This window comes from Cryobacterium sp. TMT1-62, from assembly GCF_004403145.1.
GTDB classification, from domain to species: Bacteria; Actinomycetota; Actinomycetes; order Actinomycetales; family Microbacteriaceae; genus Cryobacterium; species Cryobacterium sandaracinum.
In genome coordinates this window covers 1-97,737 of the sequence record NZ_SOGZ01000016.1, presented here as the reverse complement: position 1 = coordinate 97,737, position 97,737 = coordinate 1, and the positions used below count along the sequence as shown (strand labels likewise).

At 67.9% G+C, this 97,737-nt stretch carries 96 protein-coding genes, 3 tRNA genes, 2 pseudogenes and 1 riboswitch; of the genes and pseudogenes, 41 read left to right on the top strand and 60 right to left on the bottom strand.

Annotation, left to right across the window (positions count from 1 at the left end):
- Positions 1-2,483: non-ribosomal peptide synthetase (locus E3T34_RS04155; protein WP_166785832.1), on the bottom strand; the 2,483-nt coding region annotated here is incomplete at its 3' end.
- A gap of 114 nt (positions 2,484-2,597) precedes the next feature.
- Positions 2,598-3,455 (bottom strand): Cof-type HAD-IIB family hydrolase, encoded by an 858-nt coding sequence (locus E3T34_RS04150; protein ID WP_166784707.1) that lies wholly within the window; start codon positions 3,453-3,455, stop codon positions 2,598-2,600.
- A gap of 250 nt (positions 3,456-3,705) precedes the next feature.
- On the opposite strand from E3T34_RS04150, the gene E3T34_RS04145 reads away from it, so the two are divergent.
- The gene (locus E3T34_RS04145; RefSeq protein ID WP_104100116.1) at positions 3,706-4,491 is read left to right on the top strand and encodes an acetoin reductase; all 786 of its coding nucleotides are present in this window, start codon (positions 3,706-3,708) and stop codon (positions 4,489-4,491) included.
- A 138-nt stretch (positions 4,492-4,629) separates the two neighbouring features.
- Here the strand turns inward: E3T34_RS04145 and E3T34_RS04140 are convergent, their stop codons facing one another.
- From E3T34_RS04140 to E3T34_RS04115, 7 genes are all read right to left on the bottom strand, one after another.
- The gene (locus tag E3T34_RS04140) at positions 4,630-5,001 is read right to left on the bottom strand and encodes a YihY/virulence factor BrkB family protein (protein ID WP_370327183.1); all 372 of its coding nucleotides are present in this window, start codon (positions 4,999-5,001) and stop codon (positions 4,630-4,632) included.
- Positions 5,002-5,196: 195 nt separating this feature from the next.
- Positions 5,197-5,508 (bottom strand): hypothetical protein, encoded by a 312-nt coding sequence (locus E3T34_RS16360; protein WP_241977334.1) that lies wholly within the window; start codon positions 5,506-5,508, stop codon positions 5,197-5,199.
- 116 nt (positions 5,509-5,624) lie between these two features.
- Positions 5,625-5,699, bottom strand: a tRNA-Arg gene (locus E3T34_RS04135).
- Between the two features lie 57 nt (positions 5,700-5,756).
- On the bottom strand, positions 5,757-6,785 hold the full coding sequence (locus E3T34_RS04130) for a CHAP domain-containing protein (RefSeq protein WP_166785831.1): 1,029 nt from the start codon (positions 6,783-6,785) through the stop codon (positions 5,757-5,759).
- Positions 6,786-6,892: 107 nt separating this feature from the next.
- Positions 6,893-7,390: an HNH endonuclease gene (locus tag E3T34_RS04125; protein ID WP_104100118.1), complete on the bottom strand. Its 498-nt coding sequence runs from the start codon at positions 7,388-7,390 to the stop codon at positions 6,893-6,895.
- Positions 7,391-7,753: 363 nt separating this feature from the next.
- Positions 7,754-8,644 (bottom strand): C40 family peptidase, encoded by an 891-nt coding sequence (locus E3T34_RS16130; protein ID WP_241976819.1) that lies wholly within the window; start codon positions 8,642-8,644, stop codon positions 7,754-7,756.
- 263 nt (positions 8,645-8,907) lie between these two features.
- Positions 8,908-9,615 carry a metal-dependent transcriptional regulator gene (locus tag E3T34_RS04115; protein ID WP_134342244.1) on the bottom strand — a complete coding sequence of 236 codons (708 nt, stop codon included), beginning with the start codon at positions 9,613-9,615 and terminating at the stop codon, positions 8,908-8,910.
- A 73-nt stretch (positions 9,616-9,688) separates the two neighbouring features.
- Here E3T34_RS04115 and serC point away from each other — a divergent pair, with 73 nt between their 5' ends.
- Together serC and E3T34_RS16040 are read left to right on the top strand one after the other, a co-directional pair.
- A complete protein-coding gene (gene serC, locus E3T34_RS04110) occupies positions 9,689-10,807 on the top strand; it encodes a phosphoserine transaminase (RefSeq protein ID WP_104100120.1) in 1,119 nt (372 codons plus the stop codon).
- An 8-nt stretch (positions 10,808-10,815) separates the two neighbouring features.
- Positions 10,816-10,986 (top strand): annotated as a pseudogene (locus E3T34_RS16040) (DUF2530 domain-containing protein); the annotation flags it as partial.
- Here E3T34_RS16040 and E3T34_RS04105 read toward each other — a convergent pair.
- Both E3T34_RS04105 and E3T34_RS04100 read right to left on the bottom strand, forming a co-directional pair.
- The gene (locus tag E3T34_RS04105) at positions 10,912-11,553 is read right to left on the bottom strand and encodes a DUF3027 domain-containing protein (protein ID WP_134342243.1); all 642 of its coding nucleotides are present in this window, start codon (positions 11,551-11,553) and stop codon (positions 10,912-10,914) included. The pseudogene E3T34_RS16040 and the gene E3T34_RS04105 sit on opposite strands and share 75 nt — an antisense overlap.
- Positions 11,546-11,926 (bottom strand): cold-shock protein, encoded by a 381-nt coding sequence (locus E3T34_RS04100; protein ID WP_134342242.1) that lies wholly within the window; start codon positions 11,924-11,926, stop codon positions 11,546-11,548. Before E3T34_RS04100 ends, E3T34_RS04105 begins: the two co-directional genes overlap by 8 nt.
- A 93-nt stretch (positions 11,927-12,019) precedes the next feature.
- Here E3T34_RS04100 and E3T34_RS04095 point away from each other — a divergent pair, with 93 nt between their 5' ends.
- From E3T34_RS04095 to E3T34_RS04085, 3 genes are read left to right on the top strand one after another with little or no spacing between them, the layout of a single operon-like run.
- On the top strand, positions 12,020-12,295 hold the full coding sequence (locus tag E3T34_RS04095; RefSeq protein WP_134342241.1) for a hypothetical protein: 276 nt from the start codon (positions 12,020-12,022) through the stop codon (positions 12,293-12,295).
- Positions 12,296-12,297: 2 nt separating this feature from the next.
- Positions 12,298-14,172 carry a helicase-associated domain-containing protein gene (locus tag E3T34_RS04090; protein ID WP_134342240.1) on the top strand — a complete coding sequence of 625 codons (1,875 nt, stop codon included), beginning with the start codon at positions 12,298-12,300 and terminating at the stop codon, positions 14,170-14,172.
- Positions 14,173-14,212: 40 nt separating this feature from the next.
- Positions 14,213-15,868: a DNA repair helicase XPB gene (locus tag E3T34_RS04085; protein ID WP_104100124.1), complete on the top strand. Its 1,656-nt coding sequence runs from the start codon at positions 14,213-14,215 to the stop codon at positions 15,866-15,868.
- 19 nt (positions 15,869-15,887) lie between these two features.
- On the opposite strand, the gene E3T34_RS04080 is transcribed toward E3T34_RS04085, so the two are convergent.
- From E3T34_RS04080 to E3T34_RS04070, 3 genes are read right to left on the bottom strand one after another with little or no spacing between them, the layout of a single operon-like run.
- A complete protein-coding gene (locus E3T34_RS04080) occupies positions 15,888-16,613 on the bottom strand; it encodes a pyrimidine reductase family protein (RefSeq protein ID WP_104100125.1) in 726 nt (241 codons plus the stop codon).
- 2 nt (positions 16,614-16,615) lie between these two features.
- Positions 16,616-17,524, bottom strand: coding sequence for a dihydropteroate synthase (gene folP / locus E3T34_RS04075; protein WP_134342239.1), 909 nt, complete (start codon positions 17,522-17,524; stop codon positions 16,616-16,618).
- 10 nt (positions 17,525-17,534) lie between these two features.
- Complete coding sequence (locus E3T34_RS04070) at positions 17,535-18,779, bottom strand: NAD(P)/FAD-dependent oxidoreductase (protein ID WP_104100127.1); 1,245 nt, start codon at positions 18,777-18,779, stop codon at positions 17,535-17,537.
- Positions 18,780-18,887: 108 nt separating this feature from the next.
- Here E3T34_RS04070 and E3T34_RS04065 point away from each other — a divergent pair, with 108 nt between their 5' ends.
- The 4 genes from E3T34_RS04065 to E3T34_RS16875 all read left to right on the top strand — a co-directional run bounded on the left by E3T34_RS04065 (position 18,888) and on the right by E3T34_RS16875 (position 21,979).
- Positions 18,888-19,580 (top strand): response regulator transcription factor, encoded by a 693-nt coding sequence (locus E3T34_RS04065; RefSeq protein WP_104100128.1) that lies wholly within the window; start codon positions 18,888-18,890, stop codon positions 19,578-19,580.
- 30 nt (positions 19,581-19,610) lie between these two features.
- Positions 19,611-21,326, top strand: coding sequence for a cell wall metabolism sensor histidine kinase WalK (locus E3T34_RS04060; RefSeq protein WP_134342238.1), 1,716 nt, complete (start codon positions 19,611-19,613; stop codon positions 21,324-21,326).
- A 142-nt stretch (positions 21,327-21,468) separates the two neighbouring features.
- Entirely contained in the window at positions 21,469-21,759 is a 291-nt protein-coding gene (locus E3T34_RS04055; protein WP_104100130.1) for a WXG100 family type VII secretion target, read from the top strand.
- Between the two features lie 10 nt (positions 21,760-21,769).
- Positions 21,770-21,979 carry a pentapeptide repeat-containing protein gene (locus E3T34_RS16875; RefSeq protein ID WP_134342250.1) on the top strand — a complete coding sequence of 70 codons (210 nt, stop codon included), beginning with the start codon at positions 21,770-21,772 and terminating at the stop codon, positions 21,977-21,979.
- A 12-nt stretch (positions 21,980-21,991) separates the two neighbouring features.
- Here E3T34_RS16875 and groL read toward each other — a convergent pair whose 3' ends face one another.
- The 5 genes from groL to E3T34_RS04025 all read right to left on the bottom strand — a co-directional run bounded on the left by groL (position 21,992) and on the right by E3T34_RS04025 (position 26,288).
- Positions 21,992-23,611, bottom strand: coding sequence for a chaperonin GroEL (gene groL / locus E3T34_RS04045; RefSeq protein ID WP_104100131.1), 1,620 nt, complete (start codon positions 23,609-23,611; stop codon positions 21,992-21,994).
- A gap of 131 nt (positions 23,612-23,742) precedes the next feature.
- Entirely contained in the window at positions 23,743-24,822 is a 1,080-nt protein-coding gene (locus tag E3T34_RS04040) for a DUF3048 domain-containing protein (protein ID WP_166785830.1), read from the bottom strand.
- Positions 24,823-24,913: 91 nt separating this feature from the next.
- Positions 24,914-25,117 carry a cold-shock protein gene (locus E3T34_RS04035; RefSeq protein ID WP_104100133.1) on the bottom strand — a complete coding sequence of 68 codons (204 nt, stop codon included), beginning with the start codon at positions 25,115-25,117 and terminating at the stop codon, positions 24,914-24,916.
- Between the two features lie 212 nt (positions 25,118-25,329).
- Positions 25,330-25,914: a LytR C-terminal domain-containing protein gene (locus E3T34_RS04030; RefSeq protein ID WP_134342236.1), complete on the bottom strand. Its 585-nt coding sequence runs from the start codon at positions 25,912-25,914 to the stop codon at positions 25,330-25,332.
- Positions 25,915-25,976: 62 nt separating this feature from the next.
- Positions 25,977-26,288 (bottom strand): DUF3263 domain-containing protein, encoded by a 312-nt coding sequence (locus E3T34_RS04025; RefSeq protein ID WP_134342235.1) that lies wholly within the window; start codon positions 26,286-26,288, stop codon positions 25,977-25,979.
- 190 nt (positions 26,289-26,478) lie between these two features.
- Between E3T34_RS04025 and msrB the strand changes: the two genes are divergently transcribed.
- The gene (gene msrB, locus E3T34_RS04020) at positions 26,479-26,880 is read left to right on the top strand and encodes a peptide-methionine (R)-S-oxide reductase MsrB (protein WP_104100136.1); all 402 of its coding nucleotides are present in this window, start codon (positions 26,479-26,481) and stop codon (positions 26,878-26,880) included.
- A 3-nt stretch (positions 26,881-26,883) separates the two neighbouring features.
- Positions 26,884-27,462, top strand: coding sequence for a nitroreductase family protein (locus tag E3T34_RS04015; RefSeq protein ID WP_104100137.1), 579 nt, complete (start codon positions 26,884-26,886; stop codon positions 27,460-27,462).
- A 16-nt stretch (positions 27,463-27,478) separates the two neighbouring features.
- Here E3T34_RS04015 and E3T34_RS04010 read toward each other — a convergent pair.
- Together E3T34_RS04010 and E3T34_RS04005 are read right to left on the bottom strand one after the other, a co-directional pair.
- Positions 27,479-27,551, bottom strand: a tRNA-Thr gene (locus E3T34_RS04010).
- A gap of 73 nt (positions 27,552-27,624) precedes the next feature.
- Positions 27,625-28,539: a thioredoxin domain-containing protein gene (locus tag E3T34_RS04005; RefSeq protein ID WP_104100138.1), complete on the bottom strand. Its 915-nt coding sequence runs from the start codon at positions 28,537-28,539 to the stop codon at positions 27,625-27,627.
- Positions 28,540-28,791: 252 nt separating this feature from the next.
- Between E3T34_RS04005 and E3T34_RS04000 the strand changes: the two genes are divergently transcribed.
- Positions 28,792-29,889: an ABC transporter ATP-binding protein gene (locus E3T34_RS04000; protein ID WP_104100139.1), complete on the top strand. Its 1,098-nt coding sequence runs from the start codon at positions 28,792-28,794 to the stop codon at positions 29,887-29,889.
- Positions 29,890-29,982: 93 nt separating this feature from the next.
- A complete protein-coding gene (locus tag E3T34_RS03995) occupies positions 29,983-31,311 on the top strand; it encodes a DUF4032 domain-containing protein (RefSeq protein WP_134342234.1) in 1,329 nt (442 codons plus the stop codon).
- A gap of 125 nt (positions 31,312-31,436) precedes the next feature.
- Here E3T34_RS03995 and rlmB read toward each other — a convergent pair whose 3' ends face one another.
- The 4 genes from rlmB to E3T34_RS03975 all read right to left on the bottom strand — a co-directional run bounded on the left by rlmB (position 31,437) and on the right by E3T34_RS03975 (position 35,887).
- Positions 31,437-32,549, bottom strand: a complete 1,113-nt coding sequence (gene rlmB, locus E3T34_RS03990) for a 23S rRNA (guanosine(2251)-2'-O)-methyltransferase RlmB (protein WP_104100141.1) — start codon at positions 32,547-32,549, stop codon at positions 31,437-31,439.
- Positions 32,549-33,964: a cysteine--tRNA ligase gene (gene cysS, locus E3T34_RS03985; protein WP_104100142.1), complete on the bottom strand. Its 1,416-nt coding sequence runs from the start codon at positions 33,962-33,964 to the stop codon at positions 32,549-32,551. The genes rlmB and cysS overlap by 1 nt, the downstream gene beginning before the upstream one ends.
- Complete coding sequence (gene ispD, locus E3T34_RS03980) at positions 33,961-35,199, bottom strand: 2-C-methyl-D-erythritol 4-phosphate cytidylyltransferase (RefSeq protein ID WP_134342233.1); 1,239 nt, start codon at positions 35,197-35,199, stop codon at positions 33,961-33,963. The genes cysS and ispD overlap by 4 nt, the downstream gene beginning before the upstream one ends.
- 205 nt (positions 35,200-35,404) lie before the next feature.
- Entirely contained in the window at positions 35,405-35,887 is a 483-nt protein-coding gene (locus E3T34_RS03975) for a CarD family transcriptional regulator (protein ID WP_104100144.1), read from the bottom strand.
- Positions 35,888-36,052: 165 nt separating this feature from the next.
- On the opposite strand from E3T34_RS03975, the gene E3T34_RS03970 reads away from it, so the two are divergent.
- Positions 36,053-36,529 carry a hypothetical protein gene (locus E3T34_RS03970; RefSeq protein ID WP_134342232.1) on the top strand — a complete coding sequence of 159 codons (477 nt, stop codon included), beginning with the start codon at positions 36,053-36,055 and terminating at the stop codon, positions 36,527-36,529.
- A 70-nt stretch (positions 36,530-36,599) separates the two neighbouring features.
- Here E3T34_RS03970 and E3T34_RS03965 read toward each other — a convergent pair whose 3' ends face one another.
- On the bottom strand, positions 36,600-37,280 hold the full coding sequence (locus E3T34_RS03965; protein WP_134342231.1) for a response regulator transcription factor: 681 nt from the start codon (positions 37,278-37,280) through the stop codon (positions 36,600-36,602).
- On the bottom strand, positions 37,277-38,431 hold the full coding sequence (locus tag E3T34_RS03960; protein ID WP_104100147.1) for a cell wall metabolism sensor histidine kinase WalK: 1,155 nt from the start codon (positions 38,429-38,431) through the stop codon (positions 37,277-37,279). The genes E3T34_RS03965 and E3T34_RS03960 overlap by 4 nt, the downstream gene beginning before the upstream one ends.
- A 180-nt stretch (positions 38,432-38,611) precedes the next feature.
- Here E3T34_RS03960 and phoU point away from each other — a divergent pair, with 180 nt between their 5' ends.
- A complete protein-coding gene (phoU, locus tag E3T34_RS03955; RefSeq protein WP_104100148.1) occupies positions 38,612-39,268 on the top strand; it encodes a phosphate signaling complex protein PhoU in 657 nt (218 codons plus the stop codon).
- Between the two features lie 86 nt (positions 39,269-39,354).
- Here phoU and E3T34_RS03950 read toward each other — a convergent pair whose 3' ends face one another.
- The 4 genes from E3T34_RS03950 to E3T34_RS03935 all read right to left on the bottom strand — a co-directional run bounded on the left by E3T34_RS03950 (position 39,355) and on the right by E3T34_RS03935 (position 42,526).
- Positions 39,355-40,107 carry a phosphoglyceromutase gene (locus tag E3T34_RS03950; protein ID WP_134342230.1) on the bottom strand — a complete coding sequence of 251 codons (753 nt, stop codon included), beginning with the start codon at positions 40,105-40,107 and terminating at the stop codon, positions 39,355-39,357.
- A gap of 80 nt (positions 40,108-40,187) precedes the next feature.
- Positions 40,188-41,375 carry a folate-binding protein YgfZ gene (locus tag E3T34_RS03945; RefSeq protein ID WP_104100150.1) on the bottom strand — a complete coding sequence of 396 codons (1,188 nt, stop codon included), beginning with the start codon at positions 41,373-41,375 and terminating at the stop codon, positions 40,188-40,190.
- Between the two features lie 66 nt (positions 41,376-41,441).
- Positions 41,442-42,056 carry an FABP family protein gene (locus E3T34_RS03940; protein WP_104100151.1) on the bottom strand — a complete coding sequence of 205 codons (615 nt, stop codon included), beginning with the start codon at positions 42,054-42,056 and terminating at the stop codon, positions 41,442-41,444.
- A 206-nt stretch (positions 42,057-42,262) separates the two neighbouring features.
- Positions 42,263-42,526: a hypothetical protein gene (locus E3T34_RS03935; RefSeq protein WP_104100152.1), complete on the bottom strand. Its 264-nt coding sequence runs from the start codon at positions 42,524-42,526 to the stop codon at positions 42,263-42,265.
- A 74-nt stretch (positions 42,527-42,600) separates the two neighbouring features.
- Between E3T34_RS03935 and E3T34_RS03930 the strand changes: the two genes are divergently transcribed.
- From E3T34_RS03930 to pstB, 8 genes are all read left to right on the top strand, one after another.
- Entirely contained in the window at positions 42,601-43,293 is a 693-nt protein-coding gene (locus E3T34_RS03930; RefSeq protein WP_104100153.1) for a response regulator transcription factor, read from the top strand.
- Positions 43,268-44,188, top strand: a complete 921-nt coding sequence (gene mshD, locus E3T34_RS03925) for a mycothiol synthase (RefSeq protein ID WP_233191277.1) — start codon at positions 43,268-43,270, stop codon at positions 44,186-44,188. The genes E3T34_RS03930 and mshD overlap by 26 nt, the downstream gene beginning before the upstream one ends.
- A gap of 56 nt (positions 44,189-44,244) precedes the next feature.
- Positions 44,245-46,419 carry an RNA degradosome polyphosphate kinase gene (locus tag E3T34_RS03920; RefSeq protein WP_104100155.1) on the top strand — a complete coding sequence of 725 codons (2,175 nt, stop codon included), beginning with the start codon at positions 44,245-44,247 and terminating at the stop codon, positions 46,417-46,419.
- Positions 46,416-47,354 (top strand): NUDIX hydrolase, encoded by a 939-nt coding sequence (locus E3T34_RS03915; protein WP_104100156.1) that lies wholly within the window; start codon positions 46,416-46,418, stop codon positions 47,352-47,354. Before E3T34_RS03920 ends, E3T34_RS03915 begins: the two co-directional genes overlap by 4 nt.
- Positions 47,355-47,530: 176 nt before the next feature.
- On the top strand, positions 47,531-48,619 hold the full coding sequence (pstS, locus tag E3T34_RS03910) for a phosphate ABC transporter substrate-binding protein PstS (protein ID WP_369827942.1): 1,089 nt from the start codon (positions 47,531-47,533) through the stop codon (positions 48,617-48,619).
- 144 nt (positions 48,620-48,763) lie between these two features.
- Positions 48,764-49,708: a phosphate ABC transporter permease subunit PstC gene (gene pstC / locus E3T34_RS03905; protein WP_104100157.1), complete on the top strand. Its 945-nt coding sequence runs from the start codon at positions 48,764-48,766 to the stop codon at positions 49,706-49,708.
- The gene (pstA, locus tag E3T34_RS03900) at positions 49,708-50,808 is read left to right on the top strand and encodes a phosphate ABC transporter permease PstA (RefSeq protein ID WP_104100158.1); all 1,101 of its coding nucleotides are present in this window, start codon (positions 49,708-49,710) and stop codon (positions 50,806-50,808) included. Before pstC ends, pstA begins: the two co-directional genes overlap by 1 nt.
- 41 nt (positions 50,809-50,849) lie before the next feature.
- Entirely contained in the window at positions 50,850-51,629 is a 780-nt protein-coding gene (gene pstB, locus E3T34_RS03895; protein WP_104100159.1) for a phosphate ABC transporter ATP-binding protein PstB, read from the top strand.
- Positions 51,630-51,806: 177 nt separating this feature from the next.
- Here the strand turns inward: pstB and E3T34_RS03890 are convergent, their stop codons facing one another.
- From E3T34_RS03890 to E3T34_RS03875, 4 genes are all read right to left on the bottom strand, one after another.
- Positions 51,807-52,709 (bottom strand): aminodeoxychorismate lyase, encoded by a 903-nt coding sequence (locus E3T34_RS03890; RefSeq protein ID WP_104100160.1) that lies wholly within the window; start codon positions 52,707-52,709, stop codon positions 51,807-51,809.
- 69 nt (positions 52,710-52,778) lie between these two features.
- A complete protein-coding gene (locus tag E3T34_RS03885) occupies positions 52,779-53,627 on the bottom strand; it encodes an anti-sigma factor domain-containing protein (protein WP_134342229.1) in 849 nt (282 codons plus the stop codon).
- The gene (gene sigK / locus E3T34_RS03880) at positions 53,624-54,208 is read right to left on the bottom strand and encodes an ECF RNA polymerase sigma factor SigK (RefSeq protein WP_104100197.1); all 585 of its coding nucleotides are present in this window, start codon (positions 54,206-54,208) and stop codon (positions 53,624-53,626) included. The genes E3T34_RS03885 and sigK overlap by 4 nt, the downstream gene beginning before the upstream one ends.
- Before the next feature lie 246 nt (positions 54,209-54,454).
- Positions 54,455-55,084: a DNA-directed RNA polymerase subunit beta gene (locus tag E3T34_RS03875; RefSeq protein WP_104100162.1), complete on the bottom strand. Its 630-nt coding sequence runs from the start codon at positions 55,082-55,084 to the stop codon at positions 54,455-54,457.
- Positions 55,085-55,203: 119 nt separating this feature from the next.
- Here E3T34_RS03875 and E3T34_RS03870 point away from each other — a divergent pair.
- Together E3T34_RS03870 and E3T34_RS03865 are read left to right on the top strand one after the other, a co-directional pair.
- Positions 55,204-55,276 (top strand) — tRNA-Lys (locus E3T34_RS03870).
- 169 nt (positions 55,277-55,445) lie between these two features.
- On the top strand, positions 55,446-55,883 hold the full coding sequence (locus tag E3T34_RS03865; protein WP_104100163.1) for a hypothetical protein: 438 nt from the start codon (positions 55,446-55,448) through the stop codon (positions 55,881-55,883).
- Positions 55,884-55,918: 35 nt separating this feature from the next.
- Here the strand turns inward: E3T34_RS03865 and E3T34_RS03860 are convergent, their stop codons facing one another.
- The 3 genes and pseudogenes from E3T34_RS03860 to E3T34_RS03850 form a co-directional block, all read right to left on the bottom strand.
- The gene (locus E3T34_RS03860; protein ID WP_134342228.1) at positions 55,919-57,151 is read right to left on the bottom strand and encodes a GAF domain-containing protein; all 1,233 of its coding nucleotides are present in this window, start codon (positions 57,149-57,151) and stop codon (positions 55,919-55,921) included.
- Positions 57,152-57,238: 87 nt separating this feature from the next.
- On the bottom strand, positions 57,239-58,573 hold the full coding sequence (locus E3T34_RS03855; protein ID WP_241977333.1) for a DUF445 domain-containing protein: 1,335 nt from the start codon (positions 58,571-58,573) through the stop codon (positions 57,239-57,241).
- 69 nt (positions 58,574-58,642) lie between these two features.
- Positions 58,643-58,876: pseudogene (locus E3T34_RS03850) on the bottom strand (histamine oxidase); the annotation flags it as partial.
- Here E3T34_RS03850 and E3T34_RS16665 point away from each other — a divergent pair.
- From E3T34_RS16665 to E3T34_RS03840, 4 genes are all read left to right on the top strand, one after another.
- Positions 58,856-59,329 (top strand): aldehyde dehydrogenase, encoded by a 474-nt coding sequence (locus tag E3T34_RS16665; RefSeq protein ID WP_255409019.1) that lies wholly within the window; start codon positions 58,856-58,858, stop codon positions 59,327-59,329. The pseudogene E3T34_RS03850 and the gene E3T34_RS16665 sit on opposite strands and share 21 nt — an antisense overlap.
- A 14-nt stretch (positions 59,330-59,343) precedes the next feature.
- Complete coding sequence (locus E3T34_RS16660) at positions 59,344-59,601, top strand: aldehyde dehydrogenase family protein (RefSeq protein WP_198412260.1); 258 nt, start codon at positions 59,344-59,346, stop codon at positions 59,599-59,601.
- 66 nt (positions 59,602-59,667) lie between these two features.
- On the top strand, positions 59,668-60,075 hold the full coding sequence (locus E3T34_RS16350) for a hypothetical protein (RefSeq protein ID WP_233191279.1): 408 nt from the start codon (positions 59,668-59,670) through the stop codon (positions 60,073-60,075).
- Positions 60,072-61,124 (top strand): APC family permease, encoded by a 1,053-nt coding sequence (locus tag E3T34_RS03840; protein WP_233191281.1) that lies wholly within the window; start codon positions 60,072-60,074, stop codon positions 61,122-61,124. Before E3T34_RS16350 ends, E3T34_RS03840 begins: the two co-directional genes overlap by 4 nt.
- Positions 61,125-61,212: 88 nt before the next feature.
- Here E3T34_RS03840 and E3T34_RS16345 read toward each other — a convergent pair whose 3' ends face one another.
- The 3 genes from E3T34_RS16345 to E3T34_RS03830 are packed head-to-tail and all read right to left on the bottom strand — an operon-like array spanning position 61,213 to position 63,109.
- Complete coding sequence (locus E3T34_RS16345) at positions 61,213-61,569, bottom strand: hypothetical protein (RefSeq protein WP_241977332.1); 357 nt, start codon at positions 61,567-61,569, stop codon at positions 61,213-61,215.
- Positions 61,523-62,194, bottom strand: coding sequence for a hypothetical protein (locus E3T34_RS03835; RefSeq protein ID WP_241977331.1), 672 nt, complete (start codon positions 62,192-62,194; stop codon positions 61,523-61,525). Before E3T34_RS03835 ends, E3T34_RS16345 begins: the two co-directional genes overlap by 47 nt.
- 9 nt (positions 62,195-62,203) lie before the next feature.
- Positions 62,204-63,109 carry a DeoR/GlpR family DNA-binding transcription regulator gene (locus tag E3T34_RS03830; protein WP_104100166.1) on the bottom strand — a complete coding sequence of 302 codons (906 nt, stop codon included), beginning with the start codon at positions 63,107-63,109 and terminating at the stop codon, positions 62,204-62,206.
- Positions 63,110-63,193: 84 nt separating this feature from the next.
- Between E3T34_RS03830 and galT the strand changes: the two genes are divergently transcribed.
- Both galT and galK read left to right on the top strand, forming a co-directional pair.
- Positions 63,194-64,408: a galactose-1-phosphate uridylyltransferase gene (gene galT, locus E3T34_RS03825; protein ID WP_104100199.1), complete on the top strand. Its 1,215-nt coding sequence runs from the start codon at positions 63,194-63,196 to the stop codon at positions 64,406-64,408.
- Positions 64,405-65,565, top strand: coding sequence for a galactokinase (galK, locus tag E3T34_RS03820; protein WP_104100167.1), 1,161 nt, complete (start codon positions 64,405-64,407; stop codon positions 65,563-65,565). The genes galT and galK overlap by 4 nt, the downstream gene beginning before the upstream one ends.
- A 178-nt stretch (positions 65,566-65,743) precedes the next feature.
- On the opposite strand, the gene E3T34_RS03815 is transcribed toward galK, so the two are convergent.
- Both E3T34_RS03815 and E3T34_RS03810 read right to left on the bottom strand, forming a co-directional pair.
- The gene (locus E3T34_RS03815; protein ID WP_104100168.1) at positions 65,744-66,640 is read right to left on the bottom strand and encodes an ABC transporter substrate-binding protein; all 897 of its coding nucleotides are present in this window, start codon (positions 66,638-66,640) and stop codon (positions 65,744-65,746) included.
- A gap of 199 nt (positions 66,641-66,839) precedes the next feature.
- On the bottom strand, positions 66,840-67,316 hold the full coding sequence (locus E3T34_RS03810; protein ID WP_104100169.1) for a YbaK/EbsC family protein: 477 nt from the start codon (positions 67,314-67,316) through the stop codon (positions 66,840-66,842).
- Positions 67,317-67,365: 49 nt separating this feature from the next.
- Here E3T34_RS03810 and E3T34_RS03805 point away from each other — a divergent pair, with 49 nt between their 5' ends.
- The gene (locus E3T34_RS03805; RefSeq protein ID WP_104100170.1) at positions 67,366-67,914 is read left to right on the top strand and encodes a gamma carbonic anhydrase family protein; all 549 of its coding nucleotides are present in this window, start codon (positions 67,366-67,368) and stop codon (positions 67,912-67,914) included.
- A gap of 172 nt (positions 67,915-68,086) precedes the next feature.
- Here the strand turns inward: E3T34_RS03805 and E3T34_RS03800 are convergent, their stop codons facing one another.
- The 8 genes from E3T34_RS03800 to E3T34_RS03765 all read right to left on the bottom strand — a co-directional run bounded on the left by E3T34_RS03800 (position 68,087) and on the right by E3T34_RS03765 (position 76,806).
- Entirely contained in the window at positions 68,087-68,971 is an 885-nt protein-coding gene (locus tag E3T34_RS03800) for a bifunctional methylenetetrahydrofolate dehydrogenase/methenyltetrahydrofolate cyclohydrolase (RefSeq protein ID WP_104100171.1), read from the bottom strand.
- A gap of 220 nt (positions 68,972-69,191) precedes the next feature.
- Positions 69,192-70,490: a serine hydroxymethyltransferase gene (gene glyA / locus E3T34_RS03795; RefSeq protein WP_104100172.1), complete on the bottom strand. Its 1,299-nt coding sequence runs from the start codon at positions 70,488-70,490 to the stop codon at positions 69,192-69,194.
- 42 nt (positions 70,491-70,532) lie between these two features.
- Positions 70,533-70,622: riboswitch (ZMP/ZTP riboswitch) on the bottom strand.
- 6 nt (positions 70,623-70,628) lie between these two features.
- Positions 70,629-70,967, bottom strand: coding sequence for a monovalent cation/H(+) antiporter subunit G (gene mnhG, locus E3T34_RS03790; protein ID WP_104100173.1), 339 nt, complete (start codon positions 70,965-70,967; stop codon positions 70,629-70,631).
- Positions 70,964-71,227, bottom strand: a complete 264-nt coding sequence (locus E3T34_RS03785) for a monovalent cation/H+ antiporter complex subunit F (RefSeq protein ID WP_134342227.1) — start codon at positions 71,225-71,227, stop codon at positions 70,964-70,966. The genes mnhG and E3T34_RS03785 overlap by 4 nt, the downstream gene beginning before the upstream one ends.
- Positions 71,227-71,853, bottom strand: a complete 627-nt coding sequence (locus E3T34_RS03780) for a Na+/H+ antiporter subunit E (protein ID WP_134342226.1) — start codon at positions 71,851-71,853, stop codon at positions 71,227-71,229. The genes E3T34_RS03785 and E3T34_RS03780 overlap by 1 nt, the downstream gene beginning before the upstream one ends.
- Entirely contained in the window at positions 71,850-73,409 is a 1,560-nt protein-coding gene (locus tag E3T34_RS03775; protein WP_104100176.1) for a Na+/H+ antiporter subunit D, read from the bottom strand. Before E3T34_RS03775 ends, E3T34_RS03780 begins: the two co-directional genes overlap by 4 nt.
- Entirely contained in the window at positions 73,406-73,894 is a 489-nt protein-coding gene (locus tag E3T34_RS03770) for a sodium:proton antiporter (protein WP_104100177.1), read from the bottom strand. Before E3T34_RS03770 ends, E3T34_RS03775 begins: the two co-directional genes overlap by 4 nt.
- Positions 73,891-76,806, bottom strand: a complete 2,916-nt coding sequence (locus E3T34_RS03765) for a Na+/H+ antiporter subunit A (protein WP_134342225.1) — start codon at positions 76,804-76,806, stop codon at positions 73,891-73,893. The genes E3T34_RS03770 and E3T34_RS03765 overlap by 4 nt, the downstream gene beginning before the upstream one ends.
- A gap of 119 nt (positions 76,807-76,925) precedes the next feature.
- Here E3T34_RS03765 and E3T34_RS03760 point away from each other — a divergent pair, with 119 nt between their 5' ends.
- Complete coding sequence (locus tag E3T34_RS03760; RefSeq protein ID WP_104100179.1) at positions 76,926-78,521, top strand: amino acid permease; 1,596 nt, start codon at positions 76,926-76,928, stop codon at positions 78,519-78,521.
- A 106-nt stretch (positions 78,522-78,627) separates the two neighbouring features.
- Positions 78,628-79,047: a GreA/GreB family elongation factor gene (locus E3T34_RS03755; protein ID WP_104100180.1), complete on the top strand. Its 420-nt coding sequence runs from the start codon at positions 78,628-78,630 to the stop codon at positions 79,045-79,047.
- 81 nt (positions 79,048-79,128) lie between these two features.
- On the opposite strand, the gene E3T34_RS03750 is transcribed toward E3T34_RS03755, so the two are convergent.
- Positions 79,129-80,445, bottom strand: a complete 1,317-nt coding sequence (locus E3T34_RS03750; RefSeq protein WP_104100181.1) for an MFS transporter — start codon at positions 80,443-80,445, stop codon at positions 79,129-79,131.
- A gap of 166 nt (positions 80,446-80,611) precedes the next feature.
- On the opposite strand from E3T34_RS03750, the gene E3T34_RS03745 reads away from it, so the two are divergent.
- The 3 genes from E3T34_RS03745 to E3T34_RS15705 all read left to right on the top strand — a co-directional run bounded on the left by E3T34_RS03745 (position 80,612) and on the right by E3T34_RS15705 (position 82,236).
- Positions 80,612-81,484: a formyltetrahydrofolate deformylase gene (locus E3T34_RS03745; protein WP_104100182.1), complete on the top strand. Its 873-nt coding sequence runs from the start codon at positions 80,612-80,614 to the stop codon at positions 81,482-81,484.
- A 28-nt stretch (positions 81,485-81,512) separates the two neighbouring features.
- Positions 81,513-81,869 (top strand): YrdB family protein, encoded by a 357-nt coding sequence (locus E3T34_RS03740; RefSeq protein WP_241972966.1) that lies wholly within the window; start codon positions 81,513-81,515, stop codon positions 81,867-81,869.
- Positions 81,870-81,951: 82 nt separating this feature from the next.
- Complete coding sequence (locus E3T34_RS15705) at positions 81,952-82,236, top strand: hypothetical protein (protein ID WP_166785828.1); 285 nt, start codon at positions 81,952-81,954, stop codon at positions 82,234-82,236.
- Positions 82,237-82,414: 178 nt separating this feature from the next.
- Here the strand turns inward: E3T34_RS15705 and E3T34_RS16655 are convergent, their stop codons facing one another.
- The 6 genes from E3T34_RS16655 to E3T34_RS03705 form a co-directional block, all read right to left on the bottom strand.
- Complete coding sequence (locus E3T34_RS16655; RefSeq protein ID WP_134342223.1) at positions 82,415-83,146, bottom strand: DUF222 domain-containing protein; 732 nt, start codon at positions 83,144-83,146, stop codon at positions 82,415-82,417.
- Positions 83,147-83,177: 31 nt separating this feature from the next.
- On the bottom strand, positions 83,178-83,882 hold the full coding sequence (locus tag E3T34_RS16650; protein WP_166785829.1) for a DUF222 domain-containing protein: 705 nt from the start codon (positions 83,880-83,882) through the stop codon (positions 83,178-83,180).
- 97 nt (positions 83,883-83,979) lie between these two features.
- Complete coding sequence (locus tag E3T34_RS03720; RefSeq protein ID WP_241972965.1) at positions 83,980-85,194, bottom strand: MFS transporter; 1,215 nt, start codon at positions 85,192-85,194, stop codon at positions 83,980-83,982.
- A gap of 196 nt (positions 85,195-85,390) precedes the next feature.
- Positions 85,391-88,480 carry a S8 family peptidase gene (locus E3T34_RS03715; protein WP_241977330.1) on the bottom strand — a complete coding sequence of 1,030 codons (3,090 nt, stop codon included), beginning with the start codon at positions 88,478-88,480 and terminating at the stop codon, positions 85,391-85,393.
- Positions 88,481-88,653: 173 nt separating this feature from the next.
- Entirely contained in the window at positions 88,654-90,639 is a 1,986-nt protein-coding gene (locus tag E3T34_RS03710; protein ID WP_134342221.1) for a heavy metal translocating P-type ATPase, read from the bottom strand.
- A gap of 138 nt (positions 90,640-90,777) precedes the next feature.
- Positions 90,778-91,992, bottom strand: coding sequence for an NADP-dependent isocitrate dehydrogenase (locus E3T34_RS03705; RefSeq protein WP_104100190.1), 1,215 nt, complete (start codon positions 91,990-91,992; stop codon positions 90,778-90,780).
- Positions 91,993-92,167: 175 nt separating this feature from the next.
- Here E3T34_RS03705 and E3T34_RS03700 point away from each other — a divergent pair, with 175 nt between their 5' ends.
- The 3 genes from E3T34_RS03700 to E3T34_RS03690 all read left to right on the top strand — a co-directional run bounded on the left by E3T34_RS03700 (position 92,168) and on the right by E3T34_RS03690 (position 93,462).
- Complete coding sequence (locus E3T34_RS03700; RefSeq protein ID WP_104100191.1) at positions 92,168-92,620, top strand: GNAT family N-acetyltransferase; 453 nt, start codon at positions 92,168-92,170, stop codon at positions 92,618-92,620.
- 10 nt (positions 92,621-92,630) lie between these two features.
- Positions 92,631-92,951: an MGMT family protein gene (locus E3T34_RS03695; protein WP_104100192.1), complete on the top strand. Its 321-nt coding sequence runs from the start codon at positions 92,631-92,633 to the stop codon at positions 92,949-92,951.
- Between the two features lie 64 nt (positions 92,952-93,015).
- Positions 93,016-93,462, top strand: a complete 447-nt coding sequence (locus E3T34_RS03690; protein WP_198411461.1) for a cupin domain-containing protein — start codon at positions 93,016-93,018, stop codon at positions 93,460-93,462.
- Positions 93,463-93,490: 28 nt separating this feature from the next.
- On the opposite strand, the gene E3T34_RS03685 is transcribed toward E3T34_RS03690, so the two are convergent.
- Both E3T34_RS03685 and E3T34_RS03680 read right to left on the bottom strand, forming a co-directional pair.
- Positions 93,491-95,296, bottom strand: a complete 1,806-nt coding sequence (locus E3T34_RS03685; protein WP_104100193.1) for an ABC transporter ATP-binding protein — start codon at positions 95,294-95,296, stop codon at positions 93,491-93,493.
- Positions 95,293-97,014: an ABC transporter ATP-binding protein gene (locus E3T34_RS03680; protein WP_104100201.1), complete on the bottom strand. Its 1,722-nt coding sequence runs from the start codon at positions 97,012-97,014 to the stop codon at positions 95,293-95,295. Before E3T34_RS03680 ends, E3T34_RS03685 begins: the two co-directional genes overlap by 4 nt.
- Positions 97,015-97,737 lie beyond the last annotated feature (723 nt).

Below are 97,737 nucleotides of genomic sequence, written 5' to 3'. Positions count from 1 at the left end.
CGGGCGGCCGGGGACCCGGCCCAGCGTTCACCCGGCGGCACCGGTCCGGAGACGGCCGAGCCCGGCTCGATTACGGCGCCCCGCCCGATGTCGGCGCCGCCGAGCAGTGCGCTGCGGGAGCCGACCGTGGCGCCGGCGCCGATCCGCACCGGCCCGATGCGCAGCACGTCGCCGTCGATCCAGTAGCCGGACAGGTCGGTCTCGGGTTCGATGGCTGCCCCGGCACCGATGTCCAGCATTCCGGTTACCGGCGGCAGGGAGTGCAGGTCGACGTCGGTGCCGATGCGGGCGCCGAGGGCCCTGGCGTAGTAGCTGATCCAGGGGGCACCGGCCAGGCTCACGGCATCCGAGAGCAGTGCCACCTGTTCGGCGAGCCAGAGGCGCAGGTGCACCGATCCGCCGCGCGGATAGTTGCCGGGCTCCACGCCGCGCAGCAGCAGCCGGGCGGCGACGACGGAGATGGCCATTTTGCCGGGCGGGGTGACGAAGAGCACGAACCCGAGCGCCACCCACCACCAGGAGATGGTGGGCGCGAAGGAGGCGCCTGACCAGCCCGCGAGCAGGTTGTTCGCCGCCGCGAGGTAGACCAGCCAACGCGCGCCGACCAGCACGTGCAGCGGCACGCCCAGCAGGGTGATGGCGAGGCGGCTGCGCCGGGGCACCGGCTGAACCTCCCGCACGATACTCGCCGCCGCGGGTGCGCGTCCGTCGAGCTCGTCGGCGAGGGAACCGATCCGGGGGTAGTCGTAGATGTCGGAGACTCGGGTGTCGGGGAACCGCTCGCGGACGGTCGACACGAACTGGGCCGCGGAGAGCGACCCGCCGCCGTGGGCGAAGAAGTCCGCGTCGGGGCCGTCGGCCGACACCCCGAGGATGGCGGCCCAGCCGGCGGCAAGCCACGCCGCCGTCGGCGAGAAGGCCTCCGCCTGCTCACCCCCGGTGGCGGGAAGGGGCCAGGGCAGGGCACCGCGGTCCACCTTGCCGGAGGTACGCGTGGGCAGCTCGTCGACGACGTGCACCAGCGGCACGAGCGCGGCCGGCAATTCTTCGCGCAGACGAATGTTGGCGGCCGCCCGGTCGAAGAGGGCCCCCTCCACCTGGGCCAGGTAGCCGACCAGGATCTGGTTGCCGGCCGGGGTTCTCTGCACGACCGCGGCCGCTCCGGCCACCCCCGGGAGCGCGCGCAGGGCCGCCTCGATCTCGCCGAGTTCGATACGCCGGCCGCCGAGCTTGACCTGGTCATCGGCCCGGCCGACGAACACGAGACCCTCGCGCTCGTAGCGCACCAGGTCGCCGCTGCGGTAGGCGCGGTGCCAGCCCAGCTCGGTATGCGGGGCGTACTTCTCGGTGTCCTTGCCGGCGTCGAGGTAGCGGGCCAGCCCGACCCCGCCGATAATGAGTTCCCCGGTCTCGCCGTGGGCCACCCGGGCACCGGCGGCGTCCACCACGGCAAGGTTCCAGCCGGCCAGAGGAAGCCCGATCCGCACCGGCCCGCGGCCGTCGAGCAGGGCGGCGCAGGCGACGACGGTGGCCTCGGTCGGGCCATACGTGTTCCAGACCTCCCGGCCGCGCACGGCGAGGCGCGAGGCGAGCTCGGGTGGGCAGGCTTCGCCGCCGAAGATCAGCAGCCGCACCCGCTCCAGCGATTCCTCCGGCCACAGGGCCGCGAGGGTCGGCACCGTCGACACCACGGTGATGCCGTGCTTGATCAACCACGGGCCCAGGTCGACCCCCGAGCGCACCAGGGAGCGGGGCGCCGAGACGAGGCAGGCACCGTTCCGCCAGGCCAGCCACATCTCCTCGCAGGAGGCGTCGAAGGCCACAGAAAGGCCGGCCAGCACCCGGTCCGCGGGACCGATCGGGTCCGACCGGAGGAACAGGTCGGCCTCCGCGTCGACGAACGCGGCGGCGGAGCGGTGGGCCACCGCCACCCCCTTGGGTACCCCGGTGGAGCCCGAGGTGAAGATCACCCAGGCATCGTCGTCGGGGGCCGGCATGGCGCCGATCGTGCCGGCGAGGGCCAGGTCGTCCCCGGGCGCCAGCATCCGTTCGGCGAACATCTCCGCGTCGATGCCGGTGCGCACCTCGAACACGCCGCCCGCCCCGATCACGCCCACGACCCGGGCCTCGCCGAAGACGAGCCGGGCGCGTTCCTCGGGGTCGTCGGCGTCGACGGGCACGTAGGAGGCGCCGACCAGGAGGGTCGCCAGAATGGAGAGATACAGTTCCCGGGTTCCCGACGGGATCCGGATGCCGACGGTGTCGCCGCGGCGCACCCCGCGGCGACTGAGCTGCTCCGCCTGCTCGGTGACCAGGCGCACCAGATCCCGGTAGTTGATCGCCCCGTCGACGTCTTCGAGGGCGAGCGCGCCCGGATGCCGACCGGCGGTCGCGAGCAGGATGTCGACCAGGGTGCGGGCCGGCGCCGCGCGGTGTCCGGCCTCGAGCACGTCCTGGCCGGGCTCAATCGGGGTCAGGGTCACGCAGGCTCCTCGTCCAGGTCGCGGTGCCAGCCACCGCGCGCCACCAGTTTAGAACCCGCAGGTAACAGGGAGGTGTCCGGTTACGATGACACCGGCGACGGGTGCCGCGACGCGTCAGATCAGACCATGGCGGCGGAAGGCGTTCCAGACGCCGTCGCCCTGCACGGTGGTGGTGACCTCGTCGGCGTAGGCCTTGACGGCATCCGAGGCGTTGCCCATGGCGATGCCGACCCCGCAGACCTGCAGCATCTCGATGTCGTTGCTGCTGTCACCGATGCCGAGGGCGGATGCCGCGTCGAGGCCGAGCCGGTCGAGGAGCCGCAGGATCGTGGAGCCCTTGTTCACACCATTCAGCGTCACCTCGCCGCTGCCGCGCCCCATGTGCGGGATGGTTCCGGTGATGACATGGAAGTCTCCGCTGAGCGCGTCCGACACCCGGTCGTACGCCCGGAGGTCGCCGGCGAGGAACACCGACTTCGCGATGCCCGTGAGGCTGAAGGGGCGCACATCGGCGAAGGCCTTCAGCGCCGGGTGTGCGACGGCACCGGTGACGGATGCCGTCGCATACCCGGCTCCCGCCTTCCGCTTTTCGCCGGACGCGTAGTAGTCCGCGAAGCGGTCATGCACGCCGGGGCTCGGAAACAGCTCGTCAAAGGACTGCAGGTAGAAGTCGTACCCTGACTCCTCATAGAAGCTGATCATGCGGGCCACGGCCGCTTCGGGCATCGTGCGTTCGATCACGAGCTCATCGCCGATCTCCGCGAACCCGCCGCCGGAGCTGATGAAACCGTCGAATCCGATGTCGCGGATCGCGGGGTAGATCTCCACGGACGCCCGTCCGGTGCTGAGGTACACCAGGTGCCCGTTGTGCCGGGCGGCGCGCACCGCGTCGATCGCCGACTCCGCGATCATCGAGCCGGTCTCCATGAGCGTGCCGTCGGCGTCGACGAACGCGATGCGGGGGGAAATCATGAGGCACTCCAGACGAGGTGGTCTCCGGGACGTGTGCATCATCGGAGACGACCGGAGTGTGGTGATCGTATACATCGACGCTAGCTGCTGAGGCGTGTACCGCGTGACCGGATAACATCGGCGAACCGGTCGACAGAACTGTCGCCTAGCCTGAAGGGGTCCGGATGATCGTCTGACCGACACCGTCAGGGCTGCGGGCCAACGACGCCAAACGGCGCTCAGCATGCCCGAACCAGAAATGAGAAATACCATGACCGTTTCGAACAAAGTCGCACTCGTCACCGGAGCCGGGCAGGGAATCGGACGCGGCATCGCACTCCGCCTCGCCCAGGACGGCTTCGACATCGCCGTCGCCGACCTCGACTTCCAGGCAGAAAAGGGGGCCGGTGTCGTCGCCGAAATCGAGGCTTTCGGGCGCAGGGCCGTCTTCGTCACCGCTGACGTCTCCAACCGCGATGATGTGTTCGCCGCCGTCGACACCGCGGCCGAGAAGCTCGGCGGATTCGACGTGATCGTCAACAACGCCGGCATCGCCCAGGTCACGCCCATGCTCGAGGTCACGGCGGACGATCTGGAGAAGATCTTCCGCATCAACGTGAACAGCGTCGTCTGGGGGATCCAGGCCGCGGTCGCGAAGCTCGACGAACTCGGCCACGCCGGCAAGATCATCAACGCCGCCTCCATCGCCGCCATCCAGGGCTTCCCCATCCTCGGCGCCTACTCGGCCTCGAAGTTCGCCGTCCGCGGCATCACTCAGGCTGCCGCCCAGGAGCTCGCACCTCGGGGCATCACGGTCAACGCCTACGCCCCCGGCATCGTCGGCACCGGCATGTGGGACCTGATCGACGAGAAGCTCAGCGCCATCAACGGCAAGCCGCTCGGCCAGAACCTCAAGGAAAACGTCGACGGCATCGCGCTCGGCCGCATCGAGACCCCGGAGGACGTCGCCAAGATCGTGTCGTTCTTCGCCGGCCCCGACTCCGACTACGTCACCGGCCAGGTCCTGCTCGTCGACGGCGGGATGCTCTACAACTAGGGCCTGGAGCGCCCCGGGGAACGACGCTCAGTGACACCCGGAGGCGAGGTTGGGAGCAATCCGGACCTCGCCATCCGTGCGCGGCCGCTGGGTGTCCCTGGAAGGATTCGAATCCCCAACCGGTTCCCGGCCGTCGCCCTATTTCTTCTTCTTCGACTCGCTGTCGTCACTCGTTCGTCTGTTCAGCCGCAACCGTCGGCCGATCGCGATGCCCTCTTGTACCTTGTCAGCGGCCTTGTCGCTCTTGCGGGTGTCCCGCGGCGGCAGCTGAAGTTCTTCTTCTGCGGCGATGCCCGCCTGCAGCTCACGGCCTTGTTCCAGCTCGGCGTCGAATTCGGCACCGAAGAGCAGGGCGAGGTTGGCTATCCACAGCCAGAGCAGGAACACCACGATGCCGGCCAGGGAATCATACGTGCGGTCGTAGTTGGGGAAAATAGTGACGTAGAGGCCGAACAGGAATGAGGAGATACCAGAGTGAGGAATGCGAGTAACGCACCCAGGCTGATCCATCGGAACTTGGGCTGCTGGGCGTTGGGGGTTGCCTAGTACAGGATTGCGATCCCGGCTGAACGCGCCGACGCACCCGGATGCCGACCACAGCGCCAACAGGATCCCGACGACGAGGGCGACGCCGACCGCCGGCGACGAGCTGAACTGCCCGAGCGGGGAACTGTGGGCAGGGCTGCGGTCGACGCTGCAGCGCTTTCACTGGGGATATCGCGAGGCCGGGTCTACGTCCCGATCAAGCGTTACCGGGACGGGACGGGGCTGCTGACGCAGCACATACCGCCAGGACGGCTTGGCGATCTCGCTCAGCGAGTCGGGTTTGCGGGAATCGTCGGGCGCCGGTGCTCGCTCGCTTTTTTCGCGCACGCTATTTCTGCCATGGGTGCTCTCCTCGGCTTCGCCAGCGATCGATTCGTGCGCGCATCCGTTGCGCCGCCGCTGAGTGAGTTCGATTAGCTTCATTGACTCCGGGAAGGAATTCAAACCAAATCTGCACATCAGGTCAATCACACTATTTCCGTGACGAAACGGGAAATTCCCCGACTTTAAAGGAGGAAGTCGACCGCTCCGTGGACACGTCGACACAAGGGCGATGTGCTGGTCGGTCGGCATCGACCGATGATTAGTGGTGCCCCTGGAGGGATTCGAACCCCCAACCGTTTCCTTAGGACGGAACTGCTCTTCCGTTGAGCTACAGAGGCTGGCTCCTGAAGTTTAGTGGTTGTCTGCCGGCGCCGCAGCGCACCGCTGCGACGCGCTTACGTCGGCGGGTACAGGAAGAGCGGAACCTCACTGGCCGACACGGTGCGCGTGTTGTACGCGTGACTGCCGTTCCAGTTGTATTCCTCGAGAATGACCGAGCCGTCGCTGTTGACCGACTGCACGTAGGCCACGTGGTTGTAGTTGAACCAGGCGACCGCGCCGACGACGGGAGTGTCGCCGGTGGCCCAGCCCTGGTCAGCCCAGGCGCTGGCCCAGTTGCTCGCGTTGCCGCCGCTGGGGGTGAGCTTGCTCCAGGTCCAGGTCCACGGGGAGCCGGTCGACCCGGCGTCGCGGTTGAGCCGATATGCCACGAAGTCCACGCATTCGCGGTAATAGTAGCCAAGCGGAGACAGCCCGCCGCCCTGGGTGTCGGTGGCCCGGTCGAACCACGGGTAGTCGTCGCCCTTGGCACGCACGCTGTATACAGCGAAGTCGGTGGCAGCCGATCGGGCTGCCTCGGCGGTCTGCTGGGCGGCCAGTGCGCGCTTGGCCTCGGCATCCCGCTGGGCGAGTTCCTCGCTCGTGGTCGCCGTGAAACCGTCGCGAGCGACGGTGATGGCTGCGGCGCCACTGTCCACCGTGACGCCCTGCGTGTCGGCAACCCGCGAAGTCGTCGCGGCGGTGTCGCTCGCACCGGGCGCGAACGCATAGGCCGGAAGGCCGGCGGTGAGGAACAGTCCCGGAATGGCCAGCAGGGTCACGGCGATTTTCATGGGCCGCCGGCGGCGCGACCGGGGCACCGGGCGGCTGACGGCCGGTGCGACCCGCGGGGAAGCGACCGGATTGAGCCGGTTGCTCCGCGCCGCGATCGATGCCTTTTCGAGGTCCAGAGCCTTGGTTTCCGCCACCGCAACCGCATCGGGAATGCGCACAGCCACCGGCACGTCCATGCGCACCGGAGTGTTCACGGTGGCGTCGGCTCGGGTCTCTGCCGCCTCACGCTGCGCACGCAGTTCGCGGCGCGAGAGCGGAAAAATCGGGGTCTCTGGCGAACCAGAAGTGCCGGGTACGCCGGGTTGGGGCAAAAGAAGATCCTCTAACGCACCGAGATCGAGGTTCGGTGCTCCTCAACCATAGGCGACGGCGATCGGGAAGTCACCTTCGGGCGTTACATCCCTGTTACATTCGCGGGTCAGGCGGCAGGAGCAAGGAATTCATCCCACTGCGGTAACGGCCGCTCAGCGCCGCGCACCACCCAGGTCGTGCCGACCGGCAATCCCGGGTGGAACAAGAGTTTCCAGCCCATCTCGGCCGGCGTCCGGTCGCTTTTAAGGTTGTTGCAGCGCAGGCAGCAGGCCACGAGGTTGTCCCAGGTGTCCCGACCTCCGCGCGACCGAGGCATTACGTGGTCGATCGTGCTGGCGGTCTTGCCGCAGTACCCGCAGCGATGCTCGTCCCGGCGCAAAACGCCGCGACGGCTGACCGGCACGGCCCTGGACCGAGGGATGCGCACGTAACGCGTGAGCAAGATGACGCTCGGTCGCTCCCAGGAACCGGAGGCGGCACAGATCGGATGCCCCTGGTCGGCCTGCACGATCGTTGCCTTGTGATTCATGACCAGCACGAGTGCTCGTTTGAAGGACACCACGGCAAGGGGCTCATACCCCGCATTGAGGACCAGTGTGCGCATGCGTTCCCTTTCGAAAAGGGCTGGACGGCTTCCAGCCATTCGAACTACGACAGTCAGTGAGAAGGAGCGAACAGGCAAACAAAAAGGGCGCCGTCACCATGACAACGCCCTACCGGCCACACGGCGTCCCTGACACGCGCAACTCAAGTTTGCTCGACTGCTCTGCCGCAGCGCGGAGCGGCAGCGCACATCCATGGTGTGGATCGTGCGCCGCTCGCGCATGGGCTCTCCCGAAAACTCGCAAAACATCAGAGCAACAGGTTAACCCACATTCGGCGCCACCGCGAAGTGCGGGACGCCGAATGTGCTAGGTGTTACGAAACATTCATCTGGCAGCCGGCCGGCTCGGATCTTCCGGCAGGCTCAGATGCCGAGCCGCACGATGTAGTACGAGCTGGTCCAGATCGGCTGCACGCGCACGGCCGCCCCCTCATACGGCGCATGCAGGATGTTGCCGTTGCCTGCATAGAACCCGTCGTGGCCGTCCATGATGACGAGGTCACCCGGCTGAGCCTCAGATTCGGGGATTCGGGTGCCCGCCGCCCCCTGCCCGGTCGAGGAATGCGGCAGCGAGATGCCGAACTGCGCGTAGACGTACATGATGAAACCGGAACAATCGAAGCCGGCCGGGGTGGCCCCGCCGTAGACATAGGGGACACCCTGGTAGCCGGCCGCGACACTGTAGACGGATGCCAGGTCGAAATTCGGGTATGCCGGGGCAGCCAGGTAGTCCGCCGACGACGGACCGGAATACGACGCGGCATAGGAGGTCATCGCGGCCGCGGCTTCCTGTCGGCGCCCCTCGGCTGCCGCTGCCTCGGACGCGGCAACGGCCGCCGCTGCTGCGGCCGCTGCCGCCGCCAGTTCCTCGGGGGTGGTGGCGGTGAACCCGTCGCGCGCGACGCTCACGGTATCGGCCGCGGCGGCGACCGCCACTGACTGCGCACCCGATTCGGTCAACTCGGCCGAGGCCGTTGACGCGTACTCCTTTTCGGTCGGCGCGAACGCATAGGCCGGGATGGCCATGGTCGCGACGAGGCCGCCGGCGAGAGTCATGAACACGATGTTCGCCACGGCGCCTCGGCGGCGTGACCGCCGGCCGGAACGGGGGCTGGCGGCCCGATAGTGGCTGAGCTCCGCGTGTTCATTGTCGTTGGTGATGGAAGCGCGGGTGATGGGAGGGCGGGTGATGGATCCGGTGGTGGCTACCGAGTTCGGGGCTCGACGGAAGATCTTCTTACCTAATGCGGCCAAAGTGATTACCTCCGACGCCTCGACAACACTAGGTAGTTGCCCCGTCCACTGCGCTCGTCGCGTGTGTAAGGAACGAATCAAGAGACGGGCAAGAAAGGCGTCTTGATCCGTGTCCGTCGACCGGAATCTGGACTGTGGACGACTCCAAGCTAACTGACGCTCATCCGTTTGTCACGCCGCAGGCTACTTTTTCTAACATATTGATAACAAAATTGTGGGGCGAGTGATCAATGGTGACGGGGCAGGCGGTGACCGCCGAATGGCTAGGCGACCGCTGCCGGCGTGGCGACGAAGATGTGGCCGGCGACCTCGTTGGGCAGTTCCAGTCCGTCCTCGAACCCATGCACCTGCACGAGCACATAGGAGCCCACGGCGGAGAAAACCCCCGTGGCCCCGGGGAGCACACCGGAGTTTTTCAGCTGGGCCAGGAGCTCGGGGTCGACCTGAACGGGTTCGCCCAGACGGCGCACCACGGCGGTGACCGGACCGGCAGATCCGGCGACCAGGTCGACGAGGCTCGTCACCCCGGCCATGAACGCGACGGCCGGCGAATCCCCCAGCTCATCGAGGCCGGGGATGGGGTTGCCATACGGAGACTCGGTCGGGTGATCGAGCATCTCCAGGATTTTGCGCTCCACCCGCTCACTCATCACATGCTCCCAGCGGCATGCTTCGTCGTGGACGAATTCCCATTCGAGCCCGATTACGTCGCTGAGCAGGCGTTCCGCAAGCCGATGTTTGCGCATCACATGCACGGCCTTGCTGCGTCCGTCGACGGTGAGCTCGAGGTGCCGGTCGCCGGAGACGACTACGAGGCCATCCCGTTCCATCCGGGCCACGGTCTGCGACACGGTCGGCCCGGAGTGCCCGAGGCGTTCCGAGATGCGTGCTCGGAGGGGAACGATGTGCTCCTCTTCGAGATCGAGAATCGTGCGGAGGTACATTTCGGTGGTGTCGATGAGATCCGTCATGCCCAGCGTTCCTCTCGGCTCGGTGCGTACTGCCCAACCTTATCGCCGCGAGAGCGGCCGTTAGAATCGCCCTATGTCGAACCTGATAATTCCCACGGAACTTCTGCCCGATGATGGACGATTTGGCTGCGGCCCGTCGAAAGTTCGAAAAGGACAACTCGAACACCTCTTAGAGTTCAGCGCGAGCGTGATGGGCACCTCCCATCGCCAGGCACCCGTCAAGAACTTGGTCGGTCGCGTGCGCACCGGCCTCGCGGACCTCCTTCGCGCCCCTGCCGGTTATGAAGTCATTATCGGCAACGGCGGGTCCACCGCGTTCTGGGACGCCGCCGCGTTCTCCCTTATTCTCCGCCGCAGCCAGAACCTCGTCTTCGGCGAGTTCGGCGGCAAGTTCGCCGCGGCCGCGGCCGCTCCGTTCCTCGAAGCGCCCGACGTGGTCAAGGCCCCGGCCGGATCGCGCAGCGAGTTCGTCGTGACCGAGGGTGTCGACGTCTACGCCTGGCCCCAGAACGAGACCTCGACCGGCGTCATGGCTCCGGTCACCCGCGTGGTTGCCGACCCCAACGCCCTGACGGTGATCGACGCCACCAGCGCGGCGGCCGGTATCGACTACGAGGCCGACCAGGCGGATGTCTACTACTTCGCGCCGCAGAAAAACCTCGCCTCCGACGGAGGCCTGTGGATGGCGCTCTTCTCCCCCGCCGCGATCGAGCGCGTCGAGCAGATCGCCGCGAGCGGGCGCTACATTCCCGAGTTCCTCAGCCTGAAGAACGCGATCGACAACTCGCGCCTCAACCAGACTCTGAACACTCCGGCCGTGGCCACGCTTCTTTTGATCGAGAACCAGCTCGACTGGATCAACGGAAGCGGCGGCCTGGCGTGGGCGTCCGCGCGCACCCTTGAATCGTCATCCGTTCTCTACGACTGGGCCGAGAGCGTGCCGTTCGCGACGCCGTATGTCACCGACCCGGAGCACCGGTCACAGGTGGTCGCGACGATCGACTTCGACGACGCGATCGATGCCGCCGCCATCGCCAAGACCCTGCGCGCCAACGGGATCTCCGACACCGAGCCCTACCGCAAGCTCGGCCGCAACCAGTTGCGGGTTGCCACCTTCACCGCGATCGAGCCCGGAGACGTGCGCCAGCTCGTCCGCTCGATCGAGTTCGTGGTGCAGAACCTGGGCAAGTAGGCCTCGACATGCGGCTCTGGCTGAGAGACAGTGAGCGTCGGCCAGACCCGCTGCCGGCTCGAACGAATTCCCGCAAGGCTTTCCTTGCGGGCTCCGCCGGCTGGCTAGTGGCGCTCGCGCTCGCGCTCGTCTTCCGGGACGAACTCGCCGCCGCCGGGGTGGGCTGGTGGCTCTGGGCTGCCCTCATCGGCCTCGGCCTCGGCCTGCTCGGGATTGCCTGGGTACGGTTCCGGCGCCGTTAGGGCCGCACCGAAGTCGATCCCGTCAAGCACATCTTCGCCGCGGTCTTCGTCGTCGTCTGACTCGTCGCCGTCGTCGCCGTCATCGTCGTCGTCGTCAGATTCGTCCTCGTCGTCAGATTCGTCGTCGTCGTCCGATTCGTCATCATCGCCCAACGCCTCGGCGTCGGCCACGGCCGCAGCCAGTTCCTGGGCCGTGCGGTAGTCGGCCAGGCGGTCAGACCACGGCACCCACTCCGGCGCGATCAGGGCGTCGTCGCCCGGCGTGAGCTCGGCTTCCAGAACCGACGGCTCGGAGCTCTTGTCCACCCGGGCGAGGGTGACCGTCCAACGCCAGCCCGGGTAGCCGGACAGGTTGCAGTCGAACAGCAGCGAGAGCACATGCTCGCCTTCGACAAGGTGGCCGAGGGGTTCGCCGATGCTGTCGGCCGGCGTGATCTCCAGCAGCGCGGTGCGCGCCTGGTCGACCGCGGACAGCAGGCGCTCGTCGGCAGCGGCCTCAGGCATCGAGTTCCTCCGCGACCTTGCGCAGCATGGCCGCGATCTTGTGGCTGTGGGTTTTGTCGGGGTAGCGGCCGCGACGCAGGCTCGCTCCGATGCCGTCGAGGAGTTTCACCAGGTCCTCGACAATGACGGCCATGTCGTCAGCCGGCTTGCGGCTGAGTTTGACCAGGCTCGGCGGTGCCTCGAGAACGCGAATGGACAGCGCCTGAGCGCCCCGCTTGCCGTCGGCGATGCCGAATTCAAGCTTCGTTCCTGCCTTGACCGTGACTCCGGCGGGCAGTGCAGAAGCGTGGAGAAAGACCTCGTGGCCGTCATCAGAGGTGATGAAGCCGAAACCTTTCTCCTCGTCGTAGAACTTGACCTTGCCGGTGGGCATCTGGACCTCGCTGGATTCCGGGCGCGCGGATTGCGCGCCAACCACCCCCAGCCTATTCGGTCGGACCGGTTCCCGCCCCGTATCCTTGAGTCTGTGACCAATCAAATTCCACCCGCCGCGAGCCGGCTCGAACGCATCCTTGCTTACATGGTTGCGGGTGTGGTGGGTCTGTCCATCCTCGCGTTCCTTGCCGTCATCCTCGGCACAGCGGCCGGGGCCGGGGCGGACAACGGTTTCGGCCAGGGGGTCTGGCCGGCGGTGCTTGCTTTGCCGCTGTTTGGATTGCCTCTCGGATTCGTGCTGATCATCGTCCTCATGGTGATGTCCGGCATGCGTCGCGCTCGTGAGGCACGACAGAATAAGGAGTAGCAATGCTCACACTCGCTTCGCGCCTTCGGGCGCTGGATGACGCAACGTTGCGTCGCACGATCGACATCCGCATGGTCTCGGCCACGGGCATCCGTGATTTCTTCGACCTGGCCGAGGCTCTCCTCGAACCAACCGCAATCCAACGGGTGCTGGCACGGCTCGATCGGGCCACCCTCGCCGTTCTCGCCGTCGCCGGTGAGCTCAGCCAGGGAACCGAGGTCGGCACGGCTGCCGCGCCGTCGCTGTTCGACCTCGCCGAGCGCCTGTCCGAACTGGCAGGTTCGCCCGTCGACGTGGCCGAGGTCGCCGGCCGTGCCGCCGAATTGGACTCCCTCATGCTCGCGCGCCTGACCGACGGGCGGTTCAGTTCCTACCCGGCGGTGGCCGCGCAACTGCTGACCTGGCCGGACCTGGGCCTGCCGACCGCGCTCGAGCTGGCTTCGACGCCAGCACCCGCGGCGCTGGCCAGTGTCGACACCACCGATACCCGCTTCACAGACCGTCTCGCGGCGGAGCGTGCCTTCGCCGCGGTGTCCTCCATCGCCGAACTGGTCACCGAGCTCGCCCGCGAGCCGGCCAGGGAGCTCAGCCGGGGCGGGCTCGGCCTGCCCGACACCAAGCGTCTGGCCGCCGTGATGGGGGTCGAACTCGAATTCGTGCCCTCCTTCGTCGCGACCGCGGCCCGAGCCGAACTCATCGCCCATTCCGACGGCTACTGGAATGAAACCGAAGCCGGCGAGGCCTGGCTGCTCGAGAGCACCGCCCGCCGCTGGGCAACCCTGGCCGACGCCTGGCATGCGGCCCTGCCGCCGGATGTGCGCGGGATACTCGCCCGCCGGCCCGGCGTGTCCTGGGGCGACGTGCTGCGCAGCTTCGTGGCCTGGCTCTACCCGGCCGGCGGCCAGTGGATGGACGACCGGGTCACCGAGTTCGCCGAGGACGCCGAACTGATCGGCATCACCGCCCACCAGACCACCAGCCCGGCCGGTGCATCGGTGCTGGCCGGTGACCTCGAGGCGGCCGTCGCCACCATGGCGGCCGCGCTGCCGGCGACCGGCGGCGCGGTGTACCTGCAGAACGACCTGTCGATCGTGTCCCCCGGACCGCTCGCCCCCTCGATCGACAGCCGCCTGCGGGGGCTCGCCGACGTGGAGAGCCGGGAACTCGCCCTGAGCTACCGCATCACCGCCAACTCCGTGAACCGCGCCCTGGCGGCCGGCGAAAGCGCGGAGTCACTGCTCGATTTCCTGCGCACGGTCTCCCTGACCGGCATCCCACAGCCCGTCGACTACTTGATCCGGGAATCCGCCGCCCGCTACGGGCGCGTGCGCGTCGGCCCGACGGACCCGATGGAGTCCCCGGCCCAGGCCTATGTCCAGTCCGACGACGCGGCCCTGCTGAGCACCATCGCCGTGGACCAGACGCTCGCCTCCCTCGGCCTTGTGCCTGCCGAGGGCAGCCGACTGACCAGCCGGTTCCCCTCCGACGTGGTCTTCTGGGCGCTCAGCGATGCGCGCTACCCCGTCGCCGCGGAGGACGCCACCCATGAGATCGTGCACCTGCGCCGCCACCAGCTCGCTCGGGTCGTGCCGGTGGACGCCCCGGATCCGGCCGTCACCCTGGTCGAGAGGCTGCGTGCCGCCGATGGCGGCGAGGGCCAGGCAGCGGATGCCTGGCTCGCCCGCCAGCTCGACCTGGCAATCAAGGCGAAGCAGACCGTCGTCGTCAGCATCGCCATGCCCGGCGGTGTGGTGGTCGACTATCTGCTCGAGCCGGCCAGTGTGGGCGGCGGGCGTTTCCGGGCCCGAGACCGTCGCGCCGACATCGAACGCACGCTGCCTCTGTCCAGCATTATCAGCATCACGCCGGCGCCGTAGGTGCGGGCCTTCACGCTGACCGGGCGTAGGATTAACGGCTATGTCTGATGGCCCTCTGATCGTCCAAAGTGACCGTACGGTTTTGCTCGAAGTCGCCCACCCTCTTGCCGAGGATGCGCGCCACGACCTGGCCGTGTTCGCCGAGTTGGAGCGTGCCCCCGAGCACATCCACACCTACCGCATCACCCGGCTGGGGCTGTGGAATGCCCGCGCCGCGGGGCACGACGCCTCCAACATGCTGGCCACGCTCGAAAAGTACTCGAAGTTCGCCATCCCGCAGACCGTCAGCGTGGACATCACCGAGACGGTCGGCCGGTATGGCCGGCTCATCATCGAACGTGACACCGAGGGTCAGCTCATCCTGCAGAGCAACGACCAGGCCGTGCTCACCGAGATCGCCGGGGCCCGGCGCATCGCGCCCCTCCTGATCGGGCATCCGTCGCCGGACTCGTTCCTGGTCGAGCCGTGGGCGCGCGGCCAGCTCAAACAGGAACTGGTGAAACTGGGCTGGCCGGCCGAGGACCTCGCCGGCTACACGCCGGGAACGCCGCATCCGATCGGTCTTTTGGAAGACGGTTGGGCGCTCCGGGACTACCAGAACAAGGCCGTCTCCAGCTTCTTCGACGGCGGCTCCGGCGTGGTCGTGCTGCCCTGCGGGGCCGGAAAGACGCTGGTCGGCGCCGGGGCCATGGCCACCGCCAAGACCAACACGCTCATCCTCGTCACCAACACGGTCTCCGCCCGTCAGTGGCGCGACGAACTGCAGAAGCGCACGACCCTCACCGCCGACGAGATCGGCGAGTACTCCGGGCAGGTCAAGGAGGTCAAGCCGGTCACGATCGCGACCTACCAGATCCTCACCGCCAAACGGAAGGGCGAATACGCGCACCTCGAGCTACTCGACGCCATGGACTGGGGCCTCGTCATCTACGACGAGGTGCACCTGCTGCCGGCCCCCGTGTTCAAGCTGACCGCGGAGTTGCAGGCCCGCCGCCGCCTCGGCCTCACCGCCACCCTGGTGCGCGAGGACGGCCGCGAGGGCGACGTATTCAGCCTGATCGGCCCGAAGCGGTTCGACGCGCCCTGGAAGGAGATCGAGGCCCAGGGCTTCATCTCCCCAGCCTCCTGCTTCGAGGTGCGCATCGACCTGCCCCAGTCCGAGCGACTCAGCTATGCCGCCGCCGCCGACGACGAGCGCTACCGGATGGCCGCGACCGCACCCGCGAAGCTCGACGTCGTCAAGCGCCTGGTAGCCAAGCACCCCGGAGAACGCATCCTCGTGATCGGACAGTACCTCGACCAGATCGACGAGCTCGCCGAGGCCCTGAATGCCCCCAAGCTCACCGGTGCGACCCCTGTCGACGAGCGCGAGCGCCTCTACCAGGCCTTCCGAGTCGGCGAGGAGAACCTGCTCGTGGTGTCAAAGGTCGCGAATTTCTCGGTCGACCTGCCGGAGGCCACCGTCGCCATCCAGGTTTCGGGTTCCTTCGGCTCACGCCAGGAGGAGGCGCAGCGCCTCGGCCGGCTTCTGCGGCCGAAGGAGTCCGGTCTGTCCGCGAACTTCTACACGCTGGTGGCCCGCGACACCGTCGACCAGGACTTCGCCCAGAACCGCCAGCGCTTCCTCGCCGAGCAGGGCTATAGCTACACGATCCTTGACTCGCAGAATCTGGACGCGCAGGTCGTCTCCGTCTGACCGGCGGTGAAACGGCCGGTCAGGCGGTCGGAGAGGAAGCCTTCCGGCGGGCATAGCGCAGGAACAGCATGTCCCCGGCGGTCAGCACGTGCAGCAGGGACATCTCCCGGGTGATGGCGGCGGGACCGGCGGAGATCCGTCCGGCCGGGCCGCCCTCGAGCACGGGGCTGACGGTGAGGCACAGCTCATCGACGCAGTCGGCGTCGATCAGCGCACCGAACAGGTTCGGCCCACCCTCGCAGAGTATCTGCGCCAGACCGCGCCGAGCCAGCTCCGCCCGCATCAGCCGCGGGTCCACGACGTCCTCCCCGCAGACCAGCACGTCCGCCACCTCTGCGAGCTCCGCGCGTCGCCGCAGCGGTGACGCCGCGTGCGTCACGACCAGCGGCCGCACGGCGGCGTCCGCGAACAGCGAGTGGCTCGGCTCGAGGTCCAGCCGTGAGGACACGATGGCGACGGGCAGCTGCGCCGGAAGTCCGTGCCGGACCCGCCACGCGGCATCCGCGGGGCCCTGACGGATGCCGACGTACCCCTCGGCGCGCACCGTGCCCGCACCGACCACGATCACGTCAGCGAGCATCCGAAGGGTATCGAAGACGAGCCTGTCGTCGGCGTTCCCGAGCCCGCCGCTCACACCCTCCCGGGTGGCGGCGCCGTCGAGGCTGGCGATAAAATTCACTCGAAGGTGCGGCAGAGTGCGGTCAGGCACCCGGTAACGGATGATCAGCTCGTCACGATCCAGCATCGTCAGACCAGGTTGTGGCGCACGTACGCCGGTTCGCGGAAGCCCAGGATCGCCTCGGTCATCCGCACGGCGTCGACCGCGGCGACGACGTTGTGCATCCGCACGATCCGGGCGCCCTGCAGGATGCTGTAGACGGCGGCGGCGAGCGATCCCGCGATCCGGTCGCCCCGCTCACGGTTCAGCGTCTCCCCGATGAAGTCCTTGTTCGAGACTGCGACCAGAGTGGGGTAGCCGAGGGCGGTGATCTCGCCGAGCCTCCGGGTCAGCTCGAGCGAGTGGTAGGTGTTCTTGTTCAGGTCGTGCCCGGGGTCGACGATGATGCGGGATGCCGGGACGCCGCGACTCCGGGCCAGCTCGATCCGTTCATCCAAGAAGGTTGCGACCTCGTGCACCACGTCGCCGTAGGTGGGCCCCGGCCACGGTGTGCGCGGCGGCGCGAGGCTGTGGGTGATCACCAGCGTCGCGTCGCTGTCCGCGACGACGTCAGCCATGGCCGGGTCGTGCACCCCGGTGGTGTCGTTGATCACGTGGGCGCCGGCGGCCAGGCTGGCGCGCGCCACGGCGGGATGAAAGGTGTCGACGGAGATGACGACGCCCGAGCCGCGCAGGGCCTCGACCACCGGGACGACCCGGTCGATCTCCTCCTCGATCGGAATGGACGGGCCGGGCGCGAATCTCGCCCCGCCGATGTCGACCCAGTCGGCGCCGTCCAGGATGGCGCGCCGGGCGGCCGTGACGGCCTCGTCAAGAGCGAAGGTCGCCCCCTTGTCGTAGAAGGAATCCGGCGTGCGGTTGACGATGGCCATCACGGCCACCTCACGGGAAAAATCGAACAGTCTCTCCCCGATCAGTCGCCGTGGATGGATCAGGTCGGGCAGCGCCGGGCCAAGTCGAGTGGTCGCGTTGTCCATGTCAGGTCCTTCAGTCGGGTGCTCCGGCGAGAAGTTCGTCCAGTTCAATGCTCTCATCCGCAAGCCGGGTCGTGTCGACCCGCACCTCCGTCCGGATGAAGCGCTGCACCGTCTCGTTGACGTCCCACACGTTGACGTTCATGCCGGCGACGACCCTGCCGTCCAACACCCAGAACGCAATGAATTCCCGCCTCGCCGGGTCACCGCGAAACACGACCTCCGCATCCCGGGCAAGTGCGCCGTACCCCGAGTATTCCATCCCGAGGTCGAACTGGTCGGTGTAGAAGTACGGGATCGCGTCGTAGCTGACCGCCTGGTCAAGCATCGAGCGGCCGGCCGCGGCGCCGGCCCGCTCGGCGTTGTCCCAGTGCTCGACGCGCAGATGGTGCCGCAGCACGGGGTGGAAGACCGTGGCGACGTCACCCACCGCGTAGACGTCCGGGTCGATGGACCGGAACGCCGCGTCGACGACGATGCCGTCGTCGACGGCCAGGCCCGCGTCCCGGGCCAGGTCCGTGTTCGGCACCGCGCCGATGCCGATGACGACGACATCGGCCGAAACGACCTCGCCGCCGGGGAGTCCCACTCCGGTGACCCTCCCCTGCGTCCCGATCAGTCGGTCGGCCTGAGTTTCCATCCGCAGATCCACCCCGTTCACGCGGTGCAGCTCCGCGAACACCGACCCGACCTCGTCGCCGATCACCGGGGCCAGCGGCACGCCGTCCCGCCCGAGCACCGTGACGGTGTTGCCGTAACCGCGGGCGGCCGCGGCGACTTCGAGACCGATCCAGCCGGCCCCGACGATCACGACCCGGCGGTTTCCCGGCTCCAGCTCGGCTCGGAGCGCCTGCGACTCGCCGACCGTGCGCAGATGGTACACCCCGGCCAGGTCTGCGCCCGGGCCGGGAAAGCGCCGTGACGACGCCCCCGTCGCGAGGAGCAATCTGTCGTAGCGCACGGATTTGCCCTCCCGCAGGGTCAGCTCGTGAGTGTCGAGCGCCAGCCCGGTCACCCGGGCACCCAGCCGCACGTCGATGCCCCGCTCGTCGTACCACGGTGCCGGGTGCACGTCGATCGTGTCCCGGGCGGCCCGCCCGGCCAGGTAGTCCTTGGAGAGGGGCGGCCGCACGTAGGGGTACTCAGTCTCCCCGGCCAGCAACACGATGCTCCCGTCGAACCCCTCGGAACGGATGGCCTCGGCCGCTCTGGCCCCGGCCAAGCCGGCCCCCACAATCGCAAAAGTCGGAACAGTCATTCTGGTCTCCCCACGCCGCGGCCGTCTGGTTTGATCACCAATCTACTCGCCAGCGCGCATACCGGGCATTTTCAGTGAACCTTCAGCTAACGCGCAGATAATAAACTCATGACTGACGGCCCACGCATCCTTATTGTCGACGACGAACCCAATATCCGGGATCTCCTCACCACCAGCCTGCGTTTCGCCGGATTCGCCGTGCGAGCCGTCGGAAACGGCGCGCAGGCGATCTCCGCCGTCCTCGAGGAAGAACCCGACCTCATCATCCTTGACGTCATGCTGCCGGACATGAACGGTTTCGGAGTGACCAAGCGCCTGCGGTCCGCCGGCTACACGGCCCCGATCCTCTTCCTCACGGCGAAGGACGACACCGAAGACAAGATCACCGGCCTGACGGTCGGCGGCGACGACTACGTCACCAAGCCGTTCAGTCTCGACGAGATTGTGGCCCGGATCAAGGCCATCCTGCGCCGGACCATGCAGGCCGACGAAGACGCGATCATCCGCGCCGGCGAACTCACCATGGACCAGGACACCCACGAGGTCCTGGTCGGCGACGCCCCCATCGAACTCAGTCCGACCGAGTTCAAGCTTCTGCGCTACCTCATGCTGAACCCGAATCGGGTCCTGTCGAAGGCTCAGATCCTGGACCATGTCTGGGAGTACGACTTCAACGGTGACGCCGGCATCGTCGAGTCCTACATTTCTTACCTCCGCCGCAAGGTGGACGCGCACTCGACCGAACCCCTCATCCAGACCAAGCGCGGCTTCGGCTACATGCTCAAGGCCGCCAAGGCGTAGACACAGGCTGCGCTCATACACTGGTTTCCTATGCATCAGTCACTTATGGAGCGGTGGAGCCGCATTTCCCTGCGTTCCAAAATCACGGGTGTCACGGTCCTGATGCTGACGCTCGGCCTGCTCGTCTCCGGCATCGGCACGATGGCCATGCTTCGCCAATACGTGGTCCAGCAGGTCGATTCGCAGCTGCAGATCGACGCCCAGTCCGCCTCGAACAGCTATTCGGCGGCGGCTCTCGGCCAGGGCACTACAGCCGTGGTCTCTTCGGACTACTACGTCGCCCTGTATGACGAGCACGGCAGCCTCGAGGACCACACCTGGCGGGATGTCCCCCGCAGTGAGCTGCCGATCCTGACCGCACCGCTCGACCTGCAGACCGTGATGGAGCTCGACGGCAAGACGATGACTCTGGTGGACTCGGCACACGACACCGAGTTCTTGGCGGTCGCCGTGCCGCTCGTGATCTCGCCTCAGGGAACCTTGGGCACGCTGGTCATGGCGGTCTCGTTGAGGCCGACCGAGAACACCATGGCCACCTACCTCACCATTTTCTTGGGGTTCGGGCTCGGGGTCGTGCTGGTGGGCGCCCTGCTCACCCGGCTGCTGGTGACCACCACCTTTGCACCGCTGCGAGAGGTGGAGCGCACGGCCGCGGCCATCGCCGATGGCGACTTCAGCCAGCGGCTCGGCGGCGCCACGCCCAACACCGAGGTCGGGCGCCTCAACCGATCGCTCAACACCATGCTGAGCCGCATCGACCGCCTGTTCAAGGACCGCGCCCGCACCATCGACCAGATGCGCCGCTTCGTCGGCGACGCCAGCCACGAGTTGCGCACTCCCCTCGTCTCGGTGCGCGGCTACGCCGAGCTCTACCGAATGGGTGCCTTGCAGGCCCCGGAAGAAATCGCACTGGCCATGGAGCGCATTGAGAAAGAAGCGATCCGCATGGGCGGCCTCGTCGAAGACCTGCTCGAGCTGGCCCGGCTCGACGAGACAAAGCCGCTTGCCCTCGCGCCGGTCGACCTGATGCCGCTCGCCCGTGACGCGGCCCTCGACGCCATGGCCTCCTCCCCCGGTCGCACCATCACCGTCGTCACGCCGATCCCCGCCGAGATCGAGGACAGCACCGAACGCCCCGCCATCGACCTCGCTCACTCAACGGGAGAAGTCCCCTCCGCTGCCGCACCAGGTTCGAAGCCCGACGAGCCGAACCAACCGGCGGGCGGATCCGTCTCTTTCGCCGGGGCAACCCTCGCGCGGCTGCGCACCCGCAAACCACGCAAAGCGGATGTTGCGCCGCCGGCTCCGGAACAGACTCCGGTGACCGAGCCCGGCACCGTGCAGGCCGTGGTGATGGCCGAGGAGAACAAGATCCGCCAGATCATCACGAACCTGATGGGCAACGCGCTACGCTTCAGCCCGACGGACAGCCCGGTCGAGCTCGAGGTCGCAGTCGACCGCCGAAACCAGCGCGCCTCCATCGCCGTCATCGACCATGGTGAGGGTATCCCGCCGCAGATCAGGGAGAAGATCTTCCAGCGCTTCTGGCGTGCGGACACCTCCCGTGCACGGGAGACCGGCGGCAGCGGGCTCGGCCTGGCGATCGTCGCCTCGATCGTCGCCAGCCACAACGGCACCGTCCAGGTCGTGGACACCCCCGGCGGCGGCGCAACGTTCCGGGTCTGGTTCCCACTGGCCTGTTCTCCGAGCGCGCCCCAGCGCGTCGCCCCCGTCATCACGTCGTAGCGCGTGCCGCGGCGTCAAACCCCCGCGGTTCCTCCCCCGCGGTCCGGGAGGATGATTTGCCATGGCACAACGGCAGCCAACGGGAACGGCTGCAGGCGGCTCCGTAGTCTGATCGGTATCTTCCCCTGCCGAAAGGACCCCCATGACCCGCTATCAGGTCGACAGCGAAGCAGTGCTCCACACCACCTCCGTGGCGCGCGCCACGATCGGGCGCATCCAGGGCGAGGTCGCCGGGCTCATCGCCCAGCTGACCGCGCTGGAGGGCTCGTGGACGGGCCAGGCCGCCACCGCGTTCCAGGCGGCGGTCTCGGACTGGCGTGCCACCCAACAGCAGGTGGCCCAGAGCGCGGAGGGATTGAATCTGGCCCTGAACCAAGCCGGCCAGCAGTACGCCGAGATCGAGCAGGCCAACGCGCGCCTCTTCCTGCGTTAGCCGCGACGGCCTGCGCATTGGCGACGCCTGTTTTGACGACATCTGTTTTGCCGACGCCTGTTTTAGCGAGGCCTGTTTTAGCGAGGCCTGTTTTAGCGAGGCCTGTTTTAGCGACGCCTGTTTTAGCGACGCCTGTTTTAGCGACGCCTGTTTTAGCGAGGACTGCATAAACGACACAGGGCGCCTCCCGGCGGAGGCGCCCTGTGTTGTGAAGCGGTGAAGCGGTGTGGACTTAGAAGTCCATTCCACCGCCCTGGTCGCCGGCCGGAGCAGCGTTCTTCTCCGGCTTGTCGGCGACTACGGCCTCGGTGGTGAGGAACAGTCCGGCGATCGACGCTGCGTTCAGCAGCGCGGAACGGGTGACCTTCACCGGGTCATTGATTCCGGCCGCGAGCATGTCGACGTACTCACCGGTCGCGGCGTTGAGGCCCCAACCGATCGGCAGGTTGCGCACCTTGTCGGCGACAACGCCCGGCTCCATGCCGGCGTTGAGGGCGATCTGCTTGAGTGGAGCGTCGATGGCAACCTTGACGATGTTCGCTCCCGTTGCCTCGTCGCCGACCAGCTCGAGCTTCTCGAACGCGGTCTTGCCGGCCTGGATCAGCGCAACGCCACCACCGGCGACGATGCCCTCTTCGACGGCAGCCTTCGCGTTGCGGACGGCATCCTCGATGCGGTGCTTGCGCTCCTTGAGCTCAACCTCCGTCGCGGCGCCGGCCTTGATGACTGCGACTCCGCCAGCGAGCTTGGCGAGACGCTCCTGGAGCTTCTCGCGGTCGTAGTCACTGTCGGTGTTTTCGATCTCGCTGCGGATCTGCTGGACACGTCCGGCGATGGCTTCGGGGTCTCCGGCGCCTTCGACGATGGTGGTCTCGTCCTTGGTGATGACGATCTTGCGCGCGTTGCCGAGGAGGTCAAGCGTGACGTTCTCGAGCTTGAGACCGACCTCTTCGCTGATGACCTGTCCACCGGTGAGGATGGCGATGTCCTGCAGCTGGGCCTTGCGACGGTCGCCGAAGCCGGGAGCCTTGACGGCGACCGACTTGAAGATTCCGCGGATCTTGTTCACCACGAGCGTGGCCAAGGCCTCGCCGTCGACGTCCTCGGCGATGATGAGGAGCTGCTTGCCGGTCTGGATGACCTTGTCCACGATGGGGAGCAGGTCCTTGATGTTGGAGACCTTGGAGTTGACGATCAGGATGTAGGGGTCTTCGAAGACCGCTTCCTGACGGTCGGGGTCGGTCACGAAGTAGGCGGACAGGAAGCCCTTGTCGAAGCGCATGCCCTCGGTGAGCTCGAGCTCGGTGCCGAGAGTGTTCGACTCCTCGACGGTGACAACACCCTCCTTGCCGACCTTGTCGATGGCCTCGGCGATGATGGCGCCGATTTCGGCGTCACCGGCGGAGATGGAAGCGGTGGCCGCGATCTCTTCCTTGGTCTCGACCTCTTTGGCGTTGGCGATGAGCTCAGCGATCACGGCGGCCGTGGCCTTCTCGATGCCACGCTTGAGGCTGATCGGGTCTGCTCCGGCCGCGACGTTGCGCAGGCCTTCACGAACGAGCGCCTGAGCCAGGACGGTGGCGGTGGTGGTTCCGTCGCCCGCGACGTCATCGGTCTTCTTGGCGACCTCCTTGACGAGCTCGGCACCGATCTTCTCGTACGGGTCGTCGAGTTCGATCTCCTTGGCGATGGACACGCCATCGTTGGTGATCGTGGGAGCGCCCCACTTCTTTTCCAGCACCACGTTACGTCCGCGCGGGCCGAGGGTGACCTTGACAGTGTCAGCGAGGATGTTCAGGCCACGCTCAAGGCCGCGACGGGCCTCTTCGTTGAAAGCAATGATCTTTGCCATATGTGTTTCTCGTCCCTCCCGGACGTTACCAAAACGGTGATGGGTTGGCACTCAAACAGAGAGAGTGCCAAGTAGATTCTGGCACTCTGGGGTCGAGAGTGCAAGTGAACGGCAAGGTGCCGCGGCCGCGGCTACGGCACCAGCACAACCGTGCCTCGGTCCGACGGCACCAGCTCGATCCAGGTGTTACCGGCGGCGAGACGAATCGTCACGCCGAAGTCATCGACGAGACGGATGGGGGCGGTCTGGTCGGCCTTGGACCAGACCGCATGCACGGACTTGCCGCCGGCCGACACCCAGGCTTCCCCCGAACCGATCATTGTCGTCGTGGGAACATCTCCGTAGGTGCCGTCGATCGCGACCCGCAGGACCAGGACGTTGGTCGCCCGCAGCTGCGCACCGGTGGCGTCGAGGTCAGGTGCGCCCTCCTGCGAGCGCAGGTAGGCAGCACCGGCCGCATCCCACGTCCAGCCGGGCCAACGGGCGGTGGAGAAGGTGGAGTTGATCGCCGCGACGGGCGCGCCGTCGACGGCCGCGGACGATCCCTGCACGGTCGCGGAGTAGGCAAATTGCTGGTTCGGCGGCGGCACGGTGGCGTTCCGCGCGACGAGCGCTGAGGCCTGGAGGATGACGTTGTGCGGGGCTTCCCGGTCATCCGAACGCGCGAAGAGGCCGGTGTCGTCGGTATCGAAAGCGGCGCTGACGACATCCGTCGCGTCCATCAGGTCGATGAATTTCTGTTGGCCGCCGGAATAAGCCGCGATTCCGCCGAAGGGCGCGATGATGTCCGGGTCCATGGGTCGGATCGATCGCACCGGCCCGACGAGTTCAGGCACGTCGGAATGCCAGACCGCGACATAACGGGTCAGCCCGCCCTCGACCAGTTCTTCGAAGACGATGTCGGCGCGCTCGAGAGAGAGCTGCGGCCTGGCCGCTTCGTGGTTGTCGATCTTCACCGAGAGGGCAGGGTTCTGGAGGCTCCCGGCCGGCACACTCGTGCCACGCAATGGGGCGACCGCCGGGTCTGCGGCCGACTCGAAGGTGGAGTTCCAGGGCGTGCTGGTCGAGCTTGCCGGCGGCTTCGGCGCGTCACTGGCGCATGCGGAGACCAGCAGAAGGGGCGGCAGAAGGACGACCCCGAGCATCCGGATGGACCGGATTCTCGGTGCCGCACTTCGTCGCTGCGCTTGAACCACTCTTTTCGTTGTCACGCCCCAAACCCTAACGCGGCTGCACTGCCGCGCACACATGCCTGGGAGCGACCCGACCCTGCGGTCGACCGCTGGAACATCCCCCGCTGGATCAGATCGGACGAACCGCTTCTGCCTGGGGCCCCTTTGCCCCTGTACCCAGTTCGAAGATGACGTGCTGTCCCTCTTCCAGAACCTTGTAGCCGTGCATGTCGATGGCCGAGTAGTGGACGAAGACGTCCTGGCCACCTCCATCGACGGTGATGAAGCCGAAACCCTTTTCAGCGTTGAACCATTTGACGGTTCCGTTCGCCATGTATAACTCCTTGTTGCTGTGAATTCGTCGACACGCGCCCGCTGGCCGTACCGGGCCTGGCGCAAGGATTGCGTCCATTGCATTCGACCGATGGAATACGTCTCCTGCGAGAACGCCCGGACAAACAAAATGAGGGACCAACGCCCAATTTACGGAAGCTCCGGAAGAACGAAAGGGGGTTGACGCGCGAGCGCCGGACGTATAGGCGACGGCTATTCGGCCGGCTCGTAGTCGGCGCCGACAACAACGGTCAGGTCCGCTGCGGAATCGGCGAAATCGCTTGAAAGCAGCACCTCCGAGCCGGGCAGTGACTCCGCGACTCCGCGGGCCGCTCCCTCCAGGGCCGCGTCGGCGTAGTAAACCGTCGTCGTCTGCACATCCTCCGTGCTCGCGTTGTCCAGCTCTTCGATCGTCCAGCCCTCCGCCTCGAGGAGATCGCCAACGGACCGGGCGATCCCCTCGCCGGCGGTCCCGTTTAAAACGGTCACGGTCGAGTCAGGGTCCACGGTCGCGGCCGGCGTCGGCACCGGCGCCGGCGCCGGAGTGTCACTCGGAGTGGCGCTCGGCTCGGCCGTGCTGTCAGCAGTCGTCGCCGTGCCCGGCAACTCGAAGTTCAGGTTGTTGTTCAGGACGGCCAGGCCGACGACTCCGATTCCGACCAGCAGCACGGTTGCGCCAAGAGACCACCACACTGCGACCCAGCCGCGCCCTTTCTTGCCGGGCGCGCGGTGGGCCCCCACCCGCTCCAGGAAGTGCGGGAAGTGGTCGAAGCGGTCTTTAGCGTAGGAATTCGGCATCGTGAGGCTGGTCAGATCCTTTGTAGTGGTGATGAGACACGGGAAGGGTGCAGGTCAGGGAGTCAATCGGTGGACTGTAGCGACCGGCGGCCCCTTGCCTGCGACCGGGCGTCGCGCAGCCGCTGCAGGCGTTTCACCAGCATCGGGTCGTGGGCCAGGGCCAGCGGCGAGTCGATCACAACCCCCAGTAGTTGATAGTACCGGGCGGCCGAGAGGCCGAACTCGGCCCGGATCGCCTGTTCCTTGGCGCCGGCATGCTTCCACCACTGCCGCTCGAAGGCGAGGATCAACCGGTCGCGCGCGGACAAGCCTGCCGGCGAGGAGGACTCCGAGGCAGGCTCCGCGGGAGTCGACGAGCCGGGAGCTCCGTCCACGTGCCACCTCCCTCGATCTCTGCAATCCTAATTGTCGATGCCTGCGTACTCGCTGGGCCGTTGGCCGTGCTGTCCAAGGTGGAAAATCCTGCCGGGCTCCTGATCGAGGAATACCACCGCGGTCTGGCGAGTTTAGTGTTGATACGGACAGATTTCGGCCTCTCCGGGGTCGAGCAGGAAGGAACGGAACATGGACTACGAGGTCGAGAAGTCGGATGCGCAGTGGCGCGCGGAGCTGAGCCCCGAGCAGTACGCCGTACTGCGCGGCGCCGCCACCGAGCGGGCGTGGGCCGGCGAGCTCCTCGATGAGGGCCGCTCCGGGATTTACACCTGCGGGGCTTGCAATGCCGAGCTGTTCAAAAGCGGCACGAAGTTCGACTCCGGTTGCGGCTGGCCGAGCTTCTACGAATCGGTGCGTCCCGAGGCCGTTGAACTCCTCGAAGACCGCACCCTCGGGGTTGTGCGCACCGAGGTGCGCTGTGCTAAGTGCGGCTCTCACCTGGGCCACGTTTTCGACGACGGATTCGGAACGCCCACCGGCGACCGGTACTGCATGAACTCCATCTCGCTCAATTTCAAGCCGGTCGAGTAAGCGTTGCCCGACCTCCTTGATACGGTCAATCATCGACGCTCCCACTCCAAGGTCACCGGGCAGGCACCGAGCCATGCGGAACTGCTGCCTTTGGTGGCTGTCGCGGCCCGTGTCGCCGACCATGGCGCTCTGCGTCCGTGGCGGCTGATCGAGTTGCGCGGTGACGCCCGGCGCCGCCTGGGCGAGGCCATGGTCGAGGCCGCCGGGCTGAACGGCGCCGAAGCCGCCAGGCTGGCCGCTAAGCCGCTGCGCGCCGAACTTCTGATCGCCGTGGTCGCGAGCCGTCGCGAAAGCGACACGGTGGCGGTCTGGGAACAGGACGCCGTCGCGGCCGGTGTCGCCCACATGCTGAGCCTTCTCCTCGCCGCCCAGGGCTGGGGCGTCATGTGGCGTTCCGGCGCCCTGGCCCGCACGCAGCCGGTGAACGAAACCCACGGCCTCGCGGCCTCGGAAGAATTGCTCGGCTGGCTGTACGTCGGGGGCATTCCGGCCGATGCAAAACCGGGCGTGCGCTCGCCGATCGATCCGACGGATTTTCTCAGCGCCCTCGAGGAAACCGTCACCGAGAGAATCACGATCTGAAGCGATGAGAGAACAGGGCCGGCCACGGGACTTGAACCCGTAACCCCCACTTTACAAGAGTGGTGCGCTACCAATTGCGCCAGGCCGGCATGAGGCGATTGACGCCTTGACTAATTATCCTAAATGACGAACCCGTGCTGTGCCGCCATCGAAGCGGGGCGACTACCCTGCCGGTGCCGGCTCGGGGGTCGGCGTCGAGGTGGAGTAGGTCGCACCGGCCGCCTGTAGCACGAAGGCCGCGAACTCCCTCGGGTCGTCGAGTGCGCCGACGTACTGCTTTCCGTTGACGAGCACGGTGGGTGTGCCGGTGATGGCCTCGACCTCGGTGTTCGGCAACGGACCGGACAGAGCCCGGTCGGTGGATGCGATGACCCACGATTTGAAGGTCGTATCGTCAATGCACGCGTTGATCTGCGACACCCGGTCGCTCACGCCGGCGTCCTTCACGAGGCCCTTGATGGCCGCGTCGTCGTGACCGGCAGTGCCCTCCTTGGGCTGTTCCTGGAACAGGATGGCGTTGAAGTCGTAGAAGTTTGCGGGGGCGTAATTGGCCACACATGCGGCGGCGTTCGCAGCCCGAAGCGAGTATTTCGTGCCGGAGGACTTGTGGGTCAGGATCGAAACCGGGTGGATCTCCACGGTCGCGGCACCCGACGTGACCCATTGGCTGATCTGGTCACTGTTGGCGGCATCGAACTCGCTGCAGAACGGGCAGAGGTAGTCGGCGTAGACGCGAATGTCGGCGACCGTGCCGGTCGCATCCGGCTTGGACGGTATCGGCTTGGCCTCGGGCTGGAGCGCGGAGGTCGTGACCGGGGTCATCCCCTCGGAGATCAGCACGCCGTCACTGGCCATGTTCGCCGGACCGGGGCCGACCGGGGGAATCGAGTTGATGATGACCACGACGATGACCGCGGCAATGGCGACGCCGGCGACGGCGATTCCGCTGCGCAAGGCGACCCGGTAACGGCGGTCCTTCTTCTTCTGCTCCTCGCGGATCCGCTTGGCCTTGGTGCGCACCGCGTCACGTCGCTGATTCTTAGAGGGACGGCTGTCGCCCGATCCGCCAATAGTCATGAATGCTCGCTCCGAGTAGTTAGTGCAGAGGCAAGCCATTTGCGAATGCCTCCCAAATAGTAGGTCCCCTTTCTGGGAAACGTCCAGACGAGGCCTGTAGGCGGGCTCCGCCGCAGAATTCCCGCCGTCGCCGCGATCCCCCGACATGACATACTTAGAAAGTTGACCTGTGGCACATGACGTGTGGCAGGCGTAGTAACCCATCACAACGGATCGTCCGGCACGTACCTGCCGGTGAAGGAGTAATCAACCATGGCTTCAGTCACGTTCGACAAGGCGACCCGCCTGTATCCGGGTTCCTCTATTCCCGCCGTTGACAAGCTCGACCTGTCGGTTGCCGACGGCGAGTTTCTCGTGCTGGTCGGCCCGTCCGGCTGCGGCAAGTCCACGTCCCTGCGCATGCTCGCCGGCCTTGAAGAAGTCAACGACGGCAACATCTTCATCGGTGAGCGCAACGTGACGGATGTCCCGCCAAAAGACCGCGACATCGCCATGGTCTTCCAGAACTACGCTCTGTACCCCCACATGACGGTCGCCGAGAACATGGGCTTCGCGCTCAAGATCGCCGGCGTCAACAAGGATGAGCGCGCCGCCCGCGTTCTCGAGGCCGCCAAGCTGCTCGACCTCGAGCCGTACCTGAGCCGCAAGCCGAAAGCACTCTCCGGTGGCCAGCGTCAGCGCGTCGCCATGGGCCGTGCGATCGTGCGTCAGCCCCAGGTGTTCCTGATGGACGAGCCTCTGTCGAACCTCGACGCCAAGCTGCGCGTGCAGACCCGCACCCAGATCGCTTCGCTCCAGCGCCGCCTCGGCGTCACGACGGTCTACGTGACCCACGACCAGACCGAAGCCCTCACCATGGGCGATCGCATCGCGGTCCTCAAGGATGGCGTGCTCCAGCAGGTCGGCACGCCTCGCGACCTGTATTCGAAGCCGAACAACGTCTTCGTTGCCGGCTTCATCGGCAGCCCGGCCATGAACCTGTTCCTGGCCGACACCGTCGACGGTGGCGTCAAATTCGGCACCGCAACGATCCCCGTGCCCCGCGAGACCCTGGCCGGCTCCACCGGCAAGAAGGTCACGATCGGCGTTCGCCCCGAGGACATCCACCTGTCCACCACGCATGGCGAGGGCCTCGAAGTTGCCGTCGACCTGGTCGAGGAGCTCGGCGCCGACGGTTACCTCTACGGCCACTCCACGGTCGAGGGCAAGCGCACCGATATCGTCGCTCGCGTCGATGGCCGTTCTCACTCGTCCGCCGGCGACACCGTTTACCTCACCCCGACGCCGCACCACATGCACGTTTTCGACGCCGAGACCGGCCTGCGCCTCGGTGGAGCAGTCGCCGACTAGGCACCCGCTCGTCAACGAACGGCCGGACGGAGCATGCTCCGTTCGGCCGTTTTGTCGTTCCCCGACTGCGGAGCACACCGGTAAACTCGACGGATGAGCGGTTCACTCAACATCACATCGGCCACTGCCGATCCAGCCCTACTTGACCTTCCCTGGAACCTCCCGCTGGATGCCTGGCCGAACGAGAACATCGCAGCCCTGCCCAAAGGCATCTCCCGCCACCTTGTGCGCTTCGCTCATTTGAGCGGTCGTGTCGTCGCCATCAAGGAGACCACCAGCGAGATGGCCAAACGCGAGTACGAGATGCTCCGTACCCTGCAGGGCCTGGAAATTCCCTGCGTCGAGCCGCTCGCCGTGATCACGAACCGCACCGATGACGACGCCGAGCCGCTGAATTCGGTGCTCGTCACCCGGCACCTCAAGTTCTCGCTCCCCTACCGCGCGCTCTACTCGCAGACCCTGCGGCCCGACACCGCCACCCGGCTGGTCGACGCCCTGGCCCTGCTGCTGGTACGCGTGCACATGGCCGGCCTCTTCTGGGGTGATGTGTCGTTGTCCAACACCCTCTTCCGCCGTGACGCCGGCGCGTTCGCCGCCTACCTGGTCGACGCCGAGACCGGGCAGCTATATCCAGGCGGGCTCTCCAACGGCCAGCGCGAGAACGACCTGGAGATCGCGCGCGTCAACATCGCCGGTGAGCTCATGGACCTCGAGGCCGGCGGTCGAGCGGCCGACGAGCTGGATCCCATTCGGGTCAGCAATGGGATCGTGGCCGCCTACCGGCTGCTCTGGAAAGAGCTCACCGGGTCGGAATCCTTCTCCAGCTCCGAACGCTGGCGCATCACGGAACGCGTCGAACGCCTCAACGACCTCGGGTTCGACATCGAGGAACTGGCCATCAAGACGGACAACACGGGTACGACCGTGCGCATCCAGCCGAAGGTCGTCGACGCCGGCCACCACCAGCGGCGCCTGCTGCGACTGACCGGGCTCGACGCCGAGGAGAACCAGGCCCGGCGCTTGCTCAACGACCTCGACTCCTACCGGGTCTCCTACGGCGACCCGGAGGCCGACGAGGAGATGCTGGCGCACGAGTGGCTGGTGCGCGTCTTCGAACCCGTCATCCGGGCCATTCCCCGCGATCTCAAGGGCAAGCTGGAACCGGCCGAGGTCTTCCACCAGCTGCTCGACCACCGCTGGTTCATGGCCCAGAACCAGTCCAGGGACATCCCGCTGGCCGAAGCCGTCACCTCCTACGTCAAGGACGTGCTCCGGCACCGCCGCGACGAGGCCACCGTGATCGAGCCGGCCACCGGCGAGATCACGATCCCGATCGACGTGACCGACGATGAGACCGCCGCACTGGCGGACGCGGCCGAGTCGGCCGCCGACGACGCGGCCGACTGGCGCCTCAAGGTCTGATCCGGCCGGCGCTCCGCCTGGTCCGTGTACCCAGCCGAACCGTGAGAAAAGGCCGCCAATTGTGGGATTAAGGGGCTTTTCTCGCGGTTCGGCCTGCCTGGCGGGCGCCCGGCCGGCGGGTCGGGTTAAGAGGCTGCGGAGGCGGCTGCCGCCGTCGCGGCGGCTGCCTGCTTCGCGACCTTGGCGGCCTTGGCAGCCGCGCGCAGTCGGGAGACCTCGTACAGTGTCACGCCGGCCGCAATCCCCGCGTTGAGGGATTCGGTCGAGGCGCTGATCGGGATCGACACAATCGCGTCGCAGGTCTCGGTGACGAGGCGGGACAGCCCCTTGCCCTCGCTGCCGACCACGATCACGATGGGGCGCTCGGCGAAACCGATGCCGAGCTCGGGCAGCTGGGTGTCGCCATCACCGGCGAGGCCGATGACGAGCACGCCGCGCTCCTTGAGCGCCTTGAGCGACTGGGTCAGGTTGGTGGCCATGGCGACGGGAAGTCGGGCAGCGGCGCCGGCCGACGTCTTCCACGCCGACGCGGTCACGCCGACGGACCGACGCTGCGGCACGATCACGCCATGTCCGCCGAACGCGGCCGTCGAGCGGATGATGGCGCCGAGGTTGCGGGGGTCGGTGATGCCGTCGAGGGCGACGAAGAGCGGCTTGTGGCCGCGGCTGATCGTCAGTTCCAGCAGCTCGAGGGGCTGGGCGTACTCGTAGGACGGCACCTTGAGCGCGAGACCCTGGTGCACCGAGTCCCGGCCGGCCAGGCGGTCGAGCTCCGGGCGCATGACCTCGAGGACGGGGATGCCGCGGGTCGTCGCGAGGGTGAGGACCTCCTTCACCCGTTCATCCATTTCAATGCGCGTGGCGATGTACAGGGCCGTGGCGGGGATCTTCGCCCGCAGCGCTTCCAGTACGGAGTTGCGCCCGGTCACAACCTCATGCTCGTCGATCTGCTTGGCCCGGCGGGTGGACGCTCCGCCGCCGCCGGTGTTGCCGGTGGTGGCGCTGCGCGGCGCGCTCTTGGGACCCGCGGAACCGCGGCTGCGGCCGCCGCCGGCCGCGACGAAGCGGTCCTGGGCGAGCTTGCGTTTGCCGGCGGGGTGGTAGGGGCGGTCTTCCGCTTTGGGCGTGGGCTTCTTGCCCTCGAGCGCCTGGCGTCCCTGGCCGCCGGAACCGACCTGTGGTCCCCGGCTGCCCTTGCGCACGGCCCCGGTGCGGGACTTACGGTCTGTGTTCTTCATCAGTCAAAACTCCAATGGGCACCCGAGGGGGTGTCTTCGATGGTAATTCCGGCGGCGACGAGCTCGTCCCGGATACGGTCTGCGGCCGCATAGTCGCGGCCCTGCCTTGCGATTTCGCGATCGTCGAGCAGGCGCTCGACGAGGGCGGTGAGTGCGATCATGGCCGGTTCGTCCGTGGCCACGGACCAGCCCGGTGAGAGCGGGTTGATTCCGAGGACCTCACTCATGGCGAGCACGTGACCACGCGCGGCGGCGGCCGCGTGCAGATCTTCGGCGTCCAGCGCCGCGTTGCCGGTACGCACGGTGTCGTGCAACACGGCCAGAGCCTGAGGCACCGCCAGGTCGTCGTCCATGGCGGACGCAAATTCGTCCGGGACGATCTCGACGCCGGATCCGGCGAAGCGGGTGTCCGCCAGGCGGCGGTCGGCGCGGTCGAGGAAGCTCTCGATTCTTTCGAGGGCCGCTTCGGCCTCCACGAGGGAACCCTCGTGGTAGTCGATGGTGGAACGGTAGTGGGCCGCCCCCAGGTAGTAGCGCACGACGATGGCGCGCGCCTGGTCGAGCAGCTCCGCCGCGAAGACCGAGTTGCCCAGCGACTTGGACATCTTCTGTCCGTTCACGTTGACGAGACCGTTGTGCACCCAGTAGCTCGCGAAGCCGTCGCCGGCGGCGGCGGACTGGGCCAGCTCGTTCTCATGGTGCGGGAAGCGCAGGTCGAGCCCGCCGCCGTGGATGTCGAAGTGGGAGCCGAGGTAGCGGGACGCCATGGCCGAGCACTCGATGTGCCAGCCGGGACGGCCGGCTCCCCACGGGGACGGCCAGGAGGCGGACTCCGGTTCGTCGACTTTGCGACCCTTCCACAAGGCGAAGTCGCGTGGGTCATTCTTGCCACGCGGGTCGGCATCCGCTGCCGGTTCCATGTCGCCGCGCCGCTGACGGGTGAGGTCACCATAGTCGGGCCAGCTCGCCGTGTCGAAGTAGACGTCGCTGGAGGCGTCATCGGCCGGGTAGGCGTGCCCGAGTTGGATCAGTCGGGTGATCAGGTCTTGCATCTGCTGGATGCTGGCGGTCGCCCTGGGTTCGTAGCTGGGGGCGAGGATGCCCAGCCGCTGGTATCCGGCGGTGAACTCCAGCTCGTAGCGGTAGGCGAGCGCCCACCACTGCTCGGTGCCCCCGACCGCGTGGGCCAGAATTTTGTCGTCGATGTCGGTGACGTTGCGCACGAAGGTGACATCGAAGCCGCGGTAGGTGAGCCAGCGGCGCAGCTGGTCGTAGACGAGGGCGCTGCGCAGGTGGCCGATGTGGGGCGAGGACTGCACGGTGGGTCCACAAACGTAAATACCCACCGCGCCGGGCGTGAGGGGTATGAAGTCGCGGAGGGCCTGGGCCCTGGAATCGTAGAGTCGCATGGTCACGCTTCCCAGCTTAGGTCAGGGTCTGCCGGGGGTTCGGGGAGAATGAGCGCCGTCGCGATGGCGGCGAGGCCCTCGCCGCGGCCAGTGAAGCCCAGGGCATCCGTCGTGGTCGCCGACACGGCGACCGGCGCCTTCAGCAGCGATCCGAGCAGCGCCTCCGCCTCGGCCCGGCGCGTGTTGAGTTTGGGCCGGTTGCCGATGATCTGCACCGTGACGTTGCCGACCCGGAATCCGGCGGCCGCCAGCAGGCGCAGGGTCTCGCCGAGGAACACGTCGCCATGGGCGCCGACGAGGCGCGGATCGGATGTGCCGAAGACACCACCGATATCGCCCAACCCGGCGGCGCAGAGCAGGGCGTCGCAGATGGCGTGCACGGCGGCATCGCCATCGCTGTGCCCGGACAGTCCGCGCTCTCCCGGCCAGTGCAGGCCGGCGAGCCACAGTTCGGAGTCGTCGTCGAAGGCGTGCACATCGAGCCCGGTGCCCACGCGGGGCGCGGTGTCGGTGCGGGGCGCGGACTGGGCCGGCACGCGCGCGCCGAGCAGGGCCTCGGCCCGGCCCAGGTCCCACAGGGTTGTGATCTTGAAGGCGAGCGGGTCCCCGGCGATCACGCTGACCGGGTAGCCGGCGGCGGCCACCACGCCCGCGTCATCGGTCGCCGCGAGCGACGAGCCGGCGGATGCCGCGGCGGCCGCGGCGGTGAGCATCTCCCTCGGGAAGCCCTGCGGGGTCTGCACGGCCGAGAGTGCGGCGCGGTCCACCGTGCCCAGGATCTCGCCGGCAGCGGAGATTTTCTTGATGGTGTCGACCACGGCCAGGCCGGGAACGATGCCGTGACCGGTTGACTGCACCGCGTCGACGACGGCGTCGCAGAGCGCGGCGGGCGTGAGGGCACGCGCGGCGTCGTGCACCAGGACGGTGCGCACGCCGGGGTGCAGCGCGGCCAGGCCGCGGTTCACCGATTCCTGTCGGGTGGCGCCGCCGGCCACCACGTCGACGGATGCTGCCCCGCCCGCCCTCGAGGCGACCCGGCGGGCGTGAGCCAAGTGGGTGTCGGGCGCTACGACGATGACCTGCACCGGGTCCCGCATCCCGAACACAGAGGCAAGCGCGCGTTCGAGCAGCGTGCGTCCGGCCAGCGAGACGAACGCCTTCGGCTCGACGTGCCCGAGTCGGCTGCCACTCCCGGCGGCGACGACGATGACTGCGACCTGGGGCGCAGGGGTTTCAGTCATATCTGGACGCTATCTGGTGAGGTCGGCGACGAATGGACGCGAGACGGTGAGTACGAAGTGGTGCGGGAGGTACTGCGGCAAAAGACCGCGTCGGTGCGGGCGTCGGAAGCACGAAATGCGAAAGGCGGCGCCTCGCGGCGCCGCCCTCCATCGAAAGCAAGTCTGGTTACGTGGGTTCTGGTTCTGCCGGTTCCGGCTATGCCGGTTAGGACGCCAGGACCTCGTCGAGGACCGTGGAGGCCTTCTCTTCGTCGGTCTTCTCCGCCAGGGCCAGCTCTGAAATAAGAATCTGACGGGCCTTGGCCAGCATCCGCTTCTCGCCGGCGGACAGGCCCCGGTCCTGGTCGCGGCGCCACAGGTCACGAACGACCTCCGACACCTTGATGACGTCGCCGGATGCGAGCTTTTCCAGGTTGGCCTTGTACCGGCGGGACCAGTTGGTGGGCTCTTCGGTGAAGGGAGCGCGCAGCACCTCGAACACCTTGTCGAGACCCTCTTGGCCGATCACGTCGCGAACGCCGACCAGGTCGACGTTCTCGGCGGGAACCTCAATGGTCAGATCGCCCTGGGTGACATTCAGCTTCAGGTACAGTTTCTCTTCACCCTTGACCATGCGCGTCTTCACCTCGGTGATCGTCGCAGCACCATGGTGGGGATAAACGACAGTTTCGCCAACCTCAAACAGCATGTGTGTATCCCTTCAGCAACGTCGAGGATACCACAGCCGCCAGTGGTAAGGTGCGCCGCGCCCGGGCGCGCGCGGCTCAGCCCGACGGGAGCCGGTAGGCTGAAGGGGAAAGCTAAATTTGCAGCGTTTGGCCGTCAGGCGGAACGGTGATCTGTTGGAGGCGTTGTGAAAGCTCGTATCATCGTGTCCGTCGTTGTGGCGACCGGCATCCTTCTGGGGACCAGCGGTTGCAATCTCCTGGCACCGCAGTCGACGACCGCGAAATACGACGCGAGCGACGGAGTCAGCGGCAATGTCGGCGACCTCGCCATCCGCAACGCCATGCTTCTGTCGGACGACGGCAACATCGCCAACCTCGTGGTCACCGTCGTCAACTCGGGCGATTCGGCACACAGCCTGAACGTGCAGTACGACGACGGCACCGAGAAGTTCACCCAGGAGGTGAACGTGGACGCGAACTCCAGCGTCACGTTCGGCACACCGGATGCCCCGACCGTCACCGTCGCGGCCGACGTCGCGCCGGGATCGCTGTTCCCCGTCTTCTTCCAGTACGGCAACGAGACCGGCGTCGAAGTTCTCGTCCCGGTGCTCGACGGCTCGCTCGAGGAGTACTCGACGCTGCTGCCGACCTCCGCCCCGTAGGGCGAGGGCGACCGGCCGCTCCGGATCGCGGCACGCATTCCCGCGCGGGCGCCCTCCGTCGCCCCCGGCCTCAGGCGTCGAAGCGGTAGCCCAGGCCGCGCACGGTGACCAGCATGGTCGGATCCGAGGGGGCGGCTTCGATCCGCGACCGGATCCGCTTGATGTGCACGTCCAGGGTCTTGGTATCACCGAAGTAGTCGCTGCCCCAGACCCGGTCGATCAGCTGACCTCGAGTGAGCACCCGGCCGGCATTGCGGAGCAGGAACTCCAGCAGCTCGAATTCTTTCAGCGGCAGGTTCACGATCTCGCCGGACACTGTCACGGTGTGCCGCTCGGTGTCCATCCGCACTGTGCCCGCCGACAGCAGGCTCAGGTCCTCCCCGACCTCGTCGGTGTGGCGCCGGGAAACGGCACGGATGCGGGCGAGCAGTTCCCGGGTCGAATACGGCTTGGTGACGTAGTCGTCGGCGCCGAGCTCGAGCCCGACCACGATGTCCACCTCGGAGTCCTTGGCGGTCAGCATGATGATCGGCACTGACGACCGCGTGCGGATCTCCCGACACACCTCCGTGCCTGGGATGCCGGGGAGCATGAGGTCGAGCAGAATCAGGTCTGCACCGGTGCGGTCGAACTCGCTGATGGCGCTCGGACCGTCTTCGGCGACGGTGACCTCGTACCCCTCCCGCTCGAGCAGGAAGCTCAGCGGCTCACTGAGCGCGCTCTCGTCTTCGACTAGAAGGATGTGGGTCATGGGGTGTCTCCTATCGCCGCCGAAGCGGGGTGCGGCGCCTCCGGGAGGCGGATGGTGAAGGTCGAACCGCTGCCCGGCTGCGACCAGACGCGGATGTCGCCGCCGTGGATCTGAACGATGTGCTTGACGATCGCGAGGCCGAGCCCCGTACCGCCGGTGTGCCGCGAGCGGGCCTGGTCGACCCGGAAGAAGCGTTCGAAGATCCGATCAAGATCGGCTTCCTCGATGCCCACGCCCTGGTCGGTGACGCTGATCTCGACGACTCCGGCGTTCTTGCGCACCCCGACCCCGACGCGGGAACCCTCTGCTGAGTAGTTCACGGCATTGGCCACGAGATTGTGCACGGCCATCACGAGGAGCCGCTCGTCGCCGCTCACCTCAGCCCCCGATTTCTTGCCGAGGGCGATCGTGATCCGGTCCGCCTCCGCGGTGACCCGGCTCTGGTCCACCGCCGTGGCCACGATGACGTCGACGTTGACGATCTCGGGCTCGGTCAGGGAATCCTGCGCCTGTAGGCGGGACAATTCGATGATCTCCTGGGTCAGGCGGCTGAGGCGACCGGACTCAGTGGTGAGGCGGTTCGCGAAGCGGCGCACCTGCACCGGCTCGTCCGCCGCCTGGGTGAGCGCCTCCGCCAGCAGCCCCACGGCGGCGATGGGCGTCTTCAACTCATGGCTGATGTTGGCGACGAAGTCCCGGCGCACCTCGTCGAGCCGGAAGGCCTCGGTGCGGTCCTCCGCCAGCACCAGAACGTACCGTGTTCCCAGCCGGGCCAACCGCACCCGCACCCGCATGCTGGCATCACCGAAGGGCCCGCGGGAGAGGACCAGATGGTCCGAGATCGGCTCGCCGGAACGGCGCACCTGGCTGATCAGGTTCAGGAGCTCGGAGTGCACCAACTGCCGGTTCCAGACCAGTCCCATCGACACCGCGGCCTGGGATGCCTTGATCACGTTGTTGGACGGGTCGACGACGGCACCGGCCGTCTCCAGCGCGTCGAGCACCTGGTCGATTCCGTCGGGGACGGCCGGGTTGACGACCTCGGCGGCGCGCCGACCGTGACGCTCGGCCACGTGCAGCAGCGTCATGAAACCGGCCCCGACAGTCAGGCCGAGGGCCAGCGCCAGAAGCACAAGCCCTGTCGATTCCATTCATCCAGAATACTGACGTTTATTCCGGGTGGGTGACAGGGCCGTCCCGGCGCGCAGGCTACTTTAGGTAGAGTTCAAGACCACGGCACCTGCCGTTAACCTCCCTCCCCCATGATTCGGTGGGGCCAGGTGGGTCTCACGCGTCTGCGTGTTACGCGCGCCCAGGAAGGACCACACACCATGCGTGAAGTATTCCAGCAGGAACTCGCCGAAGTGCAGGATCGCCTTGTCGAGATCTCCCGACTCGTGGCGATCTCCATCGACAAGGCGACGCGCGCCTTCAACGAGTCCGACGTCGGTCTGGCGGAAGAAGCGATTTCCGAAGACGAGAAGATCGACGAGCTGACCATCGAACTCGATGAGCTGGCCATCACGATCCTGGCCCGCCAGCAGCCGGTCGCACGCGACCTGCGCATCGTCGTCAGCGCCCTGCGCATCAGCGCGTCGCTCGAACGGATGGGCGATCTGTCCACGCACATCGCCCAGCTGGCCCGTTACCGGTTCCCCGACAAGGTCGTGCCGAAAAGCCTGCGCGCCACCTTCGCCGAGATGGGCACGCTCGTCACGGCAATCGCGCACATGCTCACCGCGCTTCTGACCAATGAGGACATGAAGCTGGCCGAAACCATCCGCAACGAAGACGACAAGGTCGACGCACTGCACCTCAGCGTGTTCGACGCCGTGCTCGGGGCGACCTGGAAGGGCCAGGCGGCCGATACGGTCGACTCCACCCTCGCCAGCCGCTACCATGAGCGCTTCGCCGACCACGCGGTCTCGATCGCGAAGAAGGTGCAGTACCTCGGCACCGGCGCCTGGCAGCAGAACACGAACGCCTAGAGTCCAGGCGTTCCGGCGTCACCAGGAACGAGAAAGCCCCGGAAGCAGTCGCTTCCGGGGCTTTCTCGTTCCTGGTGGGTTAGACGCTACTTCTTGTTTCCCTGGGCCGCGACAGCGGCAGCACCGGCGGCGGCAGCCTCGGGGTCAAGGTAGCGGCCGGGGCCGAGCGGCATCATGTCCGCGCCGAGGCGGTAGACCAGCGGGATGCCGGTGGGGATGTTCAGCTCGGCGATGTCCGCGTCGCTGATGCCATCGAGGTGCTTGACCAGCGCGCGCAGCGAGTTGCCATGGGCGGTGACGAGAACCGTCTTGCCCGCACGCAGGTCGGGGGTGATGTCGGATTCCCAGTAGGGCAGCATCCGGTCGACGACGTCGCTGAGGCACTCGGTGCGGGGCAGGTCGTCGCCGAGCGCCGCGTAACGCGGGTCGTGCGCCTGAGACCAGCGGGAATCGTCGGCCAGCACGGGCGGCGGAACGTCGAAGGAGCGGCGCCACAGCTGGAATTGCTCGGGCCCGAACTTTGCGAGGGTCTCCGCCTTGTCGAGGCCCTGCAGGGCGCCGTAGTGGCGCTCGTTGAGCCGCCAGGAGCGCTTGACGTCGATCCACAGCCGGTCAACTTCTTCCAGAGCGATATTCGCGGTCTGGATGGCGCGGGTAAGTAATGAGGTGTGCAGGATGTCGGGCAGCAGGCCCGACTCGGCGAGAAGCTCGCCGGCGCGCTTGGCTTCGCCCGCGCCCTGCTCGCTCAGCCTGACATCCACCCAGCCGGTGAAAAGGTTTTCCTGGTTCCATAGGCTTTGGCCGTGACGGAGAAGGATGAGATTGTATGCATCTGACATGAGTCCAACTCTACCGACGTGGCGAGCGCGCCGGGGCTGGGTCGGCGGCCCGGGTCAGTGGCCGGGGTCAGTGACCGGCGTCAGTGGCCGGGCGTGCGGATGCCGAGCCGGGGCAGGCGCGGGATATCGGCCACCGAGCCCGCCGACTGAGGCACGATGACCTCCTGCGCGGCCGCGACGAGGATGTCCTGGGAGGCCACGTACAGGGTGACCGTGGCGGGAACGGTGCGCTTCACCGTGGCGAGCGCGATCGGGCCCAGCTCGTAATGGATGGCGCTGGAGGTGATCCGGCCGATCCCGCGGTGCTCGGTGGTTCCGTCGGCCAGCTGCTTCACGGCCTGCACTTCGTCCCCGTGCACGGGGAGCACCGCGTCGGAGCCGTCCAGGTGCAGCAGCACCAGGCGGCGGGGCGGATGCCCGAGGTTGTGTACCTTGGCCACGGTCTCTTGGCCGCGGTAGCAGCCCTTGTTCAGGTGCACGGCGCTGCGCAGCCAGTCGAGTTCGTGCGGCAGGCTCTTCTCGTCGACCTCCGTGGCCCGGCGCGGGCGCCACGCCGCGATCCGGAGGGCCTCGACGGCGAGAAGGCCGGCCGCGGCGACCCCTCCGTTCCGCACGGCGTCGCGCAGAGCCGGCAGGGACGCGCGGGGGACGAGGGTCTCGGTCCAGTGCCACGCGGCGGCCGGGTGCGCCGGTCCAGGCGCGTACTGGTATCCGCCCGCGGAGACCTGGGTCCAGGGGTCGTGCCACACCAGAGGCACTCCGCTCGGCGCGGCCGGTGTGAGCGGCAACACCGACGGGTCACCCATCGACCCGATCACGGCATAGGCGAGAGTGTGGTCGACGACCTGCACCCGCAGTGTGAAGCGCATCGTGTCGAGCCACGCGTGCAACCCGGGCAGTTGGGCTGCCTCGACCAGCAGCCAGGTCTCCACCCCGTCGTCGATGACCGCCATGGCGTACTCGACGTGACCGTTCGGGTCGAGCAGGAGCGTCTCGGTGGACTCCCCCGGCGCCAGGCGGCGCAGCTCCTGGCTGGAGATGGAGTTGAGCCAGGTCAACCGGTCCGGTCCGGCGACGCTCAGCACGCCGTGGTGGGACAGGTCGACGACGGCTCCGCCGGCGAGGAGCCGGCGCTGCTCCGTGAGAGGTCCGCCGTAGTGCGCGGCCACGCCGGCATCGATGCCCTCGGCCTGCACTGCGCCGTCGAGTTCGAGCAGCGGGGATCTGAGCGGCGAGGACGGGAGAGGGGACACGGGTGCATCGGTCATGGGAACTCTTTCCAACGGACGGTTCGGCGCCGGGGCACCTGGATGTGACGCGCAGGGATGCCCGGTTTATTCGACGCGCTTGAGGCGGCCGGACGCGTGGGTGCGCAGGCTCTGACCTAAGGCGGCCATGTCCCAGGCCCAGAGCAGATGGCCGTCGACCAGACCATAGAGCCTCGTCGCCGCCGAGTAGGGTTTGGCACCCTGGGTGCGCATCACGGCATCCGTCGCCAGGTCGATGCGCGGACCCTTGACCTGGCCGAGGTAGATTTCCGCGACTCCGCCGGGGTGCACGATGGTCACGTCGATATCGAAGCCGTTGTCGGCGTTGCGGAGGGTTTCGACCGCCGCAGCGGTGACGAACGGATGCTCACCCACGGCCGGCAGCAGACCCGGACCGGGATCGCCGAGCCCTTGGGCACGGCTCAGCCGCCAGTACCCGGTTTCCGTCATCAGCGGTGTCGACTCACCGCCGTCGGAGTCGGGCGTCGGCTCGAGCCAGGTGTAGGAGCTGTAATTCAGGTGCGGCAGGCCGTCGTGGCTGAAGCTCAACCGGTGACCGAACTCCCGGCTGACGGACTCTTCGCCGATCTGATAGTCGATGATTCCCGAACCTTCCCACACCCCGAGGAGCCACGACAGCGGCACCAGTTCGGAGGGGAGCTGAGGGGGCAGCTCAAACATCGAGGGCTACCGCTGCCCCCGGTACAGCTTGAACAGAACCAAGCCGGACACCCAGGCGATCGACAGGCTCGCCAGCGCGAGCAGCCCCAGGAAGAAGATTTCGATAGCGAGGATAGACATACGTCTTACTCTAGCCCGCTCGCGCGCGATAACCCCTCGGCACGCCTCAGCAGAACCACACGAGCACGGGCTGACTCAGATCAGAGTCAGAGGAGCCCGGCGAGAGCGAAGATTCCGGTGGCGGCGGCGAGCACGGCCACGGCACCGACGAGGCTGGTCGTCACCCGGTCCACGTAACCTTCCTTGCGTCCGGTCGCGAGCTGTACGCTCAGGGTTCCGATCGTGCAGCCGGCGAAGGAGAGGCTCATCCAGATCAGATGCTGGCCGGGCAGGGACAGCCATCCGGCCAGCACGGCGCACGCGAACGCGAACAACCACACCACGACGACGCTCTTCCACTGCCAGCTCACCCTCTCATTCTGCCCTGCCCGGGACCCTTTCCGCGGCACGCTAGGATGGGGCGCACAATCCTTGGAGGGTGAGTGTGGCCCAGTTGTTGATCCTGACCTCGGCGGTCAACAGTGACGTTCTTCCCGCCCTCGCCCTGCTGTCACACGGCACGCGCACCATCCCCGCCCAGCCGGACCAGCTCGTGACGGCGCCCGACGCCGACCTCATGCTCGTCGATGCCCGCTCCAATCTGATGGCGGCCAAGTCGCTCTGCCAGATTCTGCGCACCACGGGAAACACCGTTCCGCTGCTGCTCGTGATCACGGAGGGCGGCCTGGCCGCGGTGAGCCCGGACTGGGGCGTCGACGACGTCATCCTCGAGACGGCCGGGCCGGCCGAGGTGGATGCGCGCATCCGCCTCGCCGTCGGGCGCGTGCCCCGCACGGAGGAATCCGCCACCATCCGCGCCGCCGGGGTCATCATCGACGAGGCCAGCTATTCCGCCAAGGTGCACGGCCGGCCGCTGGACCTCACCTACAAGGAATTCGAGCTCCTGCGCTTTCTCACCGCGCATCCGTCGCGGGTCTTCACCCGGGAACAGCTACTCAGCGAGGTCTGGGGCTACGACTACTTCGGCGGCACCCGCACGGTGGACGTGCACGTGCGGCGACTGCGGGCCAAGCTCGGCGACCAGGAATCCTTGATCGGCACCGTGCGCAACGTGGGCTACCGCTTCAATGTGCAGGAACAGGACGGCACCCGTGGCATTCATCCGGTTTGCGCCTGATCTGACGGATGCCGCCTTCGCGGCCGAGTTCCACCGGGTCAGCGCCACCGCTACCCAGGGCGACGGCTACGCGCCGTTCAACGAACAGTCCCTTTTCGACGTGGCCGCGGGGCACCGCGCCCCGTTCCTGGTCGTGGAGAAGGACGGGAACGTCGTCGTGGGTGCGGGCATCCTCGGCGCCGGCGAACTCGACCTCGTCGTCGACCCGGCCCGACGCCGGCACGGGTACGGCACGGCCGCCCTGGCCGAAATCCTGGCCGACGCGCCCGGGGAGCTGACGATCTGGTCGCACGGCGACCACCCCGCTGCCCGGGCGCTCGCCGATCGGTTCGCTTTCACGGCCGAGCGCACCCTGCTGCAGCTGCGGCTGGACCTGTCGAAGGAGACAGCCGGCAGCGCGCCGGCCGAGCCCGGAGGCCCTGCCCGCACCGGCATCCGTGCCGCCGTCCAGATCGACGCGTTCCGGCCCGGGCCGGACGACGCGGAATGGGTAGCGCTGAACGCGCTGGTGTTCGCCGCGCACCCGGAGCAGGGGGCTCTGACCGCGAGCGATCTGGCCGCCCGCTGTGCCGAACCGTGGTTCTCGGCCGGTGATTTCCTGGTGGCCCGCGACGCCGGCACTGGCACCGGTCGGATGGTCGGCTACAACTGGTTGAAGATCGAGTCGGGCTCCCCGGTGGGCGAGATCTACGTCGTCGGCGTGCACCCGGATGCCGCCGGTCGCGGCGTCGGCCGCCGCCTCATGTTGGCCGGGCTCGACCGCCTCCGCGAACGCGGGTGCCGTACCGCGGACCTGTATGTGGAGGCCGACAGCGCCGCCGCGGTGGCCCTGTATCGTTCGCTCGGGTTCACCGAGCGAACGATCGATGTGCAGTACCGCCGCAGCCCGCGTTGACCAGTGTTCATCCAAGATCGTCGCATTCGCGCGGTCCGCAGTGTCAAGATGGTTGAATGGACGGCGATAACATTCAGACCGACTCGGGCCTGGGCAGCGACTTTGACGATGATTTCGATCCCCTGATCGGCGTGAACGATCCGGCGCTCCTTACCGAGCGCTACCTCGACCGGGAACTGAGCTGGCTGGCCTTCAACCAGCGGGTGCTCGAGCTCGCGGAGGACCCCGATCTCCCGGCTCTGGAACGGGCGAACTTCCTGGCCATCTTCGCCAGCAACCTCGACGAATTCTTCATGGTGCGGGTCGCCGGCCTGAAGCGCCGCATCCTCACCGGGCTGGCCGTGCCGACCAACATCGGGCGCGCCCCGCAGGACGCCCTCTCCGACATCTCCACCACGGCCCACGTTCTGCAGGCCCGGCACGCCCACGCCTTCCAGGACCTCGTCAGCCCGGCCCTCGCCGAAGCCGGGATCGACATCGTCAACTGGGACACCCTGGACGACGCCGACCGCCGTTCCCTGCGCGACTACTTCTCGAACCAGATCTTCCCGGTGCTGATGCCCCTCGCGGTCGACCCGGTGCATCCATTCCCCTATATCTCCGGGCTCTCGCTGAACCTCGCGGTCCGGGTTCGCAACTCCAAAACCGGCAAGCAGGAGTTCGCCCGGCTCAAGGTGCCCACCATGCTCCCCCGCTTCGTGCGCGTGGACCGACGCGAGAAGGCAGACAGCGTACGCTTCATCACGCTCGAGGACCTGATCGCGAACCATCTCGGAGACCTGTTCCCGGGCATGGACATCCTCGAGCACCACGTCTTCCGGGTCACCCGCAACGAAGACGTCGAGATCGAAGAGGACGAGACCGAGAATCTGATCAAGGCCCTCGAGAAGGAGCTGCTGCGCCGCCGGTTCGGCCCGCCCATCCGTCTCGAGATCACCGAAGACATGGACGAGGTCACCCTCGGCCTGCTCGTGCGCGAGCTGGACGTCACCGATCAGGAGGTGTACCGCCTGCCGGCCCCGCTCGACCTGGGCGGCCTGTTCGACCTGCGGATCGACCGCCCGGACCTGCGCTATGTGAAGCACGTGCCGACGACGGCCGTTCAGCTGCTCGCCCCGGAACCGAACGCGGAACCGGACATCTTCAGCGCCATCTCGCGCCGGGACATCCTGCTGCACCACCCGTACGAGTCGTTCGCAACCAGCGTGCAAGCGTTCCTCGAGCAGGCCGCGGCCGACCCGGACGTGCTCGCCATCAAGCAGACCCTGTACCGTACCTCGGGCGACAGCCCCATCGTCGAGGCGCTGATCGCAGCCGCCGAGTCGGGCAAGCAGGTTCTCGCCCTGGTGGAGATCAAGGCCCGCTTCGACGAACAGGCCAACATCACCTGGGCCCGCAAGCTCGAGAAGGCCGGCGTGCACGTGGTCTACGGCCTCGTGGGCCTGAAGACGCACTGCAAACTCGCGCTCGTGGTGCGGAACGAAGACGGCGTTTTGCGCCACTACAGCCACATCGGCACCGGCAACTACAACCCCAAGACCAGCCGTCTCTACGAAGACCTCGGGCTCCTGACCGCGGACCCGCAGGTGGGCAAGGACCTCACCCGTCTGTTCAACGAACTCTCCGGCTACGCGATCGAGAAGAAGTTCAAGCGCCTGCTGGTGGCGCCGCTGCACCTGCGCCGCGCCCTGCTCAAGAGCATCGCGACGGAAACCGCGGCCGCCCAGGCCGGCAAGCCGTCGGGCATCCGGATCAAGGTGAACTCCATGGTCGACGAGGCCATCATCGACGCACTGTATCGGGCCAGCCAGGCGCGCGTGCCGATCGAGATCTGGGTGCGCGGCATCTGCAGCCTGAAGCCCGGGGTCCCCGGGATGAGCGAGACCATCAAGGTGCGCTCGATTCTCGGGCGATACCTGGAGCACTCCCGGATCTTCTCGTTCCACACCAACGGTGACCCGCAGGTCTACATCGGCAGCGCCGACATGATGCACCGCAACCTCGACCGCCGGGTCGAGGCGCTGGTGCGCCTCGTCGACCCTGACCACCTGACCGAAATCGACGCCCTCTTCACCCGGGCCATGGACGACCGCACCTCATCGTGGTGGCTGGACAGCTCGGGCGAATGGACGCGCCACCACCTGGACGGTTCCGGCCATCCGCTCGACGACATGCAGAACAGGCTCATGCAACAAATCTCCCTCCGCAAGCGCCCGGCGGGGCGCCGATGAGCGACCCTGCCATCTACGCTGCGGGCGCCGTCTGCTGGCGCCTGATCGACGGCAAGATCCACGTTCTCCTGATCCATCGCACCGTGTACGGCGACGTGACCATTCCCAAAGGGAAGGTCGACCCAGGCGAGACCCTGCCGCAGACGGCCGTGCGCGAGATCGGGGAGGAGACCGGCCTGGCCGTGGCCCTCGGCGTGCCACTGGGCATCTCCGCCTACTCGCTGCTCAACGGCCGCGAGAAGATCGTTCACTACTGGGCCGCAGAGATCACGCCCGCGGCCATCCAGCACTCGACCTTCGTGCCCAACGGCGAGGTCGCGGCGATCGAGTGGGTCACCATCAAGAAGGCCCGCACCTACCTCAGTTACACGCCCGACGTGGAGATCATCGACGCATTCGCCAAGCTCGTCGACACCGGTGTCACCCGCACCTTCGCCCTGATCGCGCTCCGCCACGGCAAGACCGTGCAGCCCGGCAACTGGGACGGCCCCGACTGCAGCCGGCCGCTGACCGAGCGCGGCGTCAAGCAGGCCGCCGCCATTGTGCCCACGATCACCGCCTGGCAGCCCCTGCGGATCGTGTCGAGCACGGCGACCCGCTGCGTGACCACCGTGGCCCCGCTCGCGGCGGCCACCGGCATCCAGATCAAGCGCACCGAACGCTACAGCCAGGACGCGTTCGAGCAGGGCCTGGCGGATGTCCGTTCCGGCATCGGCAAGCGGGTGCGGTCGCGAAAGACTGCTGTGATCTGTAGCCACGGGCCGGTTCTCCCCGAGATCCTGCACGAGATCGCCCTGGCCACCGGCACCACCCACGGTGCGTACATCTCCGACGCGGCGGCCCTCGAAACCGGGTCGTTCTCGGTGGTGCACCTCTCCGCCGACAATCCGAGCGCGGGAATCGTCGCGATCGAAACACACTCGCCTGCCCTCTGACCACGGTATTCGGTGAATGCCCCGCTGCTTCTTTCGGCCTGCCCCGCCGCGTTCACCTTCCGTTAACCTTTTCGCAGGGGTGTCGTTAACCAGGCGGAATATGGTCACGGTGAGGCCAGCACCGGCCTCGAACCTGCAGTCACTTGTTATGAAGTCAACCCTCGAAAGGGATATCTGTGAATTTCATGCGTTTTGGCCGACCCGCGGTCATCGCCGTCGTCGCCGCACTGGCACTGTCTTCCTGCGCCGCGAACGAGGGCGCTGCACCGGGGTCCGACTCCGCCAGCGCCCTCACCGGCACGATCAACGCCGGTGGCGCGTCCTCCCAGGGCTCAGCCCAGGAAGCCTGGATCTCAGCGTTCCAGACCGCAAACCCGGACGTCACCATCAACTACGACCCGTCCGGTTCCGGCGCAGGTCGGGAGGCGTTCATCGCCGGTGGCTCCGACTTCGCAGGCTCCGACTCCTACCTGAGCGACGACGAGCTCGCCGGCACCTTCGGTTCTTGCGCAGCGGACACCACCGCGGTCGACCTGCCCGTCTACATCTCCCCCATCGCCGTGATCTTCAACGTCGATGGGGTCGACGACCTCAACGTCGACGCCGACACGCTGGCCAAGATCTTCTCCGGCGCCATCACCACCTGGAACGATCCGGCCCTGGTCGCACTGAACGAGGGCGTCTCGCTCCCGTCGACCGCGATCACCGCCGTGCACCGCTCGGATGACTCGGGCACCACGAAGAACTTTGCGGACTACCTCGGCCAGAACGCCCCGGACGTGTGGACCGAGAAGGCTTCCGACACCTTCCCGTTCCAGACCGGTGAGGGTGCGCAGGGCACCTCGGGCGTCGTCGACGCCGTCACCAACGGCGTGGGCACGATCGGCTACGCCGACGCGTCGCGCGCCGGAGACCTCGGGGTCGCCAAGCTCAAGGTCGGCGACGAGTTCGTCGCGTACAGCGCCGAAGCCGCCGCCGCCGTCGTCGACGGTTCTCCTCTCGTCGAGGGCCGCGAAGCCAACGACCTCGCGTTCGACCTCAACCGCATGACCGACAACCCGGCCGAGTACCCGCTGGTCCTGGTCAGCTACGCGATCGTTTGCACCGAGTACGCCGACCCCGCCCAGGCTGAGCTCGTCAAGGCCTACGTCGGCTACATGGCCAGCGCCGAGGGCCAGGCCGAAGCGGTAGCATCCGCCGGCGCGGCATCGATGACGACCGAACTCCAGGACAAGGTCGCAGCGGTTCTCGAGACCATCAAGTAGCTCCTGTTTCGCCGTTCCTCAGCTGCCCGATCCGGGACTCGCATGGCTTGCGAGCACCGGGTCGGGCAGACTGGGGTTCGTGGCCTGTGACCTGAACCTCTCTTTCTTAGCTTTTGCCCCAACCCTCCCAGGGAGATACCCGGCATGACGACCGCAGTAGAGCGACCCTCGCTCAAGGCCAAGGAACGCCCCGGCGACCGCATCTTCGCCACGAGCACGATTGTGGCCGGCAGCCTCATCCTGGCAATTCTCGCCGCCGTAGCGGCCTTTCTGCTTGTGCAGAGCCTGCCGGCCTTCCTCGCCGACCCGGAGGAGTTCAAGGGCGACACCACCAACTTCTGGTCGTATGTCTGGCCGCTCGCGTTCGGCACACTCTGGGCGGCGTTCCTCGCGCTGATCATGGCCGTGCCCGTCGCCATCGGCATCGCGCTCTTCATCTCGCACTATGCCCCCCGCAAGCTCGCGCAGGGCCTGGGCTACCTGATCGACCTTCTCGCCGCCGTGCCCTCCGTCGTCTTCGGGCTGTGGGGCATCGGCGTGCTCGCGCCGCTCGTGCAGCCGTTCTACACGAACCTGGTCGAGTGGTTCGGCTGGATCCCCCTCTTTGCCGGCCCGGTTTCCGGCACCGGGCGCACGACGCTCACGGTCGCCATCGTGCTGGCTGTCATGGTCTTGCCGATCATCACGGCGTTGTCCCGGGAGATCTTCCTGCAGACCCCCGTGCTATACGAGGAGGCATCACTGGCCCTCGGCGCAACCCGCTGGGAAATGATCGCCATGGCCGTGCTGCCCTTCGGCCGTGCCGGGATCATCTCCGCCTCGATGCTCGGCCTCGGCCGGGCCCTGGGTGAAACCATGGCCGTCGCCATGGTGCTCTCACCGAGCCGGGACGTCATCTTCCAGCTCCTGACCTCGCAGAACCCCACCACAATCGCCGCGAACATCGCCCTCAACTTTCCGGAGGCGCACGGCGTCGGCGTCAATATTCTGCTCGCGACGGGTCTCATTCTCTTCGTCATCACGCTCGTGGTGAACATGATCGCCCGCGTCATCATCAACCGCCGCAAGGCATTCTCCGGAGCGAACTGATGAGCCTGACGACCACGACCTCGAACACGGCCGCGCCCCTGACGAACTCCCTCACCGCGGGCAAGCTTCCTCGGCACACCTCTCTGGCCGTGCTCCTGGCCAGCTGGCTGGTCACAGGCGCGTTCTTCTTCGTGGTGATGCTCTCCGGCGCTGCCGAGGGATTCAACATCGTCGGAACGCTCTTCTTCGGCACCGTCGTCTACTGCGTCGCCATCTACCTGCTCTCGTACTTCGTCGAGGGCGTGCGCAAGGCCAAGGACCGCCTGGTCACCGCCCTCGTGACCGTGGCCTTCGCGGTCGCCCTTCTGCCGCTCTTCTCGCTCGTCATAACCACCCTGGTCAACGGACTGCCGGCGTTCCTCACCCCGAGCTTTTTCACCCAATCCCAGCGCAACGTCGTGGGCGAGGGCGGCGGCGCCTTGCACGCCGTCATCGGCACGCTGCTGATCACCGGTGTGGCCACGCTCATTTCGGTGCCGATCGGCCTCCTGGCAGCGATCTACCTCACCGAGTACGGCCGAGGTCGGCTGGCTCGGGCGATCACGTTCTTCGTCGACGTCATGACCGGCATCCCGTCGATCGTCGCGGGACTCTTCGCGTTCGCCCTGTTCTCTCTTCTGTTCGACGACCCCGGCATCCGCTTCGGATTCGGCGGCGCCATCGCCCTCACAGTGTTGATGATCCCCGTCGTCGTTCGTTCGAGCGAGGAAATGCTCAAGCTTGTTCCCAACGAGCTTCGCGAGGCGGCGTACGCGCTCGGTGTGCCGAAATGGCTGACCATCGTCAAGGTCGTGCTGCCGACATCCCTCGCCGGGATCGTGACCGGGATCATGATCTCGATCTCCCGCGTGATCGGTGAGACGGCGCCGCTGCTGATCATCTCCGGGTTCACGGCCAGCATGAACTACGACCTGTTCAACGAGCGCATGATGACCCTGCCCGTGTTCGTCTACACCCAGTACGCCAACCAGGGCGCAGACACCCAGTCCTACCTCGACCGTGCCTGGGCCGGCGCCCTGACGCTCATCTTGATCGTGATGCTATTGAACCTGGGCGCGCGCGTCATCGCCAAAATCTTCTCCCCCAAGCTCGGCCGCTAGGCTCCACCTCCCGGCCTCGGCCGTCTGATCCAAAGGAATGCATGTCCAAGCGCATTGAAGTCAACGACCTCAACGTCTACTACAGCAAGTTTCTGGCTGTCGAAGACGTGTCGTTGGTGATCGAGCCTCGAACCGTGACGGCCCTGATCGGGCCCAGCGGATGCGGCAAGTCCACGTTCCTGCGCACGCTGAACCGCATGCACGAGGTCATCCCCGGGGCGTACGTCACGGGCGATGTACTCATCGACGGCAACAACCTCTATGGTCAGGGAGTCGACCCGGTGCTCGTGCGGCGCCAGGTGGGCATGGTGTTCCAGCGCCCGAACCCGTTCCCGACCATGTCGATCGGCGACAACGTACTGGCCGGCGTGAAGCTCAACAACCGCCGGATGGCCAAGTCCGACGCCGACGACCTGATCGAGAAGTCGCTGCAGGGCGCGAACCTCTGGAAAGAGGTCAAGGATCGCCTCGACAAGCCCGGCTCGAGCCTCTCCGGAGGCCAACAACAGCGCCTCTGCATCGCACGCGCGATCGCGGTGCACCCCGACGTCATCCTGATGGACGAGCCGTGCTCGGCCCTCGACCCGATCTCGACGCTGGCGATCGAGGACCTGATCGAGGAGATGAAGGCCGACTACACGATTGTGATCGTCACTCACAACATGCAGCAGGCATCCCGGGTCTCCGACCGCACCGGATTCTTCAACATCGCCGGCACCGGCAAGCCCGGCAAGCTGATCGAGTACGACGACACGACCACGATCTTCTCCAACCCGAGCGAGCAGGCCACCGAGGACTACGTCTCCGGCCGCTTCGGCTAAGCCCGGTTCCGTGCCTGGCGCGCGGACAGCACTGCGCCCTCGCTCCGCGCCCCGAACGAATTCGACGGAGATTCTGCCCTGAACGCGCCGATTACGCGTGAAACGGCACGATTAGAGCAGAATCTCCGTCGAACTGGTTAGCAAGCCGGCTGCGGGGCGACGCGCTGCGGTGGGGCGTCAGACGGTGCGGGCGAGCAGGGCGGCGTTGAGGGTGCGGGTGCGCTCGGAGTCGACGGGCATTGGTCTGCCATCGAGTTCGGTCACGTGCACGGCCAGGCGCAGGCTGGAGAGCAGCCACACGGCATCCGCCGACCGTAGCTCGTCGACGCTCATGTCGCGGTATTCCGTGCGCTCCCCTGCCGCCCGAAGGTGCTCGAACGCGCTCTGTTGGGTGGTGCCGTGCAGGATTGCTCCGCTCGGCAGGGGAGAGACGTAGACATCGCCCCTGCAGAGCATCACGGTCGAGGTGGGCCCCTCGAGCACGAAGCCGTCGTGGGTGAGGAAGATCGCGTCGTCGGCGCCGCGGCGGCGGGCCTCCCTGAGGGCGGCCATGTTGACCGCATAGCTGAGCGTCTTCGCGCCCATAAGGAGCCAGGGCGCCTGCTCTGCGACGCCGTGCGGGTAGCCGCGGTCCAGGGTGACCGCCCGGATGCCGTCCTCGCGGACGACGGCGAAGTCGGGCGCGGGGGTCGCGTGAAGCCAGGCCGTGGGTGCCGGGCCGGAGTCGACGCCGCGGCTGTAGACGAGTTTGAGCACAACTTCGCCCTCGTGCGGGACGCGGTCGACCACGTGCGCGATCGCGGCCAGCCACTGAGCCGTGTTCGGCTCGGGCAGCTCACAGGTCGCGGCCGAGGTGCCCAGCCGGGCAAGGTGTGGGCCGACCGCCTGAGGGTGGCCGCCGACCACGCCAAGTGTCTCGAAGACGCCGTCGCCCCGCTGGGCGCTCAACTCCCCCACCCGCAACGCCGGGGCATCCGAGTCCACCTCGTGGAACGTGTCGTCGAATTCCGTCTGCGGCGCGCCGGCGGGAACCGGGTCGAGGAGCAGGGTGAAGGGCAGCGTCGTTCGCCGAACAGTCATTTGACGAGCATAGAGGATCGGGTCAGGAGCAGGTCAGGATCAGGTCGGGATCGACTCAGATCAAGCAGCTCAGGAGCTCTGGATGGCGAGGATCGGGTCGCTGGTGGGCTGCTCCGAGCCGCCCTTAGGCTCGACCGTGACGCCGATCGTGTCGCCGGCGGTGAGGCTGCCGTCGAGCACGCGCCAGACGGTGCCGGTGCCGGTGCCGGACGAGTCGAAGATTCCGGCGGGAACCGGGCCGGAGCCGCCGATGTACCAGAGCTGGTAGTCCCGGTCGGACGGCAAGTCCGGCAGGTCGTCGACCAGGAGCGCTGAGAGTCCGCTCTCTTCGGACCAGACCAGGGTGGCTTCCTGACCGTCGGCGGTGGTCGCCGACGCGCGCTGGATGTCAGCGGCCGCCGTGATTTGCACGAGACCGGCCGCCTGGTCCTGTTCGAATTGGTCGGACTCCAGAGACTGGCCGACGAAGGTGCCGCCCGCGAAGAGGGCGACGGCCGCGGCGGCCGCCGCGAGAACGCCGACGGGCCGCTGGAACCAGCGCAGGCGGGCGCGCTCGGAGGCGCTGCCCGCTGCAGTGGCGCCTCGGATCGGAGCGGGATCGACGCGCGGCGCGGGGGTGGCCGGTGCCGTCTGATCGGCCGGCAGGGGCGCGAGCTGCGGCGTGGCGGCAAGTTTGGCCATCAGGGAGGCCCTGAGTCCGGCCGAGGGCTGCACGGGGGTGGCGGCAAGGCCCAGCGCCACCGCGGTGTCACTCAGCTCGGCCGCCTCGATGCGGGCCGGCTCGGACGCCTTGAGGTGCTCCTCATAGACGGCGGCCTCTTCCGCGCCCAGGGCGTGGAGGGCGTAGGCGCCGGCGAGCTCGCCCGGGTTCTGCCCTGCGGCGTTGCGGGTTTCGTCATTCCGGGTGTTGTCGCTCATGACGCCACTCCCAACTCGTCGCGCAGGCGGATCATGCCGTCGCGCAGCCTCGTTTTCACAGTTCCGAGAGGGATCTGCAACCGCTCGGCGACTTCACTCTGGCTGAGGCCGCCGTAGTAGGCGAGGCTGATCGCCTGGCGCTGCAGTTCCGTCAATCTGGACATCGCCTTTTCCACTCTTTCGTGCTCGATTCGTACTCCGACCGTTTCGGACACCTCGTCGTAGGCAACCGCAAGATCACGGATGCCGATTTTAATATCCCGGTCGCGGCTGGCCTGCGACGACCGAATCCGGTCGATCGCCCGGCGGTGCGCCATGGTCAGGATCCAGGTCGCCGCCCCGCCGCGCTGGGCCTCGTACCTCGTCGCCGTCTGCCAGATCTCCAGGAAGATCTCCTGCGTCACTTCCTCCGACTGCGAGGGGTCAACCAGAAGACGTCGAACGAGACCGAGAACACGCGAGGCCATCCGGTCATACAGCTCTCCAAATGCTCCTTCGTCTCCCTGCGCCACCCGGCCCAGCAATTCCTCATGGGAGACAGGAACAGTCCCCTCCCGGTTGACGTTGAATTCAGCACTCATGAGAACAAGCATCTCAGGTCTTGTCCACGTCCATGGTTCGGCGCGGAGACCGAATCGGATTGGTGTGTCACACCAGGCAGAGGAGGAGTGACGGCCGGACCGCAGAACGCCTCTCGGCGCGAGGCCGCTCACAGCGGCGAATATTGGAGCCCGGGGTTACTGCGGCCCGACCAGACTCCAGTGTAAACGACCCGGATGCGGATCGCGCACCCGGCGGGACGGCTCGCGGCCGATCAGTTAGACAGGTCAGTCCAGCGAGTCACTGCGCCAGAGCCGGGCGCAGGAGCCGAACTCCTGGGCGGTGGTGGAGAACCGGAGGGCACGGGTAGTCAGTTCGGTGGACCGGAGCGGTTCGGTCGTCTCCAGGTCGTCCGCGACGCTGGTGCAGCCGACGGAGATGACGCGGCAGAACGCCGCCGCGCGGTCGAGTGCCACGGCGAAATCCCCGGTGAAGATCCCCCGCAGGATCTGGTCGGCCAGGACGATGATCTCCGCCGTGCCCGTGGGCACCGCGGCCCCGGCAATGACCGGGTCGATCGCCACCGTGACTTCGGTTCCGCGCTGGTAGAGGAACGCCGTGCCCTCGGGATCCTGGCGGATGAGCAACCGCACCAGGTAGATCCGCCAGAGCGCCCCGGGCAGGCTGCGCGGCGTTGCCCGCGACCAGAGTTCGGCCACCGCGTCGACGCCGTTCTCGTCGGTGTAGGTCACGAGCCGCTCGACGATGTCGGGGTCAGGGTCGCTGCGCACGCGGGCCAAAAGCGCGTGCGCGGTTTCATGCGCCACCCGGCTGATCAGTGCCGGGTCTTCGCCCCCCTGGAAGGACTCGAATTTGCTGCCGGAGAACTGGGTCGGCTTGTGGAAATTCTCGGCCATGGCATCCTCCTGGGCTCGGTTTCGTGTTCGCTGTGGGCACATCCGTCTCGTCTGCAGAAAACCCTCTCCCACGGTACCTAGAAAAACGGATCCGAAATCCCCTGTACATTATTAACCGCGGGCCTCTAGCTCAGTTGGTAGAGCAAAGGACTTTTAATCCTTGGGTCGTCGGTTCGAGCCCGACGGGGCCCACTCACAGGATCAGCGTCGGTGCAGACCCGGGTCTCGCGTGGGCCCAGCATCGACTCCGGACTCCCGGCGAGCACCCAGCGATGATTCGGGCGGCGTTCGGGTAGCTCCTCCATACTTCTCTGACATGGTGCCGGCATGCCCGATGCCGGCGACCTGAGAAGGAGGCCCCGTGGGCAGAGTGAATGAAGAAGTTGAAATCGAGACCGGGATCATCACCCGGTACCGGCGTCACCCCAACGGACGCGGCCTGGTGTCCCCCAGCGCACGCGTGCACCCCGAGGCGTTCGTATCCCGAACCGCCTACGTGGAGAGCGGCGCGCGGGTCGGGGCGGAGGCGTGGATCGGCCCCGGCAGTTGGATCGACCAGGACGCGGTCATCGGTTCTCACGTGTTCATCGGCCAGAACGTGCACGTCGGCGCGGACGCCGTCGTCGGCAGCGCCGCGCGGCTGGGCAGCTATGTGCGGATCGGTCGCGGGGCACGGCTCAGCCCCGGAGCGGTCGTCGAACGCGATCTGCGGGTTCCGGACAACGCCGTGATCGGCGCGGCCCCGCGCACGCGCCTGTCGCCCGGATCGGCACCCGCCGGTGTCGCCCACGCCGCCTAGGGGTGCGTCTACGGGTGCGTCTACGGGCGCGTCCGCTACTCGGCGGTGAACGGGCTTGCGAGTTCTCGCTGCACCATCAGCGCCAACTCGCGCAACAGCACGAGGTCGATGGTTCCTGCCGCCCTCGGCTCCGAGTCGAACACGCAGAGAGCCCCGATGAGCTCCCCCGACGGCGACTCGATCGGGAATCCGGCGTAGAACCTGATCTTCGGCTCGCCCACCACGAGTGGATTGTCTCGGAAGCGGTCGTCGAGGAGGGCATCCGGTATCACCATAGCCGCGGTGCCCGTGATGGTTACCTCGCAGAACGAATTGGACCGCGGCGACTCGGCATCGGCCACGCAGATGCGGGCCTTATGCCACTGGCGATCGCCATCGATCACCGTGAGCGCCGCGGACTGGGTGCCGAACAGGGTGCGCGCCAGTGCCGCGATGCGGTCGAAGCGCTCCTCGGGCGGGGTGTCGACGATCCCGAGCTGGTCGACCGCGAGCTGGCGCCGCGCCTCCTTCGCCCTCGCCTGGTCGTCGGAGGGCACCGGTTCGGCGTCAGGGGTCGCGACCCGGTCGGCGCCGAGGAGCGGCGCCATCCGGGAGGCGAGAACGTCGGCCCAGTGCGCATACGTATCCGTGGACCGGTATCGGCCCGGCGGCGGCGTCGGCGCCGCACTGGACGGTACGAACGCGACCCCGTCGCTGCTGTCGGCGACGAGCCGTACCGTCACCCGGTTCAGGAGCCGGCCGTGGTGGTCCGCCAGATTTCCGAGCCTGGAATCGAACACCGGGATCGACCGGATGGGCTGGATTCCCGCCACGATGATGCTGGTGCTGCGGGGCGATGACGCCGTGAGGAACCGGAGCAGATTCGCCAGATCGCGCCGCCAGGCCCGGGCGGAGACCAAGTTCACGGCCTCGTTCACGCCCAGGACCAGCACGATCGCTTCGAAACGGGTGAGCCGCACCCCGGTCAGCTCGAGGAGGGCCGTGGCGACGGTCATGCGGGGATTCGCGATGAGGTCGACGTCGACCCCGCGGCCGGTCTGCGCGGACAGGGCGCGGGCGAGCGAGCCGGGCAGGGCCAGGTTGTGGCTCACGACCCCGCGGCCGACCGCCAGCCCCGAACCGAGGATGAGGATCCGGTCGGGATCAATGCCCGCGGAGTGCGCTTGCGGAGCATCCGTGGGCATGGGGACATCGCCGAAGCCGCGCTCGGACGCGGCGGCCCAGGTGCGCATGGCGGGAGCCAGCGCCCATCGTATGAGTTCCCGCACAGATGCCCCTTTGTTGCTAAGACACAAGGGTGTATCCAAGACCGAATTTCAAGTATCCCCCATTCGGGGCGAGGGTCCAGGGCCGCGTCACACCAGTGCCACAACGGCCTGGGCGAGCGCGAAAATGACCAGGCCGGCGAGCGCGCCCACCACGGTGCCGTTGATGCGGATGAACTGGAGGTCCTTTCCGATCTGCAGTTCGATCTTCTCGGCCGTCTCGGCCGCGTCCCACCGCGCGACGGTTTCGGTGATCACCTCGGCGATCTCGTGCCGGTACCGGCGCACGATGTAGCTTGCACTGTCGGCCAGCCACCGGTCGACGCGGGCGCCGAGGGCCGGGTCGGTCGACAGTCTCCCGCCGACCTCCATGACGGTCGAGCGGATGCCCGTGCGCAACCCGCTCGAGGGGTCGTTCAGCGCCGCCGTCAGGGAGAACTTCACGGCCTCCCAGGTTTTGCTCGCGAAATCGCGCAGCCGGGCGCTGTCGAGCAGTTCGAGCTTGAGCGCCTCCACCCGTTCGATCATCGCCGGCTCGTGCTGCAGGTCGTCGATCACCTCGACGAGGTAACGATCGATGGCCTGGCGGAGCGGATGCACGGCATCCGCACGCGCGGTGGCCACGAAGGCGAGCACCTCCCGGTGCGCCTTGTCGTCGACCAGCTTGTCGACGAAACCGGGGAGCCAGGTCGGCAGGCGCTGGGACACGGCCCGCCCGAAGGCCTCCGGATGCTCCAACAGCCAGCCCTCGGCCCGTTCCAGCAGCAGGTCGACGGCGGCGTGCTGCTGCCCCGACTCGACCAGCCGCGCCCCCACGTGCCCGATTGTCGGACCCCACTCCGGCTTCAGCAGGTTCTCGCGGGCCACGGTTTCGATCAGCTCCTGGATCGCGTCGTCGCTGAGCAGGTTGAGCAGACCGGCGCCCGCCACCGCGACCTCGTCGGTGAGCCGACGCGCGTTCTCCTCCTGGGAGAGCCACGCGCCGAGCCGACGGGACGCACCCAGCGATTCGAGCTTGCCACGGATGACCGCCTCGGAGAGGAAATTCGTCTCGACGAATTCACCTAGGCTGGCCCCGATCTCGTCCTTGCGGCTGGCGATGATGTTCGTGTGCGGGATGCGCAGGCCCAGCGGGTACCGGAACAGGGCCGTCACGGCGAACCAGTCCGCTACGGCGCCGACCATGCCGCCCTCGGCCGCGGCGCGCACGTACTGCAGCCACGGGTAGCTCTCCTGCAGCGCGAACGAGGTGGCGAACACTACCGCCATCAGGAGAAGCAGGCCGATGGCGAGCCGCTTCATGCGGATCAGGGCCGTCAGGCGCACGGCGTCCGGCAGGCTCAGCGGCGGCCGGGCGGCGGCCGCCGCCCGTGCTGCACGTGGACCGGTCTCGGTCTGGTCTTTCTGCCTCATCTTCTCGGCCATCCTCCCAGACTGCCGGATCGGGGCCGGGGAGGGAAACCCGTCTTCCCTCGACCCCGGCGCGCTGCACACTCAGCAGTGGCAGTGTCCCTCTTCGACGGGCGTCGACGGCGGCACATCGAGCACCGGGCTGCGGTCGAAGAAGCCACCGGGCTTCAGCTTGAAACCAGCGGTGTTCACGGGCAAGATCGGCCAGGCCTCGATGCGCGGATAGTGGGTGAGGCCGAACGTGTGCCAGAGCACGATGTCCTGGCCGTCGATGTCGCGGTCGGCTTCGATGTAGGCATGCAGGCCGGCTCCGCCGCCTCGAACCTCAAGAAGATCACTCTCAAACTCGGGGGCAAGGCCCCCTCCATCATCACTGCGGACGCCGACATCGACGCGGCCGTCGGCGGCAACCTGGCGGGCGGCACGCTCAATTCCGGGCAGGTCTGCGCGGCCTACACGCGGTTCTATGTCAACAAGAAGCGCGAGGCCGAATTCGTTGAGAAAATGGCGGCCGGGGTCTCCGGCATGAAGCTTGGCGCCAGGATGGACCCCAGCACCCAGCTGGGTCCTCTGGTCTCTCAAAAACACCTCGACCACGTCGAACGGATGGTCACGGTCGGCCGTGCCGAGGGCGCGGAACTCGTGACCGGTGGCGCCCGGGCCGGCGAGGTCGGCTTCTTCTTCCAGCCGACGATGTTCGCCGGTGTGCGCGACGACATGGCCATCGCGACCGACGAGGTCTTCGGGCCGGTGCTCTCGATCATGTCCTAGACAATGACGACGACCTGCAGGAGCTCATCAACCGGGCCAACGACACCGACTATGGGCACGCCGCCACGGTCTGGACGAAGGACCTCGAGAAGGCACACCGCCTGGCCAACGGCATCCGTGCCGGTGCGAACTTCGTGAACATGCCACCGGTGCCGGATATGGCCGCGCCGTGGGGCGGGTTCGAGACCGGCGGCTGGGGCAACGAGATGGGTCCGGATTCGATCGACGCGTACACGCAGGTCAAGGGCGTCTGGATGCACTACGGCAGCTAGCCGCACGGGTTTTTCGCGGCATCCGTTCGTTTTCACTCACTCGTCAACTCAATGAGGAGTAAACCCATGACGACCACTCGCAGTACCCCTCAGTCCGACTTCCGGACCACCCTACGCACGGGACGCCTCGGTGTGATCGGCATCGTCTTCTTCGTGGTCGCGGTGGCCGCACCGCTCGTGGGCATGACCGGTGCGGTCCCGGTCGCGATCGTTCTCGGTAACGGCGCGGCCGCCCCGGGCGCCTACCTCGTGGTGGGCGTCACCCTGCTGCTGTTCAGCGTCGGCTATGCCGCGATGAGCCAGCGCGTCACCAATGCCGGAGCCTTCTTCGCCTATATCGGCCGAGGCCTCGGCCACCAGCTCGGCAGCGCGTCGGCCTTCGTCTCGATCCTCGCCTACCTCGCCATCCAGCTCGCGATCTACGGGTTCTTCGGCGGACTGCTCGGCGCCCAGGTCGGCCTGCTCCCCTGGTGAGAGTGGACGTCGGCGCCAAGGTGCTCGGCGTGCTGATGCTGCTCGAACTCCTGGCACTGGTCGTCACCTCGGTCGCCATCCTGGCCGACGGCGGGCCGGAGGGCCTGAACTTCTGGGCCTCGTTCGACCCGGCCGCGATCCTCGCCGGCGGGCTGGCCGGCTCGGCGGGCATCGCGTTCGCCTTCGCGTTCGCGTCCTTCATCAGCTTCGAGGCCACCGCAATCTACGGCGAGGAATCCAAGGACCCGAAGACGGTGGTCCCCCGCGCCACCTACCTGGCGGTCGGAGTGATCACGGCGCTGTTCGCCCTGACGGCGTTCGCCATGGTCACGGGAATGGGTGCATCCTCGGTCGTCGAGAAGACCGTGGAGCTGTCGAGTCTCGACGGGGTTCCCCTGGCCGACCCGGCCGCGGTGCTCTTCTCCCTCGCGACCCAGTACGTGGCACCGTGGATGGCCACCGTGATGGGCGTCCTGGTGATCTCGAGCCTGTTCGCCGGACCGCTGGCCTTTCAGAACGCGGCCAGCCGGTACCTCTTCGCCCTCGGCCGCGGCGGCGCGCTGCCCGCGCCGCTCAGCCACGTCAACGGTCGCGGCGCCCCGAGCACCGCCTCCCTCGCCACGTCGGTCCTCACGGATCTCGTCATCGTCACCTTCGCCGTCTTCCGGCTCGACCCGGTGCTCAACATGTTCTACTGGTTCAGCGGTCTCGCCGTGGTGGCGATCGTGCTGATCGAGATCCTCGTCTGCATCGCGGTGATCGCGTTCTTCCACCGCAATGCGGGCAGCGAGAACGTGGTCCAGACCATCATCGCCCCGGTGCTGGCCACCATCGGTCTGATCCTCGGCGAGTACCTGCTGATGAGCCGCTTCGGGCTCCTCTCCGGCACGGTGGCCAAGGGCGTGGACCCGACGATGTCATCGTGGTGCCTGAGCCCGATCGGCTGGGTGCTCGTGTCCCTGCCCTTCGTGCTCCTGCTCGTCGGCTACCTGCACTCCCTCTGGTCGCACACCGAGAACGAGGCCCTGGTCAAGGACGTCCTCTCGTAGCCGGCAAGCCGTGAAACGGGGTGACCGCCGCGAGGCGGACACCCCGTCTCTCTGCCCGTCGGACCGTGATGGGCGCGGTGATGCCGGGTCAGAGGCGGAATCCCTGGTGGCGGATGCCCCAGCGCACAGACCACGACTCCCCTGGTTCGACCCAGCGCAGCCCCGCGCCCGAATTGAAGGCATTCGCAGGGGCCGTCATCGGCTCGATCGCCACCGCCAGGCCCAGGAACGGGCCGCCCGGCCCCGGGAAGGGGAAGTTGCGCGGCGTGAAGACCTGAACGTTGCGGATGTTCCGGTCGCCCCAGATCGTGACGCTGCGGCCGTCAGGCGCGGTCAAGGAGGCCACGCTGGCGGTGCCGGACTCCTCGCCGGTCACGTCGGACCGCACCTCGGGAGCCTCAGGCCCCACCCCGCCGAAGCCGTCGTCGAGATCGACGTCGCCCACCCGGCACCCCGTGCGCAGGTCGAACCTGGTGCCGACGACGGAAGATTCCCCGACGGGGTTTTGCCGGTCGTCGACGTCGATATGGGTGCGCGGCGATCGTGAGCACGAGGTCCTCGGTGGGAACGCCGCCGATCTTCGGGTACGGATGCGCGCCGAGCGCTACCGGGGCCGCGTCCCGGCCTACGTTCCGCACCGTGTGGGTGACCGCAAGACCGTTGTCGGTGAGCGCATACCGCACGGTCGTGTCGAGCAGGAACGGGTATCCGGCCTGCGGAAAGACCGTGGCGGCCAGAGTGACCGAACTCGGGCTGCGGTCGAGCATGCGATAGGACGAATACCGAAGCAGGCCGTGGATCGCGTTTTGCTGTTCCGGCTCGGTGAGCGGCAGCCGCTGCATGACGCCCTGGTGCCGCCAGAGGCCGTCCCGGATGCGGTTGGGCCACGGCATCAGCACGATGCCGGCGCCCCACGGCGGGGTGGCCTCGGCCGCGAACGGCTCGACGAGGTCTATGCCGTCCACGGAATACAGCCGGAGGCCGGCGGCCACCTCGGTGACGATCGCCAGCGCAGGCCCACTCGGCGTGGCTACCCTCAACTCATACTGGAAACCCGTTGCAGCGCGCATAGTGTCAACCTACTCCGGCTGCAGAACGGTCAGGCCGGCCTCGCGGAGGGGCGCGAGCATGACCTCGTCGGCCGCGGCATCCGTCACCAGGGTGTCGAACGCGCGCAGCGGGCCGACCTGCCCGAGGTGTACCTGGCCGAGCTTGGAGGCGTCGGCCACGACGACCGCCCGGGTCGCGGCGGCCAGCATGAGCGTTTTGACCCCAGCCTCGGGGAGGTTGATGTTCGTGACCCCGTAGCCGGCATCGACGCCGTTGCAGCCGATGAAAGCCAAATCGGCGTGAACCTGGCTGAGCACCGTCCGTGCGAGTGGCTCGACCAGGGAGTGCTGCAGCGGGCGGAGCGAACCGCCCGTGACGATCACGGTGAACCGAGGGATGGCCGGCTCGAGGGCGAGGGCGATGCTGAGCCCGTTCGTGATGATGACGACGTCGGTCAGATCGGTGCGGGCCAGCAGCGCGTGGGCGATAGAGAGGGTGGTCGTGCCGACGTCGAGGAGGATGCTCTGCCCGCTCGTGACGAGGGCCGCGGCGAGCACGCCGATCTGCTGCTTGGGCAGCACGGATGACGCGAGGGCCTCCTCGAAGGAGAACTCCCGCAGCGGGCGGCCGCTGAGTGGCGCGGCCGGAACCGCCCCGCCGTGCACGCGCTGCACCGTCCCGGCGGACTCAAGCACGTCGAGGTCGGCCCGCGCCGTGACGCCGGACACTCCGAACGCCTCGCGCAACTCGCGCACTCGTACGAAACCGCGCTCCCCGACGAGGCGCTGGATCTGCTCCCGCCGCTGGTGGGCCGGGAGCGTGTCGCGGTCGCCGGGCCGGTCGCTCACGTCGATGAGGTCGGCCGTGGCGGTCGATTCGGTCGATTCGGTCGATTCGGTCGATTCGGTCGATTCGGTCGATTCGCGAGAAGCCATACCCAATCTTCACTTAGTTTACTTTGGTTATCAACCTGAAAGACCTGGTTTCACATGTGCAAATCAGATAACGTTGTTTTCGCCATGAACACACCAGACTTCGTAGCCGACACCGGCATCATCCGTCACCGCCACACCCTCGCCGATGGCCGGGACCTCATCTACTTCGATGACCCGCAGTCCAGCCTGCCGCCGGATCGGGCGGCCGACCTGCGCGAACTCGACCCGCGCCCGGCCACCGCCCGGATGCGCCAGGACCCGCTCAGCGGCGAATGGGTCTCGATCGCCGCCGCCCGCCAGAACCGCGTGTTCCTGCCGCCCGCACACTTGGACCCGCTCGCCCCGTCGACGCCGGGGAACCCGTCAGAGGTGCCCAGCAACTACGACGTGGCCGTGTTCGAGAACAAGTCGCCCTCGTTCGGGCCCCTCCTCACCGACGCCGACGCCCCCGCCGGGCTCGACGACCTGAACACCATCGGACTGAACCGCGTCCGCACCTCGGTCGGCCGCTGCGAGGTCGTCTGCTTCAGCCCCGAGAACGAGGGCTCGTTCGCGAGCCTGTCGGTCGTGCGCTCCCGCACGGTGATCGAGGCCTGGGCCGAGCGCACGTACGCCCTGTCACAGCTACCCGGCGTGGAACAGGTCTTCCCGTTTGAAAACTGCGGCGAGGCGATCGGCGTCACGCTGCACCACCCGCACGGCCAGATCTACTCCTACCCCTACGTCACGCCGCGCACCCAGCGCGTGATCGCCTCCCTCGACCAGTACGGACCAAACCTGTTCGCGGACATCCTCGCCAGCGAGCAGGCCGGGGGCCGGGTCATTCTGACCGGCGAGCACTGGACCGCCTTCGTGCCGTTCGCCGCGCGCTGGCCCATCGAGGTGCACATGCTGCCGCACCGGCACGTGCCCGACTTCGCGGCGACCAGCCTGGCTGAGCGCGATGAGCTCGCCGTGCTCTTCCGGCGGCTGTTGCGCGGCATCGATGCCCTCTACGACACCCCGACGCCGTATATCGCGGCCTGGCACCAGGCCCCGGTCTCGGTGCGCCGCGACGAGATCCGGCTGATGCTGCAGGTGACGAGTCCTCGCCGGGCCGCAGACAGACTGAAGTTCCTGGCCGGGTCGGAGGCCGCCATGGGCGCCTGGATCGGAGACGTCACGCCCGAGCAGGCGGCCGACAACATTCGCCGCGCGGTCGAACGCTCCGCCGGGACGGACGCGACCGAAGCGGCGGCCGGCGCCGCGGCATCCGTTCCCGCTAGCAGCACCACACTCGAAAGGCAGGCCCACGCATGACCGATCTCATCCAGACCGTGACGGATGGCTTCACGAGCCGCTTCGACGCGGCCCCGGCCGGACTCTGGTCGGCCCCCGGCCGCGTCAACCTGATCGGCGAGCACACCGACTACAACGACGGGTTCGTGTTTCCCTTCGCGATCAACCGGCGCACGCTCGTCGGGCTCGGCCTGCGCGGCGACCGCCAGCTGCGGGTGGCGAGCTCGTTCGCCGCGGAAACGGTGGAGCTCTCCCTTGACGACCTGACTCCGGAGAACCTGGCCGGCTGGTCGGCGTACCCGCTCGGCGTGGCCTGGGCCCTCGGCCAGTTCGGCGCCGACCTGGCCACCCGGCCCGGATTTGACGTGTTCATCGACTCTGACGTGCCGATCGGGGCCGGACTGTCGTCCTCCGCCGCGATCGAGAGTGCGGTTGCCGTGGCCCTGAACGACCTCTGGCAGCTCGGACTCGACCGGCGCATGCTCGCCCGGGTGGGCCAGCTGGCCGAGAACCGGGCCGTCGGGGCTCCCACCGGCATCATGGACCAGTCCGCGTCCCTGCTGGGCGAGGCCGACTCCGCCGTCTTCCTGGACTGCCGCACCCTCGAGGCCGAGGTGATCCCGCTCGGCTTCGACGGGGCCGGCCTCGACCTGCTGATCATCGACACGCGGGTAAGCCACGCGCACTCGACCGGCGGGTATGCCTCGCGCCGGGCATCCTGCGAACTGGGTGCACGGATGCTGGGGGTCCCCTCCCTGCGCGACCTCACCGTGGACGACCTCGGCCGGGCCGCCGACGTGCTCGACGACGAGACGTTCCGCCGGGTGCGGCACGTGGTCACCGAGAACCAGCGCGTGCAGGACACCGTGCGCACCCTGCGCGAGCAGGGACCGACCGCGATCGGCGCCCTCCTGGACGCCTCGCACCTGTCAATGCGGGACGACTTCGAGATTTCCGTGCCCGAACTCGACCTCGCCGTGGAGACCGCGCGCGGCACCGGGGCAATCGGCGCCCGGATGACCGGCGGCGGCTTCGGCGGCGCCGCCATCGCCCTTACCCCGCGCGCCCTGATCCCCGCGGTTACGGCGGCGGTCACGGCCGCGTTCGCAGCCCGGGGCTTCGCGGCCCCGGACCTGTTCGTGGTGCGCGCGGCCGACGGGGCGGCGCGGGAGCAATAACACAGCGGGAACTCGCCCCACGTGGCTAATTCAGGAGAAGTCGTGCCGCCGCCCGTGCGCATCCACAGACCTGTGCGGGTGCGAACGAGGTTCGGCGGGGATCTCCTGAGTTAGCCACGCACGCGACGGCCGAAACCGGTGCCCGGGGTCGAGGCGGCGCCCAGCGGCGGCGACGTGCCTAGCCCCTCGCGCCGGCGTTGAGTGTGATCGTGTCGAGGCCGCCGTCGACGACCCCCCAGTCGTCCAGAATCGCCTCGTAGGTGCCGTCGTCGACCAGCGACTGCAGCGCAGCCTGCACGGCCTCGGCCATCCCGGAATCCTTCTGCACGGCCATACCGTATGGTGCCGCCTCAAACGTCTCTCCCGCGGTCTGCAGCTTGCCCGTCAACTGTGCGATCCCGTAGAGGGTGACCGGGGAGTCGGCGCTGAAAGCGTCGGCCTGGCCCAGCGCGACGGCATTCGCCGCGGCATCCTGCGTGTCGAGGGGGATCTTCTGGATCGGCGGTTTGCCGGCGGCGACGCAGGCGTCACTCTTCGCCGGGATCTCGACGGTGTCCTGGTAGGTCGTGGACTGCACGGCGACCTTGAGTCCGCACGCATCGTCGGGGTCGACGGTCGTGCCCGCGGGCGAGGCCCACTGGATGCCTGCGAGGTAGTAGTTCACGAAATCGACTTGCTTTTCACGCTCCGCCGTGTCGGTGAAGGACGACATGCCGACGTCGATCTTGCCGCCGACGACATTCGGGATGATGTTCTCGAATTTGGCCACCGTGTACTGGGCCTCGAGCCCGAGCTTGGCGGCGATCGCATCACTCAGGTCGATCGCCCAGCCGATCGGTTCACCGGCGTCGTTTTTGAACTCGTTCGGCGCGTAATTCGGGCTGGTGCCGAAGACGAGCTTGCCCGGGGTCGCGGTCGTTTCCGGGAGGAGCGCGGCGGCCTCCTCGTCGGTGGTCACCACCTCGGCCGCGGATCCCTCCGTGACGCCAGTCGTCGGAGTGGAGTTGTCCACGCAGGCGGTAAGCAGGAGGGCGGCCACGGCGGCCAGGGCCGGGAGAGCATGTCGAGCGCGCATTGAGCATCCTTTGTGAATTTTTCGCCATCGAAGTGATCAGAGGTGCAACTCTGCCGAGTCTATGTTCAGTGCCGGTCGCGCCCGGGACGTGCCGGGCATCCGTCGCCGTACGCCGCCGAACTGTGACTTTGCCCACCGGCGAGGGAGCCATTCTCCCGGCCCGGCGGTGCGCGAGTGGCGGAGATCAGGCCGTCGGGATCTAGGGCGAGACGGCGGTGGGCTCGCCGCCGGTGATTCGCACGAGTTCGTCGAACGTGGTCGGGAACACGGTGTGCGCGTGGCCCGCAGCCGCCCAGACGACCGGGAATTCGGCGAGGGCGACGTCGACCAGGGTGCGCAGTGGCGACGGATGTCCCAGCGGCGCGACCCCGCCGATCACCTGACCGGTGGCCTGCCTGACGACATCCTTCGAGGCACGTCCGATCGTGCCGCCCAGTCTGTCCCCCAGCCACGCCGCATCGACCCGGTGAGCCCCCGAGGTGAGCACGAGCAACGGCTCACCATCGAGGGTGAAGACGAGCGAATTCGCGATGGCGCCGCGCGAAATACCGAGCGCCTCCGCGGCGGCGGCGGCGGTTGTGGCCGCATCGTCGAACCAGCGAATTTCCGGGTCCAGGCCGTGGGCGCGGAGAGCCTCCCGAACCCGATCGACGGACGGATGCGCGGAATTGACCATGCCGAAATCCTAGAGCCTGCACGCGAGGCAGCCCGATAGGCTGACGCGTATGACTGCCGACAGCGCCGCCCGCATCATCACCCTGCCCGACCGACCCGGACCGGTCGTGGCCGAGACCGCCTACGTCGCCCCGGGCGCCGTGGTCGTCGGCAACGTCACCCTGGCCGAACACGCCAGCGTCTGGTACAACGCCGTGCTGCGCGCCGAGGCGGAACCCATCCGGATCGGCCCCGGCTCCAACCTGCAGGACAACGTCTCCTGCCACGTGGACCACGGATTCCCGCTGATCGTCGGCCGGAATGTGTCCGTCGGGCACGGGGCAGTGCTGCACGGCTGCACGGTCGAGGACGGCTCGCTGATCGGCATGATGGCGACGGTGCTGAACGGCGCCGTCGTCGGTTCCGGGTCCCTCGTCGCCGCCGGAGCCGTCGTGCTCGAGGGCACCGTCATCCCGCCCAGATCGCTGGTCGCCGGCGTTCCCGCCAAGGTGCGGCGGCCCCTGACGGATGAGGAGGTGGCCGGCCTCGGCCACAACGCAGCGGAGTATCTGCGTCACTGCGCCCTGCACGCCTCGGTGACGGCGCTGCCGCAGCGCTGAGCCGGTCTGCCTCACGGTCGCGGCGCGGGCTACGGCTCACGGCGCAGGGAATACCGTGCGCCGGCTTCCACAGCGTGCGCCGCGACGGCGGTACCACCGAGCCTCGCCCGCACGGCCACCTGCGCGAGCCCCGAGAGGCGACCGTTACGAGGCGACCGCCCGTGGCGCCCGACTACCTGCTGAGCGACAGCTCGGCTGCCTTCACCACGTTGCACAGCAGCATGGCACGGGTCATCGGGCCGACGCCGCGCGGATTCGGGGACAGGAAGCCGGCGACGTTCGCGACACCCGGGTGCACGTCACCGGTCAGGGTGCCCTTGCCGGTGATCGGGTCGGTCACCCGGGTGATGCCCACGTCGAGCACGGCGGCGCCGGGCTTCACCCAGTCCGCCTGGATCAGGTGCGGCACGCCGACGGCGGCCACGACGATGTCGGCGCGCCGCACCTCGCCGGGCAGGTCTACCGTGCGGGAGTGCGTCAGGGTGACGGTGGCATCCAGACCCTTGCGGGTGAACAGCAGTCCGAGCGGGCGCCCGACGGTGAGGCCGCGCCCGACGACGACGACGCGCTGGCCGACGATCGGCACGTCGTAGCGGCGCAGCAGCTCGACGATGCCGGCCGGAGTGCAGGGCAGCGGCGAGTCCAGCTCGCCCTCGATGCCGAGCACCAAGCGGCCGAGGTTCGTCGGATGCAGGCCGTCGGCATCCTTCGACGGGTCGATCAGTTCGAGCATGGCGTTGTCGTTGTGGCCGACCGGCAGCGGCAGCTGAATAATGTAGCCGGTCACCTCGCGGGCGGAGTTCAGGTCGGCGATTGCGGCGCGCACATCGGCGCTGGTCGCCGACGCGGGCAGGTCGACCCGGATCGATTCAATGCCGACCTCGGCGCAGTCGCGGTGCTTGCCCGCGACATACGAGCGCGAGCCCGGGTCATCGCCGACCAGGAGCGTGCCGAGCCCGGGCACGATCCCGTGCGCGCGCAGCTCCGCGATCCGGTCGATGAGCTCGGTCTTGACCACGGAGGCGGTCGTGACTCCGTCGAGGGTTATTGCCGTCATTGTGGATCCATTCAGTCGGTCATTCTGACGTTTGCAGGTGCGCAGGTGCCGAAGGCGCGTGCGAATCCGACGGGGATTTTGGGCAACACGCCGGTGACGGATGCCTTCAGCGGGCTTTCGCAGCAAAATCTCCGTCGAAATCGTTCACAGGCCGTACGCCAGGGTGCGGAGCCTGCGGCGTTGACACCCGGGTCGAGGGCGGCCGGGTGCGCGGCGGACGTTACTGCTGCAGACCGGGGTACAGCGGGAAGGCCTCGGTAAGCACCTTGACGCGGGCGCGGAGGCCCTCGATGTCGGCGTCGGGCTTGAGCGCCTCGGCGATGACGTCGGCGACGACCGTGAACTCCTCATCGCCGAAGCCACGGGTGGCCAGGGCAGGGGTTCCGATGCGCAGGCCGCTGGTGACCATCGGCGGGCGCGGGTCGAACGGCACCGAGTTGCGGTTGACCGTGATGCCGACCGCGTGCAGGGCGTCCTCGGCCTGCTGTCCGTTGATCGGCGAGTTGCGGAGGTCCGCGAGCACGAGGTGCACGTCGGTGCCGCCGGTGAGCACGTCGACGCCGCCGGCGCGCGAATCATCCGCCATCAGACGGTCGGCGAGGATGCTGGCACCGCGCAGGGTGCGCTCCTGACGTTCCTTGAACTCGGGCTCGGCCGCGAGCTTGAACGCGGTCGCCTTGGCGGCGATCACGTGCATCAGCGGGCCGCCCTGCTGGCCGGGGAACACGTTGGAGTTGAGCTTCTTCGCCAGCGCCATGTCGCGCGAGAGGATCAGACCGGAGCGGGGACCGGCGAGGGTCTTGTGCACGGTGGTGGACACGACATCCGCGTAGGGAACCGGCGACGGGTGCAGGCCGGCGGCGACGAGTCCGGCGAAGTGGGCCATGTCGACCCAGAGCAGGGCGCCGACCTCGTCGGCGATGCTGCGAAAGGCCTCGAAGTCGAGGTGGCGCGGGTAGGCGGACCAGCCGGCGATGATGACCTTGGGCTTGGTCTCGAGTGCCGTCTCGCGCACGACGTCCATGTCGACCAGGAAGGTGGTCGGGTCGACGCCGTAGGCGACGGGATTGTAGAGCTTGCCGGAGAAGTTGAGCTTCATGCCGTGGGTGAGATGGCCGCCGTGGGCAAGTTCCAGACCGAGGATGGTGTCGCCGGGCGTCGCGATGGCCGAGAGCACGGCGGCGTTCGCGGTGGCGCCGGAGTGCGGCTGCACGTTGGCGTACGCGGCGCCGAAGAGGGACTTGGCCCGGTCGATGGCGAGCTGTTCGGCGACGTCCACGTACTCGCAGCCGCCGTAGTAGCGGCGTCCCGGGTAACCCTCGGCGTACTTGTTGGTGAGCACGGAGCCCTGCGACTGCAGCACAGCGCGCGGCACGAAGTTCTCGCTGGCGATCATCTCGAGGTAGTCGCGCTGGCGTCCGAGCTCCTGCTCGAGAACGGCGGCGATCTCGGGGTCGACGACCTCAAGGGGCTCGTTGAATGTGGACCGCAGAACGGTGGATGGCACGGATTCGGGCACGGGGTCTCCTCAGACTTCTTGTTTAACGACGTGATGATCAATCGTCGTGGCCCAGGCGTGCGGTCACTAACCGTGTCAGTCGCTCCCCGATGGTGACCCATCTTTCGTGCTACGCCAGTCGCGACAGAGACGATCTTATCATTCGGGCCGGGTACCGAGCTCATCGATTATGAGCACATCGACACGCACATGGTGGGTGTCATAGGCGGCCCGGCCCACCATGTGCGCTGCGACCGGGGCGGTCAACGCCTGGAACACGACGATGGCCATGACGAGGGTGACGGTGCCCACGGTAAAGTTGTTCAGAGCGACGTCGGCCGTGATCGCCATGAGGCCGAAGATCTGCGGTTTGGTGGCGGCGTGCAGCCGCGATAGTACGTCGGGGAAACGGATGACGCCGATTCCGGCCGCGAAGCACATCACGGCCCCGGCGAGCACCAGGACAGCCGAGATCACGTCGCGCAGTTCGTCGGTCATTCGGTGTCCCGCACGGGCAGGAAGCGGGCGATGCTCAGCGAGCCGAGCACCGCGAAGAGGGCGAGGACCAGCAGCACCGGCAGCGTGTCGGTGTGCCGGTTGAATGCCATCTCCGCACCCATGGCGCAGATCACGGTCGCGACCAGGACATCCGAGGCGATCACCCGGTCCAGCACGGTCGGTCCCCGCACGATTCGATAGAGGGCGCACAGGGCACCGGCCCCGAACAGCACCCCGGCAATGACGGCAACGATGTGCATCAGGCGGTTCCTCCCCGCTTCAGTTTCTCCTTCGCATGCTGGTCGCGTGCGCGCTGGTCTTTCTCACTCCGGTCCTCGCCGCTCACCCGGTGGAGCCGTTCCACGTCTTCCCGGGACCCGAGGGCCATCACGATCCGGCGCTCCTCGGCCAGCACGCCGTTCCGGAACCGCTCCACCTGTTCCGGATGCGCCACGTTCAGCACGTGCAGATAGAGGGTGGACTGCACTCGGTCCACATCGACCACGATCGCCCCGGGAACGATGGACGTCGACACCCCGGTCAGCGTCAGGATGAAGTCGCTGCGGGTGCGCAGGTGCACCGCCACGATCGCGTTGCTGGGTGTGTAGCGCGGGGAGAGCGCGAGGACGGCCACCTGCAGCGAGCCCCGGACGATGTCGAACCCGAGCCGGATCAGGTAGAGCACGGCGTACCACGGGTTAAGGCGCAAACCCAGCTCCACGGCCGGTAGGTAGAAGCCCACGGAGACGAGGGTGGCCAGCAGCGTGCCGGTGAGCAGGTTGAGCCAGGAGAACGAGCCCCAGAGCAGCATCCACAGCAGCACGAGCCCCAGGAACAGCGGCGCCTGGTTGGCGATGGCGACGAGGCGCTGCTTCGGGGTGCTCATGGCGTGCCGTTCGGGAAGACGGCGTCGATGTACGTGGCCGGGTTCTCGATGTTGGCCGCCGCGCGGGTGGTGAACGCGAACACCGGCCCGGCGAACACGGTGAGTGAGACGGTCAGCAGCAGCAGCGCCGTCGTCGCGCCGGTCATCAGCGGCGAGATGGTGCGCGTCGTGACCGTGCCCTCGTCGTCCGGGTCGTCCAGGAGCGCATCGAGCATCGGCGACTCGTAGTCCTCGACCTCGCCGGCCCCCCGCCAGAACGCGATGTTCCAGACGCGGGCCAGGGCGTAGAGCGTGAGCAGCGAGGTGGCGGCGCCGGCGCCCATCAGGATGTAGGTCACCGGTTCGGCGATGTCCGCGCCGGCCTGGAAGAGGGCGATCTTGCCGAGGAAGCCCGAGAACGGCGGGATGCCGCCGAGGTTGAGCGCCCCAACGAAGAACAGGAAGGCCACGAACGGCGCCGCCGTCAACAGTCCGCCGAGCCGGGCCAGCGAGGTGGTGCCGCCCACCCGCTCGATCAGCCCCGCGCAGAGGAAGAGGGTCGTCTGCACCGTGATGTGGTGCACGACGTAGAAGATGGTGGCCGCGATCGCCAGCGGCGTGCCCATCGCGATGCCGAAGATCATGTAGCCGATGTGGCTCACCAGCGTGAACGACAGCAGCCGCTTGATGTCCGCCTGCGCGAGCGCCCCGAGGATGCCCACGATCAGGGTCAGCAACGCCACCACCATCAGCGGCACCGACAGCGGGCTCTCGGGGAAGAGCAGGGTCTGGGTGCGGATGATCGCGTAGATTCCGACCTTCGTGAGCAGCCCCGCGAACACCGCAGTGACCGGCGCCGGGGCCGTGGGATAGGAGTCGGGCAACCAGAACGACAGCGGAAACACGGCGGCCTTCACGCAGAAGGCCAGCAGGAGCAGCAGGTTGAGGATCAGCTGCACGTCCGGCGGGAGGTCCGCCACCCGCTCGGAGATGAGCGCCATGGTGACGGTGCCCGTGGCCCCATAGATCAGGGCGATCGCGCTGAGGAACAGGATGGAGGAGACCAGGCTCACCACGATGTAGGTGACACCGACACGGATGCGCGCACCCGTTCCGCCGAGCGTCAACAGCACGTAACTAGCCGAGAGCAGCATCTCGAAACCAACGTAGAGGTTGAACAGGTCCCCCGCGATGAACGCGTTGAACAGCCCGGCCGCCAGCACGAGATAGGTGGGATGGAAGATCGAAACCGGGGTTTCCCGGTCTCCGTCGACGATGCCCTGCCCCACGGCGAACAGGAGCACGCCGAGCAGCATCAGCGCGGAGACCAGAAGCATGATCGCCGAGAGCCGGTCGACGACGAGCACGATGCCCCACGGCGCATCCCAGCCGCCCACGTGCACGACGGCGGGGCCGGTCTGATCGACCTGCACCAGCAGGACCGCGCCGATAAACGCCACCAGCGTCAGGGCGATCACGCTGACCACGATCTGCTGGGGGCGACGGCGGCCGAGGGCGAGGGTCAGAGCGCTTCCGAGCAGCGGGATGGTGACGACCAGAGGCACGAGGAGATTCATAGCTTCATCCCCTTGTCCGGCGCGTTGGCAGGGGCACCGAGCTCGCTCTCGCGCTCGCTCGCGTCGAGGTCTTCCTGGCTGGCTGCCTCGTCCTCGGTGACCGAGCGGAAGGACTCCTCCGTGCTTGCCACGGTCTCGGCCGCATGCTCGTCGGTGACCGTGTCCCCCTCGTCGCCCAGCCGGGCCAGCCACCAGGACCGGTAGATCAGCGCGAGGATGAGCGCCGTGATGCCGAAGTTGATCACGATGGCGGTGAGCATGAGCACCTGGGGCACCGGGTCGACCATCGCAGCGTCGGCGGCCGTGCCGGTGACGATGGGCGCGTTGCCGGGGCGGCCGCTCATGATGAAGATCAGCAGGTTCGTGGCGTTGCCCACCAGCAGGAATCCGATCAGCACCCGGGTGAGACTGCGCTCCAGCATCACGTAGACGCCGGCGGCGTACAGGACCGCCATCACGATCACGAGGGTGAGGGAGGCGCTCATCCGGCTACCACCGCGCCCTGCTCGGACTGCGGGTGCGGCTCGGTCTCGCCGGCTTCCTGCTGTCGATCGACTTCGCTGCCGAGGCTGCGCAGGATGTCCAACACGAGACCGACCACGACCAGGTACACGCCGATGTCGAAGATGGTGGAGGTGCCGAAAGAGAGGGGGCCGAGCACGGGTACCGTGGTTTCGAAGTAGGCGGATTCCAGCGGGATGCCGCTGAAGAAGAGCGAGACCACGGCCATCCCGACCGCCAGCACGATGCCGAGCCCGAGGATCTTGCCCGGATCGACGGGTACCGCCTCGCCCAGCTCGTAGCGGCCTCCCGCGAGGTAGCGGGAGACGAGCGCCAGCCCGGCGATCAGGCCACCGGCGAAGCCGCCGCCGGGAGCGTTGTGGCCGGCGAAGAGCAGGTAGACGGAGACGATCATGGCCGGGTAGAACAGCAGCCGCACGAGCACCTCGAGCATGATCGACCGGTCCTTCTCGGCAACCGTACGGCCGGCCAGGAGCCAGGACTGGCGAGTGACCGCATGCCCCTCGGAGGACGCGGCCGGGTCGGCGACGACCTTGCGACGGTGCGGCAGCGACCGGCGTTTGCGGGAATCGCGCAGCCGGGGCACGACCGCGTTGCGGCCCGAGACGAAGAGGAGGCTGGCGACGCCGGTGGCCACCACGATCAGCACGGAGATCTCACCCATCGTGTCCCAGGCACGGATGTCCACGAGCATCACGTTCACGATGTTGCGTCCGTGCCCCTCCTCGACCGCGAGGCGCGGAAGCTCCGCCGCGATGCTTGGGGCCTCCCGTGCACCGAGCGCGATCACGCCGATGGTGCCCATCACGGCGCCCACCAGCACGCCGATCAGCACGCGCCGCCGCCGGTGCATCGGCCGGCTGTGCTGGGCGATCTTCTGCGGCAGCCGGCGCAGCACCAGCACGAAGACGACGATGGTCATCGTCTCGACCAGGGCCTGCGTCAGGGCCAGGTCGGGAGCGCCGTGGAAGGCGAAGAACGCGACGAGGCCGTAGCCCGTGACGCCGGCCAGCAGCACGGCAGTGATGCGCTCACCGACGCGAGCCGCCATCACCGCCGCGACGCCCATGATGAGGGCGATCACGACCTGGCCCGGGTAGTCCCAGAGCACGACCTCCTCAGGCCAGCTGCGGTTGACGAAGGCCGCGCAGCCCAGGGCCAGCACGAAGACGACGAGGATGGTGGACAGGTACTGCGGCAACCCGCCCTGCTGGGCGAAGTGGGTGATGCGCGCCGCGGCCCGGTCGATGCCGCGCACGGTGGAGCCGTAGCCCTGACCGGCGTCGATGTAGGCCGGCACCGTGCCCTGCAGCCGGGCCACGCCCGGCCGCTTCCAGAACAGCACGGCGCCGAGCAGGAGAACAACGGCACTCAGGGCGAGCGCCGGTTCGAAGCCGTGCCAGAGCGCGAGGTGGTAGTCGCCGCCGCCGGGAACGGTGTCGGCGTAGGAGACCAGCACCGGGTCGAGCAGGAAGACGAGGGGGCCGAGCAGGAGGGTGGCCACGGCGAGCAGTCCCGGCGCCAGCTGGAAGTCCCAGCGGGCGGGGTGCAGGGCGGTGTCTGCGAGGCTGACCCGGGTGCCGAAGGCACCCCAGAAGAAGCGGGCGCTGTAGGCGACCGTCAGCACGGAGCCGACCACGGTGCCGACCAGGGCCACCCAGCCCCATCCGTCGCCGGCCAGGCCTGCCTCGAGGAATGCCGTGAACACGGACTCCTTGGCGACGAAGCCGAGCAGCGGCGGGATACCGGCCATAGATGCGACCGATAGCAGGGCGATCACGGCCAGCACGGGCGCGTTGCGCCCCACGCCGGAGAGCTGTCGCCAGTCGCGGGTGCCGGCCCGGTGGTCGATGATGCCGACGGTCAGGAACAGCGCCGACTTGTAGAGGGCGTGGGCGAGGAGCAATGCCACCCCGGCGAGCGCGGCGTCCCGGGTGCCGAAGCCGACGACGACCATCAGGAACCCGAGCTGGCTGACCGTGCCGTAGGCGAGCACCAGCTTGAGGTCGTACTGGCGCAGCGAACGCCACGCGCCGACCAGCATGGTGACGACGCCGAGGGTGACGAGCACCGGCATCCAGCCCGGCGTGTCGGCATAGCCAGGGGCGAGGCGCGCCACCAGGTAGATGCCGGCCTTGACCATCGCGGCCGCGTGCAGGTAGGCGCTCACCGGGGTGGGCGCCGCCATCGCGGCCGGCAGCCAGAAGTGGAAGGGCACGAGCGCGGACTTAGACAGCGCGCCGACCAGGATGAGCAGCACCGACCAGGTGGTAGCCGGGCCGGTGACGGGGTCGGCGACGATCGCTGCGAGCGACGTGGTTCCGGCCTCCACCGCGAGGATGACGACCCCGATCAGCATGATCAACCCGCCGAAGGTGGTCACCAGCAACGCCTGCAGGGCGGCGCCGCGGCTCGCCCGTTTGAACGTGTAATGCCCGATCAAAATGTAGGAGAGCACGCTCGTGATCTCCCAGAAGATGAACATGACGACGATGTCGTCGGATGTCACCAGGCCGTACATCGCGCCGGCGAACGCCAGCAGGACCGCGGCGAAGCGCCCGAGCGCCGGCTCGTCGGCGCTGAAGTAGCGGGCGCAGTAGACCAGCACGAGCGCGCCGACCCCGGTCACGACGAGGGCGAGCAGCCAGGCGAGGGTGTCGACGCGGAACGAGAGCGAGATACCCAACGCGGGAATCCACGGGACGCTCTCGGTGATCGCTCCGCCGGTCGACACGGCCCGGGTCTGGGTGAGGGTATAGCCGAAGACGGTCGCGGGGAGCAATGCGATGACGTAGAAAACACGCAGCGAGAGCCACCGCGTGAGGATCGGGGTGAGCGCGGACAGGGCAGCAAACGTCAGGAGGATTGTCGCCATGCGGCCTCCCGGCTCTCGTGAAGTCAGAATGTCGGATTCAGTCTACCGGAGGCCGTGGACGCCGGCCCCGTGCGCGGGCGGCTAGGGTTGGCCAAAACCGGATCTATCGGAAGAGCCCCATGACGCGTGCAAGCCGGGGACCACAACTCCCCCTTAAACCTGACCATCCCGAGTACCACGGTCGTGGCGTGGAGACGCCGTTCGAGCACATCTCGGACGCCCTCAATGTGCACGAGGATGAGGGGCTGCACAAGGGCCTCAAGGCCCGCCAGGTGCAGATGATCGCCATCGGCGGGGCCATTGGCACCGGTCTGTTCCTCGGGGCAGGCGGACGCCTGGCCATCGCCGGGCCCTCCCTCGTCTTCGTGTACGCGATCTGCGGTTTCTTTGCGTTCCTGATCCTGCGCGCGCTCGGCGAACTCGTGCTGCACCGCCCCTCGTCGGGCTCGTTCGTCTCCTACGCCCGCGAGTTCTTCGGCGAGAAGACGGCGTTCGTCACCGGTTGGCTGTACTGGCTGAACTGGGTGATGACCGCCATCGTCGACGTCACGGCCGTGGCGCTGTACATGAACTTCTTCGCGAAGTACTGGGCACCTTTCGGTGATGTGCCGCAGTGGCTGTACGCGCTCGCCGCCCTCGCCGTCGTTCTCTCCCTGAACCTTCTGTCAGTGAGCGTGTTCGGCGAACTCGAGTTCTGGTTCGCGCTGATCAAGGTGCTCGCCATCGTGGCCTTCCTGCTGGTCGGCACCTGGATGGTCATTTTCGGCACGCCGATCCCCGGCCAGGAGACGGGCTTCAGCCTGATCGGGGACAACGGGGGCTGGCTGCCGAACGGGCTGATCGCATCCGTTCTCGTGGTGCAGGGCGTCATCTTCGCCTACGCCTCGATCGAGCTGGTCGGCACGACCGCCGGGGAGACCCAGAACCCGGAGAAGGTGATGCCGAAGGCGATCAACACCGTCATCATCCGCATCGCCGTCTTCTACGTGGGCTCGATCCTGCTGCTCTCCCTGCTGCTGCCCTACACCGCGTACAAGGCCGGCGAGAGCCCGTTCGTGACGTTCTTCGGCACGATCGGCGTCGGCGGCGTCGACGTGATCATGAACCTGGTTGTGCTCACCGCGGCCCTGTCCTCGCTCAACGCGGGCCTGTACTCGACCGGGCGCATCCTGCGGTCGATGGCGCTGGCGGGATCGGCGCCGCGCTTCGCCGGCAAGGTGAGCCGCACGGGTGTGCCGTTCGGCGGCATCCTGCTCACCGGCGTGGTCACCCTGCTGGGCGTCGCCCTGAACGCCGTCGTGCCCGACAAGGCCTTCGAGATCGTGCTGAACATGGCCGCCATCGGCATCATCAGCGCCTGGGGCATGATCGTGCTCTGCCAGCTGCGCCTGCACGCCTGGTCGAAGCTCGGCATCCTGCGGCGACCGGCGTTCCGGATGTTCGGAGCACCGTATTCGGGGTACGCCAGCCTGGTCTTCCTCGTCGCCGTGCTCGTGCTGATGGCCTTCGACTGGCCGGTCGGCACGCTCACGATCAGCTCGCTCGTGATCATCATCCCGCTGCTGATCGTGGGCTGGTACGCCTGCCGCGGCCGCATTCTCGAGATCGCGAGCGCCCGCGAGGGGTTCACCGGCCAGGTGCCGATCCTTCCCAGCCGCCCGCTGTCGGACCAGCTGCGGGGCGCCGACCGGAAGGACACCGACCGCGAGGAGTAGCCGCCACGCCACCGATCGCCGATTCCCCCATGCGTGGAGCCGGGGCGGCTAGCATGGCCGATTGATCACTGCGCGGCAGATTGCCTCGCGATTTACGGAGAACTCTATGACCACCGAATCGGTGTGGCTGCCACCCCGCTCGCTCGCCCTCCTGATCGAGGAACTCGCTGTGCTGGGCAGCGACCCCACCCCGAACGCGGCCACGTCCGAGCGAATCCGGGAGCTGCGCACGACCCTCCGCCAGGCCGAGGCCTCGGTCAAACCGGACGACGGCCTGGTCGAGCCCGGGATGAGGATCACCGCGATGCTCTCCGGCGACACCCGGGCGACCGTGTTCCTCCTTGGCGAGCGTGAACTTGTCTCCCTCGACCCTGAGGTGAAGGTAGACGTGTACTCCCCCTCGTCACCGATCGGCCAGGCCATCATTGGAACCCACGTCGGCGACACCGTCGCGTACACGACGCCGACCAACGTCAGCATTCAGATCGAGATCCTCGCAGCGGTCCCGTACACCGGCGGCCGGTGAACCGACACGATTGAGGGGTGCGGATGCTTCCGCGCCCCGCAATCGTGTCGTCTCAGCCGTTTCAGGTCGACACGCCGCCGGTCAGGCCGCCCGGCGGCGCACGACGACGTCGCTGACGATCACCAGCACGAAGGCCAGCACCAGGATTCCGACGTAGACCAGCGGCACGGCCTGCATTCCGGCCGAGCCGAGCAGCGCGGCGCCGAGAAGGGCGCCACCGCCGATCCCGGCGTTGAACGCGGTCGTGTAGATGGCGCTGGCGGTGTCACGGATGCGGAGCGAGGCCGTACGCAGCAGCCGCGTCTGCAGCAGCGGCGGCAGCATGCCGAAGGCCAGACCCCAGAGCACGAAGGCGGTGATGGCAACCGGCAGCGTCGCCGCGAAGAGGGCCAGCACGGTCACGCTCAGCGCCGACACGGCGATGCCGATGACGAGTCCGAGCTGCGGCCGGGGGCCGAAGACCGTGCCGGAGAGCACCAGGCCGACCGCGCCGGCAATCCCATAGGCGAACAGGAGCGGGGCGACCGCGCCGGAGTCCACGCCCATCTCGTCGATCAGGAACGGGGCGATGTACGTGTAGAACGTGTAATGCCCGACCATGGTCAGGCCGGTGATCACGGAAAGCAGGATCACGGCGCGCATGGTCGGGTCGCGACGCGGTTCAGCGATAGCAGTGGCGGCATGTGCGGCGGCGGCCCCCGCGTTGCCGGCCGCGGTCGGATCGCTTGCCGTGGCATCCGTCACGCGAGCACCATAGTGCGACACCGGCGGCAGGAACCGCCAGACGACGACCGCGCCGATCAGCATGAGGGCGGCGAGGGCCAGGAACGACAGCCGCCAGCCGAGCAGGTGCCCGGCGGCGGTGGCGATGGGCACCCCGAACACGAAGGCGAGCGTGCCGCCCGAGACGGTGATGGCCACGGCACGGCCGATCTGTTCCCGCGGCACGAGGTGCGCGGCGTAGGCGCCGACGACGGCCCAGAACAGGCCATGGGCCATTCCGCCGATGATGCGCCCGCCGACCATGAAGGCGTAGTTGGGGGCGATGGCGGTGAGCACATTGCTGATCGCCAGCACCACGAGCACGAGCACAATCAGGCCGTGCCGCGGCAGGCGGCGGGTGAGGTGGGCGAGCGAGGTGCTCGTGAGCACCACGGTGAACGCGAACCAGGAAACGAGCAGGCCGACCTGTCCCTCGGTGACCCCGAGCGCCCGGCTCATGTCGGGTAGAAGGCCCGTCGGAAGCATCTCGGAGGTGACGGAGAGGAAGACGGCGGCGGCCAGGGCGAGCAGGCCCACCCAGGGGAAGGGTCGGGCGGCGGCCGCGATGCTCTCCGGCGCGTGCGGCGCTTCCGGCGCTTCCAGCGAGGGCAGGTTGATGGGTGCGGTGAATGACATGGCTCTGTGGCTCACAGACGGGAACAGGGGCAGCGCGGGTGTGCCGCGGGCCGGTCCGGATCGGCTGCGCGCCGACGTGCGCGCCCGGGGCCGGCGTGCTGCGCCGACCGCTTTCCAGCCTAGCCGACGGGCCGAGTGTGCGGCAGGGGGCCGGTAACCTAGTCCGATGACCTCTTCCCTCGCACCGCACCCGCGCCACCATTGGGTGATCACTCTCGTCTGCGTCGACCAGCCGGGTATCGTGCACGCGGTCAGCGGCGCGATCGTGCGGGCGCGCGGCAACATCACCGAGAGCCAGCAGTTCACCAGCGCCGACACCGGCCGGTTCTTCATGCGGCTGCAGGTGGAATCCGCGGCGAGCCAGGCTGATCTCGAGGACGAGCTCGCCCCGGTCGTGCGCAGATACGCCATGGAATCCGTCATCGACGTCGTCGGGCGTCCCAAGCGCACCCTGATCCTGGCCTCGACCGCCGGAAACTGCGTCAACGACATGCTCTTCCGCCAGCGCGGGGGCCAGCTGCCTATCGAGGTTCCGCTGGTGCTGAGCAACCACGGCACGCTGCGCGACCTGGTCGGCTTCTACGGGGTGCCGTTCGAGTCGCGTCCGGTGACGGATGCCGCCGGCAAGGCGGCCTTCGAGGCTCGCGTCGTCGATGCCATCACCGAGCACGACATCGAGCTCGTGGTGCTCGCCCGGTATATGCAGATCCTCTCCCCCGCACTCTGCACGCTGCTGGAAGGCCGCGCCATCAACATCCACCACTCCTTCCTGCCCGGGTTCAAGGGCGCCAACCCCTACAAGCAGGCGCACGCCCGCGGGGTGAAATTGATCGGGGCGACGGCCCACTTCGTCACGGGCGACCTCGACGAGGGTCCGATCATCGAGCAGAACGTCGTGCGGGTGGACCACTCGCGCAGCCCGGCCGAACTCGTCGCCATCGGACAGGACGAGGAGAGCCGCACCCTGACCCAGGCGGTCACCTGGTTCGCCGAGCACCGGGTCCTGCTCGACGGCGCCCGCACCATCATCTTCAGGTAGCCTCCCACCTCTCGGTAGGATGGGGCGAGTGACCGATACGAGCGCGACGACCAGTACCAGCCCCAACGACATCGTGCGCTTCCTGCTCGAATTGTTCGCGTTCATCAGCCTGGGCATCTGGGGCCTCACCGCGTGGCCGCTGCCGTGGCCGGGCATGCTCATGGGCATCCTGGCCCCTGCCTTCGCCATTGTGCTCTGGGCGCTGTTCCGCTCGCCCAAGGCGGTCTTCCGCCTCGACCCGTTCGGCAAGGCCATCGTCGAGATCAGCGTCTTCGGGGCCGCCGCGCTGGCCTGGTGGGACCTCGGCCTGCCGCTGGTCGCCGTGATCTTCGCCCTGGTGGCCACGGTCAGCGGCGTCATCTCGGGCCGCGCAGAACTGCACTGAGGGCGGCCGCCGCACAGTCAGGCTGCCTCGGCTCGAACGGCGCCGGAAAGACGACGACCATCCGGTTGCTGTTGGGCATGCCGTGGCCGACGTCCGGGCAGGCGCCGATGCCCGAGGCACCATTGACCTCCTGGTCTCCAACCCGATCGGGCGCTGCCAGTTGCTCCCGGCGAAGTTCGCCGCCCTCCCGCTGGGCACCATCCTGCTTGCCGAGGGGATCGGAGTCTCCCTGGTCGTGCTCGGGGCCGCGGCCGAGATGAGGTCCCCACAGGATAACGTGGCAACCGCGATGCTGCACCGGAAACTGCTCGGGGAGAGTCGGTGCGCTGGCGCTGGCATCGGGCAGAACCGGGTTGAGCCGGGTTGAGCCGGGAGGATCCCGGCCCCAAGGTTCCCCTGACGCCGGCCGAGCTTGTCAGACCAGGTGACGAAGCCGCCCAAGGTTCCCCCGACGCTGGTCGAGCTTGTCAAGACCGGCGACCGGTCCTCCGGAGGTTCCCGCGACGCTGATCGAGCCTGTCGAGACCAAAGGCCAGACTCCCGCCCTACAGCCCTGTCCTCTTGCTCTGCAACACAATACGCGTCTGCTCCGGGTCGACTTCCGCCGGTGGACGCAGCCAGTACTGGCTTTTGGTGCGGGTTATCTTCCAGTGCTGATTATGCAGCAGCAAATGGTGCGGGTGGCACAGCAGCACTCCGTTGGCGAGGTCGGTGTACCCATTGTCCGTAAGCCACTCACTGATGTGGTGGGCCTCGCTCCAGGCCGGTGATCGGTCGCAGCCGACCCAAAGGCACCCGCCGTCACGCACTGCCATCGCGGCGCGCTGTGCCTCGGTGAAGAGTCGTTCGTCACGGCCGACGTTGATGATCTGACCGTCTTCGTCGAATTTGATGCCACGGGTGCCGGTGTCGCAGAGCAACCGGTCGATGGTGTCCTGCGAGATCGGGACGGGGTTGCCCTCGATCTGCCCGTGCGCGGCGGGTTCGGCCGCCTGATCCGGCCCGGCCTGCCCGGTCTGCCCGGCCTGCACAGTCTGCCCCGTCTTGAGCGCCTTTTCGGTCACGATCACGCGCACCGAGGGGCGTCGTCCGCCGAACACGCGGCCGGGGTCGGCCTCGCCGGCGATCGTGAGCAGCTGCACGAGCGAGTCCGCGTTGATCTGCTCGTTGCTGCGCGGGTCGTCCTGCATCTTCTCGGCCCAGGCGGCCCGCTCCTTATCGACGAATCGCACCCCGCCGCGGCGCGGGCCGGTGATGGAGTCAAAGGTCGAAAGCACGACTTCCCGTCTTCGGGGGCGAAGAGGCCGTTCAGGCGCACGTTCCCGTGCTGAGCCGGTAGACCTTCAGGTAGCGGTCGTCGTGGGCCTGCTTCTCCCGGGCGGCGATGCCGGCCTCGTCAAGGTGGTTACGCATCCGTCTTGCGCGTTTGAAGACATCGTCGGCGTTCAACGTTGACACCTCGGCCAGCAGGGACTCCAGCGCCGCTCCGAGCTTCTCGGCGGTGACAGCGGCGTCGATCTGGCCGAGGCCGGCGCGGATCGACTCGGCCGCGTCGACCGAGAGCGTGCCGGCGGTGACGGCCCGGGCGATCGGCGCGTGCCACGGCACCTTCGCGACGAATTCGGCAACCTCGGCGGCATCCGTGTCGGGCGACGAGAGCGCCTCCTCGACCAGCTTCTCGGCCGCCTCGGTGTCGGCCGTCATCGTGCCGACTGCGACCAGTTTGTAGGCGTCACCCTTGGACGAGCCTGTCCAGTTCTGGATCAGGGCTTCCGGGGACAAGTACCCCTGCTGCGCCGCCAACCCCGAATGGCCGAGCTCCGGCCGCGAACGGTCAGCAATGGTTGCGGCCATCAACGCGGCATAGGTGTCGAGCAGACGGCGGGCGCATGCGATTCGCTTCTGGCCGGCCAGCGCCCCGGCGTCGGGAAGGGCTGCGAGGTCGGCGCGCGAGGAACGCAACAGCGCGACGGCGTCGGCCGCCTGCCTGAGGTCTTCTGCGAGGTTCGTCATGTTACGAGGATACCTCGTTGCGCACATGAAGTCGAGTCTCTGTCACTATTTATTGGTGACAGTTTCGTAGCTGTATTCGACCTCTCTCGGGGCGGGACTACGCCGGGCGGGCCTGCCGCGGCATCCGCAGCGCGTAGACAGAGGTCGCGAAGAACAGCAAGGCGCCGACGCCGAAGGCTACCGGATAGGAGGCGCTGTCAACGAGAAACCCGGCCGCGAGCGGGCCGACGATGGCACCCAGGTCGGAGAACATCGAGAAGACCGACACGGGTCGACCGCCACCGGCGCCGGCCGCGTCGCCGACGGATGCGGCCGGGGCGGTGCCCATGAACGCCGAGGCCACGCCGTAGAGGCAAAGCAGGGCCGTGAGCACGATGATGTTCGGCGCGAACGGGACCGCGAGGATGGTGACCCCGGCAACCAGGAACGCTCCGATGATGGCCGGGCGACGGCCCACAGTGTCGACGAACCGCGCGGCCGGCGCGAGTGCCACCGTCTGGGCGACGGCCGCGAAGGCGAAGGCGATGCCGGTCCAGGCGGTCGGACCCCGCAGCACCTCGACGACCAGCACGGGGATCAGGGCGTTGCGCACGCCGAACGAGTTCCAGCCGGTGGAGAAGTTAGCGATGCACGCCGCGCGGAACCGGGTGTCCCGCAGCACCGTTCGGAACGGGATGCGCTCGGGCGCCGGGCCGGCCGCGGCGACCCCACCCCGCACCGGGCGCAGCAGCACGAGCCCGAGGATGCCGGCAACGGCGAGCGTCGCGGCGTAGAAGAAGAACGGCGCGGTGAGCGAGATCGTGGCGAGGAGCCCGCCGAGCGCGGGGCCGGCCATCCCGCCGAGCAGGAACCCACCCTGGTAGAACCCGATGGCCCTGGCCCGGAATCCCGGTGCCGTGGAGCCGAGCAGGAGAGTCATGGCCGCCACCGTGAACAGGGCCGAACCGACGCCGCCGGCTCCGCGCAGGAGCAGCAGCTGCGGATAGTTCTGGGCCACGCCGACCAGCCCGCTGGAAACGGCGACGATCCCGATGCCGGAGGCCAGGATCACGCGTTCGCCGGCCCAGTCGATCAGGCGCCCGGTGAACGGGCTGGAGACGAAGCGCATCAGCGCGAACGCGGAGACGACGGCGCCGATTTCCAGGTAGCCGACCCCGAAGCTGCGCACGTAGACGGGCAGCACCGGCACGACGACGCCGAAGCCCACCATCACGAAGAACGCGATCACGCCGAGCACGTAGACCTCTCGGGACAGCCGCGGCCGGCTCACGCCGAGGTTCTCGCCGCCTCGGCGCATTCGTGCGAATCGCATTACCTCAGGGTAAGCCGTCGCTCGGTATCCGTCCGCCGCCCGCCCAGAACCGCACCCTGACGAATTCGACGGAGATTTTGCCCAAAACGGGTTCGAAACAGCTCGCAAGCGGCCTCGTGTCGCAAAATCTCCGTCGAATTGGTTCGACGCCGGACGCAGCGGGCGAGTCCGACCTCGCTGACGAACCTGGCGGCCGCTAGTTCTCCACCGCCACGACCGTCGAGAAGCCAGTGTCGCCGTAGCGCACCAGCCCGAGGTAATCCGTGCCCGCGGCCAGACCACTCCACGAGGCCGTGTAGGTCGCTTCAACGCCCTGCACTCCCGGGAGAGGGTTCGGGGCAACGGTGAACGCTCCGGCGCCGGCACCCGGCGCGACCGTGAAGGTGGTCAGGTCGTACCGGTCGGTGCCACTGAAGACCGACGCGACAACCTGGTAGTACCCGGCCGTCGGGTTCAGCAGGTCGACGTGTTCGTCCGTCGCCGCCGTGGCCGACTGCCAGCCTTCGATCGGCGTGCCGCCCTTGCCGCTCAATCGGTTGACCACCAGGTCAAGGTCGGCGGCGTCGGTTAGTGAATCAAGGTCGAAGCGCTGCAACACCGTTCCCGCCGGAACCTGCACGGTGAAGACGATCTCCGTTCCGGGGAGCCCCGTTCCGGTGTAGGCCTTGCCCGGGCCGCCCTTCTTCTCTCTGAGCAGCACGCCGGCCGCGAGGCCGTCGGTCGCCAGGGGGATGTCGGAGGTCGTGCCGGGCGTCACGCGGATGCCGACGGAGCCGGCCAGACCGGTTCCGTCGGCGGTGATCGGCGACTCGAGGGTGACGGGCTTGACCGCCACCGGGCTGTGCACGACGGTCGCGCCGCTGGTCCAGCTGAGCGAGCCGGTCGCGAACGTGTCGACGGGCGCATCCGTTCGGGAGAACGTCGCCGTGTAGGACTGAGTCTCCCCTGCCGCGCCGAAGGTCAGCGTGGACGGCTCGATCGTCACGTCGATGCCGGCGAGGCCGGACACAGAGGCGTCGAAGGTGCCCGCCTGGGTCGACGTCACCGTGCGGGTGATCGTCTCCGGCCGGGTGAGCGAACCGATGCCGATCGAGGCCAGGTTGAGGTTCGACGGGTCGACCGCGGTGACGGCGTCCAGGCCGCCCCCGGTGTAGCCGGCGCCCTTGATGTAGGACATCCAGTCGCTCTCCCCGTTCAGGTAGACGAGTCCCGGTCTGAAGAACTTCGTCGGGTCGATGTGGCCGGCGCCCTGCAGAAACGGGTCGGTCACGGCAGCGCCGGAGCCGGTGACCGTGTTGTAGGCGGTGGTCATGAAGGCCGATTTCACCTCGGCCGGGCTCGCGCTCGGCGTCTGGCCCAGGTAGAGGGCGGCAAGGCCCGCCACGTGCGGCGACGACATCGACGTTCCGGACAGGAACTGGTACGTGCCTGCCGCGCCCGCAGCGTTGGCACCGCCGGCGAGAATCGCAACCCCGGGCGCCGAGACGTCCGGCTTGATGATGTCACTGCCGTCGGCAAGTATCGGTCCGCGCGAGGAGAACCCGGCGACCTGCGGGGCGGGCGGAGTGGTCCCGAGCGCATTGCCCGGCGTGAGGGTCACGGTCGCCCCGGCGGTGCCTGCGTAGGCGAAGGCCGTGGCGAACGCTTCGGCGTTGAGGTGCACCGTCGGCACCGCGTGCTGGTCGAGGTCGAGCGAGCTGGCCGTCTTGTTCACCAGCACCATGCCGATACCCCCGGCACGCTTCACCTCGACGGACTTGGCGACCCGGTCATAGACGCCGCGCTGACAGAACACGATCGTGCCGGTCACCTTGGCCGGGTCGAGCGAGTTCGGCCCGCAGAGCAAGGGGTCTGTTCCGCGCCGGGCGGCGACGAGGTCACCGCGCACCAGCGCACCGGTCACGCCGACGGCAGGGACCGTGATCGAGCCGCCGCCATAGGCAGGGCCGCTGCCGAGGGTGGCGGTGGCCTCGTAGCTCGGAATGGTGCTGGCCGCCACGGTGGTGATCCACGGCGACGCGTTATCGAGCGTGGAGGCGTCGGGACCGGCGTTACCGGCCGACGCCGCCACGAAGATGCCGGCGGATGCCGCGCCCAGGAAGGCGACGTCGGTGGCGGAGACCGTGGTCTGGGCCGCACCGCCGCCGATCGAGAAGTTGATCACGTCGACACCGTCGGCCGTGGCCTGGTCGATCGCCGAGAGGAGGTCGCTGGTGGCGCATCCGTCGTCGTCCTGGCTGACCGGGTCGGGGCCGGACCAGCAGACCTTGTACGCGGCGATCTTCGCCGCGGGCGCAACGCCCGAGATGGTGCCGAAGTCGATGCCACCGACCGACGCGCCGACGGCGTGGTTGCCGGCTGCGGTGCCGCCGGTGTGTGAGCCGTGGCCGTCGCCGTCGCGCGGCGAAAGGTATTCGCCGACGCTTTCGGCACCGATCCGGGAGGCGCCGAACCCGTCGACGTAGTACCGGGCACCGACGATTTTGGTGCTGCAGTCGTCTGCGGTGAACTGCACACCCACGACGCAGGCGCCGGTGAAGGTGCCGCCGTCGGACTTGCCGAAGCGGATGCCGCCGTCGGCCGTGCGAAACGGAGCGTCGCCGAGATCGGTGCCGAGGGGGTCGCCGGCGAAGGACCCGTTCTCCGGGGCGATGCCGGTGTCGATGATACCGACGACGACGCCGGCGCCGGCCGCGTCAACGCCGCCGACCGCGTCCCAGACCCCGCCGACGCCGGCGGCGTCACCGAGCCCGAGGAAGTCGGTCGAGGACTGCGCCGTGACCCGGCGGATCGCGTCCTTCTCGACGGCGAGAACCTCTCGGTTCGCGGAGAGTGCGGCGGCCTGGACCGCGGTGAGTTCGGCGGCGAATCCGTTGAGTGCGGTCGTGTAGGAGACGCTGACGCTCACCCCGGCGGCCGCGGCGACCCTTCTCTGCTCGGTTGCGAGGTGCGCGGCGTAAGCGGTCGCGTTCTTCGAGCTCGCGTCGAGCTGCCGGCCCGGGGCCGGCTTGGTGGCGTCGAAACCGGCGACGCCGCCGGAGTAGGCGGCGACCGCGCTGGCGGCCAGCGTGACGACGTAGCGGCCGGCCTCGAAGGCGGTGGCCGGTTTTTCAATGGCCAACCGCGGAGCCTGCTGCGGTGCGGCGCCGGCTGCGACGGTGCCGCCGACGAGGGCCGCGGTAGCCACCAGCCCGACGGTCAGGGCCACCGCGGTGGCCCTACACAGTGCGCGCGGCGGCCGGGGGTCGAGGTCCCAGGGTGAGAAATGCCGATTTCGTGAGTTCACGTGCATCATCCAATCCGTTCAACGACGAAAGGTTGACCCCCAACGGAGGCACATGAACTTGAAGCTAGCTGAATTCGACCTCAGACTGTGCAACTTGCACGCGTTGACACCTGAACTGGGGGGCATCCAGCACAGTAGGGTGACGCGACTCAGCGACTCAGCGACTCAGCGACTCAGCGACTCAGCGCGCCGGCCGCCGCCGGCTTGCGAGCGGCGATCTGGGCCTGCACCGAGGCGTCCCGGCGGCCGCCGATCGCCCGCAACGCGTTCAGGATCGTGGCCAGGTCGACGAATTCCTGCAATAGTGCTCCCGCGGTGGCGGGAATGAAGCCGAACGCGGCCAGGACCATCAGGCCGAGGCTCAGAGCGATGCCGAGCCAGATGCTCTGCAGCGCGATCCGGATGGTGTCCTGGCCGATCGCGACCGCGCGGGCCGCGCGGGTCAGGTCGTCGATCAGGATGACGACGTCGGCCGATTCGCTCGCGGCCGTGGCCCCGCGGGCTCCCATGGCGATACCGACGTCGGCGACGGCCAGCACGGGTGCGTCGTTCACCCCGTCGCCGACCATGATCACCGGGCGGTGGGCCAGGCCACGCACGGCGTTGACCTTGTCGGCGGGCAGGCAGTCCGCCTGCACCTGCTCGATCCCCACCAGCGCCGCGATGTGCTCGGCGGTGGGCCGAGCGTCGCCGGTGAGCATCACGGTGTCCCGCAGGCCGAGCGCCCGCAGATCCGCCAGAGTCTGCGGTGCGTTCTCCCGCAGCGTGTCACTGGCGACGATGCTGCCGGCGAAGCGCCCGTCGACGGCGATGTAGATGGCCAGTTCGCCGCCCTCGATCGGGGCGGCCACGGCATCCGTCGCCCGTTCCCGGATGAACGACAGCTTGCCCACGGTGACCTCGCGGGCGCCCAGCCGGGCCACGACGCCGTGCGCGGGAACCTCGTTCGCGGTCTCCGACCCGATCAGCTCTAGCCCGCGGGTCCGGGCCGCCGCGATCACGGATGCCGCGAGCACGTGCGACGAGTACTGCTCCGCGGACGCGGCGAGTACGAGCAACTCGTCCTCGTCGAAGCCGGGCTCGGGAAGCACGCGGGCGATGGTGGGGCTGCCGTGGGTGAGCGTGCCGGTCTTGTCGAAGACCACGGTTTTGGCCCGAGAGAGCATTTCGAGCACCCCACCGCCCTTAACGATGATGCCGTTGCGGGCGGCCCGGCTCATGCCGCCCATGAAGGCGACCGGTGCGGAGATCAGGAGTGGGCAGGGGGTCGCCACCACCAGCACCTCGGCAAACCGGGCCGGGTCGCCGCTGACGATCCAGGCCAGGGCGGCGATCGAGAGCGAGACCGCAGTGAACGGCACGGCGTAGCGGTCCGCCAGGCGCACCACGGGGGCCTTGCTGGCCGATGCCTCTTCGACCAGCGCGATGATCTGCTGGTACTGGCTGTCCGCGGCGGTCGCGGTGGCTCGGATGGTGGCGGCAGCCTGGCCGTTGATCGACCCGCTGAGCACGGCGTCGCCGGCTTCGCGCTCGACCGGGAGGCTCTCCCCGGTGAGCGAGGACTCGTCGAAGACTGCGCTGACTGAGACCAGAGCGCCGTCGACCGGCACGATCTCGGCAGGGCGAACGAGAAGCAGGTCGCCCGGCCGCACGTCGGTGGCCGGCACGTCCTCGACCTCGCCGTTTCCGTTTCCGGTATCGGTATCGGTATCGGTATCGGTATCGGTATCGGTATCGGTATCGGTATCGGTATCGGTGCCGGTGCCGGTGCCGGCGCCGGCGCCGAGCCGGTGCGCGATCTGCGGGGCCCGCCGGAGCAGGGCGTCGAGCTCGCGCTTGGCCCGGTTCACGGCGAAGTCTTCGAGGGCCGCGCCTCCGGTGAGCATCAGCACGATGATCAGGGTGGCCACGTATTCGCCCACCAGCACCGTGGCGACGATGGCCGTGATCGCGAGCACGTCGACACCGAGGGTGCCGCCCAGCAGCCGTCGTACCATGCCGATCGTTTCGTAACCGGCGACCAGCAGGCCGAATCCACTGAACAGCCAGCGCACGGCATCCGTCTGACCGCCCAGGGCGAGCACCGCGCCGATGAGCCCGAGCAGCACGGTCGTGGCGACGAGCGGGTAACGACGAACGGCGGCGACCAGAGACGACATGGTCATATTCTTGCCTNGCCGGCCACCGCCAGCAAGGAAAGCCTCCCCTCAGGGCCGGGAAAACCCGGAAAAACGCCTAAAAAAGGGCGGCAGCCTCACCCGGGGGGGGGGGTGAGACTGCCACCCTGTCGCTGCGGGTTAGGCCATGCGGGCCTGGAGGTTCTCCGCGATGGCCGCGAGGAACTCCTCGGTCGTCTGGAAGGCCTGCTCCGGGCCCACGAGAAGCGCGAGGTCCTTGGTCATCTTGCCGCTCTCGACGGTCTTGATGACCACGTCTTCGAGCGTGTTGGCGAACTCGGCGAGCGCCGGGTTCCCGTCAAGCTTGGCGCGGTGCGCGAGGCCGCGGGTCCAGGCATAGATCGAGGCGATCGGGTTGGTCGAGGTGGCCTTGCCCTGCTGGTGCTGGCGGTAGTGGCGCGTCACGGTGCCGTGCGCGGCCTCGGCCTCGACGACCTTGCCGTCAGGCGTGGAGAGCACGCTGGTCATCAGGCCGAGCGAGCCGAAGCCCTGCGCGACGGTGTCCGACTGCACGTCGCCGTCGTAGTTCTTGCAGGCCCAGACGTAACCGCCCTCCCACTTCATGGCAGAGGCGACCATGTCGTCGATCAGGCGGTGCTCGTAGCTGAGGCCGGCCGCGTCGTAGCGGGCCTTGAACTCGGCGTCGAAGATTTCCTGGAAGATGTCCTTGAAGCGGCCGTCATAAGCCTTGAGGATCGTGTTCTTCGTCGACAGGTAGACCGGGTACTTGCGCTCGAGGCCGTAGTTCAACGACGCGCGGGCGAAGTCGCGGATGGAGTCGTCGAGGTTGTACATCCCCATCGCGACGCCGCTGCCGGGGGCCTGGAATACCTCGAACTCTTGCGGGGCCGAGCCGTCCTTCGGGGTGAAGGTCATGCTGAGCGTGCCCTCGCCCTCGAAGCGGAAGTTGGTGGCCTTGTACTGGTCGCCGAACGCGTGGCGGCCGATGATGATCGGCTTATTCCAGCCCGGCACGAGGCGCGGGATGTTCGAGATGATGATGGGTTCGCGGAAGATGGTGCCGCCGAGGATGTTGCGGATGGTGCCGTTGGGCGACGCCCACATCTTCTTCAGGCCGAATTCCTCGACGCGCGCCTCGTCGGGCGTGATGGTCGCGCACTTGACGCCGACGCCGTGCTTCTGGATGGCGCGGGCCGAGTCGATCGTGATCTGGTCGTCGGTCTCGTCGCGCTTTTGGATCGACAGGTCGTAATACTCGAGGTCGATGTCGAGGTACGGGTGGATCAAGGTCTCCTTGATCGCGTGCCAGATGATGCGGGTCATCTCGTCCCCGTCGAGCTCGACGACAGTGCCTTCAACCTTGATCTTCGCCAATGGAAATCTCCTCAGAATATCGGGGGGCAAGAATAGCCACACCGATTCTAGTGGAGCGACGTAACTATCTTGACATCGAGACAGTTTCCGGATCTTCCGGATGGGGCCACCCCCCACGCCCTGTCGTCCGAAAACCCGACTACCGGCCGGCTCCGGTGCACGTTAGCCTGTTCGCATGGGTGAACTACGACTGGAAGAACTGTCCGCGCGCAACATCGTCGCGGCGAACAGCCTGAGCCTGAAACCGGGTCAGGAGCAGTTCATCGCCCCCGTCTCCTACGCGGTCGCGGCGTCCGTCATCAACCCTGCTACCGCCTGGCAGCGCGTCGTTCTGCTGGACGGCGAGGTTGCCGGCTTCATTCACGGAAACTTTGACCCCGACTCACCGCACGAAGAATTCCGTGCCTGCATCTGGCGCATCAACGTGGACGCGGAGGCCCAGGGCAAGGGTGTCGGCAAGTTCGCCGCAGACGCACTCGCCGCCGAGGCCCGCAAGCGCGGCTTCGACCACATCACCGTGATCTGGGAACCCGGCGAAGAGGGGCCGGAGTCGTTCTTCCACCGCCTGGGCTTCAGCGACATCGGCCAAACCGTCTACGGCGAGATTATCGGCGCATTGCAGCTCTGACTCGCAGCCGATGACGGATGCCGGCACCCGGGAACCTGCCTTCGTCACGCACGTTCTCGGAATCGTGGAGTCGATCCCGGCCGGTCGCGTGATGACCTACGGTGATGTCGCGGCCGTGCTCGGCTCCCGTGGAGCCCGCCTGGTCGGGCAGATCATGGCGCGCCACGGCACCGCGCTGCCCTGGTGGCGTGTGATCCGGGCCGGCGGACGCCCGCCGATCGGGCACGAGGAGCGCGCGCTCCCCCACTACACCGCGGAGGGCACCCCGTTGAAGGCCGGGGCATACGGCTACCGCATCGATTACGCGGCGGCGCGCTGGAGCCCCGCATAGCGATCACCGCCCGGGGTTGCCCGCAATGCTTGGTTCGAGGCTGCGCCGGATGCTACCGTTTTTCATGGACAGCGAAAGCACAGCCGCACACACCGCCCTCGATCCCGTCGTCACCGACCCGGGCGCCTACCGAGTACTGCTTGAGAACGACCGCGTTCGCGTGCTCGAGTTCCTCGACGCTCCCGGCGATGAGACCAATCCCCACGAGCATCCCGACAGCGTCATGATCACGCTCAGCGCCTACGCCCGGCGCCTGTCGTCGGAGGGCCGCGAAATCGACGTCGAGCTGCCCGCCGGCGAGACCCGCTGGCTGCCGGCCCAGGAGCACGCCGGCGTGAACATCGGCCGCACGCCGACGCACGCGATCTTCGTCGAACTCAAGGAATCGCCCGCGATCCCGCGGGATCCCAGCTACCACCCGCTCGGACCGGTCGCCTCCAACCGCCCCCTGACGGGCACGCCGCTCTCCGACGACTCGAGCGACGAGGAAAAGGCCTGGGGGTTCGCCTAACCGCTCGCGCCGCGAGTCGCGTCGCCGATCACACCAGCGAGTCGCGCCAGGCGGCGTGCAGCTGCGCGAACCGGCCGGTGCCGGCGATCAAGTGGTCGGGCGTGCCGTCCTCCACGATGCGCCCGTGCTCCATCACGAGCACCCGGTCGGCGATCGCCACAGTCGATAGGCGATGCGCGATGATCACGGCGGTGCGTCCCCCGAGCAGTGTCTGCAGCGCCTGCTGCACGAGGCGTTCACTCGGGATGTCCAGACTCGAGGTGGCCTCGTCGAGGATGAGCACCGCCGGGTCGGCCAGGAACGCCCGAGCGAACGAGATCAGCTGCCTCTGCCCGGCGGAGACGCGCCCGCCGCGCTTGTTCACGTCGGTGTCGTACCCGTTCGGCAGCCCCGCGATGAAGTCGTGCGCGCCGACCGCTCGGGCCGCCGCCACGATCTCGGCGGGCGTCGCATCCGGTTTGCCGATCGAAATGTTGTCGGCGACCGAACCGCTGAACAGGTAGGCCTCCTGGGTGACCATGACGATCGCTCGGCGCAGGTCCTTGGGGTGCAGGTCGCGCAGGTCGACGCCGTCGAGGGTCACCTGACCCACCGACGGGTCGTAGAAACGCGCCATCAGCTTGGCCAGGGTGGACTTGCCGGCCCCGGTCGACCCAACCAGGGCGATGGTCTGCCCGGCCGGGATCGTCAGGTCGAACTGCGGCAGGATGACCCGGTCGCTCTGGTATTCGAATTGCACGTTCTCGAACGAGACCGCACCCTTTGCCGCCCAGAGGTCGACCGGCGTCACCGGGTCCGGCACTCCGGGATGCTCCTCGAGCACCCCGGAGATCTTCTCCAGCGCCGCGGCGGCCGACTGGTAGGAGTTGTAGAACATCGCCATCTCCTCCATCGGGTCGAAGAACCGGCGGGTGTAGAGCAGGGCCGCGAGCAGCGCGCCGATATAGAGCTGGCCGTCGACGACGCGGAACCCGCCGACCAGGAGAACGACCGCGACGGCCACGTTCCCGATCAACACGAGACCCGGATCGAAGATGCCGAACAGCTGGATGACCCGCTCATTCACCTTGCGGTAGTCCTCGACCAGTTCGCCGAACACCTTCTCGTTGCGTTTCTCCGCCCGGAAGGCTTTGACCGCACGGATGCCGGTCATGGTCTCCACGAACTGCACGATCAGGCTCGCCGACGCCGTTCTCGACCGGCGGAAGAGCGTTTGCGAGCGCACCTGGAACCAGCGGGTGAGCAGCGCCAACGGCACGATCGACGCGAGCAGGACAAGCCCGCTCGTACCGTCGAGCAGGAACAGGGCGATCGCCGTGAACACCATGTACAGCAGCCCCTGCACGAGCTGGTTGATGCCCGAATCCAGCAGTTCCCGGATGGCGTCGAGGTCGCTGGTCTGCCGGGAGATGATGCGCCCCGAGGTGTACGACTCGTGGAATTCGAGGCTCAGCCGCTGCGTGTGCAGGAAAACCCTCTTGCGCAGGTCGATCAGCACGGCCTGGCTGATCCGCGCCGACATGATCGTGTACCAGGCGATCAGGATGGCCCCGACCACACCCGTGGCGAGGTAGACCACCCCCGTGGCGGCCAGCGGCACCCAGTCCTGCTCCATCAGCGCAGGCAGACCGCGGTCGATCCCGAACGCGATCAGGGCCGGGCCGGCCACCTGCGCGGCCGTGGACACGACCACGATCAGCATTGCCGCGAGGACCGAAAAGCGCACCGGGTGCAGCAGCGACCCGAGCAGGCGCAGCGACCGGCCCCGGATCTGCTTGCTCTCCGCGGCGGTGAAGTTGCTGCGGTCTTCGCCCTCGACACCGGTGACGGTCATCGCGCCGCCTCCTCTCGTGCGGACTCTCGTCGTTCTTCGTCTTCCAGGCTCGAGATGACGAACTTGTAGTGTTCGCTCTCGCGGAGTAGATCGGAGTGCCGTCCGATCGCGGTGACACGCCCGTTCTGGAGCAGCGCCACCCGGTCGGCGAGCATCACGGTGGACGGCCGGTGCGCCACGATCAGCGCCGTGGTCGCGGAGAGCACCTCGCGCAGCGCGGCTTCGACAAGGGACTCGGTGTTCACGTCGAGCGCCGACAACGGGTCGTCGAGCACGAGCACGGCGGGTTTCGCCGCCACCGCCCGCGCGAGCGCGATCCGCTGCCGCTGGCCGCCGGAGAGGCTCATCCCTTCCTCTCCGACGAGCGTGTCCACGCCCTCCGGGAGGTCGTGGGCGAAGCCGGCCTGGGCAACCATGAGCGCCTCCTCGAGTGCGGCATCCGCTTCGGGCGAGCGCTCGGCCCACTCCGGACGGCCGAGCAGCACGTTGTCGCGCACGGATGCCGAGAACAGCGTCGCATCCTCGAACGCCATCGACAGGTGGCGACGCAGTTCCTCGCGGCCGAGGGAGCGCACGTCGACCCCGTCGAGGGTCACCGCCCCCTCCGTCACGTCGTAGAGGCGGGTGGTGAGCGCCGTCAGGGTGGACTTGCCGGAGCCGGTCAGACCAACGAGCGCCATGGTCTCCCCCGGTTCGAGCACCAGGTCCACGCCGTCGAGCAGGTCCGGGAAGCGGCTCGGCGAGTCGGGGTAGCGGAAGTGCACGTTCTCGAACGCGAGGCGGCCGCGGGGCCGGTCGACGGTGACGGGATGCTCGGGGTCGGTGATGGCGTTCGGCGCGTCGAGCACGTCGAAGAACCGGTCGGTCGCGGTGCGGGCATCGAAGGTCATCGACAGCAGGAACCCGACCGACTCGATCGGCCAGCGCAGCACGGTGGCCGTGGCGAAGAAGGCCACGAGCCCGCCCACGCTGAACTCGCCCTGGCCGGCCAGCCAGACACCGGCGACGAGGCAGAGGGCGAAGGCCACATCCGGGATCATCAGCAGCCACAGCCAGATGCCGGCGATGGCGCGCGCCTTCTCGATCTCGGTGCCGCGCAGGCTCTCGGCCTGGTCGGAGAAATTCTTCAACGCGAACTTGCCGCGCCCGAAGGCCTTGAGCACCCGGATGCCGTGCACCGACTCCTCGACGGCCGTCGCGAGGTCGCCGGCCTGGTCCTGGCTGCGCCGCGCAACGACGGAGTATTTCTCCTCGAACAGGTAGCCGACGATCCACAGCGGCACGGAGCAGACGAGGAAGATGAGGCCGAGGATCCAGTTCATCGACACCAGGATGGCGGCGCCGATCACAACGGTGACGACGTTCACGATGAGCAGCACGAGGCCGAACGAGATCCAGCGGCGGATCAGGTTGAGGTCGCTGACGGCGCGGGAGAGCAGTTGGCCGCTCGGCCACTTGTCGTGGAATGTGACCGGGAGGTCCTGCAGCCGGGCGTAGAGCGCGTTGCGCATCCGCGCCTCGATGTGGGTGCCGGGGCCGAGAACGAACCAGCGGCGCAGTGCGATCAGCACCGCCTCGATCACGCCGAGGGCGAGTACCACGATGACGGCCGGCCAGATCTGGGCGGCGTCCTGCTGAGTCAGGGCACCGTCGACGAGGCGCTGCAGCACCTGCGGGATGGTGAGCGCCACAAGCGCCGCCAGCAGGGCGGCGAGCATGCCGAGGGCCAGCCGCGGCAGGGCCGGCCGGGCGAAGGGGTAGAGGCGCAGCAGCACCTGGAGGGTGTTCCTCCGGGGCAGGGCAACGGGGTCGGTTCCCGCTGCGGGGTCGGGGTCGGGCGGATGGCTGTGGTCGGTGAGCGTGGTCACGAGTGAGTCCTGAACGAGTCTGGTTCCAGTGAACGGCGGCGCGCGGCGCCGGGAGGCCGACGACGAGCACGTCGGTCGGCGGGGGTGGAAGCCGTAGCTTCCGGGGGCAGCATGGCTGCCGGCCTGCGGGGCGGAGCCGGTCGCTGGGTGTCAGCGGCCCGGAGTCAGGCCCGAGGCGGGGCGGGAGATCGCGGGAGGGGGCAGGCTAAGCGGCGCGCGGGAACGAGGTGGCTGCGCCAAGGCGCGCGCCGTCGTTCGCACACGTTGCGATCGTGAACGGTGCTGTCTTGGTCATGTCGGCCTCCTGAGCGCGTGGTGTCTGAGCTGTGCCCCCCTGATCAGGCAGCCTCTCAGACTACGGTTCCGGGGCCTCGGGCGCAAGCGCCGAATTCGGGGATCGGGATTCAGCGCACCCGTACGCTCAGGCAGGTGACGCAGCCCTCGAGCTTCTCGAAGTCGGAGATGGGTGGCTCGGATTCGGCGCGCCGGTCATGCGCCGCCCCGCGCGTGGCGTGCCGTGCGCGGAGCGGCGCAGCACGCGCGCAGCGCCGGCGAAGCGACCGGGGAGCCGCC

Coding starts and splice junctions, on each gene's coding strand:
- E3T34_RS04145 (WP_104100116.1), top strand. CDS start 3,706: ATGACCGTTTCGAACAAAGTCGCACTCGTCACCGGAGCCGGGCAGGGA.
- E3T34_RS03945 (WP_104100150.1), bottom strand. CDS start 41,375: ATGACCGATGCACCCGTGTCCCCTCTCCCGTCCTCGCCGCTCAGATCC.
- E3T34_RS03695 (WP_104100192.1), top strand. CDS start 92,631: ATGACGGATGCCGGCACCCGGGAACCTGCCTTCGTCACGCACGTTCTC.
- E3T34_RS03920 (WP_104100155.1), top strand. CDS start 44,245: ATGGACGGCGATAACATTCAGACCGACTCGGGCCTGGGCAGCGACTTT.
- E3T34_RS03775 (WP_104100176.1), bottom strand. CDS start 73,409: ATGAATCTCCTCGTGCCTCTGGTCGTCACCATCCCGCTGCTCGGAAGC.
- E3T34_RS03760 (WP_104100179.1), top strand. CDS start 76,926: ATGACGCGTGCAAGCCGGGGACCACAACTCCCCCTTAAACCTGACCAT.
- phoU (WP_104100148.1), top strand. CDS start 38,612: ATGCGTGAAGTATTCCAGCAGGAACTCGCCGAAGTGCAGGATCGCCTT.
- groL (WP_104100131.1), bottom strand. CDS start 23,611: ATGGCAAAGATCATTGCTTTCAACGAAGAGGCCCGTCGCGGCCTTGAG.
- rlmB (WP_104100141.1), bottom strand. CDS start 32,549: ATGAAGAACACAGACCGTAAGTCCCGCACCGGGGCCGTGCGCAAGGGC.
- E3T34_RS03690 (WP_198411461.1), top strand. CDS start 93,016: ATGGACAGCGAAAGCACAGCCGCACACACCGCCCTCGATCCCGTCGTC.
- E3T34_RS03960 (WP_104100147.1), bottom strand. CDS start 38,431: ATGGAATCGACAGGGCTTGTGCTTCTGGCGCTGGCCCTCGGCCTGACT.
- E3T34_RS04000 (WP_104100139.1), top strand. CDS start 28,792: ATGGCTTCAGTCACGTTCGACAAGGCGACCCGCCTGTATCCGGGTTCC.
- E3T34_RS03940 (WP_104100151.1), bottom strand. CDS start 42,056: ATGTTTGAGCTGCCCCCTCAGCTCCCCTCCGAACTGGTGCCGCTGTCG.
- E3T34_RS03765 (WP_134342225.1), bottom strand. CDS start 76,806: ATGGCGACAATCCTCCTGACGTTTGCTGCCCTGTCCGCGCTCACCCCG.
- E3T34_RS16350 (WP_233191279.1), top strand. CDS start 59,668: ATGACGACCACTCGCAGTACCCCTCAGTCCGACTTCCGGACCACCCTA.
- sigK (WP_104100197.1), bottom strand. CDS start 54,208: ATGAGTGCTGAATTCAACGTCAACCGGGAGGGGACTGTTCCTGTCTCC.
- E3T34_RS04055 (WP_104100130.1), top strand. CDS start 21,469: ATGACCCGCTATCAGGTCGACAGCGAAGCAGTGCTCCACACCACCTCC.
- pstB (WP_104100159.1), top strand. CDS start 50,850: ATGTCCAAGCGCATTGAAGTCAACGACCTCAACGTCTACTACAGCAAG.
- E3T34_RS03780 (WP_134342226.1), bottom strand. CDS start 71,853: ATGAGCACCCCGAAGCAGCGCCTCGTCGCCATCGCCAACCAGGCGCCG.
- mnhG (WP_104100173.1), bottom strand. CDS start 70,967: ATGACCGACGAACTGCGCGACGTGATCTCGGCTGTCCTGGTGCTCGCC.
- E3T34_RS04080 (WP_104100125.1), bottom strand. CDS start 16,613: ATGCTGGATCGTGACGAGCTGATCATCCGTTACCGGGTGCCTGACCGC.
- E3T34_RS03855 (WP_241977333.1), bottom strand. CDS start 58,573: ATGGCCGAGAAGATGAGGCAGAAAGACCAGACCGAGACCGGTCCACGT.
- E3T34_RS04140 (WP_370327183.1), bottom strand. CDS start 5,001: ATGGATCAGCCTGGGTGCGTTACTCGCATTCCTCACTCTGGTATCTCC.
- E3T34_RS04035 (WP_104100133.1), bottom strand. CDS start 25,117: ATGGCGAACGGAACCGTCAAATGGTTCAACGCTGAAAAGGGTTTCGGC.
- pstC (WP_104100157.1), top strand. CDS start 48,764: ATGACGACCGCAGTAGAGCGACCCTCGCTCAAGGCCAAGGAACGCCCC.
- E3T34_RS03915 (WP_104100156.1), top strand. CDS start 46,416: ATGAGCGACCCTGCCATCTACGCTGCGGGCGCCGTCTGCTGGCGCCTG.
- folP (WP_134342239.1), bottom strand. CDS start 17,524: ATGGACAACGCGACCACTCGACTTGGCCCGGCGCTGCCCGACCTGATC.
- E3T34_RS04030 (WP_134342236.1), bottom strand. CDS start 25,914: ATGCCGAATTCCTACGCTAAAGACCGCTTCGACCACTTCCCGCACTTC.
- E3T34_RS03995 (WP_134342234.1), top strand. CDS start 29,983: ATGAGCGGTTCACTCAACATCACATCGGCCACTGCCGATCCAGCCCTA.
- E3T34_RS04090 (WP_134342240.1), top strand. CDS start 12,298: ATGCTCACACTCGCTTCGCGCCTTCGGGCGCTGGATGACGCAACGTTG.
- E3T34_RS03680 (WP_104100201.1), bottom strand. CDS start 97,014: ATGCTCGCCGCCCTGCTGGCGGCGCTTGTGGCGCTCACCATCCCGCAG.
- E3T34_RS03750 (WP_104100181.1), bottom strand. CDS start 80,445: ATGTCATTCACCGCACCCATCAACCTGCCCTCGCTGGAAGCGCCGGAA.
- E3T34_RS03785 (WP_134342227.1), bottom strand. CDS start 71,227: ATGCACATCGTTGCCGTCATTGCCGGGGTGCTGTTCGGGGCCGGTGCC.
- E3T34_RS03875 (WP_104100162.1), bottom strand. CDS start 55,084: ATGGCCGAGAATTTCCACAAGCCGACCCAGTTCTCCGGCAGCAAATTC.
- E3T34_RS04065 (WP_104100128.1), top strand. CDS start 18,888: ATGACTGACGGCCCACGCATCCTTATTGTCGACGACGAACCCAATATC.
- msrB (WP_104100136.1), top strand. CDS start 26,479: ATGGACTACGAGGTCGAGAAGTCGGATGCGCAGTGGCGCGCGGAGCTG.
- E3T34_RS04150 (WP_166784707.1), bottom strand. CDS start 3,455: ATGATTTCCCCCCGCATCGCGTTCGTCGACGCCGACGGCACGCTCATG.
- pstA (WP_104100158.1), top strand. CDS start 49,708: ATGAGCCTGACGACCACGACCTCGAACACGGCCGCGCCCCTGACGAAC.
- E3T34_RS03950 (WP_134342230.1), bottom strand. CDS start 40,107: ATGTCAGATGCATACAATCTCATCCTTCTCCGTCACGGCCAAAGCCTA.
- E3T34_RS03710 (WP_134342221.1), bottom strand. CDS start 90,639: ATGTCGTCTCTGGTCGCCGCCGTTCGTCGTTACCCGCTCGTCGCCACG.
- galK (WP_104100167.1), top strand. CDS start 64,405: ATGACCGATCTCATCCAGACCGTGACGGATGGCTTCACGAGCCGCTTC.
- E3T34_RS04060 (WP_134342238.1), top strand. CDS start 19,611: ATGCATCAGTCACTTATGGAGCGGTGGAGCCGCATTTCCCTGCGTTCC.
- E3T34_RS16650 (WP_166785829.1), bottom strand. CDS start 83,882: ATGACGAACCTCGCAGAAGACCTCAGGCAGGCGGCCGACGCCGTCGCG.
- E3T34_RS04070 (WP_104100127.1), bottom strand. CDS start 18,779: ATGACTGTTCCGACTTTTGCGATTGTGGGGGCCGGCTTGGCCGGGGCC.
- E3T34_RS04085 (WP_104100124.1), top strand. CDS start 14,213: ATGTCTGATGGCCCTCTGATCGTCCAAAGTGACCGTACGGTTTTGCTC.
- E3T34_RS03685 (WP_104100193.1), bottom strand. CDS start 95,296: ATGACCGTCACCGGTGTCGAGGGCGAAGACCGCAGCAACTTCACCGCC.
- E3T34_RS04115 (WP_134342244.1), bottom strand. CDS start 9,615: ATGACGGATCTCATCGACACCACCGAAATGTACCTCCGCACGATTCTC.
- serC (WP_104100120.1), top strand. CDS start 9,689: ATGTCGAACCTGATAATTCCCACGGAACTTCTGCCCGATGATGGACGA.
- E3T34_RS03835 (WP_241977331.1), bottom strand. CDS start 62,194: ATGCGCGCTGCAACGGGTTTCCAGTATGAGTTGAGGGTAGCCACGCCG.
- ispD (WP_134342233.1), bottom strand. CDS start 35,199: ATGACTGAAACCCCTGCGCCCCAGGTCGCAGTCATCGTCGTCGCCGCC.
- E3T34_RS03800 (WP_104100171.1), bottom strand. CDS start 68,971: ATGACGGCAATAACCCTCGACGGAGTCACGACCGCCTCCGTGGTCAAG.
- galT (WP_104100199.1), top strand. CDS start 63,194: ATGAACACACCAGACTTCGTAGCCGACACCGGCATCATCCGTCACCGC.
- E3T34_RS03745 (WP_104100182.1), top strand. CDS start 80,612: ATGACCTCTTCCCTCGCACCGCACCCGCGCCACCATTGGGTGATCACT.
- E3T34_RS03720 (WP_241972965.1), bottom strand. CDS start 85,194: ATGCGATTCGCACGAATGCGCCGAGGCGGCGAGAACCTCGGCGTGAGC.
- E3T34_RS03830 (WP_104100166.1), bottom strand. CDS start 63,109: ATGGCTTCTCGCGAATCGACCGAATCGACCGAATCGACCGAATCGACC.
- E3T34_RS03975 (WP_104100144.1), bottom strand. CDS start 35,887: ATGCTGTTTGAGGTTGGCGAAACTGTCGTTTATCCCCACCATGGTGCT.
- E3T34_RS03885 (WP_134342229.1), bottom strand. CDS start 53,627: ATGAGCGACAACACCCGGAATGACGAAACCCGCAACGCCGCAGGGCAG.
- E3T34_RS03700 (WP_104100191.1), top strand. CDS start 92,168: ATGGGTGAACTACGACTGGAAGAACTGTCCGCGCGCAACATCGTCGCG.
- E3T34_RS16665 (WP_255409019.1), top strand. CDS start 58,856: ATGCAGGCCGGCTCCGCCGCCTCGAACCTCAAGAAGATCACTCTCAAA.
- E3T34_RS04005 (WP_104100138.1), bottom strand. CDS start 28,539: ATGACTATTGGCGGATCGGGCGACAGCCGTCCCTCTAAGAATCAGCGA.
- E3T34_RS03770 (WP_104100177.1), bottom strand. CDS start 73,894: ATGAGCGCCTCCCTCACCCTCGTGATCGTGATGGCGGTCCTGTACGCC.
- E3T34_RS03810 (WP_104100169.1), bottom strand. CDS start 67,316: ATGGTCAATTCCGCGCATCCGTCCGTCGATCGGGTTCGGGAGGCTCTC.
- E3T34_RS04100 (WP_134342242.1), bottom strand. CDS start 11,926: ATGCCCACCGGCAAGGTCAAGTTCTACGACGAGGAGAAAGGTTTCGGC.
- E3T34_RS03755 (WP_104100180.1), top strand. CDS start 78,628: ATGACCACCGAATCGGTGTGGCTGCCACCCCGCTCGCTCGCCCTCCTG.
- E3T34_RS03815 (WP_104100168.1), bottom strand. CDS start 66,640: ATGCGCGCTCGACATGCTCTCCCGGCCCTGGCCGCCGTGGCCGCCCTC.
- E3T34_RS03965 (WP_134342231.1), bottom strand. CDS start 37,280: ATGACCCACATCCTTCTAGTCGAAGACGAGAGCGCGCTCAGTGAGCCG.
- E3T34_RS03805 (WP_104100170.1), top strand. CDS start 67,366: ATGACTGCCGACAGCGCCGCCCGCATCATCACCCTGCCCGACCGACCC.
- E3T34_RS03890 (WP_104100160.1), bottom strand. CDS start 52,709: ATGACTGTTCGGCGAACGACGCTGCCCTTCACCCTGCTCCTCGACCCG.
- E3T34_RS04105 (WP_134342243.1), bottom strand. CDS start 11,553: ATGCCTGAGGCCGCTGCCGACGAGCGCCTGCTGTCCGCGGTCGACCAG.
- E3T34_RS04125 (WP_104100118.1), bottom strand. CDS start 7,390: ATGCGCACACTGGTCCTCAATGCGGGGTATGAGCCCCTTGCCGTGGTG.